This is a genomic window from Methylomicrobium lacus, from assembly GCF_041897535.1.
Classification (GTDB): domain Bacteria; phylum Pseudomonadota; class Gammaproteobacteria; order Methylococcales; family Methylomonadaceae; genus Methylomicrobium; species Methylomicrobium lacus_A.
Genome location: NZ_CP169217.1, coordinates 2454335 through 2569677, shown reverse-complemented (window position 1 = coordinate 2569677; position 115343 = coordinate 2454335). Strand labels below are relative to the sequence as shown.

Annotated in this window: 106 protein-coding genes, 1 tRNA gene, 1 pseudogene and 1 riboswitch (2 of these 109 running past the window's edge); of the genes and pseudogenes, 64 read left to right on the top strand and 44 right to left on the bottom strand. The window is 56.5% G+C overall.

From position 1 onward, the window contains the following. Positions 1-485 carry the 3' portion of a glutathione S-transferase family protein gene (locus ACEPPP_RS11315; protein WP_374086748.1) on the top strand. 172 nt of this gene lie to the left of the window's left edge, so only the last 485 of its 657 coding nucleotides appear in the window; its start codon lies off the left edge, out of view; its stop codon occupies positions 483-485. Positions 486-491: 6 nt separating this feature from the next. On the opposite strand, the gene ACEPPP_RS11310 is transcribed toward ACEPPP_RS11315, so the two are convergent. Continuing rightward, positions 492-1583 carry a PA0069 family radical SAM protein gene (locus ACEPPP_RS11310; RefSeq protein ID WP_374086747.1) on the bottom strand — a complete coding sequence of 364 codons (1092 nt, stop codon included), beginning with the start codon at positions 1581-1583 and terminating at the stop codon, positions 492-494. Between the two features lie 143 nt (positions 1584-1726). Between ACEPPP_RS11310 and ACEPPP_RS11305 the strand changes: the two genes are divergently transcribed. Then, a complete protein-coding gene (locus ACEPPP_RS11305; RefSeq protein ID WP_374086745.1) occupies positions 1727-2491 on the top strand; it encodes an inositol monophosphatase in 765 nt (254 codons plus the stop codon). Positions 2492-2532: 41 nt separating this feature from the next. On the opposite strand, the gene ACEPPP_RS11300 is transcribed toward ACEPPP_RS11305, so the two are convergent. Next, on the bottom strand, positions 2533-2901 hold the full coding sequence (locus tag ACEPPP_RS11300; protein WP_374086743.1) for a cupin domain-containing protein: 369 nt from the start codon (positions 2899-2901) through the stop codon (positions 2533-2535). Between the two features lie 133 nt (positions 2902-3034). On the opposite strand from ACEPPP_RS11300, the gene ACEPPP_RS11295 reads away from it, so the two are divergent. From ACEPPP_RS11295 to ACEPPP_RS11255, 9 genes are all read left to right on the top strand, one after another. Further along, positions 3035-3388: an FUN14 domain-containing protein gene (locus tag ACEPPP_RS11295; RefSeq protein ID WP_374086741.1), complete on the top strand. Its 354-nt coding sequence runs from the start codon at positions 3035-3037 to the stop codon at positions 3386-3388. Between the two features lie 190 nt (positions 3389-3578). Beyond that, the gene (locus ACEPPP_RS11290; RefSeq protein WP_024299298.1) at positions 3579-3779 is read left to right on the top strand and encodes a cold-shock protein; all 201 of its coding nucleotides are present in this window, start codon (positions 3579-3581) and stop codon (positions 3777-3779) included. A 171-nt stretch (positions 3780-3950) separates the two neighbouring features. Continuing rightward, positions 3951-4871, top strand: a complete 921-nt coding sequence (locus ACEPPP_RS11285) for an AEC family transporter (RefSeq protein ID WP_374086739.1) — start codon at positions 3951-3953, stop codon at positions 4869-4871. Between the two features lie 26 nt (positions 4872-4897). Then, positions 4898-6121, top strand: a complete 1224-nt coding sequence (locus tag ACEPPP_RS11280; RefSeq protein ID WP_374086737.1) for a competence/damage-inducible protein A — start codon at positions 4898-4900, stop codon at positions 6119-6121. Next, positions 6121-8016 (top strand): ATP-binding cassette domain-containing protein, encoded by a 1896-nt coding sequence (locus ACEPPP_RS11275; RefSeq protein WP_374086735.1) that lies wholly within the window; start codon positions 6121-6123, stop codon positions 8014-8016. The genes ACEPPP_RS11280 and ACEPPP_RS11275 overlap by 1 nt, the downstream gene beginning before the upstream one ends. A gap of 70 nt (positions 8017-8086) precedes the next feature. Further along, a tRNA-Ser gene (locus tag ACEPPP_RS11270) sits at positions 8087-8174 on the top strand. 261 nt (positions 8175-8435) lie between these two features. Beyond that, a complete protein-coding gene (locus ACEPPP_RS11265) occupies positions 8436-11006 on the top strand; it encodes a chemotaxis protein CheB (RefSeq protein WP_374086733.1) in 2571 nt (856 codons plus the stop codon). Next, positions 10981-12213 carry an ATP-binding protein gene (locus ACEPPP_RS11260; RefSeq protein ID WP_374086731.1) on the top strand — a complete coding sequence of 411 codons (1233 nt, stop codon included), beginning with the start codon at positions 10981-10983 and terminating at the stop codon, positions 12211-12213. Before ACEPPP_RS11265 ends, ACEPPP_RS11260 begins: the two co-directional genes overlap by 26 nt. Before the next feature lie 15 nt (positions 12214-12228). Next, entirely contained in the window at positions 12229-12855 is a 627-nt protein-coding gene (locus ACEPPP_RS11255; protein ID WP_374086729.1) for a response regulator, read from the top strand. A 100-nt stretch (positions 12856-12955) separates the two neighbouring features. Here ACEPPP_RS11255 and ACEPPP_RS11250 read toward each other — a convergent pair whose 3' ends face one another. Further along, entirely contained in the window at positions 12956-14158 is a 1203-nt protein-coding gene (locus ACEPPP_RS11250; RefSeq protein ID WP_374086727.1) for an IS66 family transposase, read from the bottom strand. 43 nt (positions 14159-14201) lie between these two features. Then, a pseudogene (locus tag ACEPPP_RS11245) lies at positions 14202-14315 on the bottom strand (DUF6444 domain-containing protein); the annotation flags it as partial. Between ACEPPP_RS11245 and ACEPPP_RS11240 the strand changes: the two are divergent. Then, a complete protein-coding gene (locus ACEPPP_RS11240) occupies positions 14262-14405 on the top strand; it encodes a hypothetical protein (protein WP_374090960.1) in 144 nt (47 codons plus the stop codon). The pseudogene ACEPPP_RS11245 and the gene ACEPPP_RS11240 overlap by 54 nt on opposite strands. 379 nt (positions 14406-14784) lie before the next feature. Beyond that, positions 14785-15129: a small metal-binding protein SmbP gene (smbP, locus tag ACEPPP_RS11235; RefSeq protein WP_374086725.1), complete on the top strand. Its 345-nt coding sequence runs from the start codon at positions 14785-14787 to the stop codon at positions 15127-15129. A 319-nt stretch (positions 15130-15448) separates the two neighbouring features. On the opposite strand, the gene ACEPPP_RS11230 is transcribed toward smbP, so the two are convergent. Further along, positions 15449-15844 carry a hypothetical protein gene (locus ACEPPP_RS11230; protein WP_374086723.1) on the bottom strand — a complete coding sequence of 132 codons (396 nt, stop codon included), beginning with the start codon at positions 15842-15844 and terminating at the stop codon, positions 15449-15451. A gap of 311 nt (positions 15845-16155) precedes the next feature. Between ACEPPP_RS11230 and ACEPPP_RS11225 the strand changes: the two genes are divergently transcribed. Then, positions 16156-16422 (top strand): hypothetical protein, encoded by a 267-nt coding sequence (locus ACEPPP_RS11225; RefSeq protein WP_374086721.1) that lies wholly within the window; start codon positions 16156-16158, stop codon positions 16420-16422. Between the two features lie 182 nt (positions 16423-16604). Here the strand turns inward: ACEPPP_RS11225 and ACEPPP_RS11220 are convergent, their stop codons facing one another. After that, on the bottom strand, positions 16605-17924 hold the full coding sequence (locus ACEPPP_RS11220; protein WP_374086719.1) for an amidohydrolase family protein: 1320 nt from the start codon (positions 17922-17924) through the stop codon (positions 16605-16607). A 175-nt stretch (positions 17925-18099) separates the two neighbouring features. On the opposite strand from ACEPPP_RS11220, the gene ACEPPP_RS11215 reads away from it, so the two are divergent. Then, entirely contained in the window at positions 18100-19050 is a 951-nt protein-coding gene (locus tag ACEPPP_RS11215) for a helix-turn-helix transcriptional regulator (RefSeq protein ID WP_374086717.1), read from the top strand. Positions 19051-19230: 180 nt separating this feature from the next. Here ACEPPP_RS11215 and ACEPPP_RS11210 read toward each other — a convergent pair whose 3' ends face one another. Next, entirely contained in the window at positions 19231-19434 is a 204-nt protein-coding gene (locus ACEPPP_RS11210; protein ID WP_374086715.1) for a DUF2934 domain-containing protein, read from the bottom strand. 327 nt (positions 19435-19761) lie between these two features. Between ACEPPP_RS11210 and ACEPPP_RS11205 the strand changes: the two genes are divergently transcribed. Both ACEPPP_RS11205 and ACEPPP_RS11200 read left to right on the top strand, forming a co-directional pair. Continuing rightward, the gene (locus ACEPPP_RS11205; protein WP_374086713.1) at positions 19762-20400 is read left to right on the top strand and encodes a CDGSH iron-sulfur domain-containing protein; all 639 of its coding nucleotides are present in this window, start codon (positions 19762-19764) and stop codon (positions 20398-20400) included. Positions 20401-20473: 73 nt separating this feature from the next. Then, positions 20474-21337: a M28 family peptidase gene (locus tag ACEPPP_RS11200; RefSeq protein WP_374086712.1), complete on the top strand. Its 864-nt coding sequence runs from the start codon at positions 20474-20476 to the stop codon at positions 21335-21337. Positions 21338-21397: 60 nt separating this feature from the next. On the opposite strand, the gene ACEPPP_RS11195 is transcribed toward ACEPPP_RS11200, so the two are convergent. Further along, complete coding sequence (locus tag ACEPPP_RS11195) at positions 21398-22021, bottom strand: TetR/AcrR family transcriptional regulator (RefSeq protein ID WP_374086710.1); 624 nt, start codon at positions 22019-22021, stop codon at positions 21398-21400. A gap of 107 nt (positions 22022-22128) precedes the next feature. Here ACEPPP_RS11195 and ACEPPP_RS11190 point away from each other — a divergent pair, with 107 nt between their 5' ends. The 3 genes from ACEPPP_RS11190 to ACEPPP_RS11180 are packed head-to-tail and all read left to right on the top strand — an operon-like array spanning position 22129 to position 28046. Further along, a complete protein-coding gene (locus ACEPPP_RS11190; protein ID WP_374086706.1) occupies positions 22129-23388 on the top strand; it encodes an efflux RND transporter periplasmic adaptor subunit in 1260 nt (419 codons plus the stop codon). A gap of 3 nt (positions 23389-23391) precedes the next feature. Next, complete coding sequence (locus tag ACEPPP_RS11185) at positions 23392-26592, top strand: efflux RND transporter permease subunit (RefSeq protein WP_374086704.1); 3201 nt, start codon at positions 23392-23394, stop codon at positions 26590-26592. Continuing rightward, positions 26589-28046 (top strand): efflux transporter outer membrane subunit, encoded by a 1458-nt coding sequence (locus ACEPPP_RS11180; RefSeq protein WP_374086702.1) that lies wholly within the window; start codon positions 26589-26591, stop codon positions 28044-28046. Before ACEPPP_RS11185 ends, ACEPPP_RS11180 begins: the two co-directional genes overlap by 4 nt. Positions 28047-28054: 8 nt before the next feature. On the opposite strand, the gene ACEPPP_RS11175 is transcribed toward ACEPPP_RS11180, so the two are convergent. Then, positions 28055-28384 carry a DUF3301 domain-containing protein gene (locus ACEPPP_RS11175; protein ID WP_374086700.1) on the bottom strand — a complete coding sequence of 110 codons (330 nt, stop codon included), beginning with the start codon at positions 28382-28384 and terminating at the stop codon, positions 28055-28057. 178 nt (positions 28385-28562) lie between these two features. On the opposite strand from ACEPPP_RS11175, the gene ACEPPP_RS11170 reads away from it, so the two are divergent. From ACEPPP_RS11170 to pyk, 6 genes are all read left to right on the top strand, one after another. After that, positions 28563-29231, top strand: coding sequence for an alpha/beta hydrolase (locus tag ACEPPP_RS11170; RefSeq protein ID WP_374086698.1), 669 nt, complete (start codon positions 28563-28565; stop codon positions 29229-29231). Positions 29232-29695: 464 nt separating this feature from the next. Then, on the top strand, positions 29696-33046 hold the full coding sequence (locus ACEPPP_RS11165; protein ID WP_374086696.1) for an Ig-like domain-containing protein: 3351 nt from the start codon (positions 29696-29698) through the stop codon (positions 33044-33046). Positions 33047-33160: 114 nt separating this feature from the next. Beyond that, positions 33161-33649: a hypothetical protein gene (locus ACEPPP_RS11160; RefSeq protein ID WP_374086694.1), complete on the top strand. Its 489-nt coding sequence runs from the start codon at positions 33161-33163 to the stop codon at positions 33647-33649. Positions 33650-33836: 187 nt separating this feature from the next. Continuing rightward, positions 33837-36749 (top strand): M36 family metallopeptidase, encoded by a 2913-nt coding sequence (locus ACEPPP_RS11155; RefSeq protein ID WP_374086692.1) that lies wholly within the window; start codon positions 33837-33839, stop codon positions 36747-36749. 221 nt (positions 36750-36970) lie between these two features. After that, on the top strand, positions 36971-37984 hold the full coding sequence (gene gap / locus ACEPPP_RS11150; protein ID WP_374086690.1) for a type I glyceraldehyde-3-phosphate dehydrogenase: 1014 nt from the start codon (positions 36971-36973) through the stop codon (positions 37982-37984). A gap of 15 nt (positions 37985-37999) precedes the next feature. Then, positions 38000-39445 carry a pyruvate kinase gene (gene pyk, locus ACEPPP_RS11145; protein WP_374086689.1) on the top strand — a complete coding sequence of 482 codons (1446 nt, stop codon included), beginning with the start codon at positions 38000-38002 and terminating at the stop codon, positions 39443-39445. An 86-nt stretch (positions 39446-39531) separates the two neighbouring features. On the opposite strand, the gene ACEPPP_RS11140 is transcribed toward pyk, so the two are convergent. The 7 genes from ACEPPP_RS11140 to def all read right to left on the bottom strand — a co-directional run bounded on the left by ACEPPP_RS11140 (position 39532) and on the right by def (position 48335). Then, positions 39532-41475 (bottom strand): trypsin-like serine protease, encoded by a 1944-nt coding sequence (locus ACEPPP_RS11140; RefSeq protein ID WP_374086687.1) that lies wholly within the window; start codon positions 41473-41475, stop codon positions 39532-39534. Between the two features lie 82 nt (positions 41476-41557). Beyond that, positions 41558-42919 carry a sigma-54-dependent transcriptional regulator gene (locus ACEPPP_RS11135; RefSeq protein ID WP_374086685.1) on the bottom strand — a complete coding sequence of 454 codons (1362 nt, stop codon included), beginning with the start codon at positions 42917-42919 and terminating at the stop codon, positions 41558-41560. Between the two features lie 17 nt (positions 42920-42936). After that, positions 42937-45078 (bottom strand): ATP-binding protein, encoded by a 2142-nt coding sequence (locus tag ACEPPP_RS11130; protein WP_374086683.1) that lies wholly within the window; start codon positions 45076-45078, stop codon positions 42937-42939. Next, positions 45060-45632, bottom strand: a complete 573-nt coding sequence (locus tag ACEPPP_RS11125) for a DUF4390 domain-containing protein (protein ID WP_374086681.1) — start codon at positions 45630-45632, stop codon at positions 45060-45062. Before ACEPPP_RS11125 ends, ACEPPP_RS11130 begins: the two co-directional genes overlap by 19 nt. Continuing rightward, positions 45610-46884, bottom strand: a complete 1275-nt coding sequence (gene rsmB / locus ACEPPP_RS11120) for a 16S rRNA (cytosine(967)-C(5))-methyltransferase RsmB (RefSeq protein WP_374086679.1) — start codon at positions 46882-46884, stop codon at positions 45610-45612. Before rsmB ends, ACEPPP_RS11125 begins: the two co-directional genes overlap by 23 nt. Before the next feature lie 18 nt (positions 46885-46902). Next, a complete protein-coding gene (gene fmt / locus ACEPPP_RS11115; RefSeq protein WP_374086678.1) occupies positions 46903-47826 on the bottom strand; it encodes a methionyl-tRNA formyltransferase in 924 nt (307 codons plus the stop codon). Next, positions 47823-48335, bottom strand: coding sequence for a peptide deformylase (def, locus tag ACEPPP_RS11110; protein WP_374086676.1), 513 nt, complete (start codon positions 48333-48335; stop codon positions 47823-47825). The genes fmt and def overlap by 4 nt, the downstream gene beginning before the upstream one ends. Positions 48336-48436: 101 nt before the next feature. Between def and ACEPPP_RS11105 the strand changes: the two genes are divergently transcribed. From ACEPPP_RS11105 to grxC, 5 genes are all read left to right on the top strand, one after another. Then, a complete protein-coding gene (locus ACEPPP_RS11105; protein ID WP_374086674.1) occupies positions 48437-49555 on the top strand; it encodes a LysM peptidoglycan-binding domain-containing protein in 1119 nt (372 codons plus the stop codon). Positions 49556-49634: 79 nt separating this feature from the next. Then, entirely contained in the window at positions 49635-50654 is a 1020-nt protein-coding gene (gene dprA, locus ACEPPP_RS11100) for a DNA-processing protein DprA (protein ID WP_374086672.1), read from the top strand. Positions 50655-50669: 15 nt separating this feature from the next. Next, entirely contained in the window at positions 50670-51137 is a 468-nt protein-coding gene (locus ACEPPP_RS11095; protein ID WP_374086668.1) for a DUF494 domain-containing protein, read from the top strand. Positions 51138-51239: 102 nt separating this feature from the next. Further along, on the top strand, positions 51240-53555 hold the full coding sequence (gene topA, locus ACEPPP_RS11090; RefSeq protein WP_374086667.1) for a type I DNA topoisomerase: 2316 nt from the start codon (positions 51240-51242) through the stop codon (positions 53553-53555). Positions 53556-53588: 33 nt separating this feature from the next. Further along, complete coding sequence (gene grxC / locus ACEPPP_RS11085; protein WP_374086665.1) at positions 53589-53840, top strand: glutaredoxin 3; 252 nt, start codon at positions 53589-53591, stop codon at positions 53838-53840. Between the two features lie 61 nt (positions 53841-53901). Here grxC and ACEPPP_RS11080 read toward each other — a convergent pair whose 3' ends face one another. The 3 genes from ACEPPP_RS11080 to ACEPPP_RS11070 all read right to left on the bottom strand — a co-directional run bounded on the left by ACEPPP_RS11080 (position 53902) and on the right by ACEPPP_RS11070 (position 58780). After that, complete coding sequence (locus ACEPPP_RS11080; RefSeq protein ID WP_374086663.1) at positions 53902-54123, bottom strand: PA3496 family putative envelope integrity protein; 222 nt, start codon at positions 54121-54123, stop codon at positions 53902-53904. Between the two features lie 419 nt (positions 54124-54542). After that, entirely contained in the window at positions 54543-58232 is a 3690-nt protein-coding gene (locus ACEPPP_RS11075) for an FAD-dependent oxidoreductase (protein WP_374086662.1), read from the bottom strand. A gap of 134 nt (positions 58233-58366) precedes the next feature. Further along, positions 58367-58780 (bottom strand): hypothetical protein, encoded by a 414-nt coding sequence (locus tag ACEPPP_RS11070; RefSeq protein ID WP_374086660.1) that lies wholly within the window; start codon positions 58778-58780, stop codon positions 58367-58369. A 144-nt stretch (positions 58781-58924) separates the two neighbouring features. On the opposite strand from ACEPPP_RS11070, the gene nrdR reads away from it, so the two are divergent. From nrdR to ACEPPP_RS11020, 10 genes are all read left to right on the top strand, one after another. Beyond that, on the top strand, positions 58925-59377 hold the full coding sequence (nrdR, locus tag ACEPPP_RS11065) for a transcriptional regulator NrdR (RefSeq protein ID WP_374086658.1): 453 nt from the start codon (positions 58925-58927) through the stop codon (positions 59375-59377). Further along, positions 59378-60466 (top strand): bifunctional diaminohydroxyphosphoribosylaminopyrimidine deaminase/5-amino-6-(5-phosphoribosylamino)uracil reductase RibD, encoded by a 1089-nt coding sequence (gene ribD, locus ACEPPP_RS11060; protein ID WP_374086656.1) that lies wholly within the window; start codon positions 59378-59380, stop codon positions 60464-60466. Positions 60467-60485: 19 nt separating this feature from the next. Then, complete coding sequence (locus ACEPPP_RS11055) at positions 60486-61139, top strand: riboflavin synthase (RefSeq protein WP_374086654.1); 654 nt, start codon at positions 60486-60488, stop codon at positions 61137-61139. A 17-nt stretch (positions 61140-61156) separates the two neighbouring features. Continuing rightward, positions 61157-62284: a bifunctional 3,4-dihydroxy-2-butanone-4-phosphate synthase/GTP cyclohydrolase II gene (ribBA, locus tag ACEPPP_RS11050; protein ID WP_374086652.1), complete on the top strand. Its 1128-nt coding sequence runs from the start codon at positions 61157-61159 to the stop codon at positions 62282-62284. 119 nt (positions 62285-62403) lie between these two features. Next, positions 62404-62877 carry a 6,7-dimethyl-8-ribityllumazine synthase gene (gene ribE, locus ACEPPP_RS11045; RefSeq protein ID WP_374086650.1) on the top strand — a complete coding sequence of 158 codons (474 nt, stop codon included), beginning with the start codon at positions 62404-62406 and terminating at the stop codon, positions 62875-62877. Next, positions 62877-63335, top strand: a complete 459-nt coding sequence (gene nusB / locus ACEPPP_RS11040; protein ID WP_374086648.1) for a transcription antitermination factor NusB — start codon at positions 62877-62879, stop codon at positions 63333-63335. Before ribE ends, nusB begins: the two co-directional genes overlap by 1 nt. 138 nt (positions 63336-63473) lie before the next feature. After that, entirely contained in the window at positions 63474-64409 is a 936-nt protein-coding gene (thiL, locus tag ACEPPP_RS11035; RefSeq protein ID WP_374086646.1) for a thiamine-phosphate kinase, read from the top strand. After that, a complete protein-coding gene (locus ACEPPP_RS11030) occupies positions 64393-64905 on the top strand; it encodes a phosphatidylglycerophosphatase A (RefSeq protein ID WP_374086644.1) in 513 nt (170 codons plus the stop codon). Before thiL ends, ACEPPP_RS11030 begins: the two co-directional genes overlap by 17 nt. Positions 64906-64921: 16 nt before the next feature. Further along, positions 64922-65827, top strand: a complete 906-nt coding sequence (locus ACEPPP_RS11025; RefSeq protein WP_374086643.1) for a glycerophosphodiester phosphodiesterase — start codon at positions 64922-64924, stop codon at positions 65825-65827. Positions 65828-65910: 83 nt separating this feature from the next. Next, the gene (locus ACEPPP_RS11020) at positions 65911-67311 is read left to right on the top strand and encodes an MBL fold metallo-hydrolase RNA specificity domain-containing protein (RefSeq protein ID WP_374086641.1); all 1401 of its coding nucleotides are present in this window, start codon (positions 65911-65913) and stop codon (positions 67309-67311) included. A 249-nt stretch (positions 67312-67560) separates the two neighbouring features. On the opposite strand, the gene ACEPPP_RS11015 is transcribed toward ACEPPP_RS11020, so the two are convergent. The 3 genes from ACEPPP_RS11015 to ACEPPP_RS11005 all read right to left on the bottom strand — a co-directional run bounded on the left by ACEPPP_RS11015 (position 67561) and on the right by ACEPPP_RS11005 (position 68369). Next, on the bottom strand, positions 67561-67782 hold the full coding sequence (locus ACEPPP_RS11015) for a hypothetical protein (protein WP_374086639.1): 222 nt from the start codon (positions 67780-67782) through the stop codon (positions 67561-67563). A gap of 13 nt (positions 67783-67795) precedes the next feature. Next, the gene (locus tag ACEPPP_RS11010; RefSeq protein WP_374086637.1) at positions 67796-68020 is read right to left on the bottom strand and encodes a hypothetical protein; all 225 of its coding nucleotides are present in this window, start codon (positions 68018-68020) and stop codon (positions 67796-67798) included. A gap of 64 nt (positions 68021-68084) precedes the next feature. Further along, positions 68085-68369: a hypothetical protein gene (locus tag ACEPPP_RS11005; RefSeq protein ID WP_374086633.1), complete on the bottom strand. Its 285-nt coding sequence runs from the start codon at positions 68367-68369 to the stop codon at positions 68085-68087. A 579-nt stretch (positions 68370-68948) separates the two neighbouring features. Between ACEPPP_RS11005 and ACEPPP_RS11000 the strand changes: the two genes are divergently transcribed. Further along, positions 68949-70901 carry a hypothetical protein gene (locus tag ACEPPP_RS11000; protein WP_374086631.1) on the top strand — a complete coding sequence of 651 codons (1953 nt, stop codon included), beginning with the start codon at positions 68949-68951 and terminating at the stop codon, positions 70899-70901. A gap of 25 nt (positions 70902-70926) precedes the next feature. Here the strand turns inward: ACEPPP_RS11000 and ACEPPP_RS10995 are convergent, their stop codons facing one another. Beyond that, entirely contained in the window at positions 70927-71130 is a 204-nt protein-coding gene (locus ACEPPP_RS10995; protein ID WP_374086626.1) for a hypothetical protein, read from the bottom strand. Between the two features lie 118 nt (positions 71131-71248). Here ACEPPP_RS10995 and ACEPPP_RS10990 point away from each other — a divergent pair, with 118 nt between their 5' ends. After that, entirely contained in the window at positions 71249-71710 is a 462-nt protein-coding gene (locus ACEPPP_RS10990; protein WP_374086625.1) for a nucleoside deaminase, read from the top strand. A gap of 6 nt (positions 71711-71716) precedes the next feature. Here the strand turns inward: ACEPPP_RS10990 and ACEPPP_RS10985 are convergent, their stop codons facing one another. The 6 genes from ACEPPP_RS10985 to ACEPPP_RS10960 all read right to left on the bottom strand — a co-directional run bounded on the left by ACEPPP_RS10985 (position 71717) and on the right by ACEPPP_RS10960 (position 79385). Continuing rightward, complete coding sequence (locus ACEPPP_RS10985; protein ID WP_374086624.1) at positions 71717-73162, bottom strand: aldehyde dehydrogenase family protein; 1446 nt, start codon at positions 73160-73162, stop codon at positions 71717-71719. 96 nt (positions 73163-73258) lie between these two features. Next, positions 73259-74131, bottom strand: a complete 873-nt coding sequence (locus ACEPPP_RS10980) for a hypothetical protein (RefSeq protein WP_374086622.1) — start codon at positions 74129-74131, stop codon at positions 73259-73261. A gap of 801 nt (positions 74132-74932) precedes the next feature. Then, complete coding sequence (locus ACEPPP_RS10975; protein WP_374086620.1) at positions 74933-75598, bottom strand: DUF799 domain-containing protein; 666 nt, start codon at positions 75596-75598, stop codon at positions 74933-74935. Further along, entirely contained in the window at positions 75595-75948 is a 354-nt protein-coding gene (locus tag ACEPPP_RS10970) for a DUF4810 domain-containing protein (protein ID WP_374086618.1), read from the bottom strand. The genes ACEPPP_RS10975 and ACEPPP_RS10970 overlap by 4 nt, the downstream gene beginning before the upstream one ends. Then, a complete protein-coding gene (locus ACEPPP_RS10965) occupies positions 75924-76619 on the bottom strand; it encodes a CsgG/HfaB family protein (RefSeq protein WP_374086617.1) in 696 nt (231 codons plus the stop codon). The genes ACEPPP_RS10970 and ACEPPP_RS10965 overlap by 25 nt, the downstream gene beginning before the upstream one ends. Before the next feature lie 324 nt (positions 76620-76943). Continuing rightward, positions 76944-79385: an Rne/Rng family ribonuclease gene (locus tag ACEPPP_RS10960; RefSeq protein WP_374086616.1), complete on the bottom strand. Its 2442-nt coding sequence runs from the start codon at positions 79383-79385 to the stop codon at positions 76944-76946. A 511-nt stretch (positions 79386-79896) separates the two neighbouring features. Between ACEPPP_RS10960 and rluC the strand changes: the two genes are divergently transcribed. From rluC to ACEPPP_RS10930, 6 genes are all read left to right on the top strand, one after another. Next, the gene (gene rluC, locus ACEPPP_RS10955; RefSeq protein ID WP_374086614.1) at positions 79897-80856 is read left to right on the top strand and encodes a 23S rRNA pseudouridine(955/2504/2580) synthase RluC; all 960 of its coding nucleotides are present in this window, start codon (positions 79897-79899) and stop codon (positions 80854-80856) included. Further along, entirely contained in the window at positions 80840-81487 is a 648-nt protein-coding gene (locus ACEPPP_RS10950; protein ID WP_374086612.1) for an HAD-IA family hydrolase, read from the top strand. Before rluC ends, ACEPPP_RS10950 begins: the two co-directional genes overlap by 17 nt. A gap of 7 nt (positions 81488-81494) precedes the next feature. After that, a complete protein-coding gene (sppA, locus tag ACEPPP_RS10945) occupies positions 81495-82472 on the top strand; it encodes a signal peptide peptidase SppA (RefSeq protein ID WP_374086610.1) in 978 nt (325 codons plus the stop codon). 127 nt (positions 82473-82599) lie between these two features. Then, positions 82600-82851, top strand: coding sequence for a PepSY domain-containing protein (locus ACEPPP_RS10940; RefSeq protein WP_029646685.1), 252 nt, complete (start codon positions 82600-82602; stop codon positions 82849-82851). Between the two features lie 24 nt (positions 82852-82875). Beyond that, entirely contained in the window at positions 82876-83553 is a 678-nt protein-coding gene (locus tag ACEPPP_RS10935; protein WP_374086608.1) for a response regulator transcription factor, read from the top strand. Positions 83554-83594: 41 nt separating this feature from the next. Next, entirely contained in the window at positions 83595-84383 is a 789-nt protein-coding gene (locus ACEPPP_RS10930; RefSeq protein WP_374086606.1) for a Mut7-C RNAse domain-containing protein, read from the top strand. On the opposite strand, the gene rapZ is transcribed toward ACEPPP_RS10930, so the two are convergent. The 8 genes from rapZ to ACEPPP_RS10890 all read right to left on the bottom strand — a co-directional run bounded on the left by rapZ (position 84380) and on the right by ACEPPP_RS10890 (position 90432). Beyond that, complete coding sequence (gene rapZ, locus ACEPPP_RS10925) at positions 84380-85237, bottom strand: RNase adapter RapZ (protein ID WP_374086604.1); 858 nt, start codon at positions 85235-85237, stop codon at positions 84380-84382. The two genes, ACEPPP_RS10930 and rapZ, sit on opposite strands and share 4 nt — an antisense overlap. A gap of 86 nt (positions 85238-85323) precedes the next feature. Next, a complete protein-coding gene (gene hpf, locus ACEPPP_RS10920; protein ID WP_374086603.1) occupies positions 85324-85611 on the bottom strand; it encodes a ribosome hibernation-promoting factor, HPF/YfiA family in 288 nt (95 codons plus the stop codon). A 40-nt stretch (positions 85612-85651) separates the two neighbouring features. Beyond that, positions 85652-87100 carry an RNA polymerase factor sigma-54 gene (locus ACEPPP_RS10915; RefSeq protein ID WP_374086602.1) on the bottom strand — a complete coding sequence of 483 codons (1449 nt, stop codon included), beginning with the start codon at positions 87098-87100 and terminating at the stop codon, positions 85652-85654. A 26-nt stretch (positions 87101-87126) separates the two neighbouring features. Beyond that, entirely contained in the window at positions 87127-87852 is a 726-nt protein-coding gene (gene lptB, locus ACEPPP_RS10910) for an LPS export ABC transporter ATP-binding protein (protein ID WP_374086598.1), read from the bottom strand. 6 nt (positions 87853-87858) lie between these two features. After that, positions 87859-88371 carry a lipopolysaccharide transport periplasmic protein LptA gene (lptA, locus tag ACEPPP_RS10905; RefSeq protein WP_374086596.1) on the bottom strand — a complete coding sequence of 171 codons (513 nt, stop codon included), beginning with the start codon at positions 88369-88371 and terminating at the stop codon, positions 87859-87861. After that, entirely contained in the window at positions 88358-88924 is a 567-nt protein-coding gene (lptC, locus tag ACEPPP_RS10900) for an LPS export ABC transporter periplasmic protein LptC (RefSeq protein WP_374086594.1), read from the bottom strand. Before lptC ends, lptA begins: the two co-directional genes overlap by 14 nt. Then, positions 88921-89445 (bottom strand): 3-deoxy-manno-octulosonate-8-phosphatase KdsC, encoded by a 525-nt coding sequence (gene kdsC, locus ACEPPP_RS10895; protein ID WP_374086593.1) that lies wholly within the window; start codon positions 89443-89445, stop codon positions 88921-88923. The genes lptC and kdsC overlap by 4 nt, the downstream gene beginning before the upstream one ends. A 9-nt stretch (positions 89446-89454) precedes the next feature. Beyond that, entirely contained in the window at positions 89455-90432 is a 978-nt protein-coding gene (locus ACEPPP_RS10890; RefSeq protein ID WP_374086591.1) for a KpsF/GutQ family sugar-phosphate isomerase, read from the bottom strand. A gap of 297 nt (positions 90433-90729) precedes the next feature. On the opposite strand from ACEPPP_RS10890, the gene ACEPPP_RS10885 reads away from it, so the two are divergent. From ACEPPP_RS10885 to thiC, 8 genes are all read left to right on the top strand, one after another. Further along, the gene (locus tag ACEPPP_RS10885) at positions 90730-91557 is read left to right on the top strand and encodes an ABC transporter ATP-binding protein (protein ID WP_374086590.1); all 828 of its coding nucleotides are present in this window, start codon (positions 90730-90732) and stop codon (positions 91555-91557) included. Between the two features lie 10 nt (positions 91558-91567). Beyond that, positions 91568-92350 carry a lipid asymmetry maintenance ABC transporter permease subunit MlaE gene (mlaE, locus tag ACEPPP_RS10880; protein ID WP_374086588.1) on the top strand — a complete coding sequence of 261 codons (783 nt, stop codon included), beginning with the start codon at positions 91568-91570 and terminating at the stop codon, positions 92348-92350. 1 nt (position 92351) lies between these two features. Next, positions 92352-92834 carry an outer membrane lipid asymmetry maintenance protein MlaD gene (mlaD, locus tag ACEPPP_RS10875; protein ID WP_374086587.1) on the top strand — a complete coding sequence of 161 codons (483 nt, stop codon included), beginning with the start codon at positions 92352-92354 and terminating at the stop codon, positions 92832-92834. Further along, positions 92831-93142, top strand: a complete 312-nt coding sequence (locus ACEPPP_RS10870) for a lipid asymmetry maintenance protein MlaB (RefSeq protein WP_374086585.1) — start codon at positions 92831-92833, stop codon at positions 93140-93142. The genes mlaD and ACEPPP_RS10870 overlap by 4 nt, the downstream gene beginning before the upstream one ends. A gap of 48 nt (positions 93143-93190) precedes the next feature. Continuing rightward, positions 93191-94456 carry a UDP-N-acetylglucosamine 1-carboxyvinyltransferase gene (murA, locus tag ACEPPP_RS10865; protein ID WP_374086583.1) on the top strand — a complete coding sequence of 422 codons (1266 nt, stop codon included), beginning with the start codon at positions 93191-93193 and terminating at the stop codon, positions 94454-94456. 9 nt (positions 94457-94465) lie between these two features. Continuing rightward, positions 94466-95095: an ATP phosphoribosyltransferase gene (gene hisG, locus ACEPPP_RS10860; protein ID WP_374086581.1), complete on the top strand. Its 630-nt coding sequence runs from the start codon at positions 94466-94468 to the stop codon at positions 95093-95095. A 4-nt stretch (positions 95096-95099) separates the two neighbouring features. Further along, entirely contained in the window at positions 95100-96410 is a 1311-nt protein-coding gene (gene hisD, locus ACEPPP_RS10855; protein ID WP_374086580.1) for a histidinol dehydrogenase, read from the top strand. 83 nt (positions 96411-96493) lie between these two features. Further along, a riboswitch (TPP riboswitch) is annotated at positions 96494-96594 on the top strand. Positions 96595-96626: 32 nt separating this feature from the next. Then, positions 96627-98495 carry a phosphomethylpyrimidine synthase ThiC gene (gene thiC, locus ACEPPP_RS10850; protein WP_374086578.1) on the top strand — a complete coding sequence of 623 codons (1869 nt, stop codon included), beginning with the start codon at positions 96627-96629 and terminating at the stop codon, positions 98493-98495. A gap of 158 nt (positions 98496-98653) precedes the next feature. Here thiC and ACEPPP_RS10845 read toward each other — a convergent pair whose 3' ends face one another. Together ACEPPP_RS10845 and epmB are read right to left on the bottom strand one after the other, a co-directional pair. After that, positions 98654-101629, bottom strand: a complete 2976-nt coding sequence (locus tag ACEPPP_RS10845; RefSeq protein WP_374086577.1) for a calcium-binding protein — start codon at positions 101627-101629, stop codon at positions 98654-98656. A gap of 311 nt (positions 101630-101940) precedes the next feature. Continuing rightward, on the bottom strand, positions 101941-102951 hold the full coding sequence (epmB, locus tag ACEPPP_RS10840; RefSeq protein WP_374086575.1) for an EF-P beta-lysylation protein EpmB: 1011 nt from the start codon (positions 102949-102951) through the stop codon (positions 101941-101943). An 82-nt stretch (positions 102952-103033) separates the two neighbouring features. Between epmB and efp the strand changes: the two genes are divergently transcribed. The 7 genes from efp (at position 103034) to rnhB (ending at position 109764) form a co-directional block, all read left to right on the top strand. Then, positions 103034-103603: an elongation factor P gene (gene efp / locus ACEPPP_RS10835; protein ID WP_374086573.1), complete on the top strand. Its 570-nt coding sequence runs from the start codon at positions 103034-103036 to the stop codon at positions 103601-103603. Positions 103604-103715: 112 nt separating this feature from the next. Next, entirely contained in the window at positions 103716-104717 is a 1002-nt protein-coding gene (epmA, locus tag ACEPPP_RS10830; protein WP_374086570.1) for an EF-P lysine aminoacylase EpmA, read from the top strand. 83 nt (positions 104718-104800) lie between these two features. Continuing rightward, positions 104801-107203 carry an outer membrane protein assembly factor BamA gene (gene bamA / locus ACEPPP_RS10825; RefSeq protein WP_374090918.1) on the top strand — a complete coding sequence of 801 codons (2403 nt, stop codon included), beginning with the start codon at positions 104801-104803 and terminating at the stop codon, positions 107201-107203. 95 nt (positions 107204-107298) lie between these two features. After that, positions 107299-107784: an OmpH family outer membrane protein gene (locus ACEPPP_RS10820; RefSeq protein WP_374086569.1), complete on the top strand. Its 486-nt coding sequence runs from the start codon at positions 107299-107301 to the stop codon at positions 107782-107784. 139 nt (positions 107785-107923) lie between these two features. Then, positions 107924-108367, top strand: a complete 444-nt coding sequence (fabZ, locus tag ACEPPP_RS10815) for a 3-hydroxyacyl-ACP dehydratase FabZ (RefSeq protein ID WP_374086567.1) — start codon at positions 107924-107926, stop codon at positions 108365-108367. Positions 108368-108369: 2 nt separating this feature from the next. Next, positions 108370-109140: an acyl-ACP--UDP-N-acetylglucosamine O-acyltransferase gene (lpxA, locus tag ACEPPP_RS10810; RefSeq protein ID WP_374086566.1), complete on the top strand. Its 771-nt coding sequence runs from the start codon at positions 108370-108372 to the stop codon at positions 109138-109140. A 21-nt stretch (positions 109141-109161) separates the two neighbouring features. Further along, entirely contained in the window at positions 109162-109764 is a 603-nt protein-coding gene (gene rnhB, locus ACEPPP_RS10805; RefSeq protein WP_374086564.1) for a ribonuclease HII, read from the top strand. 2 nt (positions 109765-109766) lie between these two features. Here rnhB and ACEPPP_RS10800 read toward each other — a convergent pair whose 3' ends face one another. The 5 genes from ACEPPP_RS10800 to ACEPPP_RS10780 all read right to left on the bottom strand — a co-directional run. Next, a complete protein-coding gene (locus ACEPPP_RS10800; RefSeq protein WP_374086560.1) occupies positions 109767-110726 on the bottom strand; it encodes a hypothetical protein in 960 nt (319 codons plus the stop codon). A gap of 156 nt (positions 110727-110882) precedes the next feature. Continuing rightward, a complete protein-coding gene (locus ACEPPP_RS10795; RefSeq protein WP_374086558.1) occupies positions 110883-112985 on the bottom strand; it encodes a cache domain-containing protein in 2103 nt (700 codons plus the stop codon). A gap of 8 nt (positions 112986-112993) precedes the next feature. After that, the gene (locus ACEPPP_RS10790; RefSeq protein WP_374086556.1) at positions 112994-114283 is read right to left on the bottom strand and encodes a hypothetical protein; all 1290 of its coding nucleotides are present in this window, start codon (positions 114281-114283) and stop codon (positions 112994-112996) included. Between the two features lie 11 nt (positions 114284-114294). Continuing rightward, complete coding sequence (locus ACEPPP_RS10785; protein ID WP_374086554.1) at positions 114295-114735, bottom strand: hypothetical protein; 441 nt, start codon at positions 114733-114735, stop codon at positions 114295-114297. A gap of 496 nt (positions 114736-115231) precedes the next feature. Continuing rightward, positions 115232-115343, bottom strand: partial view of a ParB/RepB/Spo0J family partition protein gene (locus tag ACEPPP_RS10780; protein ID WP_374086552.1) — the final stretch only. It continues 758 nt past the right edge of the window; 112 of the gene's 870 nt are visible here — the last part of the coding sequence; its start codon lies off the right edge, out of view; the stop codon is at positions 115232-115234.

Sequence of the window (115343 nt, the reverse complement as noted above, 5' to 3'; positions counted from 1 at the left end):
GTTACCTGTCCGAATCGCAGGCGATTCTCGAATATCTGGAAGACGCCTATCCCGAACATCCCCTGTATCCGGCCGACGCCTTCGAACGCGCCAAATGCCGGGAATTCATCCAGCATCTGGAGTTGAACATCGAACTGATCGCCCGCAGGCTTTATCCGGAAATGTTGTTCGGCGTGCCGGTGTCGGCCGAAACCAAGGACGAGGTCAGAAAAAAAGTCGAAGCCGGCCTGCAAGGCCTGACGCGTCTGTCGAACTTTACCTCCTACGCGATCGGCGCAAACTTCAGCGCGGCCGACATCGTCGCCTGGTTGCATCTGGGCTTGATTGCGCTGGCGACGCAAAAAATTTATGGCGAGGATCTGGTCGCGGCCCATGTGCCGGGCGTGGCGGATTATTTCAAACGGCTCGAAAGCCGGCCGAGCGTGAAGCAGGTCGCGGAAGGCCGGGATGCGGCGGTCCAGGCCTTTTTCGCGCAAAAAAAATAGGACGACTCACCAGAACAGGTCCATCTGGCCGCCCGCCGGCGGCGGCCGGAACAGGCTCAGATTAAAATCGGGCGCACCGGGAAATGCCTGCCGTTTATAAGCCAGCTTAAAGCGTTGGCCGAGCAGGTCGGCGTAGGCTCCGGTGCCTGTCATGCGCGCGCCAAAAGTCGAATCGTAGGCCTTGCCGCCGCGCGCCTCGAATATCCGCAGCAGCACGCGCTCGGCCTTTAACGGTTCATGCCTGCGCAGCCATTCTGCAAACAGCTCGTGGAGTTCCCGCGGCAGGCGCAGCAGCACATACCCCGCATCGACCGCGCCCGCTTCGCGGCTCGCGGCCAATATTTTTTCGAGCTCCTCGTCGTTCAGCATCGGAATCAACGGCGCAACCAGCACCGACACCGGAATGCCGGCCGCCGCCAGCCGCTCGACCACTTGCAACCGCCGCCTCGGCGCCGCCGCGCGCGGTTCCAGCCGGCGCGCCAGTTCGGCTTTCAAGGTGGTGACCGAGACCGCGACCTGCGCCAAGCCCTCTGCGGCCATGGCCTGCAGGATATCGAGATCGCGCTCGATCAGCGCGGACTTGGTCACGATCGAGACCGGATGCCGGGTTTCCTGCAACACGTCAAGAATCCGCCGGGTCAGGCCGAGCCTGCGTTCGACCGGCTGGTAGGCATCGGTATTGATGCCCAGCGCGATCGGCGCGGGGCGGTAGCGGCGGGCGCGAAGTTCCTCGCGCAGCAATTCAGGTGCATCGGGCTTGTAGAACAGCCGGGTTTCGAAGTCGAGCCCCGGCGACAGCCCCAGATAGGCATGGCTCGGGCGCGCGAAGCAATAAGCGCAGCCGTGTTCGCAGCCCCGATACGGGTTGATCGAGCGGTCGAACGGCACGTCCGGCGACTGGTTATAACTGATCACGGTCTTGGCCGTATCGATACTCAAGGTGGTCGGCACGCGCTCCGGCAATTCATCGAGACTGCCCCAGCCGTCGTCGAACGCTTCGCGCGTTTCGGCCTCGAAGCGCCCGCTGCGATTGCTCAAGGCGCCGCGGCCCTTGCGGGCTTGCGGCGGGAGCGAATTTGGGTCGCCGTTATCATTCATCAACTCAACTCAGCGAAATCAACCGATACAACAGATAGCGCCGGGCTTTTTCGGCAAAGCGCCCGTGCCGGACTGATATAATAACGCTTTGCATGGGAGTTTGCCGTGTTATGTCCAATCCTGTTGTCATCGAGGCTGCCTGAATGAGAGTAACCCAAGCCGCGCTTGAAAAAGTGATCCGCGATGCGGGCGCCATCGGCATGAAGTTTTTTAACGACCGCAAGAACATGGCGGTGAACAAGAAGGCCGCGCGCGATTTCGTGACCGAAGCCGATGTCGCGATCGAGGCGTTTTTGAAGGAAACCCTGACCCGCGAATACCCCGAATACGGTTTCTGGGGCGAGGAAAGCGGGCAAAGCGCCGATCAAGCGAGCCGCTGGATCGTCGATCCGATCGACGGCACACATTCGTTTAAGAAGGGGCAATATGGCTGGTCGGTCAGCATCGCGCTCGAAGTCGACGGCGACATCGTGCTCGCCGCGGTGTACGCGCCGGTGTTCAACGATCTCTATACCGCCGAAAAAGGCCAGGGCGCGTTCAAGAATGGCGAGCGCATTGCGGTCTCGGACGAAACCGAACTCGGCGACGCGATGATCGCGACCGGCTTCGCTTGCCTCCGCAACTATCTTGCCGACAACAACCTCGAACGCTTCTGCCGTATCGCCCAGCGCACGACCGGCCAGCGCCGCTTCTGCTCCGCCGCGCTCGATCTGTGCTTCGTTGCGGAAGGCCAGGTCGATGCGTTCTGGGAGCAGGAGCTGAACCTGTACGATGTCGCCGCCGGCGCGTTGATCGTGCAGGAAGCCGGCGGCACGCTGACCGACTTCAAGGGCAATCCGGGACTGTTTCCGAAGCAAATCCTGGCGACCAACGGCAAGATTTTCGCGCAGATTTTGCCGCTGATGTAAGTCCAAGACCTGCCAGGTTTTAAGCGTCCGGCAGGTCTCGCTCAAGCGATGGCCTGGCTCGGGTAGGAGATTTCGAGCACGATGCACTCGACATCGGTGTGAAAAGGCCCGTGCAGCTCGCCGGGCGGGCGGCTGGCATAGTCTCCCGTCTCGAGCCAGCGCTCGAAAGCCTTGTCATAAAGCCGCCCCCTGATGATCAAAATTTCTTCGGGGTAGGTATGGCTTTTCGCGCCGAACGCCGCCGTATCGGCGCCCGGCTTGAAGCGGGTCAAACGGGTATAATCACTCGACTCCGGATCGATCGCCAGAGTCAGCTGCTCGACCAAGCCCTGGGTGCCTTCGACCGCCTCCCATCGCGGCGCGCTGCCTGGAGCCAAAACATTCCAATACGTTGCGGTATTCTTCGCCATTTGTTAACGCCGGTTAAAAGTGTTGAAGCATTCCTATATACTATGCCTTTTGCCTGCGGCACGGAAGGCCTTCGAAAGCTGCATTTTCAGAATCATTTTCCTGCCGGGCTATTCAATCCAACCTGATTTTTACATGACCCAACAAGCGATCGATATTCCCTCCACTTCCCTTAACGATATTTTCAGCGCGCCGTTTTTGCTCGGCAACGTCGGCGCCCCCTTCGTGATCGGCATGGCCGTCGGTTATTTTGCGAAGAAGATGCTGAAAACCGCGCTGTTCGTCGGCGGCGGTTTGGTCGTGCTGATGTTGATTGGCGAATATTACGGCATCATTACGATCAATGGCGCGCAACTGGAGCATGTCGCGGATGCGGCGACGCAGGCCGCCAAAAGCTCGGGCAATTTTCTGGTCGATCGGCTGTCTGCCGTCACCACCCGAGGCGTTAGTGTGGTCGCCGGAATTTCGCTCGGATTTAAGCTAGGTTGAAGGCTGAGCAGTTGACAGCGAGATCAACCCTCCATTATGATGTGCCGAGTCTGAGTGATTTACCGTTGCTTATCTCTACGCAGTTCCTTGTCTATTGCTTGTCCTGTTTATCATAAGTGATTCGCGTTATTCCCCCAGCTCTACCCGCTCTTTACAGCAAATTTTCATTTTTATTTATAGGACACATACAATGGCAACTGGTACCGTAAAATGGTTTAACTCAGAAAAAGGCTTTGGCTTCATTCAACAAGAATCAGGCCCGGACGTATTCGTACACTTCCGCAATATCGTCGGCTCAGGCTACAAGTCTCTGGACGAAGGCCAAAAGGTAAAATTCAACATTACCCAAGGCCAAAAAGGTCCACAAGCTGAAGAAGTCACCCCTATCTGATTTCTCTGGGCGGATTGCAGGCCGGCAAGACCTGCAATCCGCCATGCCTCCCTTTCGCAGGCCGCCTCAGGCCGCTTCCGTATCGATCCCGCTGCCGCATTTTCCGCGGCTAAAATGCTTCTCCGCGAGCCCAATGCTAAAATGGCGCCGCGTTAATCCATCAGGGACCTCATGATTTCAACTTTGTGGCAAATGTTCGCGATGATCGCCTGTGGCGTGGCATGGCGTTATTGGCGTCCGGGCGGCTTGTCCGCGGAACAGACGCGGAGCGTGCTGACCACCGTGGTCTATTATCTGCTGCTGCCGGCGTTAGTGCTGGATGTGCTCTGGCAGGCCGATGTCGGCGTCCATTCGCTGCAATATACGCTGTTCGGCGCGGCCTGCCTGTCCTTCGCGATGGCCTGCATCTGGCTCGCCGGGCGCCTTTTGCGCTTCAAGCCGCAACAGATGGGCGCGGTGCTGCTCGCGACCAGCTTTCCGAACGTGACCTATCTGGGTCTTCCGGTGCTCGAACAAACCTTCGGCCATTGGGCCAGGTCGGTCGCGATTCAGATCGATCTGTTCGCGACCGCGCCCGCGGTGCTGACGGTCGGCCTTGCCGCGGCCCGGCATTACGGCCAAGACGGCGATCAGGGCCGGGAGCGCTTCTGGTCGTTTCTGGTCGCGCCGCCTTTCCTCGCGGCCATGCTGGCGGTGGCACTGAATCTTTACCGTGTCCCCGCGCCCGAGTGGCTGGCCTCGGTGCTGCAAAAATTGGCCGCCGGCGTCGTGCCGTTGATGCTGATCTCCCTCGGCATGGCGCTGAACTGGCGGGCGGTCACGCTGCGCAATCTGCCCTATGTGACGCCGGTGATCCTGATCAAGATGGCGCTGATGCCCTGGTTCGCGCTCTGGTTCAGCCAGTACCTGACGCTCGACCAGGCGCATCAGGACGCCCTGGTGCTCGAAATGGCGATGCCGTGCATGGTGCTCGGCATCGTGTTTTGCGACCGCTACCAACTCGACAGTTCGCTCTATGCGATGGCGGTGACCGTGACCACATTGTTGAGCCTCGCCACGCTGCCGTTCTGGTATCGGATCGCGGCCGGCTGATTTTTCATTGCTAGGGACCCAAGACCATGCCGATTATGGAAATCTTTTCGCAAGGCGAGGAAATCGTCACCGGCCAGACCGTCGATACGAATTCCGCCTGGCTGTCCGAACGCGCCGTCGAGCTCGGCTTTACGGTCAGCCGGCATACCGCGGTCGGCGACAAGCTCGGCGATTTGATCGCTTTGCTGAAGGAAATCGCGCAGCGCGCCGACTGCTGCCTCTGCACCGGCGGCCTCGGACCGACCAGCGACGATCTGACCGCCGAAGCGGTCGCCGCCGCCTTTGATCTGCCGCTCGCATTCGACGAGATCGCCTACCGGCAGATCGAATGCTATTTCGGCAACCGCAACCGGCCGATGCCCGCGACCAACCGCAAGCAGGCGCTGCTGCCGCAAGGCGCGATCCGTCTCGACAACGACTGGGGCACCGCGCCCGGTTTCGCGGTGCGGGCCGGGCGCTGCTGGTTTGCGTTCATGCCCGGCGTGCCGTCGGAAATGCGCGGAATGTTCAGCGAGCGGGTCAAGCCGCTGTTGAGCGAACGCTTCGTGTTGAACCCGTCCAGGCTGATCACGATCAAGACGCTCGGCATCGGCGAGTCGGACATCCAGCAGCGTCTCGACGGCATCGAATTGCCGGAGGCGGTGCAACTCGGCTTTCGCGCCGGCATCGACGAAGTGCAGACCAAGCTGCTGTTTCCTTCCGATTATCCCGAAGAGCATATGACAACGCTGACCGAGCTGGTCGCCGCGAGGCTCGACGACTTCGTCTTCGGCATCGACGGCTTGAGCGCAAACACCGGCAATCTTGCCGCGGTCGTCGACCAACTGATGCGCGATGCCGGCAAAACGCTCGGCGTGATCGAGACCGCGAGCCAAGGTTTATTGGCCGCCAAATGCCCCGGCGCGACTTGGCTCAAGAGCGCCGCATTTGAACGCTCCTTATCCGCATTGGGCCTGCGCTTCGGGGTCGACGTTGAAGAAAACGACCTGGCCGCAAGCGGCGTGCGGCTGGCCAAGGCGTTGCAGACACAAAGCTCCGCCGATTTTGCGCTGGTCCAGCTTTACGCAGGGAGTCCTGCGCAATTTGAGGACAAAGACCGCACGATCATCCTCTATAATACGCTGCTGACCCGGGATTCCTTGCAGCAAAACCGCCATGACCTGGGCGGCCCCCTCGGGCGCAAACAGAACCAGGCCGCACTGCTCGGGCTCGACCTGCTGCGCCGCCACTTACAAAACCGAAAAATCTAATGCCGTTATTACGCTTAACCAACATCTCGATCGCCTTTGGCGTGCACTCCCTGCTAAACAACGCCAATTTCCAGCTCGATGCGGGCGAGCGGGTCGGCCTCCTGGGCCGCAACGGCGAGGGCAAATCGACCCTGATGAAAATCATCGCCGGCAACATCCAGCCCGACCACGGCGACATCTGGCGCCAGCCCGGACTCCGGCTGGCCTGGCTCGAACAGGCGCCCGACTTGCCAAGCGATGCGACGATATATGATGCGGTCGCGGGCGGCCTCGGCGAACTCGGCGACTGGCTGACCCGTTATCACCATCTGTCGCAGACCGCGCACGACGACCAGGCCCTGCGCGAACTCGGCGACCTGCAACACAAGCTCGAAGCGCACAACGGCTGGCATTTCGGCAACCGCGTCGATACGACGCTCAGCAAGCTGGACCTGCCGGGCGAACTGAAGATCAGCGACCTGTCCGGCGGCTGGAAGCGCCGCGTCGCGCTGGCCAGGGCACTGGTGATCGAACCGGAAGTGCTGCTGCTCGACGAGCCGACCAACCATCTGGATTTCGAAAGCATCGCCTGGCTCGAAGACCAATTGCTGAATTTTCAGGGCGCGGTGCTGTTCGTGACGCACGACCGCGCCTTCCTGCAAAAGCTCGCGACCCGCATCATCGATCTGGACCGCGGCAATCTGGTGTCCTGGCAGGGCAACTATGACGATTACCTGCGCCGCAAGGCCGCCGCGCTCGAAGACGAGGCGAATCAGAACGCCGAATTCGACAAGAAGCTGGCCGACGAAGAAGTCTGGATACGCCAGGGCATCAAGGCCCGGCGCACCCGCAACGAAGGCCGAGTGCGCGCCTTGGAGCAACTGCGCCGCGAGCGCGCCCAGCGCCGAAGCCGCCAGGGCACGGCCAGCATGGCCCTGGAGCGCGGCGATGCCTCCGGCAAGAAAGTGATCGAGGTGAAGGACATCAGCTTCGCCTATGCGGACCGGCAGATCGTCAGCCATTTCTCGACGCTGATCCAGCGCGGCGACAAGATCGGCCTGATCGGCGCGAACGGCGCCGGCAAATCGACCCTGCTCAAATTGCTGCTGCAACAGCTCGAACCGAACAGCGGCACGGTCGAGCAGGGCACCCGCCTCGAAATCGCTTATTTCGACCAGCTGCGCGACCAGCTCGACCCCGAGGAGACCGTCGCCGACACGATCGCGCACGGCAACGATTTCGTCGATCTGCCCGGCGGCAAGAAGCACGTGATGTCTTATCTAGCCGACTTCCTGTTCGCGCCGGCCCGGGCACGCTCGCCGGTCAAGAGCCTGTCCGGCGGCGAAAAAAACCGCCTGTTGCTCGCCCGTTTGTTCACCAAGCCGGCCAACCTCTTGGTAATGGACGAACCGACCAACGACCTCGACCTCGAAACGCTCGAATTGCTCGAAGAAAAGCTGGTCAACTATGACGGCACCCTGCTCCTGGTCAGCCACGACCGCGCCTTTCTCGACAACGTCGTGACCAGCGTCTTCGTGCTGGACGGCACCGGCAAGGTCGAGGAATACGTCGGCGGCTACAGCGACTGGCTGGACCAACGCCCAGCACCCGAAGCCAAGACGCAGCCGGCCAAAAAAGCCCCGGAAAAACCCAAGACCGAGCCGGCCCAACCGGCCAAAAAGAAAAAGCTCAGCTACAAGGAGCAGCAAGAGCTGAACCAGTTGCCCGAGCGGATCGAGCAACTGGAAAGCCGGCAGGCCGAGCTGAACGCGCTGATGAATTCGCCCGAATTTTACAAAAACGATCAGCCGACGATCGCCAAAACGCTGGACGAGCTGAACCAGACCGTCGCCGCGCTGGAAGAGGCTTACCGGCGCTGGGACGAACTCGAGGAACTGGCCGGCGAGAGCAGCTGATCGAGGATATTGCCAACAAAGGAAAATTCCGGTATCATTTGCGGTTCCCATGCTCATGGGTTCAAATTGTGGAGAGATGGCCGAGCGGTCGAAGGCGCACGCCTGGAAAGTGTGTATACGGCAACGTATCGAGGGTTCGAATCCCTCTCTCTCCGCCAACCGAGCATGCGACGAAATTCAAAAAACCCGCAAGCTTTCCGGCTTAGCGGGTTTTTTATTGCCCACCGAAGCGCAATCAGATACAGTGATATGCCGTCAAGCCTGACGGCATATCGAATTTAGCCGGAGCTTGTGCCGTCATGCCGCTATTTGCTTGGAATGTGAATTTTCGGCACTGTTTTTATGAGCTAATGCATGGGCAAATCCCGCCAACCATACCCTGATTATCCTAAAAATCGACACCCGGGAGCCCAGGCGACATGAACGATTCGGCGCACGAAAAAAATGTGCCTGCCGAAAGTCCGCACCCTATCGTCGGTATCGGCGCTTCGGCGGGCGGACTGGAAGCGCTAGAGCAGTTTCTGTCGCACGTGCCCGACCACAGCGGCATGGCGTTCGTTGTGATCCAGCACCTCGATCCCAACTACAAGGGCTTGATGCCTGAACTCTTGCAGCGTATCACCCAGATGAAAGTGGCGCAGGCCGCCGAACACATGCCAGTGGAACCCGATTGCGTGTATGTGATTCCGCCGAACAAAGATTTGTCGATCCTGCGCGGCGCGTTGCACCTGCTCGACCCGATCGCGCCGCGCGGCCTGCGTCTGCCGATCGATTACTTTTTTCGCGCCTTGGCCGAGGATCGGCGCGAACGCGCCATCGGCGTCATTCTTTCGGGCATGGGTTCGGACGGCACACTGGGACTGCGCGCGATCAAGGAAAAGGCCGGCCTGGTGCTGGTGCAGTCCCCCGCATCCGCCCAATTTGACGGCATGCCGCGCAGCGCCATCGATAAAGGCTTGGCCGACATCATCGCGCCGGCGGAGGAACTGCCGGACAAGATAGTCTCTTATCTCCGACACCTGCCCTGTGTTGATCATGGCGAGGCAGAACCGATTCTCGAACCCAAACCGCGAAGTGCGTTGGAAGAAGTCGTCACGCTGCTGCGCGTTCGTACCGGTAATGATTTTGCGCTCTATAAGAAAAACACCATACTACGCCGCGTCGAACGGCGCATGGGGCTGCATCAAATCGACGACATGCGCGTCTATGCGCGCTATTTACGCGAAAACCCACAGGAACTGGACCTGCTGTTCAAGGAATTATTGATCGGCGTCACCAGTTTCTTCCGCGATCCTTCGGTGTGGGAGCACATGAAAACCGCTGCCATTCCGGCGCTATTGGCGGCTTATCCGGCAGGTAAGGATCTCCGCGCCTGGGTGCCTGCCTGTTCCACCGGGGAGGAGGCCTATACCCTGGCGATCGTGTTCAAGGAAACGCTGCAGCAACTCAAACTCCAGAGCCGTTTCACGCTGCAAATTTTTGCCACCGACCTCGATGAGAATGCGATCGATCAAGCCCGAAAAGGGAGTTACCCCGGCAACATTGCGGTCGATGTTTCTCCTGAACGCCTGACCCGCTTTTTTGTCGCCGAAGAAAACGGCTACCAGGTCAACAAGGAAATCCGCGAGACGGTGGTTTTTGCGCCGCAGAATATCATCACCGATCCGCCGTTCACCAAGCTGGATATTCTCAGTTGCCGTAATCTGCTCATCTATCTCGGCCCCGAACTGCAGAAAAAACTGCTGCCCTTGTTCCACTATGCGCTGGTTCACCGGGGGTGCCTTTTGCTCGGTAATGCCGAAACCGTCGGCGGTTTTACCGATCTGTTCACGCCTCTCGATAACCAATCGCGGATCTACCTGCGCACCGACAAGTCGTTGCCGGTCGTGGAAGTCGATTTCCCCAAGAAAGATGTTGCCTTGCTGTCGGCCGCCAGGAAAGAAACCAAGGCCATAGGCCCGCCGGCTAATCTGCAAACGTTGGTGGAGCAATTTTTGCTGGAGAATTTCGCACCGGCGGCGGTGCTGATCAATGCCGATGGCGATATCCTCTACATCAGCGGCCGTACCGGAAAATATCTGGAGCCCGCGGCCGGCAAAGCCAACTGGAACATCCATGCGATGGCCCGCGAGGGCTTGCGCCACGGACTGGCAATGGGGCTGAAGAAAGTGCTGAGACAACCGGAAACCGTGCATGTGTCCGGCGTCACGATTGGCTCCGACGGCGGCAAGCAAGCCGTCAATCTGACCATTCAAGCAATCGACAAGCCGGAGGCATTGCGCGGTATGCTGGCCGTGGTATTCAACGAGGTGCAAAAAGCGCGCAAATCATCGAGCCGCAAACAGCAAGCTGAAAATGAGCCGTTGCTGGCGGAACTACATCAAGCGCGCGAAGAACTCCAGACCCTGCGCGAAGAAATGCAAACCTCGCAGGAAGAACTTAAATCGTCCAACGAAGAACTGCAATCCACCAATGAAGAATTGCAGTCGACCAACGAAGAGCTGATGACGTCCAAGGAAGAGATGCAGTCGATGAACGAGGAATTGCAAACCGTCAATACCGAATTGCAATCCAAAGTGGACGAATTGTCGAGAGTCAACAACGACATGAACAATCTGCTCAATAGCATGGAAATCGCGACGGTGTTTCTGGATAACGCGCTCAATATCCGGCGTTTTACCAACCATGCCACCCATCTGTTCAAGCTGATCGCAGGCGATATCGGGCGGCCTTTGTCCGATATCGCCACCGATCTGGACTATCCGCAACTGCATCTTGATGCCCAGGAAGTGCTGAGAACGTTGGTGTTTACCCAAAAACAGATCACCACGCGGGATGGCCGCTGGTATAAAGTGCGTATCATGCCTTATCGCACTCAAGACAATGTGATCGATGGAGTGGTCATCACCTTTATCGACTTCACCGAAACCAAGAAGATGGAAGTGGAGCTGCAGAGAAACCCAAATGAACACAACATCCCTCCCATCTGAAACAGAAGCCGCCGAATTGCGGCGGCGCGCCGAGCAACTCCTGGCGGAACAGAAGCAGCGGATGCCGGACACAACGGACGTTACCGAGCGCTTGCTGCACGAATTGCAAGTCCACAAAATAGAACTGGAAATGCAAAATGAAGAGCTTAGACTCGGGCGTGATCAACTTGAAACCGCGCTGGAACGTTACACCGAACTCTACGATTTCGCCCCGGTCGGCTATTTGACTTTAAATCAATCCGGACGAATTCTCGAAATCAACCTGACCGGGGCCGCGATGTTGAGTCGGGTGCGCTCGGTTATCGTCGGCCGGCCCTTGATCGACTATCTTGATTCCGCGAATAGAGAACGCTTGCGCTGGCATTTGCGCGAGACATTCCGAGAGGCAGGCAAAGTCACCGACGAATTCAAAATAGGACCGACTAATAATTCGACACGGGACATCTTGTTGGTCAGCGTGGCATCGGCTGATCGGGGCATTTGCCACTCGATAATGACCGATATCAGCCAACGCAAACAAATGGACAAAAAAATGCGCGAATTAGCAAACGAGCTAAGAGTGGTCGAAGCGCGCGAACGGCATAATCTGGCCCAAGAACTTCACGATAATTTATGCCAGTTGGTTGCGGTGGCCAAAATCAAGCTATCGCAGTTCTCAAAGACCGAAATAACCGACATCCAGACGCAAAAAATCCAGGAAATTAGCTATCTATTGGAGTCCACGCTCAAGTCAATGAACGCAATGGTGTTTCAATTGAGCCCCCCCATGCTCGATAATTTCGGCTTGTATGCGGCACTCCAAGCATTGGCGGCGGAATTCAAAGAACAGTACGGTTTTGATGTGCACATTATTGACGATGGACTGGAAAAACCGTTACCGCAAGGTTGGAATATCATTCTGTATCGAGCGGTGCGCGAATTACTGATCAATACCATCAAACACGCCGACGTCACGATGGCGGAGGTGGAAATCCGGCGAATCGGCAACGAAATCAGGATTTCCGTGCGCGACAAAGGCAAAGGCTTCGACAATCAGGTATTGGCTAACGGACTCTACGCCAAAGGCTTTGGTTTATTCAGCATCAAAGACCAGCTCGATCAACTGGGCGGCAGCTTAGCGATCGCAACCGTTCCCGGCGAAGGCGCCAACGTGACGTTAGTTTTGCCTATAGCCCTACCCCAGTCTGAGCTACGAGAAGGAGCTTAACCGATGAGCTTACGATTGATCCTGGCCGATGATCACCAGTTGGTGAGGGAAGCCTTGCGGGCCTTGTTGGAAAAAGAAGCGGATCTAACCATTGTGGGAGAAGCCGCCGACGGCCGCGCGTTACTGCAACTAGCTGCCGAATTGCAGCCCGACATGGTGATCATCGATATCAGCATGCCGGACATGGACGGCATTGCGGCAACGCGGCGCTTGCATGCCGATTATCCGTCCATCAAGGTGATCGCATTGTCGATGTTTTGCAACCCCCAATACACGCTGGAGATATTGGCGGCGGGCGCTTCCGCCTACGTTACCAAAGCCTCCGCGGGTGAACATTTATTGCTGGCCATTCACGAGGTAGCCGCTAATAAACGCTATCTATCGCCAAAAATCGCCGCCGTATTGGCTGGAGATTCCGTTCATGCCAAAGCGACGGATTATGTATCTAACTTGGACCGACGTGAACTCGACGTCATGAAACTCTTGGTCGAAGGCCTCACCCCAAGCGAAATTGCAGACCGGTTGCAACTTTCCGAGCTAACCGTCGAAACCGACCAGCGCAATATTTTGCAAAAGCTCAATTGCAACAATCTTGCCGATTTAATCAAATACGCCATCCTTCATGGCCTGACGTTTTTCTGATGCCAACCGACTGAACTTTCCGTGCAGTTCCACCTCTCCATAGACCCGAAGACGGCCCGCCGAGGTCTTTTGGAAAAACATTGACCCACCTCGTAACCGTTCACGCCCCCGAAGCCGAAGGCAAGCAAGCTAAAGCTGGGAATGGCAACCGGAAGGAGACATGCCCCTCCATCACCCCTTGCCAGCAAACCGTCCGCAGGGTCTGATAGACATTGACCTTGAGCCGCTTGCACGTCTCAATCAGGGACAACATCATCGGCCGAAACTGATTGCCCCGATGTGATTGCGTGAAGAAGCTGATTTTCCGCCAAATGACATACGGTCGCAGACTTTGCTCCGCAGCGTTGTTCGTCATCGGCACGCCTTGATATTTCAAAAACGTCCACAGCCGTGGGCTGTCGCGCAAAAGCTTGCGACAGGCGTGGCCGGTGCGCGTATCGCCATGGGTCGTTGCGGTGCGTTCCAGGGTGGCTTGAAAATGTTGGCGTAAGCGCTGCAAACGCCTTCGGTACAGCAAGGATTGGCAACCGCTGTGCTGCCAGCGCTTGCCGCAGTGCACCACCAGGCGGGCCAGGCGCAACAGGTAAGTGCCGTCTTCCCCGGCTTGTCCCGAACGTCCGGAGATTTTCTCCAGGTTGCGGATGATGTGTGCCCAGCAGTACTGATGCCGGTCGGCGTCATAATCGTTGTAAGCGCCGTGCCGGTCGGTGACCAGAATGCCGTCGAAATCGCCCAACAGTTCCCGGGCCGCCTGTTTGCCGCGCGAATAATGGGTCATAAAATAAGCCGCCTGCGGCGTGCTCAAGGACCACAGCCAGTAGCGGCTCTTCCCGCGAAAATGGCTGGTTTCATCGGCGTGAGCCAAGCCCGCGTCACGCACCTGGTCGCCAATCTGTTGGTAGACGGGCAACAGCCAGTCGATCACCGGCGCTTGGGCTTCGCTGATCGCGCCCAAGCTGAAATCCAGCTGCCACTGCTCCGCCAACAGGCTCTCGATTTGACGCAGACTCAAGTGGTATTGGCTGTTCAGCAGACTGATCCAGGCGATCAAGCCGGGGCCCATTTGCCCGCTCGGCACGTCGTCCGGCAAGGCCGCGCGATGACGCGCCTTGCACTGTCTGCAACACCCGCTATAACAACGGTGCTCGACCACTTGGTAACGCACTTCCGGCAAGTCGAAAACTTGATGTCGGCGATAGCCGTCCATGACGACCTCGCCGCCGCAAGCACACTGGCTCTGCGGATAATAATGTTCGATCCGATCCACCGCTGAGGCATCCCAAAGCGCGTTCGTGCTTGCCATGCCCCGGCTGCGCGCCTTTCGCACGCCCGGTCGGTTTTTTCGACGGCCGCTCTGCGCGTTGCTTGGGGCTGTCTTGCGACGGCGGCTTTGAGGAGTTCTCCGAATGCGTATTGAGCTGCTCTTCCAGCTCCGCTTGCCGTTTTTGCAGTTCGACCAAAAGCTGCCACAGCGCGGCAATGAGCTGCTGCGCTTCTTCGAGGCTCTGCGGGACTGGCGCCGGTTGACTGAGATCGATAACGAGTTTTGACATATCGCAATTTTCTAACAAGCGGCCGGGCTTTGGCAAGGGCGTGAACGGTTACCCCACCTCAAAGAACAGTACTTAGCTTCAAGCGGTCCCGCGATCAGCATCAACAAACCCGCAATCTTTCCGGCTTAGCGGTTATTTATGCCCAAATAAGTCATCCCCTTCGAGCGGGGAAGCTTATCGCATAAGCTTGACGGTTACTCCACAAATTTTGAACTTACCAATCACTGCCTCGTCCAATCTGTCAACCATTATTATTCTGACTGTAATTAAATAATATAACTTTCGCAGGCATGGTATGATGCATTACTCGATCTTGTCCGAATGTTTATTTAAACGGTCAGGGTTTTCCGTAATTAATAAATAGCAAGAGGACAATATGAAAAAAATTACATTGATCGGCGCCGCTTTATTGGGTCTTTTAAGCGCTCCGGTATTTGCCGAAGAGCATGCGGATGCGGCGTTGGAACATACCAATATGGCGGTTCAGTACGGAAAAGCCGAACACAATTCAGTTTTGGTCACGCACGCAAAAGAAGCCTTGACCCATGCTAAAGTCGCCGTCGAACTCGCAAATGGCGAATCTAAAACGCATCTGGAAGCAGCGATAAAGTCACTGGAGTCGGCTATAGACCACGGCAAAATGAAAGGCAAGGAGCATGGAAAGTTGGCGACCAAAGCCGCCGAAGCCGCCGCAGCACACATTAAAGCCGCCAATCAGTAATATCATTTTGTAAAATATTGAATTTGCGCCTAGAGGCGCAATGAGATAATAAAAACCCTATAAGCTTTTTGCTTATGGGGTTTTTTATGTTTAGCGGTTGTAATTCATTACTGGGCGGATAGTAATATCTATTTTTGAGTGCGTTAATCTTAATGATTCGCCGCCACTCTCTTTGCCGTAAACCACGACATCCTCATCAATAAACTTGTTTTGCTGATCGATGATCCGCTGTAATTACGCTTTATTGAAAGGTTAGAAAGCCCCCTGCCGCCCCGCCCATAGGGTTATGGACCGGCCCCGGAAAAAGCGGCCTTATACATTAATTGAGACCACCCCGCCCACCGGAACTTGCCGGCCGAATTAAAGATTTATAAATTTCCTCGGCCTCCTTCAAAACAGTTACAGCGCCGGAAGTATCGCCGTCGCGGGCCAGACGGCGGGCATTGGCGATAGCCCTTGAACCGCGCTGCGCCTTGACTTCAAATGAGCCGCCAAAAATATCTTTTGAAGACTGCGAGGCCGACTTCATGTGTTCTTGAGCCGTATTCTGCTCATTCGCAGCCAGCGCTTTTCGGGCCTCTTCAAGATGGGCAATGGTCGCGTTGATCCTTTGGGCCATAACGCCTTCTTCGACTCCGGCTTTGCCGACATTTCCAGCGGATAGCGATAAAACCAGAAAACCGGAAACCAGCCATGCTTTGATTGCATTCATCATTTTACCCTCCTACGACGAGTTAATTTACCCCCTCAAAAAGCAACTTGCGCTTCCCAAGAGTCAACTCCGGTGCATAATGTTTGAGGACATAACAGAAATTGATAGGGACGAAACCCCTCGGTTTTTTAAAACTATCCATTTGACCTAAACATAGCGATTTGATTCGATGCACGAGCAAATCATAACCCTGTGCAATTTATGCCCGACATTTCTAGTCCAAAATCGAGGGAACTATCGGTTTCTCGACTATCGCAAAACAATAGATCGCATTACCAAAGGCATATAGAGCCTCGGCACAGGTTAAAAATCGTATGAGTACAGCCCCGTTAACACTTCGCGTGGAATGTGATGCCGACTACCAGGGCGAGGAAACGCCGCGGCGTATTTTTCTGGCCGATAAAGCGATTGAAATTGAAGACGTGATCGACCGCTGGCTAGCTCCCGAATACCGTTATTTTAAAGTGCGTGCAGGCGATAACGATATCTACATCCTGCGCCACGATCTATTAACGCAGCGATGGGAGCTGACGATGTTCCAAAGCGGGAAGTATGATGGCAGTCGCTTGTCGTCAAGTTGAAGGCAAGCACAACTTGATGTCCTCATCGCGATGCCGTCAAGACGCGCCAGCGTCGCGAGACGGGACGCTGGCGCGTCCGAGCTGGGTTCCCCCATGGCATAGGGGAACCCGAAAAAAATGGACGCAATGCCGTTGAGGACAGCAGCTAACTCCGGAATGAATTTAGCCGCGGTCCACGCAGGCTATTTTTTGAAATGATTGACGATGGTGCGGCCGCCCGAGATGACCAGATCGGGATACTCAAGCAGTTTGAAGCGTTCGAACGGATTCCCGCGCACGGCGATCATATCGGCGGGCGCATTCGGCGACAGCGTGCCCAACAGCGGCATGCCGAGATTTTCCCCGGCTTTGGAGGTCGCCGCCTTGAATACGTTCAGCACGTCCGTAAAGTCGATCGACGCGCCGCTGGTCAAATGCAGCATCATATGCATTTCCTCGCCGTTGATGCCCCAGGGCACGTTGTCGTGACCTATTTCCGAACCGTACAAAATACCGGCGCACTTCCCCGGCGTGGCGGTTTCGCATGCCGCGATCTTGGCAGCGAGCTGCGCGGTATTCGAATGCACCCCCATGCCGTCTTTCACGCAGGACGACAGCGTATCGATGGTCGAGACGAATTTCAAGCCTTCGGTCTTCGCCGCCTGCTCCAACAAAGCGGGATCGATCGCGGCACAGGGCATATGGGCGAACTCATCGACGCCGGCGGCAAGCGCGCGCTCAAAACCGGTATCCTCGCCGACATGCGCGATCACGCGCCGGTCAAGCGCATGCGCCTTGACCACGATCGCATTGACGATGTCCAGGGAAAGCAGGTTCCAGGGCGCGATCGGCACCGGCTGATCGCCGTGCGGCATCATCCACGGCGCGCCGGGTTCGCCGCCGGGCTCCAGCGCGATCTTGATCGCGGTCGCCCCGCCATTGACCAGTTGCTGCACGACGGCCTCGGCTTCGGCCGCGGACGCGACCGGGTAGCCCACCTGATCCAGCCCTCCCGCGCCGCCGCCGAACACGTTCAGCGGGTAGCCGCCGGGCGCCTGCAGGATCGGGCCGGCGCTCAGCAACCGCAAAATGCCGCCGCCTCCTGTCGGCGCCAGCAAGCGTCCGCCGGTGTCCTGAACGGTCGTGATGCCATGTTCAAGCACCTTGATTTTATTCACGTTTTGGAAGGTGACATGGGCGTGCGACTCGATAAAGCCGGGCAAAATGGTCGCATCGCCCAGATCAATCCTGCGTCCGCACTGCTTCTTCAACTGCGCCAGCGTCCCGACCTGCATGATTCTGTCTTTTTTGATCAGGACGGCGGCATCGGTGCGCAGTTCAAAGCCGTCAAACACGCGCGCCGCCGTATACAGCGCGCAGCGGGGAGGCTTGGGTATCTTAACGTCAGCAGCCGATGCATGATCTTCGCCATCGTGAGCGAGGGCGCTACCGCCGAGTCCCTGCGCCAGGATCAATGCCATCCCCAGCCTCATCAGGCCGGGTAAACGCTTTGTTTTTTTCATTTTGTCTCCAGATTGTTTTCCTTTATCCCGCCATCGCCAGGTCGACTTGCGGATTTGACCCGCCCGATGGCCCTTGGGGATAATACCGATGAACCGGGCCGCCATCCACGCGCATTCCTATGGCAAACGGAGTATTTCGTATGCGAAACGTAACCCGCCGGAATCAGGAGCGATAATGAGAGAAACGAGAGGATGGAGCATCAGAGCCGACGATCTGCCGGCGCATTTCGAACGGCAAAGCCATTGCCTGCGCCAAGCCTTGCCGGACGACGTGGGCGTCGGCCATTCCGACATATTCCAGCTTGACCGGGATTTGACGTGCATCGAAACCCGCTACACCACGGTGAGGTACTTGGTCATCTTGAGCCAAATAGAGAGCGTGGAGCCGCGACTGGTGGTGACGCTGGGCTTGCAAGGGCAATCCCGTTTTAGCGGCAAGCGGGGCGAGGAGGTCGTGTTTCGTGAAGGCTACACCACGATAACCGCCTTTAATTCGAGCCTTGGCGAGAGACGATACGAAAGCGCTAAGCCGGTGACGCAGCTGCGCCTTGCGCTCAGTAAATCCTGGCTCGAAAGATACTTCGGAGAGAACAAAACCGAGCGGCTGTTCCGTAAAGGCGGCATTCTCATCGCAAGTCATCGGCCTACCGCGCCGCCTGGCCTGATCGCCGCGCAGCAGTTGCTGATGCCCAATACACGCGGCGAATTCGGGACGCTATTCAGGCATGCGCAGGCGCTGTCGATACTGACATCAGAACTCGACCCGCTGTTCGAGGATGAAAGTCAAGGCTCCGCCCGCTTCGGCCCTCAAGATAAAATCATCGCTACCCGGGCGCGCGATATTCTTTTCGCTGAATTCCGCACGCCGCCCTCGGTCGAAGCCTTGTCCAGACGGGTGGGGACGAATCAATTCAAGCTGAAGCAATTGTTCCGCCATTTTTTTAACGACACGCCTTATGGCGTATTGCTGGCCATCAGGATGGATAAAGCCTATCAGTTGTTGAAATCCTCGCGCTGCCATGTCGGTGTCGCCGCCGACTTTGTCGGCTACCGGCACGCCAGCAACTTCAGCGCGGCATTCATCAAACATTTCGGGGTTTCGCCGAAGAGCGTCGCGAAGCATTGATACGGCAAACTGCCTCGATGAGGCGGAGCGAAAGCGGGGGTTATGGCCTAAATTTCCCGCGATTTCGCAAAGCCGCATCGAGGCTCTCTGCCATTTATTAGATCAATTGGAGCAGGCACTGGAATTGCGCTCTTGGCCAGGATACAGGCTAGATTCCTGCGCCGGCGCGCCCCTCGCACTTTACCCTCTGTTAGGGATCAATTCCTGTTCCGCCTCAAGCCAATCCTCCAGCTCATGGCCCGGCTCGAAGCCCCTTCTTTCTGCCTTGTAATAGGCAAGTTCGGCAATCCTCGCCGTATCGTCCGACGGATCGGGCATAATCCCCGCTTCAGCGGAAGCCAAAATTTCGGTGTTTTGATGGATATTGATTTCACTCGGTTTCATGGTGTTTTCCTCTAAAGTCTGTTCGCCAAAACTCAAAACCGATGCCGCACGGCTAAATCAATCGCGTGAGGTAACGGCATGCTTTCTGCCCCCAAAAACCCTTGCCATCCGAATCGTAAAGCCGCGGCAAAAGAATCAAATGCGCGTCATTTCTTGCTTTGAATCGTCCTTACTATGACGTCTTCTGGCTTCCTGCTTTATTTTTATGCTGTCCGTAACCAGTTTTAGTATTCTTACCGGCGCTTTAAGTTCAAAAGCGCGCCGGGGAATGAACCCGGCAGGCCGCGGATTGTCCTTATCCATGAACAACATGACGAGGGCGACATAATGACTAACGACATTCAAGAATACCGCGGCAAAAAGGTTGTCATCCGTTTCGATGCGGCCAAATGCATCCATTCGCGCCATTGCGTGCTGGGAAACCCGAAGGTTTTTATCGCGAACGCCCCGGGCGAATGGATAAACCCGGATGCGGCCTCCCCGGAAGAGATCGCCGCACTGTTGCGCACGTGCCCGTCAGGGGCACTGACCTACGAACGCCTGGACGGCGGCGAACCCGAGAGTGCGCCGCTGGTCAATAGCGTGCACTTGCGGGAAAACGGCCCGCTGGCGTTTCACGCCGACATGGAGATTCAGGGACACGGCACGTGTTATCGCGCCACCCTGTGCCGGTGCGGCGCCTCTAAAAATAAACCGTTTTGCGACAGCAGTCATGTCGCGGTGAATTTCGTTGCGACCGGAGAGCCGCCCACCATAGAGTCGGAAACGCTGCTCGATCGCGCCGGAAGACTGACCATTACCCCGAACCCCAACGGTCCCTTGCAAGTCGAAGGCAATCTCGAAGTGTGTTCCGGAACCGGCAGGACCCTGATCCGAACGCAGAAAACCTGGCTCTGCCGCTGCGGCTCGTCGCAAAACAAACCCTATTGCGACGGGACGCATCGTAAGATAGGTTTTACCGCCTGAAATGCGGCTTGATTCCGGCTAGCCCGAAGCCAAGGCATCGACGACGGATGATCCGGACATGGGCCATAGCGGCATGAGCGAAATTAGCGCGCGACAATTGCAGACTCACGTCGAGGCACTGGCCGGGGTGATCGGCGAGCATAATGTGTTTCATCCCGAGGCGCTCAAGGCCGCGGCCGACTATATCATCGAACAATGGCGGCGGCAGGGTTATCGCGTCGGCCAGCAAGGCTACCGGGTCAAAGGTCTTGATTGCAACAACCTGGAAGTGACCTGTCCCGGAACCCAGCGGAGCGATCAAGTGATTCTGATCGGCGCGCATTATGATTCGGTCTGGGGCAGCCCCGGCGCGAACGACAACGGCAGCGGCGTGGCCGCGTTATTGGAGCTCTCGCGCCGGTTCAGGGACGCGCCGCCGGCGGTCAGCCTGCGTTTCGTCGCCTTCGTGAATGAAGAGCCGCCGTTCTTCTACTGGGGCAAGATGGGCAGCATGATTTACGCGCAGGCGGCCAAACGGCGCGGGGCCCCTATCCGTTACATGGTTTCTCTCGAAACGATTGGCTATTATTCGAGTCAACCCGGCAGCCAGCATTATCCGCCCTTACTGAGCTATTTTTATCCGGACACCGGCAATTTCATCGCCTTCGCTTCGAATCTCGGCTCTCGCCGCGTGATGCGGCATTGCGTCGAAAACTTTGCCAAGGGTTGCGACTTTCCGGTGCAATCGATCGCCGCGCCGGCCGTGGTTCCGGGCATTTCCTGGAGCGATCATCTGGCGTTCTGGCGGCACGGTTTTGCAGCCTTCATGATTACCGACACGGCGCCTTATCGTTACCCTTATTACCACACGTCCGAAGATACGCCCGACAAACTCGATTATCTTTCGTTTGCCAGGGTCGCTAACGGGCTGTTCTCGATGTTAGCCGCCGAGCGGTAACGGGTATGTCGGAATGAGGTGATACGATAGACAACCCCGAGCTCTTGTCATTTCCGCCGGCTATCCTTCCCTGACTTCGGAACAGCCGTAAAGAAACAGCCGCGTCGCCTGCCGCGCCCAGCTTTCGATTTCGGCCTCGGTCGGCGTGGTTTCCAGGCCGAGTTGCAGTTTCTGAAAACGCTCGTTGCGCAGTCCGCTGAGGAACTGGTCGGCCAGGATGTGCGGATCGATCGGGGCGAAATGTCCCGCCTGCTGATGCCGGGCGAAAAATTGCGCCAGACGTTCGAGCGTACGCTGCGGGCCTTGTTCGTAAAATTGCGTCGCAAGGTCCGGGAAACGCGGCGACTCGCCGATCAGGATCGCACGCATGCGCACCACGTCGGGGCGGGTGATCCGGTACAGAAACTCCCTGGCGAAGGCGACGAGCGCGGCTTCCGGGGGGCTGTCGAAAGACAGGATTTCGGAAAACTGATCGCTGCAGCGCCGGACCAGCGCGCCGAACAAACCGGCTTTGCCGCCGAACTGGCTGTAGATCGTCCGCAACGAGACCCGCGCATCCTTCGCGATGGCTTCCATGCTGAGATTGCCGTAGCCGTGTTCCAGAAAAAGCGTCAGCGCCGTATCCAGCACCCGGTCGCGGCTTAAAAGCTCGCTGCCCTTGGCGGGACGTCCGCATTTAATCATAGTGTCGTGTACTCAAAAAAATTTGACTTAGGCCAGGAATAATCATAACCTACAATAAATGGTAATGTATATTACCATTTTAAATCCCCCTTACGGACAATAAACGGATGATCCAGAACACCAGCAGCCCGGCCGTTATGCATCGCAACAGTCCATCCATCGCCTTATCCTCCGAGACAGTCGGCGGCCCTGTTTTTTTCCTGAATCTATCGCTGCGCCGCGCGCTGCTGACAGGTCTTGCGGCGATCGCCCTGGCCGGCACCCTAGGCTGCCAACAAGCCGAAGCGCCAACCGGCAAGCCGCCCGAAGGACCGCCGCCGAACATCAAAATCGCGCAGCCCTTAAGCCAGGATGTGACCGAATGGGACGAATATACCGGCCGCATCGAAGCGGTCGAGTCGGTCGAGATACGCGCCCGGGTCAGCGGCTATCTGGACAAGGTCAACTTCAGGGACGGCGAGAAAGTCAAAAAGGGCGACCTGCTGTTCGTGATCGATCCCCGGCCCTTCAAGGCCCAACTGGCCTATGCGGCGGCGGAACTGGAGCGGTTCAGATCCCGTAAGGAACTGGCGGCCAACGATATGGCGCGAGCCGAAAATCTGTTCAAGGTCAAGGCGATTTCGAAGGAAGAATTCGACGCCCGCCAGAAAGGGCTGCGCGAGGCCGCGGCGGCGGTCGAATCCGCGTCCGCCAATGTCGAAACCGCCCGGCTGAATCTCGAATTCACCCAGGTGCGCGCGCCGATCGACGGACGCATCGGCCGGGAATTGATCACCGAGGGCAACCTGGTCAAAAACGACGACACGCTGTTGACGACGATCGTGTCCACCGACCCGGTCTATGTCTATGTCGATGCGGACGAACGCGCGGTCTTGAAGTACCGCCGGCAAATGCGGCAGAACGGCGGGCGCGAGGCCGGCATCGCGGGCACGCCGGTCGAACTGGCGCTGACCGATGAGGACAATTTTCCGCACAAGGGCGTTCTCGACTACATCGCCCCCCGCGAGGATAGCGCGACCGGCACGGTCACGCTGCGGGGCGTTTTCGCGAATGCCGACGAATTACTGAGCCCCGGTTTTTTCGCCCGCCTGAGGGTGCGCGCCGGCGAACCTTATCCCGCCTTGCTGCTGCCCGACCGGGCGATCGGCACCGACCAGGCTCAACGTTTCGTCTGGGTAACGAACCAGAACAATCAAGTGGAATACCGCAAGGTCGAACTCGGCGCGCATATCGGCCAGTCGCGCGTGATCAGCAACGGCCTGAAAGCCGAGGACTGGGTCGTGGTCGAAGGCCTGCAAAAGCTCAGGCCCGACATCAAGGTCAACCCCGAGCGAATCTCGCTCGCCGAGCCGTCAAAAGGACACTAGGCCATGGATCGCTTCACGCATTTCTTTATCGACCGGCCGATCTTTGCCTCGGTGTTGTCCATCCTGATCGTGCTGGTCGGCGGGCTGGCGCTGATCACACTGCCGATCGCCCAATACCCGGAGATCGCGCCGCCCACCGTCGTGATCAGCGCGGTTTATCCGGGCGCGAACGCCAAGGTGGTCGCCGAAACGGTCGCGACGCCGATCGAGCAGGAAGTCAACGGGGTCGAAGACATGCTCTACCTGTCTTCCCAGTCGACCAACAGCGGCAGCATGGCGCTGACGGTGACCTTCAAGCCGGGCACGAGCCTCGACAAGGCCCAGGTGCTGGTGCAAAACCGGGTCGCTCTGGCAGAACCCAGGCTGCCCGAGGAAGTGCGGAGGCAGGGCGTCAGCGTCAAGAAGCGCAGCCCGGACCTGAGCCTGGTCGTCAACCTGATCTCCCCGGACAAGCGCTATGACAGCGTTTACCTGAGCAATTACGCGCTGTTGCAAATCAAGGATATATTGGCGCGGCTTCCCGGCGTCGGCGAGATTCTGGTGTTCGGCGCCCGCGACTACAGCATGCGCCTGTGGCTGAATCCCGAGCAGGTCGCCGCGCGTAACCTGACCGCGAGCGACGTGGTCAACGCGATCCGCGAGCAGAACATTCAGGTCGCGGCCGGGGTGATCGGCCAGCAACCGTCGAAGGAAAACACCGATTTCCAATATACGGTCAGTACACTGGGGCGGCTAATGGAAGCCGAACAGTTCGCCGATATCGTGATCAAAAAAGGCGCGGACGGCCAGGTGACCCGGCTGAAGGACGTGGCCCGCATCGAACTCGGCGCCAAGGACTACAACTCCGGCCTGTTCCTGGACGGCGAGCCGACCGTCGGCCTCGCGATCTTCCAGCTGCCGGGCTCGAACGCCCTGGACACCAAGAAGGCGGTCGTCGAGGCGATGGAGAAACTGAAGACCCGCTTCCCCGAGGGCCTCGAATACAACATGGTCTACGACACGGTCGTGTTCGTGCAGCAGTCGATCGACGCGGTGGTCAAGACGCTGTTCGAGGCCCTCCTGTTGGTCGTGATCGTGGTCGTGGTGTTCCTGCAGAACTGGCGCCCGGCAATCATTCCGCTGCTGGCGGTGCCGGTGTCCCTGATCGGCACCTTCGCGGTGATGGCCGCGCTGGGCCTGTCCTTGAACACCTTGTCGTTGTTCGGCCTGGTGCTGGCGATCGGGATCGTCGTGGACGACGCGATCGTGGTCGTCGAAAACGTCGAGCGCCATATCGCGCTCGGCCTGAAAGCCAGGGAAGCGGCGCGCAAGGCGATGTCGGAAGTGGTCGGCCCGATCATCGCGACCGCGCTGGTGCTGGTCGCGGTATTCGTGCCGACCGCCTTCATCACCGGCGTCTCGGGCGCTTTCTACAAACAGTTCGCGCTGACGATCGCGGTGTCGACGGTGATCTCGGCATTCAATTCGCTGACGCTGAGCCCGGCCCTGTGCACCGTGCTGCTGGACCGGGCGCACGGAGACAAGGACAAGCTGACGCGCCTGATCGATCGCCTGTTCGGCTGGTTCTTCGGCGGCTTCAACCGGTTTTTCGACCGCTTCAGCGCCGGCTACGCGCGCCTGGTCGGCCGGCTGATCCGGATGACCGCCGTCGTGCTGGCGCTTTATATTGGGCTGAACGGACTGAACTTCCTGGCCTTCGAAAAGGTGCCGACCGGCTTCATTCCGCAGCAGGACCAGGGCTATCTGATCCTGTATGCGCAGTTGCCGGATGCCGCCTCGCTGGCCCGCACCCAGGCCGTGGTGCGGCAGGCGACGCGCATCGTGCTGGACACCGAAGGCGTCAAGCACTTGAATGCCTACGCCGGCTTTTCGATCCTGAGCGGGGCCAGCCAGTCCAATGTCGCGACGATGTTCGCCCGACTCGATGATTTCGATCAGCGCGCGGGCCGGCCCGATCTGCATGCCGATGCGGTCGTCAAAAAGCTGCAGCAGCGTCTCGCCACGGTCCAGGATGCCTATATCGCGGTGTTTGCGCCGCCGCCGGTCCGGGGCATGAGTGCGGTCGGCGGCTTCAAGCTGCAAATCCAGGACCGCACCAACGCCGGCATTGACGTACTGCAGCAAGTTAACACGGAGATGATCGCCAAGGGTAATCAGCAACCGGGCCTGGTCGGCCTGTTCACGACCTTCCGCTCCGGCGTGCCGCAGTTGTTTCTGGATGTCGATCGCACGCGCGTCAAGTCGATGGACGTGCCGTTGAAGGATGTGTTCGACACCCTGCAGATTTACCTGGGTTCGCTCTATGTGAACGACTTCAACGCCTTCGGACGCACCTATCAGGTCGTCGCCCAGGCCGATTCGGAATTCCGGATGCAGCCGTCGGACATCAGCGAACTGAAGACCCGGAACGCTAAGGGCGGCATGGTGCCGCTCGGCTCGCTGGTCGATGTGAAGGCGATTACCGGGCCGGACAAGATCACGCGCTACAACATGTATCCGGCCGCCGAAATCAACGGCAGCACCTTGCCCGGCGTCAGCTCCGGCCAGGCGATCGAGATGATGGACAGGCTCCTGAACGCGGAACTGCCGCCCGGCTTCGGCTTCGAATGGACCGAGCTGAGCCTGCAGCAGGTGCTGGCCGGCAATGTCGCGATGCTGGTGTTTCCGCTCAGCGTGATTTTCGTGTTTCTGGCGCTCGCGGCCCAGTATGAAAGCTGGTCGCTGCCGTTCGCGGTGATCCTGATCGTGCCGATGTGCATCCTGTCCTCGATGGCCGGCATCTGGCTGCGCGGCATGGACAACAACATCTTCACCCAGGTCGGTTTCATCGTGTTGGTGGGGCTGGCCAGCAAAAACGCGATTTTGATCGTCGAGTTCGCGAAACGCCGGCAGGAAGAAGGCCTCGACCGCTTCGAGGCCGCGATCGAGGCCTCCGGCATCCGGCTGCGCCCGATCCTGATGACCTCGTTCGCGTTCATCATGGGCGTGTTTCCGCTGGTGATCGCCGAAGGCGCCGGCGCCGAATCGCGCCGGCTTTTGGGCACCGCGGTGTTCAGCGGCATGGCCGGCGTGACCCTGTTCGGCCTCTTGTTGACGCCGGTCTTCTATGTGACCGTGCAGGCGCTGGCGCAGCGACTGGCATCGTCAAAACATAAAACCGGCCCCGTGCCGGCCGATCCATCTTCATCCGGCTCAGACTCATGATTCAACCTATCTCACTGCGCGCACCGAGGTATTTACCTAGCCGCCTTTTCGCGCTCGCCATCGCAGGCGCAGCCGCACTGGGCGGCTGCGCGGTCGGACCCGACTACCAGAGGCCGGCAACGGCAACGCCGCCCGCCTTCGCGAACGCCGAGCATAACGAATATTCCGGACAGGCGACGCAAAAAGACTGGTGGAAGCTGTTCAACGACAGCGAACTGAACGCTCTGATCGATCAGGCCCTGCGCCACAATTACGACCTGAAGAGCGCGCTCGCGAACCTGCGCGAAGCCCGGGCGCTGTATCTGGAAGCCGGCCTGAACCTGGCGCCGATCATCAGTTCGCACGCCAATTACACCGATCAGAAGCGCAGCGTCGGCGCGTTGAACAATCGGGCCTTCGTGCCGCGTGATCTGAAACTTTACAGCACCGGTTTCGATGCGTTCTGGGAAGTCGATTTCTTCGGCCGCGTGCGCCGCGACATCGAAGCCAGCAGCGACGAAGTCGAGGCCCAGAAAGCCAGCCTGCAGGATCTTAGCGTCAGCGTGATCGCCGAGGTCGCCCGCAACTATTTCGAATTGCGCGGCCTGCAGAACCAGCTCGAAGTGGCCCGAAGAAACGCCGACAACCAGACGCGAACGCTGGACATTACCCGCGCCAAACTCGAAATCGGCCGCGGCACCGAGCTGGATACGTCCAGGGCTTCGGCGCAACTGGATTCGACCCGGGCAACCATTCCGCTGATCGAAACCGGGATCAAAAGCGCGATACACCGGCTTGACGTGCTGACCGGCCAAACGCCCGGCGCGCTCACCGCGAAACTGTCGAAGCCTGCGCCGATCCCGAAGCTGCCGGCAACGATCGCTATCGGCAACCCGGCCGAGCTGCTGCGCCGTCGTCCGGACATTCGCATCGCCGAACGCACGCTGGCCGCCGCGACCGCCCGCATCGGCGTCGCCACCGCCGACCTGTTTCCGCGCGTGACTTTCGTCGGCACCCTGTCGCTGGAAGCCAGCACGCTTTCGGGCCTCGGCGCGGCCGGTGCCGACGCCTATTCGGCCGGTCCTCGCATCAGCTGGGCGGCGCTGGATTTGGGCCGGGTCTATGCCCGCATCAAGGCCGCCGACGCCCAAGCCGAGGCCAATTTGGCGGCATACGAACAGACCGTGCTGAATGCACTGGAGGAAACCGAAAATGCCCTGGTCGCCTATAACCAGGAACGCAGCCGGCGGGCGCTGCTGGCCTCGGCGGCCGAGGCCAGCGAAAAGGCGCATCAGTTGGCCCATTTGCGCTTCACCGAGGGCATAACCGATTTTCTGACCGTGCTGGATACCGAATTACGCTTGCTGCAGGATCAGCGCCAGTTGGCGCAGAGCGAAACCGCAGTGGCGACCGCGTTGATCGCGGTCTACAAAGCCCTGGGCGGCGGCTGGGAAACGCTTACGGCGGCAAAATGATGCCCGAGCTAGCCTGGGCTCGAATCCTCCGGAAGCCGGTAGGCCGGCATTTCGATGGCGGCCACGTCCGTGCCGAGCATCACGCAAGTGCCTTGATAGCGATCTTCGCCGGTTGCCGAAAATTCGAAGGTAAAACGCCGCTGCAGGCGCATTTTCCCGGTCTTATCGCGCGCCAGGGCGCAGCGGTTCAAGGCGATATAGTCGTCCAGCATTTGCACACCGTAAAGCCGGCACTGCCGCCGCGTCGCCGCGAAAGCGATTTCCTTGACTTGTTGCGCGTGGCGCCAGTACAGATACGCGGCGATCAAAATGACAATGGAAACGATATCGGCTTGCATGGGGTCGGATCAGCGGGATTAGTGTTTGTCAGCGAAACGCCAATTGTACTAAGATTGGCCGAAATGTTGATCGGTTAACTGGACCTGGGGATCGCCGACGCCCAGCCCAGGGATGCGATGAACCCCGATTTACCCAAATTTCCCGGCAATTTCTGGTAAGCCAGAGAAAAGGATACTTATGCACTCACCCCTCAGTACCGTCGAAATCAAACCCACCGCGGAGCACCGCTATTCGATCATCTGGCTGCACGGTCTCGGCGCCGACGGCCATGACTTCGAATCGATCGTGCCCGAGCTCAGGCTGCAGGCCGAGGCTAACATCCATTTCATTTTTCCCGAAGCGCCTTATCGCCCGGTCACGATCAACGGCGGCATGACCATGCGCGCCTGGTTCGACATTCTCGAACTATCCCGCGACTTGAAGGCGGATGTTGCCGGCATTTATGACTCCAGCCGAGCCATCGAGCAGCTGATCGAGGCTGAAATCGCCAAGGGCATCCCCCCGGAACATATCCTGTTGGCCGGTTTTTCGCAGGGCGGCTCGATCGCTCTGCATGCAGGCCTCTGCCATTCACGAAGATTGGCCGGCATCGTGGCGCTGTCGACCTTCCTGCCGACCCTCGGACAAATGGATGACGTTCGCTCCGCCGCCAATCAGGATATGCCGGTCTTGATCGCGCACGGCATCCTCGATTCGGTCGTTGCGGTCGAACTGGGCAAGAAAACCAGCGATCAACTGCTGGACTGGGGCTATCCTGTCGAATGGTGCGACTTCATGATGGACCATTCGGTATGCATCGAGGAAATCGAACGCATTGCCCGCTTTATCAATGCCATCTTCCGGTAAACGCCAGGGATGCCGGAGCAAGTCTGAATGAATACCTGATGTTACATCATTGTCCACAAAAATCCCGAAAGGCTCGAAAAATTTCATAGCGCAATGGGCTCAACCAAGGCTTTCGGGTAGCGGCCGAGATTGACCATTACACGCCTCAAACACGGCACCTTGTGTTTTGTAACACGCTTTGTCCTTGTACCCAATTTGCCCCATCCATTTTTTCGCGTCTTTCGGGTTTTTCATGGATATTTTGTCAACCCCATCTTCCTATACCTGAGTCAAGTGAAAACGTGACCATTTTGATCTCCCGCCGCTTCGATAGACTGATTGTCAATCTGAAATAAAAAGCGTATAAGGTTATCTTAAGAATATAAAACGGTCATCACACCACCCTTCATCGGTGCCGATAAGTCCGCCGCTTTATGCATTCTGTCGGTTGTTCCAAATGACTGAATTGATACGGGGAGCGCTTTATGAAGTACATCCGGTTTGCCGTTTGCCTCAGCCTCGCTCAGCTGACGGTTTCTCCCGCCACAGCTGCAAATCCCACCAGCGCAGAGCTGACGTTGCAATCGAAACAGCAGCTTATCGGCATGCGCGAAGCGCTGGGGCTCGACGAGAATCACTCCTTTCAGTTGCAAAGCCTCGAGCAGGACCCGCTGGGACAGACCCACGTCCGTTTTGACCAGCTTTACCACGGCGTGCGCATCTGGGGGGGTGAAGTGATCACACACAGGCTGGCTAGCGGAGAGGAACTGCCTCCAACTTCCGCACTGCAGCAGGACATCCATGTCGACATCACACCGAAACTTTCCGCCACCGAGGCGTTGAGCGTCGTCAAGGCCGACCTAGTTCCCCGCTCCGAATTCGTCCACACACCCACCATCGAACTGGTGATCTATCCTGAAACGGCGAACCAGGTACTGCCAAGCAAGTCGCTTGTCCCCGAAAATCAATTGAATGCCGAAGATTTCGTTACCGAAACCAAGGGCTATCAACTGGCCTACTACGTGCATACCGAGCTTGAGAGTCCGGGCGATACCCGGCATACAGACTATCTGGTGAATGCACACACGGGGCAGATCATCGAGAAATGGGATAGCCTGCAAACGGCGGAATCCCTTGGCGACGGCAAGAGCCAGTACAGCGGCGCCGTCAGCCTTAATACCAATAGCGTCAGTATGGGCCACGAGCTCCGCGATCTGACCCGGCCTGTCAGGGGCGGCAACGTGATCTACAACCTCGATCACGCCACTGAGGGCACCGGCGCCCTCTATGTGGATCCCGACAATAGCTGGGGCGACGGCAGCAATTTCAAGGAGGATCCCGAATCCACGACCTCCGCTAACGGGCAGACCGCCGCGGTGGATGCGGCTTTCGGGATACAGGCAACCTGGGACATGTACAAGAACGTGTTCGGGCGTAACGGTATCGATGGCCTGGGCAGCCCGACCTATGCGCGCGTGCACTACGATTTCGCCTACGATAATGCGTTCTATTCGGACTATTGCAAGTGCATCACCTACGGCGACGGCACCAAACTGCAGACGCTGACCTCGCTCGATGTCGCGGCCCATGAATTTTCCCATGGGGTTTGTTCGACCACGGCGGGCCTTATTTACAATAAAGAGTCCGGCGGCCTGAACGAAGCCAACTCCGACATCATGGGAGCGATGGCTGAATTCTATACGCGGGGAGCCGGCGGCAAGGGCAGCGCGATTCCCGACACCGGGGGGACCTGGACGCAAGGCGAACAGATCACGACGCCCGCCTATCCCCTGAAGATGCGTTTTCTCTACAAGCCCAGCAAGGACGGCAACAGCGCCGACGCCTGGAGCCCCACCCTAAAAAACCTGAACGTGCATTACAGCTCGGGCCCGATGAATCGCGCCTTTTATTTCCTGAGCCAGGGTGCAACCCCGACGGGAGAGACATCTTCTGCCTTCTTGCCGCAAGGCATGACCGGCATCGGCAACGATAAGGCCGCCAAAATATGGTTCCGCGCCTTGACCGCCTACATGACGTCCTCCACCGATTACGCGGGCGCCCGAATAGCCCTAATCCAGGCGGTACGAGACCTGTTTCCGATTTCAGGCCCCGAGGAGATTGCCGTATGGAACGCCTTTGCCGGCATCAATGTCGGCATGCCATGGTCCGGCCCCGATACGCCACCTACCGTCACGGTCAGCGAAAGTGGGGACAAGGAAATGATCTCATTCAGCGCCACCGCCGTTGATGACAAGGGGGTGGTAAAGGTCGAATTCCTGCTCGATGGCGCTCTGGTGGGCTCAAGCACACAAGCCCCCTATGCGATGACCTATGATTCCCTGTTGCAGGATGACGGGATGCACACGCTGGTCGCCAAGGCTACCGATACCACGGGCCAGTACACCAACGCATCGATGTCCTTTACCATCGCCAACGGACAGATGATCCGCAACGGGAGTTTTGAGAAGGGTTATGGCGTGGGCTGGTCGAATACCTCGGGCATGCAGATTGGCGCCATCCTGGGTCAAACCGCTTTTGATGGCACCAAGATGGCCAAGTTCTGCGGCACCGGCTCAAAAATGAGCGTCAGCCTGTACCAATCGGTCACCATTCCGGCCGATGCCGCACAGGCCACCCTGAGCTACGCCCTGCACATCGAAACCAAAGAGGGGACTACGGGCGATGCCAACGATTCCTTATCCGTGCAACTCCGGGAAAGTTCCGGGGCCATCCTGAAAACCCTGGCAACTTACACCAATCGGGATGCGACCCCGGGCTATAAGGTCTTCAGCCTCGATCTGGCCGCCTACAAAGGCCAGACCGTGCAGCTTTATTTCGTGGGCGCAGAGGATGCCGCACTCGCAACGGGCTTCATCCTGGACAAGGTAAACCTGATCGTAAAAAATGGCGGTGACGGTGGAGGTGACAAGGAGTCACCTATCGTCAACACCAGCGTGAACGGAAGTAGCGGCACCATCACCTTCTCTGCCATGGCCACCGATAACGCCGGCGTGACCCAAGTAGAGTTCTACCTGGATGGTGTTCTCAAGGGCACAGACGCTTCATCGCCATACAGCCTATCCCTTGTCAGCACGGCGTTGTCCAATGGCTCGCACACCTTGGTAGCCAAGGCCTATGATGCGGCGAACAATGTTGGAATATCACCCCCCGTCACCTTCTCGGTCGCCAATCCCGGAGCAGACGCTGAGCCTCCGGTCATTTCCGTCAGTGAGAGCGGCAGTAGCGGCACCATTACCTTCAATGCCACGGCGACCGATAATGTCGGTGTCGGCAAGGTGGAATTCTATGTGGACAATACCTTAAAAGGTCTGGACACAGCGCCCCCTTATAGCCTGTCGCTGGATTCAACCTCCTTGAGCGACGGCAGTCACATGCTGGTCGGTAAGGCCTACGATGCGGCAGGCAATATCGGGACATCAGAGGGTATCGTCTTTTCGGTCAGTAACAACTTGCCTACAACCTCCTACAACGAGGTCGAAAACAATGGCATCCCCCGCCTTGCGAATGGCATCGCCGACACCGTCATGAAGATCACCGGCTATATCGGCACGTCTACCGATCAGGACTATTTCAGGATCAGTGTCCCTGCAAGCCGCGCCGTGACGGTCAAGATGACCGGTCCTGCGAAAGACTACGACCTCTATCTCTTGAACAGTTCCGGCAACACGTTGAGAACCAGCGCCGATATAGGTTCCACCGAATCCGTGACTTTTACAAACTCCGGCACGTCTGCCGCAACCTATTTCATCAAAGTGGCCGCATTCGGCGGCGCCTACACAACGACCACACCCTATACCCTGGTTCTGAGTCGATGAAACGTGACCGTGCTAAAAATGGCGCCATTAGGCGGAAATTTGGGAGCGGTTAACAGCCTTGAAGGTTAGCGGTGATTGCGGCTTCGAAAATCAATCGGAATTGAGGAGGCGAAAATGCGCCAATGGATTTACAACGCTATTGCTGTCGTCCTGTTCTTTGCCGGGATAAATATGGGATTTGCGGAACCCGGCAGGATTTTTCTTGATAAGGAATGTACGCTGGGACTCGGGCAATCCGCAATGACGGCTGACGGCAAACTGGTCATCAAATTCAAGGCCGTTCTTGAAGATTCACGGTGTCCTGTGAATGTCGTTTGCGTCTGGGCAGGCAACGGCAAGGTCGAATTCGAAGTGATCGACATCGATGGCCAAAAAAAGTCCGTTGCCCTGAATACGGAAGAGGAGCCCAAAGCGGCGGCTTTCAAAGGCCACAGGCTGACATTGCTTTCGCTCGATCCGCCGCGAAGGGATGGGGTATCCCTTTTGCCAGAAGATTACTTCGTCACGATCCGTGTCCAGAAAATAGCGTCCAATTTTAGCCAGGATAAAAGCCTAATGGCAGGCAGAAGCCTGCATTCAAACGCAGGGGCGGAAGAAAGTTAGATTCCTTGTCCGCGCCTTATTTTCGCCGTTCTGCCTTCAAATTTTTAAAGGCAACGGTCTGTGCTCACACTCTTTCAAAGGAGGCTTACCTATGAAAACGGGTCACGAACATAGCCCCGGATTCCGTTGCCTGCGAATACCCGGGAGCGTAATTGTATTCCCCTTGATCCTTCTGGCGTCAATGGGAATGGCATTGGCGGTGGATTCGGATCCCAACGCGGATCACAGCAGTTTCGATGCAAGGATCGCCTTCAATCAAGGCTTGGCGCAAAGTATATCCCCCCCTCAACAAGCCGTGATTTCGGACATGGCTCGGAAAGTGCCGGATCTGTCTTTCACTGTTGACGCGACTTCCGGCGCGATTAGCTCCCTGTCCAGTCAGACCGGTTATCTTTCGGAACCCAGGAAAGGACAGGAAACCTTGCAAGTCATCAGGGATTTTTTATCCGCCAATGCCCCCATGCTCGGCATGAGCGCGCAAGACCTTGCAAACCTTGAGGTTACGGATCGTGTGTATTCCAAAATTACCGGCACGACGCACGTCTTCATGCGTCAGGTCCATCAGGGACTGCCTGTATATAACGGCCAGATGCAGGTCAATCTGGATAAAGAACAAAGAATCCTAAGCGTGAACAACAGCGCGATGACCGGTACGACAGCCTCAATGAAGGCGATAAAACCCACTCTCGATTTGCCTTCAGCCGTCGGCAGGGCGGCGCAGCATCTTGGCATGTCTTTGCCGGTGACACCCAAAACACTCGACACCGCCGCCGGTATTCAGCAGGTTACTTCGGTGGATCCTGCAGGCATCTCATTGGAAGCGATTGAAGGGAAACTGATGTGGCTGCCCATCCACAAGGGCATGATGCAATTGGTCTGGAACTTCCAAATCCATACGCTCGATCAACAGCACGTCTACGATTTTACGGTGGATGCCGAGACCGGCAAAATCTGGACACGGTTTGACTGGGTGGCTTCCGATCAATACCGCGTCTATGCCAGACCCGCCGAAAGCCCCAACCACATCGCGCCGCTGCCGCCCTCGGACGGCCGTACCCTGGTGGACAATCCGGCCAACGCCGCGGCCTCGCCTTTCGGATGGCATGACACGAATGGCAGCGGGGGCGCGGAGTTTACGACAACCCGCGGGAACAATGCATATGCCTACACGGATACAGACGCCAACAATGCACCCGACACAGGCCCGGGGCCAAATGGCGGAAGTAGTCTGCGTTTCGACTTCCCGATTAGCCTCGATTCAGCGCCCGGAACCTATCAAAACGCGGCCGTGACCAATCTTTTTTATTGGAACAACATCATCCATGATGTGCAGTACCAGTACGGTTTCGACGAAGCGGCAGGCAACTTCCAAGCCAACAACTACGGCAAGGGAGGCCAGGGAAACGATGCGGTACTCGCCGAGGCGCAGGACGGCTCGGGATCAAATAACGCTAACTTCATGACGCCGCCGGATGGGACGCCCGCCCGCATGCAGATGTATCTGTGGAACAGGACCACGCCGGAAAAGGATGGCGATCTGGACAACGGCATCATCATTCACGAGTATGGTCACGGCATTTCAACCCGCCTGGTTGGCGGTCCTTCCAATGTCAACTGCCTGACCAATAATCAGCAACCGGGAGAAGGGCTTAGCGACTGGTGGAGTTTGGTGTATACCGCAAAAGCCGGCGACAAAGGGACAGACCCTCGCGGCATTGGCACCTATGCTTTTGGTCAGCCGGTAACGGGCGAGGGTATTCGCGAGCAGCCTTACAGCACCGATCCTGCCGTTAACACCTGGACTTATGCCAGCATCAATGGCATGCGCATTCCTCACGGCGTAGGTTCGGTATGGGCGCAAGCCGCCTGGGAAGTCTATTGGGCGCTAGTGGACCATTGGGGCTTCGACCCGAATCTTTATAATGCGACGGGCAGCGCCGGCAATCAGCGCATGATGCTTTATGTCAATGAAGGGCTGAAAAACACGGCGTGCAATCCGACATTTACCCAGGTCCGTGACGGGATCATCGATGCGGCTAAAGTCCTTCATGGCGGCGAGGATGTGTGCCGGATCTGGACAGCCTTTGCCGTCTTTGGTTTAGGGACCGATGCGGTGAGCGGCGGTCCCGATAGCACCAGCCCCACGAACGGCTTTTCGGTTCCCGCCGCCTGTCAGGGCAATAATGGACCTCGTGCGGCCATCACGGCGCCAACGAACGGTGCCGTCGTTTCCGGTTCGATAACGGTCAGCGCGACCGCAACGGACAATATGGGCATAGACAAGGTCGAATTTTATGTTGACGATCGGATTATAGGCACTTCCAATAGCTCACCTTATGGCATAACCTTGGACACGGCCACGCTGACTAACGGCATCCATACTCTGGCAGCCAAGGCTTATAACACCGCCGGCACCATCGGGGCATCCTCCTCCGTGGCCTTCACCGTCAACAACGCGACCGCTGATCAGGTAGCTCCGGTCATTTCCGTCAGCGAGCGCGGAACCAGCGGCACCATCAACTTCAATGCCACGGCTACCGACAACGTAGGCGTTACCCAGGTCGAGTTTTACGTGGATAACCTCCTGAAGGGTAAGGATACAGCTTCGCCTTACACCCTGTCCCTGGATTCTCTCACGCTCATCGACGGCAACCATGTCCTGACTGGGAAGGCCTACGATGCCGCCGGCAACGTCGGCACCTCTCCAAACGCCACCTTCACGATCAGCAACACATCATCCCCCACGAGCTACAACGAGGTTGAGGGCAACGACAGCATCCGGGCCGCCAACGCCGTTGCCGACACGGTAACGGGCATAGTGGCTTATATCGGCACGTCTACCGATCAGGACTATTTCAAGATCAGTGTCGCGGCCGGCCGAACCTTGAAAGTGAGTATGACGGGGCCGGCCAGGGATTATGACCTCTATCTGCTGAGGAGTTCGGGCAATGTACTGAGGACGAGTGATAATGTCGGCTCGACCGAATCGGTAACCTACAGGAATACCAGCGCATCGGCTGCAATCTTTTATATCAAGGTGGCCGGTTTCGGAGGCGGTTTCACAAGACAATCGCCATACAAACTGGTTCTAAGCCGCTGACTTCGGCTGCGATCTTAGGGAGGCAGCACTGCCGGGCGGCCTTTCTTTTTCAGAGATCGACTATGAATGCAAACCCAGGCTTCAAACACGCCGTTATAAATTTCATGCCTTTGTCAATAGACGAATCCCCTTGATTTTTGGTATAGTAGCGGGATTTTGGGGTAGTTCGACAACCCCTCAATACAGTTGGTTTTTCATACTCATCACTCTGGAGAGACTCAATGGCAATTAAAGTTGCAATCAATGGTTATGGCCGGATCGGCCGCAATGTGATCCGCGCGCTCTATGAATCAGGCCGCACCAATGAAATTCAAGTCGTCGCGATCAACGACCTGGGCGACAGCAACACCAATGCCCATTTGACCAAATACGACTCGGTTCACGGCAAGTTTCCTTTCGAAGTCAGCGTTGACGGCGACTATATCGTGATCAACGGCGACAGAATCCGCGTCTTCTCCGAGCGCGATCCATCCAAACTGCCTTGGGGCGAACTGGGCATCGACGTCGTGCACGAGTGCACCGGCCTGTTCACCAGCAAGGCGAAAGCCTCCGCGCACATCACCGCGGGCGCGAAAAAAGTGATCATCTCCGCACCGGGCGGCAACGATGTCGATGCGACGATCGTGTTCGGCGTCAACCACAAGACCCTGAAAGCGTCCGACACCGTCATCTCGAACGCCTCCTGCACCACCAACTGCTTGGCGCCTCTGGTCAAGCCTCTGCATGACGCGATCGGCATCGAGCACGGCCTGATGACCACGATCCACTCTTACACCAACGACCAGGTGCTGACCGACGTCTATCACAGCGACCTGCGCCGCGCGCGTTCCGCGACCCAATCGATGATCCCGACCAAAACCGGCGCGGCTGCCGCGGTCGGCCTGGTATTGCCGGAACTGAAAGGCAAGCTGGACGGTTTCGCGATGCGCGTTCCGACCATCAACGTCTCGGTCGTCGACCTGGTTTTCAAGGCGAAGAGAGCGACCAGCAAGGAAGAAATCACCGCGATTTTGACCGCCGCTTCCGAAGGCCCGTTGAAAGGCATCCTGGCGATCAACAACCTGCCGCTGGTTTCGACCGACTTCAACCACAATCCGGCATCTTCGATCTTCGAAGCCCCTTCCACTTATGTGGTTGACGGCGATTTCGTGAAGGTGTTGTCCTGGTATGACAACGAATGGGGCTTCTCGAACCGGATGCTGGACACCACCGTTGCCTTAGTCAACGCTCAATAAGTCATTATTCATCGAATGTTAAGAAGAACCAAAATTTTAGCGACCCTGGGACCTGCCACCGATAAACCCGGTGTGCTGGAGGGGTTATTCGAAGCCGGCATCGACGTGGTGCGGATGAATTTCTCGCACGGCTCCGCGGAAGATCATATCAATCGCGCGAACCGGGTTCGGGAGCTGAGCAAGAAAACCGGACGCCGCGTCGGCATTCTGGGCGATCTGCAAGGCCCCAAGATCCGTATCGAGCGCTTCAAGGACACCAAGGTGTTCTTGAACGAAGGCCAGGACTTCGCGCTGGACATCAATCTCGGCAAGCTCGACGGCGACGAAACGCAGGTCGGCATCAGCTACGAACCCTTGGCGAAGGAAGTCAAACCCGGCAGCCGCCTGCTGCTGGACGACGGCCGCATCGTGCTGGACGTGGTCAATGTCGAAAAGAACCTGCGTGTGAACTGCAAGGTCGCAGTCGGCGGTTACCTGTCCAACAACAAGGGCATCAACCTGCTCGGCGGCGGCCTGTCGGCGGCGGCCTTGACCGACAAGGACAAGGAAGACATCAAGACGATCGCGAAGATCCAATGCGATTTCGTCGCGGTGTCTTTCCCGCGCTGCGCGGAAGACCTGAACGAGGCGCGCCGCCTGCTCGAAGCCGAAGGCTGCCATGCGGGCATCGTCGCGAAGGTCGAACGCGCCGAGGCGCTGGACGTGATGGATGAAATCATCCTGGCGTCCGACGTGATCATGGTCGCCCGCGGCGACCTCGGCGTCGAAATCGGCGATGCGAATCTGCCGGCGGTACAGAAGAAACTGATCAAGCGCTCCCGCGAATTGAACCGGGTCGTGATCACCGCGACGCAGATGATGGAATCGATGATCGACAATCCGATTCCGACGCGCGCGGAAGTCCTGGACGTCGCGAACGCGGTGTTCGACGGCACCGACGCGATCATGTTGTCGGCCGAAACCGCTTCGGGCAAATACCCGGTCAAGGCGGTCGAAGCGATGCACCGGATCTGCATCGAAGCGGAAAAGCAGCCGAGCATGCGCGAGTCCGATCACCGGATCAATATCCAGTTCCAGCGTGACGACGAAGCGATCGCGATGTCCGCGATGTACATGGCGAACCATACCCAGATCAAAGGCATCGTCGCGCTGACCGAATCGGGCGCGACGCCGCTGTGGATGTCGCGGATCAGCTCCGGCATTCCGATCTTCGCGATGAGCCGCCTGGAAAAGACCCTGGGCAAGGTGACCCTGTACCGCGGCGTGTTCCCGATCTATTTCCCGCTGGAACTGAATCAGGATCATGCCGAAGTGAATCGCAGCATCGTCGAGAAACTGCGCAAATGGAATAAAGCCAAAGACGGCGACAAATTCATCATCACCAAAGGCGATTTGAATGGCGTCGAAGGCGGCACCAATACGCTGAAAGTGGTTGTGGTCGGTCAAGGCCTGACGCCTTAAGGCTCTATCCGTTCGCCTCCGGCGTGGCCGGAGGCGAACTCTCTCCGATTCTCCCCGCAAGCCAGGCTTTCCGTCGCCTCCGCCTTTTAATCTGTTCTCTGCTTGATCATCGTAACGGTCAACTGGTAAGGCTTGTTCTTTACCTCTCCCGCATCATGGACCAACGCGCGCCATTCCCCGGGCGCCGGATTTTTTACCTGCAACGCTTCGAAGCCCCCCGTGTTGATTGAGAAGGCATCCGCTACCCGAGGAGCCACGCTCGGCGTTTCTTGGTGCCTGAGGTACAAATCGAGACTGTTGTCTACCGTACTGAACAGCTTGGAAAGAACCGTTTCCTGGCCATTCAGGGTAACCCGCAGGAAACGGACGCCTTCCGGTACGTCAAACTTGTGCAGCACGACGTCGTTCACATCCGGCACCGCCTCACCGGTAGCGCGGGTTTGCTGGACGATTGCCGTATCGGCATCGCCGACTTGCGAAACGAATCCGCAGTTCTCCGCATTGAAGGCACTGATCCTTGCGGGCGCCAGCTCACCCAGCGCCTCGGCGACTTGGTCGTGTTCGGTTTTTTCGCAGGCGGCCGCCAGGGCCGCATCCAGCGCCGGATCATTGCAGCCGGCGCCAAAGCGGTCGCCGCCCGCGATCAAGCCTTCGACGGCGCCCTCGGGGCACGCCTTAAGGATTTTCTTTTGCAGGCTGGCGGCATATTTATCCAGGATGTCTAACGTTGAGGACAAGGGGCGGGCGGAAACGTCCGTTAGCGCTCTATCGGTCTTAGCCTCGCATTGATTCAGCGCATTCAGACTTTTGAAAAGGTAACTTTTCGCGGCACTGCTGATCGTACTTTGGCATTTTGCCAAGACCCTGTCGGCGATAGGGAAGTCGGCTTCCGCGTCGGCGTACTGCGCATCGAGCATCCGGGTTACCGCGTCATTTCCCGCATCGACAATACACTGCCTGAGTTCATCGGGATTGGCCGCGCTCGCGCACCTGCCGCCTAGCGCGCTATTCTCGATCACTTCAGCCGGACAGCGCTTCGCGATTTTTTCCGCGGCAAGCGCCTTTACCGCCTTGTCGATTTTCTTCGCCGCCTTCTCGTTCAGACAGCTGCCGAGCGGCGTCTTGCCGGCCAAAGCGGCGTCGAGGCATTGTTTTTTCGCGTTATAGACGCTATTGGCGTACGTCTTAAGCCGTTTTCTGATGTCGATACGGCAGCGTCCGGTTTCGTCCAGGACACGGGCTATCTTGGATTTGATATAGTTGTGGTTTTGATAGACATTGGTGTCAAACGAAAAGCTATTCACCTGGCAATTATCGAAAACGCCGGAAGAAATACCGGCGATGACCCGCTTGATGCCCAAGTCAATGAACAACGGCCCGCCCGAATCGCCGAAGCAAATATTCGAATCCTCTCCCTCCGCGCCACCCTGATACTCCCAGCAAATATTCGCGGGTTGCGGCACGCCGGCATCTGCACAATCGGCGGTAACGATTTTACCGGTGCGCTTTATCCCAAAATCCTCGGTCGTCGCGGATGATACGCCGAAACCGGCAATGATACCGGAGGTGCCGAGAGGAGGCGTGGCCGTGCTGTTGACCGCCATCGGCGGAATACCCTGCACCGGCGCCGCCAAAGTCAGCACCGCCACGTCGGAAGCCTTGCCGAATTTGAAGGAGGGATGCACCTTGACCGCGGAAACCTGATGAATGCCGCTGTTTTGCAGAAAGACCCGCAAATCGGCCGCCTTTCTTTTATCGCAGGTCTGTGACCCATTGTTGGATAATGCTTCCAGGTTTTCGCATACGCAATGCGCAGCGGTCAAAAAACTGCTGCAGCCGATCAGCGTCCCCGAGCAGATGCCCACATAAGACGGTGGCGACGCGCCAGGCCTGACCGATAACAGCAATGCGCCGGTCGCAGGCTCATCCTGGGTCGCCACCCCATTGACAATCGCGGGTTGAGGTGCGCCGGCAAACGCAGAGGCGGAGCCCAGCCACAGGTAGATAGAGAGTGCGAGGTGTTTATGCATGGCCTTCATTCCCCATCGGGGATTCCTATGGCAGCGCCTGGCCCCTTGCTGTCGCTCGATCCTGCAGGCCCCGGCGTTCGAATTATAGTTTGATATTCAACGAATGCAGCTTGCGGTATAAATGCGTGCGCTCCATGCCGACGATCGAAGACAATTTGGCGACGCTACCTCCGCTCCTTTCGAAATGATATTCCAGATAGGCCTTTTCGAATTGATCGCGCGCGTCCTTCAGCGGCAGATTGAAAAAATCCGGCACCGACGAAGGCGTGGCGACGTCGTTGCTGACGGTACCCAAGGCCGATTTGACTTCTTCCAGCTCGATGTCCTCGCCGACGCCGAGAATCATCAGGCGCTGCACCAGATTCTTCAGCTCGCGCACATTGCCGCGCCAGCTGTAGTTGCGCAGGAAATTCTGCGCCGCCATCGAAAACTTGCGGAACGGCAGGTTTTCGTGCTTCACGAAATAATCGACATAATAGCTCAACAGGCTCGGCACGTCTTCGCTGTGCTCGCGCAACGGCTGAATCATCAAAAAAACTTCGTTCAACAGATAGTACAAGTCCTGGCGGAAGCGTCCGGCCTTGACTTCCTCGTCCAAAGGAATCCGCGTCGAGGCGATCACCTTCACATCGACGCGCACCGCCTCGCTGCCGCCGACGCGCAGGAAGGAGCTCGACTCCAGCGCGCTGAGCAGGCGCAGTTGCGTTTCCTTGTCCATGCCGCCGATTTCGCCGAGAAACAGGGTGCCGCGGTGCGCGCGCTCCAGCAGACCCGGGTTGACCTTGCCGGGGCTTTCCTTGCCGAAAAATTCGACGGCCGAGTTTTCCGGCGCGATGCTGCCGACCGCCACATCGACAAACGGCCCGTCCCGGCGCGGGCTGTTGTGATGCAGATAACGCGCGAACAATTCCTTGCCGACGCCGGCTTCTCCGGCCAACAGCACGCGCGCGTCATGCTGGGCAAGACGCTTGATTTGGTCCTTGATGCGGGCGATCGAGGCGCTTTTGCCGACCGGTTCGATGTCGGCGAACAATTGCTGCCTGAGGCCGGCATTTTCCTTTTGCAGATTGCTCGTCTCGAGCGCGCGCCCGACGATCAGCAACAATTTGGCCAGCGACAACGGCTTCTCGAGAAAATCGTAGGCGCCCAAACGCGTCGCCTCGACCGCCGTTTCGACCGAGCCGTGCCCCGACATCATCACGACCGGACACAACATCGAATCCTCCGCGACCCATTCCTTCAGCAGCGTGATGCCATCGGTGTCCGGCATCCAGATATCGAGCAATATCAGGCTCGGGTTTTGCACCTTTTTCAATTCCCTGGCCGCACCGGCGTTATCCGCCATCGCGACTTCATAGCCTTCATCCGCGAGAATTTCGCCGACCAGGCTTCTGATTTCCGGCTCATCGTCAACGACGAGAATACGAGGTTTGTTTGCGTTCATATCGGTTTGCTTAAAAGTTAAATTGCCGGCAGATGGATGATGAAACCCGCGCCTTGTTTGCGCCGGGTATCGACCCAGATCGCGCCGCCATGTTCTTCGATGATTTTTTTGACGATCGCGAGCCCGAGCCCGGTGCCTTTGGCCTTAGTTGTAACATAGGGCTCGAAAATTTGCTCGATTTGTTCGTCCTTGATGCCGGGCCCATCGTCAAAAAAACCGATTTCGATGAAATCGCTGTTGTTCTTTTGCATCCGGTGCATATCGATTTCGATATGGCCATGGCCTTCGGTCGCCTCCAGGGCATTCTTCAGCAGATTATGCAGCACTTGCCGGATGCTGACCGGATCGCCGTTGATCGAGAGCCGTTTTTTGTCCTGCTCAGCCTGTATCACCGCGCCTGATTTCAACGCATAAAGCGCCAGCACCTCCTGGACGAGCGCATAGAGATCGATGTTGACCCGCTGCTTCTTAGAGGTCTTCGCGTATTCGGAAAAGTCATCGACCATTTCCTTCATCGCCTCGACCTGTTGCACGATCGTGCGGGTCGAGCGCTGCAACATATCGGCATCGCCGTCTTCCAGCTTGGCGGACAGTTTAAGCTGCAAGCGTTCGGCCGACAATTGGATCGGCGTCAACGGATTTTTGATTTCATGCGCCAGGCGCCGGGCGACCTCGCCCCAGGCCGCATTTTTCTGCGCCTGAATCAGATCGGTCACGTCGTCGAACACGACCACCGCCCCGACGCGCATGCCTTCGTGCGAGTACATCGGCGTGCCCCGACAGAGCAGTTCCTGACGGCCGTTCGGCCCCAAAAACGCGATCCGCTGCTGCCAGATGTCATCGGCCTGTTCGAGCAGGCGTTGAATCGATTTCAACGGTTCGGACAATTCGGCATGATCCTGAGCCAGCGATAACAACGACTGCCCGATGAACTGATTCACGTGTACATGGAAGATCCGGAACGCCGCCTGATTCGCGGTGCGGATTTTATAGTTCGAATCGAAGCTGATCACGCCGGCGGTCAGGTTGGCCAGAATCGTTTCGAGATAGGCGCGCTGGTTTTCGACCTCGACGCCGGCCTGGCGAATCTCGTCGCGCGCCCTCGCGATGCGCTGGGTCATCGTATTGAACGATTCGACCAGAAATCCCAGATCGTCCTGCGCGGCGACCGGCAACTGCTGGTCGTAATGGCCCGAGGCGACCGCCTGCGTGCCCTTGACCAGTTCCTTGACCGGCGCGACGATCTTGCGGATGCTGATGAATGCGACCCAGATCGCCGCGAGCAAGCTCATCAACAGCACCAGCGACAAGGCCAGCGAAAAAGTCAGTTTCAAAGAATCCCGGAGGAAATTCATTTCCTGGTAGCGCACGAACGCGAATTCGACCGAATCGGCCAAGTCGGCAATGCGCAGCGGCACCGGAAACAGCGTCTGGATATACCAGGTCTCCAGACCCTTGACCGCGACCATCGAACGGATCATCAACTCGTTCTCGCTGACCGGCGCCAGCGCGATGTAATCGCCGCTCTGGCGCAATTGCAGCCAGGTCTGGTCATCGGGAATGCTCGGCAGAATATCCACCGGATTCACGCTGCTGGACGCGATGATGCGGCCCTGACTCGAAAACAGCGTCATCTCGGAGGCGCCCAATTGCGCGCGGAAATTGTCGATCTCATGCGCGCTGAAGCCTTCCGAACTCAGCTGGAGTTTTTCGGCCAGTTGCCGGGTCTGCATCAAGTGCCAATGCATCCTTTGGTCCAGGGACGCCTGGCTCAGTTCGAGCGCATCCTCCATCGCCCGGTCGATTTCGACGTTGAACCAACTGTCGATGCCCTGGTGCAGAAACTGCATCGAAAAATAAAACACGATCGCGGCGGGCGCCAGGGCCTGCACCATGAACAGCGACAACATGCGCGTGGTCAGCCGGGAGCCGGCTTCCCGTTTTTTGAGCTGGCGCGCCAGCGCATAAATATTCGCCGCAACCAGCACGAACAACACGATCGAGCCCAGCGCATTGATCAGCAGCAGCCAGGAATACATCGCGCTGAGCTCCGATGACTCCTGCGTTGCGGTGCTCATCAATTGCAGCGAAAACAGGATCAGCGCGAACAGGATCAGGATCGAAACGCTGAACGGCGGTTTTAGTTTTTCAGTTTCCATAAATACCAGCCGCTGGATAAGTACCACTGCGGATTCAGATAGGCCAGGGGACGTAAGGGCAAAGGCAGCAACTCGCGCTCGAACACGACGCGCACGCCTACCGCATAGCGCTCGCCTTCGGCCAACGCGGATTTGCCCAGCACCGGCACGTAACGAATCGAAGACAGGGCACCCAAGGCGGCGGCCAGCGATGAAAAATTGCCGCCTTCGCCGCTGTCTTCATTGCGCACCCGGTAGACATTCAGCAACGCCTGGTACTGAATCTTGAAGCGCAGATGCTTTTCCGCGATCGTTTGATCCCACCAAAAATCGCGCTGGCGCTTGATCTCGATGTCGACCGCCCAGAACAACGGGATGCCGTTTTTTAAGGCATCGGTCGCTTTCGGGCTGAGCCGGTATTGAATCTCGGCGGACAGCGCATACTCCTCGTCCTGCAAGGTCAGCTCGGCGTCCTTGACGAGCGCGGCATAGGCGCCCGCGAACACCGGCGCCGGCATCAGCCAGGCCCAGATCAAGAACAGCAGCGCCACCTTAGACTTTACGGAGGCGCGCATAATAAAAACCGTCCATGGCCGCATCGCCGCTCAGGATCTGCCGCCCTGCGGCGCCGGCGATACCCCATGCCGCCGCGATCGGCAGTTCGCTGGCATCGGAATGCTCGGTCAAGAAGTTCAGCACCTGCCGCTCGTTTTCATCCTTCAATACCGAACAGGTCGCATACACCAACATCCCGCCCGGCGCCAACAGGCTCCAGGCGGAGCGCAGGATCGCGCGTTGCTGCGCCTTCAGCGCGTCGATGTCCTCGGCGCGGCGCAGCAATTTGATGTCGGGGTGGCGGCGAATCACGCCGAGCGCCGAACACGGCGCATCGACCAGAATGCGGTCGAACAATTGTCCGTCCCACCAGCTCTGCGGCTCGGCGGCGTCGCCGACGATCGTTCTGGCCGGCAGCCGCAGGCGCTGCAAATTTTCCTCTACGCGGCGCATGCGCTCGCGGTCGACATCGACCGCGACCAACTCCTTAAGTTGTGTCTGCATTTCCAGGATGTGCGCGGTTTTACCGCCCGGCGCGGCGCAGAGGTCGAGCACCCGCTGCCCCGGCCGCACATCGAGCAGGCCGGCCGCCAACTGGGCGGCGGCATCCTGAACCGATACCTGGCCTTCGGTAAAACCCGGCAGCGTCTCGACCGGCACCGGGTTGCCGAGAATCAGCGCGGCATCGCAAAAGGCATGCGGCTCGGCCGCAATGCCCTGTTCGGCCAACAGCCCGCGATAGTCGTCTCTGGAAATTCGCGCCAGATTGACGCGCAAGGTCAAGGGCGGTTGCAGGTTATTGGCCTGCAGGCAGGCTTCGGCCTGTTCGGGCCAGTCGCGGCCGATTTTGTCGATCATCCACTCGGGATGGCTTAAACGCGCGGACGGGTTCCGGTCAGCCGCTTGCTCGAATTGATCTTTTTCCCGAAGGTAGCGCCGCAGCAGCGCATTGATCAGTCCTTTCGCCCAAGGCTTGCGTCCTGCCGCATTCACCGTTTCGGAGACCGCCGCGTGCGTTTTGATGCGCATGAAACCGAGCTGATAAAGCCCTACCAGAATCAACAGCCGGATATGAATATCCTTCAGCGGTTTGTCCGCAAGCTGCGTCAGGATGAAGTCGAGACGGTGATAATGCCGGCAAACGCCGTAACACAGAGCCTGCACCCAGGCACGGTCCTGCGCCGACTCGATGGCCGGCAAGGCCTGTTCCAGCGCCGAGGTCAGCGACTGGCCGTCCACCACGACCCGGGTCAGCACTTTGGCTGCAATCAAGCGTAAATTCACGGTGCGTCAACCCAGCTTCTGGCCATCGATGTCATGCGCATTCAGAAATGCCTGCGCCGGCATCCGTTTACCCCCGGGCAATTGCACTTCGAGCAGCCTGAGCCAGCCGTCGCCGGTCGCCACGTCCATCTGTTTGCGCGCGCAGCTGACGCGGCCGGGCTCGGCGGCCGCGTTTCCGGGAATCGGCTCGGCGCGCCAGACCCGCAAGGCCTCGCCGCGATACAAAGTCTGCGCGACCGGCCAGGGATTCAATCCGCGCACCTGCCGGTCCAAAGCGTCCGCAGGCTGCGTCCAGTCGAGCGCCGCCTCGCTTTTTTCGAGCTTGGCCGCATAAGTCACCTGGGCTTCGTCCTGCGGCTCGGCCTTGACCGTGCCGGACTCGACCTGGCGCAAGACTTTTTCGAGCCCCACAGGGCCCAGGGCGGCCAGTTTGTCGTGCAGATCGCCGGCAGTGTCATCGCTTCCGATCCCAATGACTTCCTTATGCAGCATGTCGCCGGCGTCCAGCTTCAACACGATGCGCATGATCGTGACGCCGGTTTCCGCATCGCCCGCCATCAGCGCGCGCTGGATCGGCGCGGCGCCGCGCCAGCGCGGCAGCAGCGAGGCATGGACATTCAGGCAGCCGTATTTCGGCACATCCAGCACCGCCTGCGGCAGGATCATGCCGAAGGCGACGACCACCATCAAATCGGGCTCAAAAGCCGCAAGCTGAGCGATCGCATCGGCCGATTTCAGCGATTCGGGCTGCAACACCGGAATGCCCGCGGCCAATGCGGTTTCCTTGACCGGACTCGGCTGCAGTTTGCGGCCGCGTCCCGCGGGGCGATCGGGTTGCGTATAAACGGCGCAAATCTCGTGCCCGGAAGCCAGCAGCATCTTCAGGGTTGGCACCGCGAATTCGGGCGTGCCGGCAAATAGGATCCTCATGCTCTGCTGGCTTCCATCCGATGTATTTTTTCGAGTTTTGTCTTGATGCGCTGACGCTTCAACGGCGACAGATAATCGACGAACAACTTGCCTTCCAGGTGGTCCATTTCATGCTGCACGCAGACCGCCAACAGGTCTTTCGCCTCCAGTTCAAAAGTCTTGCCGTCGCGGTTCAACGCCTTGACCCGGATATGCTCGGCCCGTTTCACCTTCTCGAAAAATCCGGGCACCGACAGACAGCCCTCCTCGGACTCCTCGACCCCGTCCTTCTCGATGATCTCGGGATTGATCAGGCAAATCGGCGCATTTTTTTCTTCGCTGACATCGATCACGATGACCCGCTTGTGTACATTCACCTGGGTCGCGGCCAGACCGACGCCGCGCGATTCGTACATCGTTTCCAGCATGTCGTCGACCAGTTTTCGAATCGAATCATCGACCGCCTGCACTTTTTCGGCTTTTTTGCGTAACCTCTCATCCGGAAATTCCAGAATGGTTAAAATACTCAACGAACTCTCCACACTTGCTTAGTAGTCAATACTGGAATTCTATATGAATTCATCTAAACTTTAAAATCAGACAGTTTAAAAACACCCGGCAGGTTTTATTTATGGCTTTTCGAACGATTCTCGGATTCATAGTTCCATTGCTGTGCAGCTCTGCGCTGCTGGCCGAAGAAATCAACTTAAATCCGTCCCATCCGGAACGCTATACGGTCGTCCAGGGCGACACGCTGTGGGACATTTCGGGCAAGTTTCTGCGGAACCCGGGACAATGGCCGCTGTTGTGGAGCTACAATAATCAGATCAAAAATCCGCACCTGATCTATCCCGGCGATACGGTCTATTTCTCGACGGTGAACGGCCAGCCGCGGCTGAGTTTTTCCCCGACCGAAGCCTCGGCCGTTTCCCCTTCCTCGGGGCCCTGCGTGCTCAGCGATGAAGACATCAAAAACGGACGCACCAGTTTTGCGCTGTCCGCCGAGGGCAAGTTACGGCCCTGCATACGCGAGTCCGTCTCGGCGAAAGCGATTCAATTGATTCCGGCCGATGCGATTCAGAAATACCTGTCCCTGCCGCGCGTACTCGGTCAAAACGAATTGAACTCCGCACCTTATATAGTGGATCTGGCTGGCGAGCATTTGATTGCCGGCACCGGTGACAAGGTTTATGTGCGCTCGATCGACCAGCCCGAGAGCCTGACTTATGCGGTTTACCGCGAAGGCGATACCCTGGTGAACCCGGAAACCCAGGAAGTGTTGGGTTACGAAGCCAAATATGTCGCCGATCTGACCTTGCAGGAAGCCGGCGATCCGGCGACGCTGACGATCACGAAGGCGAGCGGCGAGATCCGCGTCGGCGACCGGATTTTGCCGACCAACGAGCAGGAAGTGGTGTTGAATTATTTTCCGATGCCGCCCGAGGAAAGCATCAAGGCCACTATCATCGGCGTACATGATGGCGTTACGCAAATCGGCAGGTATAATGTCGTCGTGATCGACAAGGGCACCGCCGACGGACTGAAAACCGGCCATGAGCTGGACATCTATCAGCGCGGCAAAATCGCTCGCGACCCTTACAGCCCGGTCAAAAATGACGAGGTGCAAATGCCCGACGAATACGCCGGCAAGCTGATGGTATTTCGACCGTTCGAGCGGGTCAGTTATGCGCTGGTGATGCAGGCGCGAAAAGATATCCATGTCCTAGACAAAGTGCAAACCCCTGAGTAGTCCTACGCCCAACGCCTCTTGCGATCTTTCTTATTGGCTTGCGCTGTCGCGCGCGCCGGGAGTCGGCAGCAGAACCTTTTTGAGCCTGCTGGAAACGCACGCCCCGGCGCAATTGTTTTCCGAATCCTCCTCCACTCTGGCCTCCCTGGGCCTCAAACCCGACGCGATCGAAGCGATCCGCAACCCCGACTGGCCCTTGATCGAGAGCGATCTCGCCTGGTCGAGGCAGCCGGATCAACATATTCTTACGCTTGCCGATCCTCTCTATCCCGAGCAACTGAAGCAAATTGCCGATCCGCCGCCGCTGCTGTTCGTGCGCGGCCATCCGGATTTGCTGTCCAGGCCGCAAATCGCGATCGTCGGCAGCCGGAACCCTTCCTCGCTCGGCAGTGAAACCGCATTCGAATTCGCCAAGGCGCTGAGCGCGCACGGCTTCGTGATTTCCAGCGGCCTCGCCCTCGGCATCGATGCCGCCGGCCATGAAGGTGCCCTGCATGGGCAGGGATTGACCGTCGCGGTGGTCGGCACCGGACCGGACCGCATTTATCCGGCCAAGAACAAAAATTTGGCCAGCCAAATCATCAAGCAAGGGGCGATCGTGACCGAACTGCCGCCCGGTACGCCGGCCTTGGCGCACCACTTTCCGCGCCGCAACCGGATCATCAGCGGCCTGTGCCGGGGCCTCCTGGTCGTCGAGGCCGCCAAGGACAGCGGCTCGCTGATCACCGCGCGTCTGGCGCTGGAGCAAAACCGCGAAGTGTTTGCGATCCCGGGCTCGATCCATAACCCCTTGGCGCGCGGTTGCAACGCGCTGATCCGCGAAGGCGCCAAACTTGTCGAAACCGTGCAAGATATTCTTGAAGAGTTACATCAATATTATCAACAAGATAGGAATTATACGCCGGCACCGGAACAATCAATGCTTGACCTGGAGCAACAAACATTATTGAATCTAGTCATGTATGACCCCACATCTATCGACGATCTGGTCGAAAAAACCGGCAAATCGGTCGAAACGATCGCCTCGATGCTGCTGATTCTGGAACTGAACGGCTACATTTCGGCGGTCGCGGGTGGCTGTTATACCCGAATTAAATAATCTCTGGCGAGCGCTATGAAAGAAAATATTTTTGATGTTCTGATGTACCTGTTCGAAAACTATATGGAGGGCGAAATCGAAATCCTGCCAGATAGCGATGTGATCAGAACCGAATTGCTCGAAGCCGGCTTCGAACAGCTCGAAGTCAGCAAGGCGTTCGACTGGCTGGAGTCGTTGAGCTTGCAGCGCGCGATTGCGCCGACCGTCGCGCCCGCGTTCCGCATTTTCTGCGCCGAGGAAACCGCCAAGCTGAGCACCGAATGCCTCGGCCTGATCCTGTTTCTGGAGCAAAAAGGCATCCTGAGTTCGGCGAACCGCGAGATCGTGATCGATCGGGCGATGGCGCTCGAAAACGAGGAAATATCGGTCGAAAAACTCAAATGGATCGTGCTGATGGTGCTGCTCAGCCAGCCCGACCAGGAAATCGCGTTCTCCCGCATGGAAGATTACGTTTACGATCTGATCCCAACCTATTTGCATTGATCATTGCGGCAGAAGACACCAGGTTCAGGGGGCTGAAATGCATGCCATTTGAACCGAATCCCTGTACATTGTCCCCTGCACCGTGAAATCTTTTAAGGATAAATGAGCAAAAATCTCGTCATCGTAGAGTCTCCCGCCAAGGCCAAAACCATCGAAAAATATCTGGGTAAGGATTTTCAGGTGCTGGCTTCCTATGGCCATGTCCGCGATTTGATTCCTAAGGAAGGCGCGGTCGATCCCGACAATGATTTCGCGATGAAATATGAGGTGATCGAGCGCAATTTGCGCCATGTGCAGGCGATCGGCAAGGCGTTGAAAGACGCCGATGCGCTCTATCTCGCGACCGACCCCGACCGCGAGGGCGAGGCGATCTCGTGGCATCTCTATGAGCTGTTGAACGAAAAAAAAGCACTGAAGAACAAAACGGTGCACCGGGTCGTCTTTCATGAAATCACCAAGAAGGCGGTGACCGAGGCGATCGCGCATCCGGCCGAGCTGGCGACGAACCTGATCAATGCGCAGCAGGCGCGCCGGGCGCTCGATTATTTGGTCGGCTTCAAGCTGTCGCCGCTGCTGTGGAAAAAGATCCGTCGCGGCCTGTCCGCCGGCCGCGTGCAGAGCCCCGCGCTGCGCATGATCGTCGAGCGCGAGCTCGAAATCGAGGCCTTCAAGAGCCGCGAGTACTGGACGATCGACGCGCAGTTGACCGCCGACGAGCAGACTTTCAAGGCCAAGCTGACCCATCTGGCCGGCGAAAAGCTGAATCAATTCAGCATCACCGACCAGGAGACTGCCGAGCAAGCCAGACAAACTTTATTGGCGGCGGCGGACGGCCGCCTGATCGTCACCAAGCTCGAAAAGAAACAGCAGAAACGCAATCCCGCGCCGCCGTTCACGACCTCGACGCTGCAACAGGAAGCCGCGCGCAAGCTCGGCTTCACGACCAAGCGCACGATGATGGTCGCCCAGCAATTGTACGAAGGCATCGACATCGGCGGCGAAACCGCCGGCCTGATCACCTACATGCGTACCGACTCGGTCAATCTGTCGGTCGAGGCGGTCGCCGAGATGCGCGAGATGATCGCGGAAAATTACGGCCCGGAAAACGTGCCGAAAGATCCGCGCGTATTCAAGACCAAGTCGAAAAACGCGCAGGAAGCCCATGAAGCGATTCGGCCGACTTACCCTCGCTATCTGCCCGCCCAGCTCAAAAATCATCTCAGCGACGAGCAGTTCAAGCTTTACGACCTGATCTGGAAGCGCACGATCGCCTGTCAGATGATCCAGGCGACGATCAACATGATCGCGGTCGACCTGAGCTGCGGCGAAGCAGGCCAGCACACATTCAGGGCGACCGGCTCGACGATCGCCTCTCCCGGCTTCATGGCGGTGTATCTGGAAGGCAAGGACGACACCAGCGACAGCGACGACAAGGAAAGCTTCCTGCCGCCGCTCGAAGAGGGCCGTCCGGTGCCGCTGAACGACATCGTGAACGCGCAGCATTTCACCGAGCCTCCGCCGCGTTTTGGCGAAGCAAGCCTGGTCAAGGCGCTCGAAGAACACGGCATCGGCCGGCCTTCGACCTATGCCTCGATCATCTCGACCTTGCAGAACCGCGATTACGCGACGCTCGAAAACAAGCGCTTCCATCCGACCGATGTCGGCCGCATCGTGAACAAGTTTCTGACCGAGCATTTCACGAAATATGTCGATTACGACTTTACCGCGAAGCTCGAAGACGATCTCGATGCGGTGTCGCGCGGCGAGAAGGACTGGATTCCGTTGATGAGCGACTTCTGGAAGCCGTTCAACACGCTGATCCAGGAAAAAGACGAGAACGTGCAGCGCAAGGACGTGACCCAGGAAGCGCTCGACGAAAACTGCCCCGAGTGCGGCAGTCCCTTGTCGATTCGTCTGGGCCGCAACGGCCGTTTCATCGGCTGCACCAATTATCCGGGCTGTTCCTATACCCGCAATCTGAACGAAGACCAAAACGAAGCGGTAGAGCCGGAGGTGGTCGAGGGCCGGGTCTGCCCGAAATGCGAATCGCCGCTGGTCTTGAAGTCAGGCCGCTACGGTAAGTTCATCGGCTGTAGCGCCTATCCGAAATGCCGCCATATCGAGCCGTTGGAAAAACCGCTCGATACCGGCGTCGAATGCCCGAAGTGCAAAAAAGGCAGCATCCTGAAACGCAAGTCGCGCAGCAACAAGATTTTTTATTCCTGTTCGGAATATCCGAAATGCGACTATGCGCTGTGGAATGCGCCGCTGAAGGAAAGCTGCCCGGCATGCAACTGGCCGGTTTTGACCGTCAAGGAAACCAAGCGGCGCGGCGTCGAAAAAGTCTGTCCGCAGAAGGAGTGCAGCTATGCGACGCCTTACGAAGGCGATCCTGCCGACATCGAAGGGCCGAAATAGGCGCGCCCCTATCTGCGATAACCCAGTCCATCCATGCCGAACATCATCATCTATACGACCAAGATCTGTCCTTACTGCATCATGGCGAAACGCCTGCTCGACCGAAAAGGCGTCAGCTACACCGAAATCAATGTCGATGAACCCGCTCTGCGCGACGAAATGATCAGCAAAAGCAACAGGCGCACGGTGCCGCAAATCTTTATCGACGACCGTCATATCGGCGGTTTTGATGATTTGTATGCGCTCGATCAACAAAAGCAGCTGGATCCGTTGTTGACCGACTGAGCTTGCCGCCATCGGCAAGCGCGTTGCGGGGCGGCTGCCGCCGCCCCAGGGGAGGATTGGCTTAAAAGCCTAATTCGGCCTCGTCGAGATCATCAAACTGTTCCCGGAGGCGCTTTTTTTCCCAGTAGATTTCGATTTTTCGCCGCGCATCGCGCTTGATCGTATCGTTTTCGCTCGTATCGAGAGACGAAAATTCGACATCGTCGAATATGTCGTCATCTTGATCGATTTGACCCATCGCTTCGTCGGGTTTGTTCGCCAGCTTTGCGGAAGTTCTTGCCATGGTTACACTCTTCAAAAACTAAGGATGCTTTCCGGCCGCTTGTCCGGAAAGATCGTAAATAAATTCAATTAACAGCTTCGGCATCGGAGCCCAAACGGTTTTAATCATAATGGCGACGGCTTCGCCGAATTTCAACCGCGCCGAAAGTCATTGCGGGTTTAAATGAACGGACCAAAGACACAGCATGTCTTTGCACATCAGGAAGGTTATTGATTACAGCCCATCGCAACGATTGCTACGGCCGTTAGAATAGGAATTCGGTACATGATCTACGCCTCACCGATAACATGCCGATCACCCTAAAATGACCAGGAAAACCCTGAAAAGTTCTCCTTATCCCTTGCTCTCTCAAAAAGAACAAGACAGGACGGGCAGGCGATTGCCGACCCATCCTGCAACCTCACCTTGCGAGACCCGATTTACTGCTTTTCGAGCAAATAATCCAGCCACAGGTTCGACAGCTTTTCCTGCACCGTATTCTGGCGCAGGCGCGCATTCAGATGCGGGAAGTCGACCTTGTCCAGATCCTGATCCTGATTGTAGCAAGAATACACGAAATATTCCTTGCCGGACTCCACATCAACATGCTTGCACAAGCATTGCGCGCAGATGCCCTTCATCATGCACTGCATCGGCGAGTTGATCGAGCCGATCGCATGCCGGACCTTGTTCAGATAAGGCTTCAGCACATTGAAGCGCGCATCCTTGACCGCGGCCATCATCCGGTCCGAGCCGATCACGATCAGATGATCGACATCCGACAACTGAATCGGCTGTTCGCCGAGTTCGCCCTTCGCGTAGGCGACCATGCATTCGAGGATGTTGCCGACGAAGGTCTTGTCCTGCGCCCGCGTCGGCGGGAACGCCTCGGCGCCCGGCGTGTTGTCGACCGACCAGATGATCACGTCGGACGCGGCTTCGATGTCCTCGACCTTGAAAATGTCCTGACGGTATTTGTAGCCGGCGAAATAGATCACCTTGTTGCCCGCGTTGCGCAGCGCCTTGCCGATCGAGAACAAGACCGCATTGCCGAGGCCGCCGCCGATCAACAGCACGGTCTGGCCGGTCGGGATCTCGGTCGGGGTGCCGGTCACGCCCATCAGGATCAACGGATCGCCGACCTTCCAGGTCGCGCACAGGCGCGAGGACGAGCCCATCTCGAGCGCGATCAGCGAGATCGTGCCTTTTTCCTTGTCGACCTCGGCGCCGGTCAGCGCCAGACCCTCGGCAGCCAGCACGGTGCCCTGTTTGACCGGCGCATAAGCTTCGAAGTTTTGCAGCCGGTAGAATTGGCCTGGCTCGAATTTGTCCGCCGCCATCGGCGCCTTCACGATCACTTCGATGATCGTCGGGGTCAGGCGGTTGATCGCGACGATCGTCGCGGTGAAGGCTTCGTCCAGCGAACCGAAGAATTGCTTTAATTCGGCGTTTCGCTGAGTTTGCAAGGCCGGATCGAGCCCCGCCAGTTCCTTTTCGAACAATTTGGCGATATACGGGTAGCCGTTTTTCGCGCTCGCCATCGCCTTGACCACGTTGCCCGCATAGACCGGGTGGTTGTCGCCGTAGAAGCTGATGAACTTGCCGTCCTGTTGGTACGAAGTCAACGGAGCCGGCAAGCCGAGTTTCGGCGCGGCCTCGTCGTGCATAGGCACCAGTTCCAGATTGCCGTCGTGCCATTCCGGCTGATAGCGCTGGAAGAACCATTTGTCCATCACGAAGGTGTCCGGATACTCGCTCTGATAGATCGTGTTCGGCGAGGTGCCCGCCGCGACATACAGATTGCGCAGCGGCACGGTCACCCTCTGCTTCTTGACCCAACGGCCGTCTTCGCATTCGAGTTTTTCGAACTCGACCGCGCGCAAGTGGCCGTATTCGTCAGGTATCGCGCCGACCGGGCTCATGCCTTCGGCGAGCGCGATGCCTTCTTCGAGTGCTTCGGAGATTTCCTCGTGATTTTGCCGGTAAGCCGGTGCATCCTTCATGCCTTTGCGATAGAACAAGGTCACGCCGCCCCAGCCTTCGACCAGCGGCTGGAAGTTCGGCTGCTCGCCGGCGGCCGCGGCGCGCTCGCGTTCGGCGCGAATCGCGCGGCCGTGGCTCAGGAACTCGTCCAGAATGATCGTTTCTTCGGCGTCGTAGCGCTTGCGGACCGCTTCTTCGCCGTAGGTAGCCGCCAGCGTCTCGTAGCGGCCGAGCAGTTTTTCGACCTGCACCGGATAATACGCCATCAGTTCGGTCGCGGTATCGATCGCGGTCAGACCGCCGCCGATCACGCCGGCCGGCAGGCGCACCTGCAAATTCGCCAGCGACGACGACTTCGCCGCGCCGGTCAATTGCAGCGCCATCAAGAAGTCGGACGCCTTGCGGATGCCGCGCATCAGGTTGTTCTTCAGATCGATGATCGTCGGTTTTCCGGCGCCGGAAGCGATACAGATATGGTCGAAGCCCATCTTCCAGGCGTCCTCGATCGTGATCGTGCCGCCGAAACGCACGCCGCCGTAGGCGCGGAACGCGTTCCGGCGCAGCAGGGTCAGATAGATCACCTTCAGGAAGTTCTTGTCCCAGCGCACCGTGATGCCGTATTCGGCGACGCCGCCGAAGCCGGCCAGGATGCGCTTGTCGAGGTCTTCATAAAGCGTGCGGAAGTCGGCGATCGGCTGAGGCAGTTGGTTTGCGCTGCCGGTCAGTTCGGCAGGCAGCGGCTCCAGCTTCAGGCCGTCGATGCCGACCACGCCGAAGCCTTCGTTCAGCAAATAATGGCTCATCGTGTAGCCGGCAGGGCCGAGGCCGACGACCAGCACGTTCTTGCCATTGTAAGGCTGCATGACCGGACGCTTCACGTTCAGCGGGTTCCAGCGCGTGAGCAAGCTGTAGATCTCGAAACCGTAAGGCATGAACAGCACGTCGGTCAAGACGTTCGTTTCGATCTGAGGAATGTTGACAGGATCGGTCTTTTGATAGATGCAGCCCTTCATGCAGTCGTTGCAAATCCGGTGTCCGGTGCCGGGGCACATCGGATTGTCGACGATGATGATCGCGAGCGCGCCGATGTTGTCGCCGCCGCGCTTGACCAGGTGCATCTCGGAGATCTTTTCTTCGAGCGGGCAGCCGGTCGTGGTGACGCCCAATGGATCGACCTTGAAGGTATTGGTCTTCTTGTTGCGCATGCCTTTCGAGCAGGAGTCGGTGTCGCGCTCGTGGCAATAGATGCAGTGATCGACTTCGGATAAGACCTGGCGCTCATTGAAGCGAGGGTCGGTCAGCTTGAAGCCGTCGCGGCGCCGGCGATGCGCCAGCTCGCCCATCCAGACCGAAAATTCGCCCTTGTCGACCACGTCGTGTTCGACCAGGTTCTCGAAATCGCGTTTATCCGGAAACTGGAAGCTGAGCCAGTGCTCGGCGATCTCAGGATTTTGCTGCGCGATGTAGGCCCAGCGCTGCGCCAAGTCCATCAGGCCGTCGACGAAGCCGGCCGCATCGGCCGCCGCGATGATGCCCGCAAACGCCTGCGCGGCCTCGGCATGCGCGGACAGCTTTGCGCGCAGTTGCTCGACCGCCGCGTCCGCAGCCGGATAAGTGCCTTCCTTGCCCTTCGCAACCGCCTTGTAGTGGCTCGACAGGCTGCCGATCACCGCGCCGGCGCGCGCGACCCGGCGCTCGGCGTCGTTGTCCCCGGCCGCCTCGGGGAAAGCCGCCTGGATCAACAGCTCGAAACGGTTTTTGATGCCGTCGACATCCCAATCCGCGATCACCTGGTCCTTGAAGACCAGGTTCAGCTTCGCGACGACCTCATTCTTGTAAGTGAAAACGGTCTCGAATTCTTCCTTGATCTTTCTCGACTGCTCTTGATGCGCGCCTTCGACGCCGAACAGCTTGGCGACGAATTGGCCGACATAAGGCCCCATCTTGACCAGCAAATCCGAAATCGCTTCGACCGCCATGCCTTCGCCCTGACATTGCCGGTAGGCGGCAAATTGAGCGAACAACTCCGCATCATGCCGTTTTACCGAAGCATCGAACGCTTCCAGCAAATCGTTCAGGCGCAGGGCGTCGTATAAATCAGGATAAGTAAAGCCGGGAATTCCAAGCGTAAAGTCGTTTTGATCCATAGTCACTTAAGGTTGATTAGCTCAAGACAGTCCAAACGCTGCGAAAAATCGCCTGCGTAAGTCCTATGAGGATTGCAAATGAGTCGGTTTAACCCACCATTATATAAATATTTTATTGACTTTTCTACAAAAATCTAATAATTCCTTCGGGGGCATTCAAACCTGAAAGGGTTTACACCCGCACCGGCGCTTAACGCGGGCAAGCCTTCGCCGGTCTTGCGAAAATCGGCCGAAATCCTTGATTGCAAAAAAGCTATCGCACTTATCCACAGTTTTTGTGGATAACTCTGTGGGTAAGCTGAAAATAACCGCCCGCACTTGGCGTCCGCCATGCCGTCTTGCCTGATTGCGCCGGAATTGTTCAGCCGGTTTAGAATAAGCATTTTATAATTTAATATCAATAACATATAAAAATATTTCTGCTTGAATGTGTGCAGACGCACAGACAAAATCAAGCCAGCTAGAAAGCAGGAACCACCCCGGCGCACGGCTTTGCATCCTGTGGAAAAATCAAGCGCAAAATCCGGCGCGCTCGCGCCAGTCTGCACCGCAAGATCAAAACCGCTGTCAAAATAGGGGCCTGTCGTGACGCAAATCGCTGAAAGTACAATGCAAATGAACCGATTGTGTTATACAATGGGCGATTTTGAAACGATCCGCCGGGCAACCGGCAGCACTTAAGTAGATCAGCTATGCGATGTCCGTTTTGCGCGGCGCAGGATACGCGCGTTCTGGATTCCAGATTAACGAATGAAGGCGACCAGGTTCGCCGCCGCCGCGAATGCACGGTGTGCAAGGAACGCTTCACGACCTTCGAAGTGGCCGAGCTGACCCTGCCGCGCGTGGTCAAACGTGACGGCAGCCGCGAGCACTTCGACGAAAAGAAGCTGCGCTCCGGCATGCTGAAGGCGCTCGAAAAACGCCCGGTCAGCGGCGACGACATCGAAATGGCGCTGAACCGGCTCAAAAAAGCGCTGATGAGCTCCGGCGACCGCGAGATCTCCGCGCAGCAACTCGGCGAAAAAGTCATGCACGAGTTGAGCCATCTCGATCACGTCGCCTATGTCCGCTTTGCCTCGGTTTACCGCAGCTTTCAGGATGTCAGCGAATTCACCGACATGATCAAGCATCTGCAAAAAAAATAGATGGCTGTAGCAAGCGACCGGGATTATCGCTACATGGCCAGGGCGCTGCAATTGGCACGCAACGGCCTCTATACCACGCACCCGAATCCGCGCGTCGGCTGTGTGCTGGTACGCGACGACCGGATCATCGGCGAAGGCTGGCACGTCAAGGCCGGCGACGATCATGCCGAAATCGCGGCGCTCAAAAACGCGCAGAATGCCGAGGGCGCGACCGTCTATGTGACCCTGGAACCTTGCAGCCATCACGGCAGGACGCCGCCCTGCGCCGATGCCTTGGTCAAGGCCGGCGTCAGCAAAGTCGTGGCGGCGATGCAGGACCCGAATCCCCTGGTCGCCGGCAACGGCCTGAAAAGGCTCCGGGAAGCCGGCATCGAAACCGTTTGCGGCGTCCTGGAAGACGATGCGCGCCGCCTGAATCGCGGCTTCGTGCAGCGGATGACGACGGGCCGCCCTTTCGTGCGCAGCAAGCTCGCGATGAGTCTGGACGGGCGCACCGCGCTCGCTTCCGGCGAGAGCCAATGGATCACATCACACGCGGCCCGGCAGGATGTGCACCGGCTGCGGGCGCAAAGCTCCGCGATTCTGACCGGCATCGATACCGTGCTAGCCGACGATCCCGCGCTGACCGCGCGCATCGACGCAGACGTTCTGCAGCCACTCAGGATCGTGCTGGATTCGCGGCTCAGGATGCCGGCAAGCGCGCAACTGGCGAAACTGCCGGGGCGCAGCCTGATTTTGACATGCAGCGAAGATCGGCACAAAATTGCCGCATTGGAGAACGCCGGCTTTGAAGTTCATCAGCTGGACGCCAGAAACGGCCGGATCGATTTGCAGGCACTGATGCCGTTTTTGGCCGGGCAGCACATCAACGACTTGTTCGTCGAAGCCGGCCCGACCCTGAACGGCGCCTTGCTGGCCGAGAACCGGGTCGATGAATGGATTGTCTATATGGCACCCTGCGTCTTGGGCGACCGGGGGCGCGGCTTATTTGATCTGAACATCGAAACGATGGCCGATAAGAAAACGCTGAAATTGGCCGATGTCAGGCAGGTCGGGCCGGATTTGAAATTGACCTACACCGTTTTTTAAATAAACACTCGCTTATTCCATGTTCACAGGCATCATCTTGGCAGTCGGCAAAATCACCGCGATCGAGCAACAGGCCGGCGATTGCCGCCTGACCATCGACACCGGCAAGCTTTCACTGCAAGACGCCGCGCTCGGCGACAGCATCGCGGTAAACGGCGTCTGCCTGACCGCGATCGCATTGGGACCGCATTCGTTTTCGGCCGACGTCTCGAACGAAACCCTGTCCCGCACCAGCCTGAAAACCGCCACGGTCGGCTCGCCGGTCAATCTCGAACTGGCGTTGACGCCATCAACACGGCTCGGCGGTCATATCGTCAGCGGCCATGTCGACGGCCTCGCGACGGTCATCGACAAAAAACCGGATGCACGCTCGGTGCGCTTCAAGTTCAAGGCGCCGGACCCGCTGGCCAAATACATCGCCGAAAAAGGCTCGGTCTGTCTCGACGGCATCAGTCTGACCGTCAATGAAGTCGAGGGCAGCATATTCGGCGTGAATATCGTGCCGCATACGCTGAAGGAAACCACGCTCGGTTTTGCGGGACCCGGAACCGTCGTGAATCTCGAGGTCGACCTGCTGGCCCGCTATCTGGAACGGCTGATGCTCGGCCAAAAAGCCGAGCCGGAACAAAAAGTCACCCTCGACCTCCTGCAACGCAGCGGTTTTTTAGGCTGAAACGCTCACGGAATGCTATGAATACGATCGAAGAAATCATCGAAGACTTACGCCAGGGCAAGATGGTCATCATCATGGACGACGAGGACCGCGAGAACGAAGGCGACCTGGTCATGGCGGCCGCGTTCACCCGCCCCGAGGACATCAATTTCATGGCGCGCTACGGCCGCGGCCTGATCTGCCTGACCTTGACCAGCGAACGTTGCCAGAAGCTGCGCCTGCCGTTGATGACCAACGAAAACAAGACCGCGCATTCGACCAACTTCACCGTGTCGATCGAGGCCGCGACCGGCGTCACGACCGGCATCTCGGCCGCCGACCGTGCACGCACGGTGCAATGCGCGGTCGCGCCGGAGGCGAAGCCGGACGATCTGGTCCAGCCCGGCCACATTTTCCCTTTGATGGCCAAATCGGGCGGCGTTCTGAACCGGGCCGGCCATACCGAAGCCGGCTGCGATCTGGCGCGCCTGGCCGGGGTCGAACCGGCCGCGGTGATCGTCGAAATCCTGAACGACGACGGCACGATGGCCCGGCGCCCCGATCTCGAAAAATTCGCCGCCGAACACAATCTGAAGATCGGTACGATCGCCGACCTGATCCATTACCGCATTCAGCACGAAAACACGCTCGAACGGATCAGCGAATGCCAGCTTCCGACCGAGTTCGGCGATTTCAGGCTTTATGCCTATCAGGACCGCAACGACAACAACCTGCACCTGGCGCTGGTGATGGGACAGGTATCCGGCGACGAACCGGTGCTGGTCAGGGTGCATGCGCGCAATCTGCTCGACGATCTGTTCGCGTCCAAACGCAACGCCAGCAGCTGCTCGATTCGCGCGGCGATGCAGAAAATCGCCGAAGCAGGACGCGGCGTGCTGGTCGTGATCCGGCGCAGCGAAGACAGCAAAGCGCTGGTTGAACTGATCCACCGTTATCAATTGCAGGACAACGGCGTCCACGTCAACGACGACGAATTCGAGGCCCCCGACTGGCGCATGACCGGCACCGGCGCGCGCATCCTGGCCGATCTGGGCGTGCACAAGCTGAAAGTCCTGGGCGCACAGAAAAAATATGTCGGCCTGTCGGGCTTTGACCTGGAAGTTGCCGAGCATGTCGGCAGCGGGCCTGCGGACGAAGCCTCTTAATCACTTTCTCAACCCCTGAGCGAGCAGGGATTATTTAAACAAGCGTATTCTCACGACGAGCCTACGCGCGCACGGCCTCTGTCTGCCGGCGTATTTCACTTTAACAGTGCGGATTTTCTATGAGCATTACCACGTTTGAAGGCAATTTCTCGGCGGAGGGCGGCAAATTTTGCATCATCGCCTCCCGTTTCAACAGCTTTATCGTCGAGCAACTCGAAGCCGGCGCGATCGATACCCTGGTTCGCCATGGCGCGAATAAGGCGGACATCCACCTGGTCAAGGCGCCCGGCGCATTTGAATTGCCTTTGGTCGCGCAGCGCGTCGCCGCCAGCAAAAAATATGACGCGATCATCGCGATCGGCGCGGTGATTCGCGGCGGCACCCCGCATTTCGAATATGTCGCGGGCGAATGCGTGAAGGGTCTCGCCGGCGTGTCGTTGCAATACGACGTGCCGGTCAGCTTCGGCGTATTGACCGTCGATACGATCGAACAGGCGATCGAACGCGCCGGCACCAAAGCCGGCAACAAAGGCGCCGAGGCGGCGCTGTCCGCGATCGAGATGGTCAGCTTGTTCAACCGGCTGGACAGCTGATGAGTCAGGCCCGCACCAATGCCCGCCAAGCCGCTGTCCAGGCTTTGTACCAATGGCAAATGAGCGGACACAATCTCGGCGAAATCGAACGCCAGTTTCTCGAAGACGGCCGTCTGAAAGATGCGCAGAAAAGCTATTTCAACGAGTTACTGTTCGGCATTCCGAAAAACCTGGATACGATAGACCAACTGTTGGCCGAATTCATCGACCGACCGATCGACAAGATCGATCCGGTCGAACGGGCGATATTGCGGATCGGCGTTTACGAGCTGGAACACCGCCCGGACATGCCGTATCGGGTGATCCTGAACGAAGGCATCAATCTGGCCAAGTGTTTCGGCGCCGACGGCAGCCATAAATATGTGAACGGCATTCTCGACAAAGTCGCGCAGAAGAAGCGCGCTAACGAAGTCAAGCGCGGCAAGGGCGCGGGCTCGAGAACGCAGGATTCAGAGTAAAGCTTCCGTTTTACGCAAGACGGGGTTGTAAGCCCCGTCTTAACATTTTGCCGCTCCGTTTATTCCACAACATGCAGCACCTTGTGGATGGGGCTACAGGCACCGTCCGCCCGGCTCCTTACACCTCGTTACTGACTTATGCCCCTCTCCGAATTCTCATTGATCCGGCGTTTTTTTACCGAGCAAAAAATCAGCAATGCGAGCACCCGGCTCCCTATCGGCGACGATTGCGCCTTGCTTTCGATTCCCGAAGACGATGAACTCGCGATCACCGCCGACACGATGGTCGAAAACGTGCATTTCTTCGCCGGCACCGATCCGAAACGGCTCGGCCACAAATTGCTGGCGGTGAACCTCAGCGATCTGGCCGCGATGGGCGCGAAACCCTTGTCGGTGACCTTGGCCCTGACCCTGCCGCGAGTCGATGAAGCCTGGCTGAGCGCTTTCGCGGACGGTTTTCTGGCGCTCGCGGCCCGTCACTCGGTCGATCTGATCGGCGGCGACACCACCTCGGGCCCCTTGACGCTGACCGTGCAGGCGATGGGGCTGGTGCCGAAAGGCCAGGCCTTGAAGCGATCTACCGCCCGGCCCGGCGATCTGATCTATGTCACCGGCAACTTAGGCGATGCCGGGCTCGGCTTGAAGATTTGCCATGGCTACCACTGCGATCGGCCGGAGGCGGCCTTGCAACGCTTCCATGAACCTGAACCGCGGTGTATCGAAGGCCTGGCCTTGCGCGGCATCGCCAATGCCTGCATCGACATCTCGGACGGACTGGCGGGCGACCTCGGCCATATCCTCGAACAAAGCGGCGTCGGCGCCACGATAGCCTGGGATGCGTTGCCGCTGTCGGCGGAGGTGCAGGCCTATTGCGATGCGACCGGCGACTGGCGGCTGCCGCTGTCGGCCGGCGACGATTACGAACTGTGTTTTACGGTGAGCCCCGAAAAAGCTTCAACTTTGCCGTTCGACTGTCATAAAATCGGCGTGATCGAGACGGCGCCGGGACTTCGGCTGCATAAAGCGGGAACGACACATTCACTAAAGGCACAAGGCTATGAGCATTTTTCATAAATCAGGACTCGGGCGTAACCAACTGACCGCCCGGCAGATCATGACCGATCCAGCGCTGTTTCTGGCCTTCGGTTTCGGCTCCGGCCTCGCCAAGAAAGCGCCCGGCACCTGCGGCACGCTTGCTGCGATCCCGCTGTACTGGCTGATCATTCAAGCCGGCCTGCCGATCTACAGCCTGCTGACTATCGCCTCGACCGTTGCCGGCATCTGGATTTGCGGCATCGCCGCGGACAAACTCGGCGAACACGATTTCGGCGGCATCGTCTGGGACGAAGTCGCCGGCTACCTGATCACGATGTGGCTGGTGCCTTTTTCCTGGCAGGCGGCGTTGCTCGGCTTCGTGCTGTTTCGGATCTTCGACATCATCAAGCCCTGGCCGATCAAATGGATAGACCAGAAGGTGCAAGGCGGCCTCGGCATCATGCTCGACGACGTGCTGGCGGGGGTGTTCGCGGGCGCGCTGCTGTGGATCGCGGCGCAGCAGGGATGGGTCTGAACTTAGGCCATCGATCATGACGAATAACACCGCCGAAGAGCACATCCTGAATATCGCTCACCGCGGCGCACGCGCCTTTGCGCCCGAAAATACGCTCCCGGCGTTCGCGAAGGCGCAAACCTTCGGCTGCCAGATGATCGAACTGGATGTGCATCTCTCCAAGGATCACGAGATCATCGTGCATCACGACGACAACTTGATCCGCTGCACCGACGTCAAAGACAAATTTCCGGATCAACCGAGTTATTTCATTTCCGATTTCTATTTTGATGAGATCAAGCAGCTCGATGCGGGCAGCTGGTTTGCGCGCGAGCTGAATCTGCCGGCCGAAGACCGGCAAGGCTTCCTGCAAAGCCTGACGCCGGAAGAATTCGCGCATTACCTCAGCCCCGAAGATCTCGCGCATTATGCGTCCGGCGCGGTCAAAATTCCGACGCTCGGACAGACGCTCGAACTTGCCCGCAGCCTGGGTCTCAGGGTCAACATCGAACTGAAGATGCTGCCGCGCATGTACCCCGGACTGACCGAGGCGGTGCTCGATCTGGTCGAGACGATGGCGATGCAGGCCGACGTCTTGATCTCGTCATTCGATCACGAACAATTGCGGCGAGTGCGCGAGCGTTCCCCAGACATTCCGACCGCGGTGTTGACCAACGAACGCCTGGCGCTGCCGGGCGAATATCTCCAGCGCATCGGCGCCGACGCCTTGCATACGGGCACCGATCCCCTGGGCCTCCAATCGCTGGCGCGTACGCTGGATGCCGGCGCGATCGCAGACGTGCGCAAACTGGGCAAAGGCGTGAACGTCTGGACCTGCAACGACAAGGACGACATGCGGCAACTGCTTGCGGCGGGCGTGAGCGGTCTGATTTCGGATTATCCGAATCGCGTCCGCGAGGTTCTCGATGAATTAGTGGTTTAGTTCCCCATCTAAACCCTATCCAGTGGAGGGATAACTGAGTATGGAGCTATTAAATCCGAGGCATCCCGCCAGGAGGTTTACTGATGAAGCTAGAATTTCACGGCGCCGATCAAAACGTCACCGGTTCCTGCCATCTGCTGGAAGCCGCCGGCAAGAAGCTATTGATCGATTGCGGGCTGTATCAGGGCAGCCGGGAGTTGGATGAGGAAAATGCCGAGCCTTTCGGCTTCGATCCGGCCAGCATCGATTACCTGTTGTTGACTCACGCTCATCTGGATCACTGCGGACGCATACCGCTGCTGGTCAAGCAGGGTTTTACCGGTGAAATCATTACCACGGCAGCATCCTGCGAATTAGCGCGCGTGGTGTTGCTGGATTCCGCGAAGCTGATGGAAGATGAAGCCGACTATAAAACGAAAAAAGCCGCCCGGCACGGCAAAAAAGAGCCGATTAAACCGCTTTATAATGTCGTAGATGCACTGAACTGCTTCGGTTTTTTCGGCCGGTCTGTGCAATACAATCAACCTGTCATTATCAATGAAGGGATTCAGGCGACCTTCATCGATGCCGGACATATACTCGGTTCCGCCTCCATCGTGCTGGATATTGAACATAAGGGACGGCAGCACCGGATTCTGTTTTCCGGCGATCTGGGCTACAACGACCGGGCCATCATCAAAGATCCGGAGACGCCTCCGCAAGCCGATATTGTGGTGATGGAAACCACCTACGGCGACCGTCTGCATAAACCCCTGGAACCGACGCTGGAAGAATTCTATGCGGCGATTCGCGGCACCCTGGCCAAAGGCGGGAATGTGATCATTCCCAGTTTTGCGCTGGAACGCGCGCAGGAGATGCTTTATTACTTGCGCGAAGGCATTGAACAGAGCCTGCTGCCATCGTATCTTCCGGTTTTTCTCGATTCGCCGATGGCGATTTCCGCTACGCAGATTTTTCAACGCCATCCCGAGTGTTTCGATAAGGAAACCAGTGCAACCTTAACCTCGGGTCGGGATCCGTTTATGTTTCCCGGTTTACATTTTTCCCGGGAAACGGCCGATTCGATGGCGATTAATCAATTCGTCGGCGGCGCCGTGATTATCGCCGGTTCCGGCATGTGTACCGGCGGCCGGGTCAAGCACCATCTTAAACACAATCTTTGGCGACGGGATAATGCGATCATCTTTGTCGGATTTGCCGCCTACGGGACTTTAGCACGTCAGATTGTGGACGGCGCCAAAGAAGTTAAAATCTTCGGCGAAGAAATTCCGGTCAACGCCAGCATTTATACGATAGGCGGCTTCTCCGCTCACGCAGATCAGGCCGAATTACTGGCCTGGCATCAAAAAACGGGCAATCCGAAGACGACTTTCCTGGTGCATGGCGATAAAGACGCCATGCCGGTATTCGCCAACAAACTGCAGAATACTCGGGTCGAAATACCCGCCTTACACCAGCGCTATAACCTTGAAGAGTGGCTTTGAACGCAAGTTTACCGATGTCAATGCCGATGACAAAAAATTAACAGCGCGGTCGAAATTGCAGGCAACGTTGAGGGCTTAAAGTCCGTCAAGAATGACATGCGGCTCAAATAGCTGAAATCCATAGTCAAAGCGCCTTCTTTCACAGAGTAAGATCGCCGAAGCACTTGGCGAAAAAGGAGAACAACGAAGAAATTGCCGCTTATGTTCGCGGCAATTTTATAACGTGCAAGAGAATCGCGGCTCCGGCCGCTAGCGCTTCCTGCTTGCAAAAAGCAAGAGCCCGCCGCCGGCCACAACGGCTGCCACACCAGCCCAGACCGGTATATTGACCGTCTGCGTATCTTTAATTGTCAGCTCGAAAGGGCCAAACTTGGCTTCCTGGGTTTCCCGAGTATAACTATAACGACCATACACCAGCCCCAACAGTCCGGCTAAGATCAACGCGATTGCCACGATTTTAACTGTGCCCATTTTGTCTCTCCTATCAATAATACCCTTGAGTCAAGCCCAGCGCGGCTCTCCCACGGCTTCCCTGCAGCAACACACCGACGGCTTCTTTCACTTCTTCGATTCGGCCTTCAATTTGATCTTTGTTCATAAATTTCTCCTGAGAATTACTGGCGCTTGCCCGGACAGAACTGTCATTATCAAGACTCGCTAACATCATGCCGGAAAATTCATCTTCGACTTGTGCTTGGGAGAATGCCACGAGTATACGTGAGCGTGCATCACTAAGACGTGTTTCGGCCGAACGCAAATCATCGCTGAAGTCATTATATTACGCGCATTCTTGAGGCCTCAATGGCTTCGTCTGTAGGGGTAAGCGCCATTTCACGCGCATGACTCAATGTGTAAAAAGCGGTAATTTCTTTCTTCAATTGGTTGAGTTCTTGATATTGTTCGGTGCCAGATGGACAGGAAGAATTAATCAATTCCATCGAACCTGCTGTAGGCCAAATATTGGCGTTTGTTGTTTGCGGTATTGAAACAATGAAGATCGATGTGAGCGCCGAAATAATCAACATTTTTAAGGAGTATTTGTTTTTCTTGATAGACACAACCTTTCTCCTAAATAGTGAAAAATTATCAATACTGTTAAATAAGGCTAAGAAAGCTTTAAACAAATTACTTTCTCGCTATAAGCGCCTTGCCACAAGTCAGCAAGTATTATTTTTTAACGGCTCCAGTTCTAGAGCGCCCTACAGAAACTTGACCATTTAATCTGCCATCAAAAAATTAGAACAGATTTTGATTCTTTTGTTCACTGTACTTTCCGCCATTGTGGGCTTGGGTTTGGGCTTGGGCTTGGGTTTGCCTAGGACGTGTTGATAAAAAATCTCAATTCAACTTGGTTCCGGGGTGAGGGAAGATCAAGGCACTTTGAACATGAGCGGCTTCAAGCGCCATGATCGTTAATCCATTATGTCGTTCTGATCATGCCCGCATCATGCAACTAATGCTGACGCGCGAGTATCCAATCGTAAAAAACTCTTTTCAAATTTGTCCCCATGCCGGGGTTCGAGTCAGCTTTACGGGTCACGTTAGGTTTCAGGATCGAATCTCTAAAAATTTGATCGACCTCGTTCCGCTACCTTCCGCACAGTAACTTTCATTTCCCGGGGTGATGCCGAACCTTAATGATAGTTAGATTTTTAAACATCTTCTTATGCATTATGCGAATACACCCATACTCTAATGCTTCGGCATCATTTCATCGAACTGGGCGCCGTCTTTTAGCCGCCGCGCTGTTTTTTTCCGGCATCTTTCTGCCTGTACATGTAAAAGGGGCGGAGGTAGTAATCCCTCTTACCGTGCCTTTCGATTTCTTGACGGTGGGTGTAAACAAACAGTTCAATACCGCGCCAGGAGGTGTTGAAGAAATAAGCTATAACAAGAACTGCCGTTATTTATACCTGGACCATCCTCAATTCAACCACCAGAAGGAACTCGTCCGTTTTGTGATTCATGGCCGAGGCAGTGCCGGTGCCGAATTCTTCGGAAAGTGCCTTATCCCCGTTCGCTGGAGCGGGTTTATAGAGATATTGGCTACCCCTTCCATTACCGCAGACTGGCAACTGCATTTGAACGTCGAACACTCCAATCTTTATGACGAAGCCTGGAAAAAAGGGCTGCTCATGGGGCCTATCTGGAATGCCGTTCAGTCTTTCGTTCTTCCGTCTCTCACCTCTTTCAACATCGATCTGGCTCCGCCGCGAGATGAAACGCTCTCGTTGCTGCACGCATTTTTGCCGGCTTCCAGTTCCGCTCAACTGGATGCAGTATTCCGCAGCGCCACGGCAAGAGTGATTAGGGTTGACGACCAGGGCGTTCACCTGGGCTTGGCTCTTGCACTGCCCGACGGCCTTAAGCAGACAATTTCCCCCCGCACTGCCTCCGCAGCCCCCCTGAGCCCTGAGGAATTGGCGGCGGTTAAGCAAGAGCTAGAGCAATGGGATGCCTTTTTGGTGTTTGTGCTAAAGAATATCGGGATGGACATTGAAGACGCCGATATCCGGGCACAACTGTTGGAATTACTCCTTGCAAGCCGTTATGAGGTCTTGCCGATTCTGGCCGGCGAGAGCAGCGAATTAGCCGGAGATCCGGTGCGCGCGCTTTTCGTAGAAACCTGGAATCGCCTCCAGGAAATCATCCTCACGGCCGAGCAGCGAGGAGTCGTTATGAATAATGCTGTACGCTATGTTTCATTCATTCGTGCCGGAGACGTGCTGTTAACCATTGACCGCGCCGCTCCGGGCATTGGCCTGGAAATTTCGGCGGACGGACTTCGTCGTTTAGCCAGAATTTTGCAACCGGGACTGAAAGTTGATCCGCTGCAATACGACTTGGCACCGGATCCCGCATTACGTGAATTGTTCGGATTTCCGGCGAAGTTGCCGAATGAAGAACCGCTGGACCCTGTACCGGAAGACGCCGCCCCTCCTCTAAGCCTATTTGATGCAATCGGCAGCGTCTATGCCGCGGAAGACAGCCAGAGCGACGACCTTGCCGCATTAAGAAAACGGCTAAATCGATGGGTACCGGCGGATTCGGAATTGAGCGAATATCGCGCAACAATGAACAAACTACTGCTAATCAATACAGAACAGGAATTGCAAAGTAATTCTTTAGAAAGCCGCTACAAACCGCTCATTAGTAATTTGGCGCGTGCTACCGCGCTCAAGGAAAGCTGCTGGCGGCAGTTTGTCAGCAAGCAGAAAAAAATAACTTACCTGCATTCGTCGTCGGGAAGCATCGGTTTAATGCAGATCAACCCTTATGTATGGCGTGGATTTTATAATGTGGAGCAAGTTAAATGGAATGTCTCTTACAACGCCGAGGCCGGAATAGAAATTCTTCTGCAATACTTGATTCGCTATGCGATCAACGAAGAAAAGACCGGCAGCATCGACAACATTGCCCGTTCCGCTTATTCGATTTATAACGCCGGACCTAAAGCGATCGGCCGTTATCGCCAAACAACCAGCTCCGAGCGGGAAAGGAAAGTCGATTTTCGCTTTTGGGAAATATACCAGGGATTTAAAGCAGAGGGTGAAGTCGATCTATTTCACTGTACGGTAAAAACAAACTGAAGTACTTATCTAACCTGAGTTCGGTTTAAGCGTTTACGACAAAAGGCAGTAAATCAGCGTCCCTCAAAGATTGCGGATAGCACACCAAAATGCAGAGCATTTCGCTGTAGCCCATGCGCGGCGCTCGGTTACGTTTTTTCTCGCCTTGGGTGAGTTGCTGCTTTTGCCATTCAGGGATAAATGTCCGGCAAAGATCATCTACATCGCAGTAAATTTGTGTTAATTTCATAGCAGGCAGGTTTTGGGATGGAGAATGTTGTGTCGAAACTCTATTTTCCTTGATATTTCAAAAACCTGCCTGCTTTTTTATCTCGAACTCAGGTTAATTATTATTCAAGGTGACCCCAATGCATTCAAATCCGATCCTCAGCGGGGATCCATTCCTGGCGGAAGCCATAGCCGAGGCCGAAACCGGGCACGCTGAGGGTGGCATCCCGATCGGCTCCGTGCTCGTTCATCAGGGCAGGATCATCGGCCGAGGGCATAATCGCCGGGTTCAGCGCGGCAGCGCGATCCTGCACGGGGAAATGGATGCGCTCGAGAATGGCGGCCGGTTGCCGGCATCGGTGTACACGCAGAGCATCCTTTACACGACGCTTTCCCCCTGTGCAATGTGTACAGGCGCTATCCTGCTTTACCGTATTCCTCATGTGATCGTCGGCGAAAATATCACCTTCATGGGCGAAGAGGAGTTGCTGCGAAGTCGGGGTGTCAGAGTCGACGTACTCCAGGATGCCCGCTGCATCGAGATGATGAAACAGTTTATTTCGGAGAATCCGACGCTTTGGAACGAGGATATCGGGGTATGATCCGGCTCACCAATCCAGACTATGATCGCTGACCAGTATTTTGGGCTCCAGCATTTCCCTGATCGCATACTTCGGACCTTCGCGCCCCAACCCCGAATCCTTGATGCCGCCATAAGGCATATGATCGGCGCGGAAAGTCGGCACGTCGTTCACGATAACCCCGCCGACATGCAGGTTCTGAAAGGCGTAATGGATTTTCCGGCTGTCGAAGGTGAATACGCCGGCCTGCAAACCGAATTCCGAGGCGTTGATTGCTTCGACGGCGGCTTTGAAATCGGTAAAGCGTTCGATCACCACGACCGGCGCAAAGGCTTCCAGCGCGCAGACTTTCATCGCCGGATCGGTGCCGGTCAAAACCGTCGGCGCATACAAATTCCCTCGACGCGTTCCGCCCGCCAATAGCGTCGCTCCACCGGCAACGGCTTCCCGTACCCAGGATTCGATGCGCAGAGCATGATGTTCGGCGATCATCGCGGAAAAATCGGTGTCCGGATGCTCCGGATCGCCGATAACCAATTTGTTCATTACCTCCAGAAAATGGCTGACGAACAGGTCGAAGACCGACTCTTCGACATAAATCCGTTGAGTATGGATGCACGATTGGCCGGCATAACTAAAACCGCCGCTGACCGCTTTCGTGGCGGCAATCGAAACATCGGCATTTTTATCGATGATTAGCCCCGCATTGCCGCCCAATTCCAGCAGCACTTTCTTTTTGCCCGCCTGTTGTTTCATTTTCCAGCCGTTTTCCGCCGAACCGGTGAAACTGAGCAGACTGAAACGCGGATCGGTCACCAATCGATTGCCGATGTCGCGGTCCATCGGCAACACAGACAAAGCGCCTTTCGGCAGGCCGGTGCTGTCAATGATCTTGGCCAGAAACAGCGCCGTAATCGGCGTTTTCGAAGCGGGCTTTACGACGATCGGGCAGCCGGCGGCGATCGCCGGGGCGATTTTATGCGCGACCAGATTCAACGGAAAATTAAACGGCGTGATCGCGGCGGCAACGCCGACCGGAAAATAGCTGACGATGGCATCCTTGTGCGCGCCGGAACGGTGCCAATCGATGCTGAGGACTTCGCCAGGCAGGCGTTTGGCTTCTTCGGCGGCAGTCAGAAAGGTCTGCGCCGCGCGCTCGATTTCGCCGTTTGCGGTCTTTAGCGGCTTGCCCGCTTCCCGGGCCATGATGACGGCCAGTTCGCCTCTGTTTGCAAGAATGCCTTGCGCGATTTCGTTCAGAATCCGAAAGCGTTCGTAAACCGGCAAGTCCTGCATGGCTTGGCGCACGGCGCAGGCGGCGGTAACGGCCGTTTCATAATCATCCGCCCCGGAGGTAAAGGTTTTATATACGCATTGTTGCGTATTAGGGCTGATGACATCCAGCGGATGAACAGTAGTTTTAAAGCCCCCTGCAACGTAAATCGGATAAGGTGATTGCTTCATATCTGTCATGTGCTATTGTCCTCATGAAAACTTTCTTGCAGCCCGGCTGGATTGGAGCTTTGCGGAAACCCAGCTACGAGCTCTCACAATATCAAAGAGGTGTTCTTATGAGGTCAATTCATCAACATTAAGAGCTTCTAAATCAAGTTCTATACTCCCATCGTCCCGAAGGCGTTTTTCAAAGACTTCAGTAAGAGGTAAAAAAATTGATGTTCCGTTATCATTTTTATAAAAACTGTAGACAGGGTTATCATCAACATGATTATTTTTTGAGTAATGCTGAAGCCACATATAGCTATCAGTGAATATCATTTTCCATATTGGTCTGTGGGAATATAGAGTTACTTTTATATTTATTCCGGCTTTTTTAAGAAGATGGCAGCTTTTAAGAGTATTGATTAATTCAGATTGATGGGTTTTTTCATTTGCTTGAATTTCAATCATTCTTGTTTTGAATGCCTCACTCTTGGGGTTTAACAATAATACATTTACCGTTCCTTTAAATTGAGATATAACCCCATGAAGAGGGGTTGATGGGGAGCCGAATGTATTCCAACCTGTTAATCCTAAAATATACAAGTTTTTTGCGGAGCCACTAGCAATACCGCTAGCTAAAGCTTCCCAATCTTGTTTTTTATCTTGTTCTGTATTATGAGGATAGAATCCTTTTACCCCAATACCTTCGGCAATATTCTTTAATTTCAAATATTGTTTTGATAATGCCAAGGCTTTTAAGTATGTACGAATTAAAATTGAAAATGTAATAATAAATAAAAAAACAAGAAAATAAAAAGTCCAGTCTAAATCAATCGGCAGTCCTTTTGCTAATTCACCCTTTATTTTGGAAATTTGTGTAACCAAATAACCCCAAAAGGAAAAGCCGGCAACCCAAAGAATAATGCCACCTATTACGTAATGGGCCATTATAAATTCAAATGCCCACTTTTGAACTTCCTTGATATATTTATTGTTTTTCATAGAGTATTAATAATATTTTAGGCAGAAAAAAAGCCCAAAAAGGGCTTTTTTTCTTATAAAGAGAAATAAGGGCTTATAGCTTTAGTTCTGTTCTATTAACATTGCTAGGATTTAATGTTCTAGACTCAACATCTTTAACATTTTTGAGATAATTCATAAACAATTTCTTAATCAAATCCTCACCTTTGGAAAGAAGGAATAAACTAAAGCAAGCGGTAACTATGAGTAAAAAGAGTTTGACAAACATACATAACTCCATTCTGACCTAATAAATAGGTAGTTTATAAAAATTTTTGCCTTATAAATAAGAAAAAATACTATTAAAAAATAGTCGTCTTTTGTACTTATTGCATATTAGTAATTAACCAAATATAAAACCAAGAAAAATATGATCTGGCTCTCATTTTTCAATTCGTGACTACTAACTTTCTGCCATTCTTTACAATCAAATCATATCAAGCTTTTTTTAGCGAAGGTTTTTTCAATAAATCATCAAATTAATGAGTTTTACAACAAAGCCTCAGCAAAGTGTGTGCAAAAAAACCTTATCTTAGACTCTAATATTTTATGCGAAATTGTTTTATATTATATCACATATAAAAAATAAAACAATAAGCGATTTAAGTTATAGCTTGATTTTTGGGGAGACATCTAAACCCTGCATCATAAATCCTCTTCGTACATTTATTGATAGAACTCCAAGTGGTGGGTCTTTGAAAGGTGAATGGGCGGTGCACATCAGTTAACTTCGTGATGATCATCAGCCCTCGAGCTACATCCGCTGGGGCAAATACAAAGCATTCAATACTCGCCACAATGCTCATTCTCCTGAGGAGGCAAATAAGGCCCTGCCAAAAAGCCGTTATCGACATTGTAGATCATGCCGTGATTCGCTGTCCGCGACAAGTCATGGGTAAAATCGGCGACATTGCCGATCATTTGGGTGACTGCCGCGGCGATTAACATCGCGATCGGATCGCCGCCTCCCCCCGAGCCCTGACTGACCGCTTGCGTTCCGTGCCAGATGACTTGGCCCGAGACGGTGTCGATCAATTGCGCCTTGGCCCTGATCGTCGTGATCGACTGGACAACGACATATTTTTGCCCCCATTCCTCGATCGTGACATAAAGCACCGCGTCCGCGCCGATGATGTCGCGGATTTTTTTGAGCGCGACGCCGTGCATCTCTTCCGCCGACGGCAGGCCGTTTTCTTTCATGTATGCATCGACCACGGCTACCGGATATACATAGTAGCCGCACTCCGCCAGGGGCCGGGTAATCGTCGATAAATAACTGTACGGCGCGTTCACGTCGGTCGTCTGGTTCAAGGGCGGCAGTACCAGAATCGAGCGCGGACGGTGGCTGCGAAACAACGAATAATCGAACGGCGGCGTGGTTACGCAACCTGCGATCGTGATCAACAGCAAGGCAAGACAGCATTTCCAGATCGGATGGACGGATTTCATTTTTTTAACCTGCCTAGCATGCCGTCAACAAAGGTCGCAGACTCCGGGAACAGCTTTTTCTCGGTTTCGAATTCGAGCGCGGCCGCGTGCGTATCGCTCTGCAAAAAATACAAATAGCCCAGATGCGCATGCAGGCCGGGCGGCACGGGCTTGCCGGCCTCGCCCGCCTTGCCGATGTCTTCGCGGAGTTTGGCGATCTGCGTCGCAGGATCGGCCGAACCCGGTTCTTCGTACATCTGATAGATCAGGTCCTCGTACTCGCCCCAATAATAGAGTGACGGCGCGGGAGCGCAGCCCGATAACGCCAGAAAGCAGAACGCCAATCCTAACGGCTTAACGATGGACGCCATTGGCCGTGCTCCATGCCTTCTATCAGACGGTTGACCGCCTCCATGATCGCAAGATTCAGCACCTTGCCGTTCAGCGTCGCATCGTAACCGGCTTGTGAACCGAAACCGATCACTTCGCGGTTACTCAGTTCATATTCCCCGGCGCCTTGGACCGAATAAATGATCTTCGAGGTTTTGACATCGACTACGTTCAAGGCGACCTTGGTATAGGCGACTTGGGTTTTGCCGTAGCCGAGAATGCCGAATAGTTGCGTATCCCCCGTCGTGCGCCGGCCGAATTCGGTCACATCACCGGTCAGCACTACCTCGGCGCCTTCCAGTTGTTGCTCCGCGCCTCTGATCTTGGCTTCCTGGCTGATTTCCTCCATGTTTTCCCGATCGACCACTTCAAAACGCCCGGATTGTTGCAGGTGCGTTTTCAGAATCGTCTTGGCCTGACTGCCCAACTGGTCGAAGCCGTCGGAGAATATGCCGCGCATATAGGCGGAACGGTTTTGAAACTTGCCGACAGTCAGAACATGCTTGACGCCCTGATAAGCCGTCATCGAAGACGGCACGGTTTCCGGCGTCAATGCCCGATGCGATTCGCTCGCACAGCCTGACAGCAATGCCAGCAGCAAGGGAAAAATAAAGTGCCAAGCCCTTTTTTTGTCATTCAGTAACGGCGACATAAAATTTATCCTGAGTGTTGTTGAGTTAATTTCTATTAGACCATTTGGAATGGAGTATAGCCATGCGTAAGATTACCGTTCCGAGAGAACGGAGTAACCGAACACGCCACGCGACATCGTAACGCAGGAGACTGGACTTCACCATCCGCCGCTTTGCGAATCACTTCGACGATGGCTCTTCTGAATTCGGCGCGCAAGATGGACTGAAATGACTCGGGGCTGCCGGTCATTTTGTTGCGTATGCCCACCGAGAAAAAGTAAGCGGCTTCATCAAGCCCTTTACAAAAAAAATGGCGGGGTTTTAACCCGCCATTTTTTGCAGAATCAAGAATCGCCGCCCGATTCGTGGTGAACGCTTTCCGCCGGAGCCGGCTTCGATTCGGCTTCCGGACGCGGTGTGCGCTCCGGTGTTGCCGCAGGCTCCTGATGCGATTCGCCGCCCTGATTCTCTGCGGAGTCTCGCGCATAAGCCGGCGCTTCCGACTGGCCTGTAGACTCGGAGCCGGCTTCACCATTGGCGGCGCCCGCGTCCTGGCGTCTGTTGCCGGAGTGTCTCGAACGGCGGCGCGGCCCGCGGCGCTTGCCGTTGGATGAGCGCTTTTGCTCGCCGTTGGCAGCGGGCGCCTCAGTCACTTGAGTCTCGGTTTCAAGCACTGCAACCGAAGTTTCCGCCGGCTGCTCGCCGGGCTCCAGGACCTGCACAGGCCGCTCTTGCGGGCGCTCGGCCGGCTTGTGTGGTTCGCGCTGCTCACGTGGTTCCCGTTGCTCGCGTGGTTCCCGTTGCTCGCGTGGTTCCCGCAGCTCACGTGGTTCCCGTTGTTCACGCGGTTCTCGTTGTTCACGCGGTTCTCGTTGTTCACGTGGCCCCCGTTGCTCGCGTGGTTCCCGTTGCTCGCGTGGTCCCCGTTGCTCGCGCGGTTCCCGTTGTTCGCGCGGTTCCTGTGGTTCACGCGGCGGACGTGCTTCCTGTTTGCCCGCATGCTCCTTGCCGGGTTTCTTTTTGTTCCTGTCGTGCCTTGAAGGTTTGCTCTTCTCGGCCGTTGGCTCCGGCTTCTCCTTCACGGTCTCCTCGACCGGCTCTTTCGACGGGCCGATCAGCTTCTGCCAGAAGCGTTTGATCAGGCTGGCCGCTTCGCTCCGATTCTGCACCGGCGCCGGCGAATCGGGCATAAACTCCTTGATCGCGGCTTTTTCTGTGCGCTGTCTCGCCTGTTGCGCAAATTCCGGAATTGCGATTTCCTCGGCCTTGATCTGCTGGTAGCTGGATTTTTCTTCCGCCGCGTCTTTCTCCTTGATGCGCTCGATGTCGTAGGCCGGGGTTTCCAGGTGTTTGCTCGGCAGCACGATGATATCGACTTTCAGCCGGTTTTCGATCTGCTCGATGTTGTTGCGTTTTTCATTCAGCAAAAAGGTCGCGCAGTCGATCGGCAGATGCGCAATCACCTTTTCGGTGCCTTTCTTCATCGCTTCTTCCTCGATGATGCGCAGCACCGACAGCGCGACCGATTCGACATTGCGGATCGTGCCCTGGCCCTTGCAGCGCGGACACGGCAATTGGGTCGAATCGCCGAGCGACGGACGCATGCGTTGCCGGGACATTTCGAGCAGGCCGAAGCGCGAGATGCGACCGGTCTGGATGCGGGCGCGATCGATCTTCAGCGCGTCGCGCAGGCGGTTTTCGACCGCGCGCTGGTTCTTGCTCGACATCATGTCGATGAAGTCGATCACGAACAGGCCGCCGGAGTCGCGCAGGCGCAATTGGCGGGCGATTTCGTCGCAAGCTTCGAGGTTGGTGTTCAGCGCGGTTTCCTCGATGTCGCTGCCCTTGGTCGCGCGCGCCGAGTTGATGTCGATCGAGGTCAACGCCTCGGTATGATCGATCACCAACGCGCCGCCGGAAGGCAAGGGCACTTCGCGGCCGTAAGCGAGTTCGATCTGCGATTCGATCTGATAGCGGCTGAACAGCGGCACCGAATCCTGGTAAAGTTTGGCCTTGGGCAGGAAATGCGGCATCACCTGTTTCAGGAAGTTTTTGACCAGGTGGAACGATTCTTCGTTATCGATCAGGATTTCGTCGATGTTGCCGCGCAAATGGTCGCGCAGCGCGCGGATGATCACGTTGCTTTCCTGGAACACCAGGAAAGGCGCGGTCTGCTCGGTCGAAGAGCGCTCGATCGCTTCCCACAGCTGCATCAGGTAGTTCAAGTCCCATTGCAGTTCCTCGGCATTCTTGCCGCAGCCGGCCGTGCGCACGATCAGGCCCATGCTGTCCGGAATTTCGAGCGCGGCCATCACCTCGCGCAGTTCGCTGCGGGTGTCGCCTTCGATGCGGCGGGAGATGCCGCCAGCCTTCGGATTATTCGGCATCAAGACCAGATAGGTGCCGGCCAGACTGATGTAAGTGGTTAGCGCGGCGCCTTTGTTGCCGCGCTCTTCCTTTTCGATCTGCACCAGGATTTCCTGGCCTTCCCTCAGCTGGTTCTTGATCGACTTGCGGCCGCCGCCTTCGCTCTCGCCTTCTTCCGGGGCATGGCGGTAGGCCGGTGAAATTTCCTTGAACGGCAGGAAGCCGTGTTTTTCGGCGCCGTAGTTGACGAAAGCCGCTTCCAGGCTCGGTTCGACGCGGGTGATGATGCCTTTGTAAATATTCGATTTTTTCTGTTCTTTTGAGGGAACCTCTATGTCAAAATCGTAGAGTTTTTGACCATCTACCAAAGCGACCCGCAATTCTTCCGCCTGCGTGGCATTGATAAGCATTCTTTTCATTTTGTATCCTTGTTTATATCCTGCTCCTTGGTCAGACTTTACTCTGTAGACTGAACGCAGTCTTTTAGCTGGTCCGGCTCGGCGAAACGCATCGACTCTTCGGCGTTTGCGGCCTTCGGCATGTGGGGTTTGGCATCGCGGGTCGAGGCTTCGCCTCTCGCCCGGACTTTCCGGTGGCGGAAAGAACGGCCCGATTAAGAGCGCCTCATGCTAAGCGGTTGACATGCTTAATTCTATCGTCCTGGCGGTAAATTCTGTCTTCAACAGGTGTTATCAGTCGTTCTTTATAATCGTTATTGTTTCAGGTCGGGCTCGGCCCGAAAATGCTTCGCCATCAAGGCTATGCGCGCTTGGCTGACCTTCTTGACAGCGGTTCGGGGCGGATTTCCTCATCGAAAATCCGCCGGGAATAGGGTAATTCTTATACTATAGCCAGCCTAATATAACAACCTTATTGCTTCACATCAATTTAAACAATCAATCCGAGTGTGATACTGGTATCATTTACTGCATGAAAACAGACTCCACAACCGCATCACCGACCGTGCAACTGGTCGAAATCACCGAAGATAACAACGATCAGCGCCTCGACAATTTTTTGCTGACCCGCCTGAAGGGCGTGCCGAAAAGCCGCATCTACCGTATCGTCCGCAAAGGCGAGGTGCGGGTCAACAAGGGCCGCGTCGACGTGAATTACCGGCTGATGACCGGCGACATCGTCAGAATTCCGCCGGTCCGGGTCGCCGAAAAAACCGAACAGACCTTCGTGCCGCAAACCTTGCGGGACGCGCTGCAAAACGGCATTCTGTACGAAGACGAAGGCTTCATCGTGCTCAACAAGCCGGCAGGATTCCCGGTGCATGGCGGCAGCGGCATCGATTCCGGCATCATCGAAGGCCTTCGCCGTCTCAGGCCGGAGGCGACGTTCCTCGAACTGGTGCACCGGCTCGACCGGGATACCTCGGGCTGCCTGATTATCGCGAAAAAACGCAGCGCCTTGCGCAAGCTGCACGAATTGTTCCGCGACGATCATGTGCACAAGACCTATCTGGCGCTGTTGGCCGGGCAATGGGCGCGCAAAAAGCTGATCGTGAATGCGCCGCTGCTCAAAAATGTCAACAAGGGCGGCGAACGCATCGTGGTGGTCAGCCAGGCCGGCAAAGAGGCCGAAACGCTGTTCAGGCGCATCAAATTGTTCAAAAGCGCGACCCTGGTCGAGGCCTCGCCGAAAACCGGCCGCACGCACCAGATCCGGGTGCATGCAGCCTGGCTCGGGCATCCGATCGTCGGCGACGAACGCTACGGCCTCAGCGACATCAACAAGACGTTTTACGGCAAGGGCTACAAACGGATGTTTCTGCACGCGCGGGAACTGACGTTTGAACACCCGGTCACCGGAAAACCGATCAAATTCGAGGCGCCTTTGCCGCCGCCATTGCAGGACTTGTTGGACCGTGAAGAAGCAGTTTGATTTATTGATTTTCGATTGGGACGGCACCCTGATGGACTCGATCGGCTGGATCGTGCATTGCATGCAGACCGCCGCCGAACGGCTCGGCTGCGAGATTCCGACGCCCGAGGCCGCGAAGGATGTGATCGGCCTCAGTATCATTCGCGCGATGGACACCTTGTTTCCGGGCGCAAGCCCCGAGCTTCGGGAACAATTGGTGCGCGCCTACAGTCAAGAGTATGCGTCCAGGCCCTTGGGCCCCGGCGACTTGTTCGCGGGCGTCCGGGACATGCTGGAGGAATTGAACGGCGCGGGCTACCGTCTGGCGGTCGCGACCGGCAAGACGCGCGCCGGCTTGCAAAATGCCTTGCAGGCGACCGGCACCGAAGCGCTTTTTTGCATCACCCGCGCGGCGGATGAGACCGCTTCCAAACCCGATCCCAAGATGCTGCTCGAAATCATGAATCATGTCGATGTGGCGCCCGAGCGGGCATTAATGATCGGCGATTCGATTCACGACTTGCAAATGGCGCAAAACGCCCAAATATCGGCGATCGGCGTTTCCTGCGGCGCGCATTCGGAACAAATACTGCAACAATACCGGCCGTTGCTATGCTTACAGCAACCGACGGAGCTGCTGAATATCATTTGAGGTAACCATGACAGAAAATCAACAAGACAAAGCGCATGCGAATTCAACCGGCGAGCCGGGTTGGGAGCGCGCCGTGATCGAAAAAGTCGCGCTGGCCGCGATCGAGGAGCAGGCCAAGGCGCGGCGCTGGGGCATCATTTTCAAATCCGCGACCTTTTTATATCTGACCGCGCTGCTCGGCATCGCGCTGCTGCCGCAGTTGAAAAAGGACATCGGCAGCGACGACGGCGACCATACCGCGGTAGTCGATGTGGTCGGCATGATCGCGGAAGACAAAGGCGCGAACGCCGATGCGATCATCAAGAGCCTGCGCAAGGCGCTCAAAGACGAGCAGACCAAAGGCGTGATCCTGCATGCGAATTCGCCGGGCGGCAGTCCGGTGCAGTCGCATATGGTCTATGAGGAAATCCGCAAGCTGAAGAAAGAATATCCGAAAACGCCGATCTATGCGGTGGTCGGCGATATCTGCGCCTCCGGCTGTTATTACATCGCCTCGGCCAGCGACAAGATTTTCGTGAGCCCGGCCAGCCTGGTCGGCTCGATCGGCGTGATCATGGACGGCTTCGGCTTTGTCGACACGATGCAAAAATTCGGCGTCGAGCGCCGGGTGCTGACCGCCGGCGCGCATAAGGCGATGCTCGATCCGTTTTCGCCGCGCAAGGAAGATGAAACCCAGTTCATGCAAAAACTGCTCGAACAGGTGCATCAGCAGTTTATCAAAGCCGTCAAGGACGGCCGCGGCAACCGCCTGAAAGAGGCGCCGGATTTATTCTCGGGTCTGGTCTGGACCGGCGAGGAAGGCATCAAGCTCGGCATCGCGGACGCCTACGGCAATGACGACTCGGTCGCCAAAGACATCATCGGCGCCAAAAAGCTGGTCGATTTTACCGAGCAGGACAGCCTGCTGGAACGGATGGCCGGCAAACTGGGGGCTTCGTTCGGCCATGCGCTCGGCAGCGTGTTAGAGAACTGGGAACTGAAATAACCGGTTCAGGGCTTATTCAGCCAGTGGGTTTAATATTAGCTTCATAAATTAATCGTTTTTTCAGTTCAATGCCTACCGCTCCGAAAGCACCGAAGGGTAGGCGGGCGAACGTCGGTTCCGGATTATTATGAAACAGTTCACCTTGTTGTTCGTGTTAGGCGCAGTACTGGTCGGTCATGCGGCGGCCGATGACTTCATGGTCAGAATCAGCCTCGACCAGGCCACGCGGCAGGTGCTCGGCAGCGGCAATCACCGCGTGCTGGGCGCGCAAACGGTCATGATCGACGGCCGCGAAGTGCATGTGATCAAGGTGCTGACGCCCGACGGACGCATTCGTTATTTTCGGATCGACGCCGAAACCGGGGCGCCGCTGGGTTAATCGGCGAGGAGAAAAAGGACCATCATGCGTATTCTGGTAGTTGAAGACGAACAACAATTGTGCGAGCAAATTCAGCATTTCCTGGCCGACAAAGGCTTCGCGGTCGATAAGGCGCACACCGGCCGGGACGGCTTTTTCATGGGCAAGGAATACCCGATCGACGCCGCGATCATCGATATCGGCCTGCCCGACTTCTCGGGGATAGAGTTGATCCAGCGCCTGCGCAAAAGCAAGGTGAGCGTGCCGATCCTGATCCTGACCGCCCGCAGCCGCTGGCAGGAAAAGGTCGAAGGCCTCGAGGCCGGCGCGGACGATTATCTGGTCAAGCCGTTTCATTACGAGGAACTGCTGGCCAGGATCAATGCCCTGCTGCGAAGATCTGTCGGCCAGGCGCATCCGGTCTTGACCCACGACAATATCGAGCTCGATACGGTCGCGCAGGAAGTCACCGTCGACGGCGTCAAGCTCGAACTGACCGCCTACGAATACAAGGTGCTCGAATACCTGATGTTCCGGAAAGGCGAACTGATCTCCAAATCGGTGCTGACCCAGCATATCTACGACGAGGATTTCGACCGCGACAGCAACGTGATCGAAGTGTTCATCGGCCGCTTGCGCAAAAAACTCGATCCCGACGGCACCCGCAAGCCGATCGAGACCTTGCGCGGGCGCGGTTACCGGATTCCGCTGGATCATGCCTGAACGGATGGCGGCGTTTGCGCTGACGCTCCCGACTGCCAGCGATGAAACGTCGTCCCCAAGAACCACCCACCTGCCGGTTTGAAAATTCCGCCGAATTCCGCTTCTACGAAGAGCTGAACGATTTTTTGCGGCCACAGCAGCGCAAGCAAACGCTGGCCTACCGCTTCAACGGCAACCCCGGCATCAAGGACCCGATCGAGGTGTTCGGGGTGCCGCATACCGAGGTCGATCTGATCGTCGTGAACGGCGAGTCGGTCGGCTTCGACTATCGGCTCAAAAACGGGGATCGGGTCGCGGTCTACCCGGTGTTCGAAAGCTTCGATATTTCCCCGATCATCAAATTGCGCGCGGCGCCCTTGCGCCATACCGCGTTCGTGGTCGATGTGAATCTCGGCAAGCTGGCCCGCTTATTACGCCTGTTCGGCTTCGATACGCTGTTCACGAATGCGCTGACCGACGCGGAAATCGCCGCGATTTCGGCCGAGCAGCAACGCATCGTGCTGACCCGCGACCGGCGCCTGTTATTCGCCAAAGCGATCACCCACGGCTATTGGGTGCGCGCGGTCGAGCCTTTGCGGCAATTGGCCGAGGTGGTTCGGCGTTTCGATTTGGCGGATCAGCTCAGGCCGTTTTGCCGCTGCACGGCCTGCAACGGCCTGATCGAAGCGGTCGAGAAACAGGCGGTGCTGGATTTACTGGAGCCGAAGACAAAGCGCTATTACGAACGCTTTTATCGGTGCCCGACTTGCGGCAAGGTGTATTGGGAAGGGTCGCATATCGATCACATGAGGCAACGCTTTGCCGGCTATTTGCAGGGAAAGGCGACTTAATGCAATTCCCGGTGGCGGACGATCACGTTCAGGAAGGGACTGCGGAAGCGCTTGGCCAGCGCGTCGATCAGATAGACCGAACGGTGTTGCCCGCCGGTGCAGCCGACCGCGATGGTCAGATAGCTGCGGCCTTCGGCCTCGAAACGGCCGACCCAGCGTTCGAGAAAACCGACGATGTCCAGGTAGAATTCATTGACCAGGGGCTGGCTTTTCAGAAATTCGATCACCGCCTCGTCCTTGCCGGTCAGTCCGCGGAGTTCCGGCAGCCAGTAAGGATTGGGGAGGCTCCGCGCATCGAAGACGAAATCGGCGTCCAACGGGATGCCGTGCTTGAAACCGAACGATTGGAATTGCAGCGAGATTTGCCGGCTGTCGCGCTCACCGATCTGATTGCGGATCAGATCGCGCAGTTCATGGTAATGGGTCCGGCTGGTGTCGATCACGAAGCTGGCATAGCGCGCGATCGGCGTCAGCATTTCCTTTTCGATCCGCAGCGCTTCCTTCAGCGGCGTATTGAAATCGGTCAAGGGATGCTTGCGGCGCGTTTCGCTGTAACGCTTCAGCAGCACCGCCTCATCGGCCTGCATGAAGATCACTTCGCAATCGATTTTTTTCTTGCGAATGTTGTTCATGCTCTCGGAAAAATTGAGCAGGCTGTCCGAGGGATTGCGGGAGTCGATCCCGATCGCGGTCTTCGCGTAGGTCAGCGTATCCGACTGCATCACATGGGTGATGAAATCATCCAGTAAGGAGACCGGCAGGTTGTCGATGCAATAATAACCGCAATCCTCCAACGTATCGAGGGCGATGCTTTTGCCGGAGCCTGAAAGTCCGCTGACGATCAATAGTTTCATGGGGAGGCTAAAGGGTTCAGGGTACCAGGCTCAAGGCCGGAGGCGATATACCGCATCCCTTGACCTTGAACCCTGTACCTGCTTTATCAATGTCCCAAATGTTTTTCTTTGTGCTTGATGATCTGGCGATCCAGCTTGTCGACGATGTTGTCGATCGCGACATACATGTCGTCCTGATGGTCTTCCGCGAACAGCTTCGCGCCGCTGATTTGCAGGGTCGCCTCGGCTTTGTGGATCAGCTTTTCGACGGCCAGGATGACATGGACGTCGGCGACGTTGTCAAAATGGCGGGCCAGCTTTTCGAATTTGGTATCGACGTGCGCTTTCAGTGCGTCGGTGACTTCGAGATGATGGCCGGTTACGATAACGTGCATGTTAAACTCCTCTTTGGTTGAATGATTGTGCCGCGCCCGTCTACATGATGCGTTTTCTTTCGCTTGACGAGGCGATCAGCATGGCTTCGCGATATTTCGCAATGGTTCTGCGGGCAACCTGAATGCCCTTTTCTTGCAGCAGTTCGGCTATTTTACTATCACTGAGCGGTTTTGCCGGATTTTCATTGCTGATCAGTTCCTTGATGAATGCGCGGATCGCGGTTGACGAGCATTCGCCGCCGCCTTCGGTCGAGACGTGGCTGGAAAAGAAGTATTTGAATTCGAAGATGCCGCGCGGGGTATGCATGTATTTTTGCGTCGTGACCCGCGAGATGGTCGACTCGTGCAGTTCGAGTTCCTCGGCGATTTCCTTCAGCACCATCGGCTTCATCGCGATCGAGCCGTGCTCGAGAAAGCCGGTCTGCTTCTCGACGATGCTGCGGGCGACCCGCAGCAGCGTGTCGTTGCGGCTGTTCAGGCTCTTGATGAACCAGCGCGCTTCCTGCAGATGGTCCTTCATGCAGACGTTGTCCTTGCTGTCGTCCGCGCGTTTGATCAGCGTCGAATAATACGGATTGATGCGCAGTTTCGGCGCGATGTCCGGATTCAGGTTGACCTGCCAGCGGCCGTTCTTTTTGGCGACATAGACATCCGGAATCACATAGTTGGTTTCGGTCTCCTGGATCTTGGCGCCGGGCTTCGGGTCGAGCGTTCGGATCAGGGCGACCGCGGCGCTGAGCTGCTGTTCGCCGAGATTCAATTTACGCATCAGTTTGTTGCGCTCCTGCGCCGCCAACAAATCCAGGTGTTGGGTCACGATGCGCAAGGCGTCGCCGCGGTAAGGCGTGTCTTCGGGAAGCTGCTCAAGTTGCAGACGCAGGCTGTCGGACAGGTCGACCGCCGCAATGCCGGGCGGGTCGAAATGTTGAATCCGGTGCAGCACCGCATTGACTTCGTCGAAATCGAGATCGTCGATCTGGTCTTGCAGGCCTTCGAATATATCCTCGATGCCGGAGGTCAGGTAGCCCTCTTCGTTGATCGAATCGATGATCGCGAGCGCAATCGCATGGTCGCGCTCGCTGAATTTGGTCAGATCGACCTGCCACAAAAGATGATCGAGCAGGGTCGAGGATTTGCTGCGTTGGGTTTCAAAATCGGAGTCGTCGGCGTTGTCATTACCGCTCCATTCGGGCGTCGCGTCGAAGATGTCTTCCCAGGAAGAATCGAGCGGCAATTCGTCCGGAATATCGGTTTGCGAGCCTTCGCTGGTCGCCGTGTCCGAGGTGTCGATCTTTTTTTCCGGCATTGGTTCCAGCGCCGGCGCGGCATGCTCGTCTTCGCCGAGTTCCAGCATCATGTTCGATTCGAGCGCCTGTTCGATTTCCTGCTGCAAATCGAGCGTCGACATCTGCAACAGACGGATCGCCTGCTGCAATTGCGGCGTCATCGTCATTTGCTGGCCGAGTTTGAAATGGAGCGACTGTTTCATGGCGGTGAATTTATCAAATTCTGGATTTAAAGACTAAATTTATCGCCCAAATACACTTTGCGCACTTCTTCATTGGCGACGATCGCGTCGGCACCGCCCTCGGCGATGACCCGGCCGTCGTTAAGTATATACGCCCTGTCGCAAATACCCAGCGTTTCCCGAACATTGTGCTCGGTGATCAGGATGCCGATGCCGCGGTCTTTCAGGTGGATGATGATGTTTTTGATGTCCTCGACCGAAATCGGATCGACGCCGGCGAAAGGTTCGTCGAGCAAAATGAAGCGCGGATTGCAGGCCAGGGCTCTGGCGATTTCGAGCCGCCGCCGCTCGCCGCCCGAGAGGCTCATCGCCATTTGCTTGCGCAGATGCGGAATATGCAGCTCCTCCAGCAGTTCCTCGATGGCCAGACCGATTTGCCCGCGGGTCAAATCGCCGCGCAGTTCCAGCACCGCGCGGATATTGTCCGCGACGCTGAGCTTACGGAAGATCGAAGGCTCCTGCGGCAGATAGCCGATGCCGAGCCGCGCGCGCAGATACATCGGATGATGGGTGATGTCCTGCTCATCGAGCGTGATCTCGCCCCCATCGGCCTTGACCAGGCCGACCATCATGTAAAAACTGGTCGTTTTGCCGGCGCCGTTCGGCCCCAGGAGGCCGACGACTTCGCCGGTATTCACCTCCAGCGAGACGCCTTTCACGACATGGCGCTGATTGTAATTCTTGATCAGTTGCTTGGCGGCGAGTCGAGTCATCGCGTTTTACTTTTTCGCTTTCGGTTGCAAGGTGACGCGCACCCGTTTGGAGTCGGTCGATTTGTCGCCGGCCTTGACCAGCGAGGTATTGATGTCGTACTCGATATAATCGCTCGCATAGGTGCCGTTGCCCTGCTTGACCGTGGCGTTGTTTTTCAGGATCAACAGGTTTTTTTTCGGATAATACTCACCGATCAACGCATCGCCGATGATGTCTTCCTTGCCCGGGCTCGGCGTTTGCTTGAACCTTGCCGGATTGCCGGTAAACACCAGTTTTTCCGCATCGCCGTCGACAAAGTGCACGACCAGCTTGTCCGAATTGACCTTGATGCTGCCCTGGACCGAGACCACATCGCCGGTGTAGATGCTGACCGCGGCCTTGTCGTCATAGGTCGCGGTATTCGAATCGATCGTGATCGGCTGTTCGGCGTCGGTCGCCAAGGCGTGCGCGGCGGCGCCGTAAAATCCGGACAGCACGAGACAAAGGCTTAAATAACCGCAAAGTTTATTTGGTTTCATATTTTCCCTGCACTTTCGACAGCAATTGCAGATGCACCGGCTGTTCGAATACCAGTTTCATGCCGACGCCGGTGGTGCGGTTCGGCGGGCTGATCAATTCGGCCCATTCATCGGTCTCGGCATAATGCGTTTCCGGTTTGACTCTGACATTGGTTGTATTGATGATCAATGGCTTCGTGCTCTTGCCCCCAGTCCGTTCGACGTGGACCTTGCCGTTCAATCGCAAATCCTTGCCGTCGGCCGACAAAATCCCCGCTTCCGCGTTGACCACCCAGGGCGGCGTCGCCGCATTATGGAAAAACATCAGCGGTTTGTCCAAATGCGTGGTGCCGTCGTCGCTGTAATGCGTCATCCGCTCCGCGGTCAGTTTGTTTTTCAACAGGCCGTCATCGCCCATCTCCCATTTACGGTAGCCGGTGCTGAAATAATCCGGGCTATGCGGCGGCACGATCAGGCGTCCCTCTTCCTCGGTGATCGTCAGCTCGACCAGCCCCCAGCTGAGCAGGGCGAGCACGCCGAGATAGAGGTGAACGCGTAAATGCCTGAGCCTCATTGCAGATAACTGTCCAATATCGCCGCGTAATGGCCTTGCGCCTGCATGATCAGGTCGCAGACTTCCCGGACCGCGCCGCGCCCGCCGGGCAAGCTAGTGCACCAGTCGGCGCGCGCCTTCACGTCGGGATGCGCATCATTGACCGCGACCGCGAGCCCGACCTGGACCATCAGCGGCAGATCCAGCAAATCATCGCCGACATAGGCGGCCTGTTCCTGCGCGAGTCCGGTCTTGCCGAGCAATTCCTGAAACGCCTGGCGTTTGTTCTCGTGGCCCTGGTAAACATGTTCGATGCCGAGCATCTTCATCCTGAGCGCGACCGATTTGGATTTGCGCCCCGAAATGATCGCGATGTCCACGCCGGTGCGCTTCAACAGCTTGATGCCATGGCCGTCGCGGGCATGAAAGGACTTGTATTCGTTGCCGAAAAAATCGAAAAACAGCCGGCCGTCGGTCAACACGCCGTCGACATCGAGCACCAATAATTTGATCTTTTTGGCTTTTTCAATCACTGCTTGCATGGTGTTTCCCTAGACGATGCCGGCCCGGATCAGGTCGTGCATGTTCAATGCGCCGACCGCGCGGCGTTCCGCGTCGGTCACGATCAACGCATTGATGCGTTTTTGCTCCATGATCTGCATCGCCTCGGCCGCCATCGTGTCGATGCCGATGGTCGTGCAATGCGCGGTCATCACCGCGTCGATGCGGGTTTTATGGATGTCCAGATTCTTGCCGAGCATGCGCCGCAAATCGCCGTCGGTAAAAATGCCGGCCACCTTGTTGTCGGCATCGACGATCGCGGTCATGCCGAGCTTCTTTTCGGTCATTTCGAGCAATGCCTCGCTGATCAGCGCAGTCTCCCGCACCGCCGGCATCTCGCCGCCCGTGTGCATGATGTCGCTGACCCGAAGCAAGAGGCGCTTGCCGAGGCTGCCGCCCGGATGCGACAGCGCGAAATCGTCGCGGGTAAAGCCGCGCGCCTCCAGCAGCGACACCGCGAGCGCATCGCCCATCGCCAGCGCGGCGGTCGTGCTCGAGGTCGGCGCAAGGCCTAAAGGGCAGGCTTCCTGGGCGACGCCGACATCGATATGCACGGTCGCGAGCGTACCCAGGGTCGATGCCGGATTGCCGGTCATCGCGATCAACGGCACGCCGAGGCGCTTGATGATCGGCAGGATCGTCAACACTTCCTCGGTTTCACCGGAATTGGACAGCGCCAGCACCACATCCTGCTTCGTGATCATGCCGAGATCGCCGTGGCTGGCCTCGCCCGGATGCACGAAAAACGCCGGCGTGCCGGTGCTGGCCAAGGTGGCGGCAATCTTGCCGGCGATATGCCCGGATTTGCCCATGCCGGTCACGACCACGCGGCCGGGGCAGGCAAACATCAGCCGGCAGGCGGCGGCGAAATGCGCGTCGATGCGTTCGGCCAGCGCCGCCACGGACTGGGCCTCCACCTGAATCACCGCCAGCGCCAGCGCGCGCAGTTCCTGGTCGTGCAGCATCATCTGCGGTGACGGCGGCCGTGCCGCGGCATGAAAGTCATTAACAAGCGTCGAATGAATATTTAAAAACGCACATTATGCCATGATTAGCCGGCCAATGGTCTATAGGCGCAACGTTAAAATCGGCAAACGGCGGCCGGCATGTGCTTGATTGTGCAACCGGCGGCGCTCCGGAGCCCTTTGGTCATGCCGCGCCGCATCACCGCATTCCGCTAAAAAGCGGCATAATCTATTGACTTTATAGAGATTATTCAGTGAAAATAGAGGGTTCATATCGTCGAACCCAAACCGAAACCGCGCATGGAAAACAGCGTAAAACAACAAGACAATCTGGTCAGTGTGCGCAATCTGTCGTTCTCGCGCGGCGAAAAAAAAATTTTCGATGACGTCAACCTGTCGATCGAGCGCGGCAAGGTCACCGCGATCATGGGGCCGAGCGGTACCGGCAAAACGACGTTGCTGAAACTGATCGGCGGCCAGTTGGCGCCAGCCGCAGGATCGATTCATGTCGACGGCCAGAACGTGCACCGGCTACGCCGGGCCGAATTGTACAACCTCAGGAAACGCATCGGCATGCTGTTTCAAAGCGGCGCGCTGCTGACCGACATGAACGTTTACGACAATGTCGCGTTTCCGCTGCGCGAACATACGCATCTGCCCGAATCGATGATTCGCACGCTGGTGTTGATGAAGCTGCACGCGGTGGGCCTGCGCGGCGCGCGCGATCTGATGCCGAACGAACTGTCCGGCGGCATGGCCCGGCGGATTGCGATGGCCAGGGCGATCGCGCTCGATCCGATGATGATCATGTACGACGAGCCGTTTACCGGGCAGGATCCGATCTCGATGGGCGCCCTGGTGCACCTGATCAAATCGCTGAATACGACCCTCGGCCTGACCAGCATCATCGTCTCGCACGACGTCCAGGAAACGATGGCGATCGCCGATTACGTCTATCTGATCTCGGACGGTAAAATTGCAGGACAAGGCACGCCGGAAGAAATCAGGCAATCCCCCTCCGACTGGGTGCAGCAGTTCATGACCGGCGCGGCGGACGGCCCGGTGCATTTCCACTATCCCGCCAAAGATTATTTTGACGACCTGATCTCGACAGGAAGACGTTACTGATTCTCGGACGATGACTAAATTTCTAAACACGCTTGGCAAGACCACCACGACCAGTTTCACCAAGCTGGGCCGGGGCTCCTATTTCCTGCTCGAAACCCTGACCGGCATTATCGATGTCATACCGCGCCCGCGTTTGCTGGTCAACCAGGTCTATTCGGTCGGCGTATTGTCGTTTTTGATCATCGTGATTTCCGGGCTCTTCGTCGGCATGGTACTGGGCCTGCAAGGCTATTACATCCTGTCCGATTTCGGCGCGGAGGAAACCTTAGGCCTGATGGTCGCCGCCTCCTTGGTCCGGGAACTCGGACCGGTAGTCACGGCCTTGTTGTTCGCGGGCAGAGCGGGTTCCGCCCTGACCGCCGAGATCGGCCTGATGAAGGCGACCGAACAACTTTCCGGCATGGAAATGATGGCGGTCGACCCGATCCGGCGCATCATCACGCCGCGCTTTCTGGCCGGTTTCATCGCGATGCCGCTGCTCGCCGCCCTGTTCAGCGCGGTCGGCATCATCGGCGGACAAATGGTCGGCACCGGGCTGCTCGGCGTCGATGACGGCGCCTATTGGTCGCAAATGCAGGCCAATATCGATTTCGAAGACGACATCGTGAACGGCTTCATCAAAAGCATCGTGTTCGGCTTCGTGACCACCTGGATCGCCCTGTTCGAAGGTTACGACACGGTGCCGACCTCCGAAGGCGTCAGCCGCGCGACCACCCGCACCGTCGTCAATTCGGCTTTCAGTATTTTGGGTCTCGATTTCATCTTGACCGCACTCATGTTTGGAGAAGATTAACATGCAGCACAGCAGCACCCAGGATACCCTGGTTGGGCTTTTTGTCGCCGCCGGCATCGCCGGATTGTTTTTCCTGGCTTTGCAAGTCAGCAATTTGAGCACCTTTGTCGAAGAAGACAGCTATACGGTGACCGCAAGCTTCGAAAATTCGGGCGGCCTGAAGGTCAAATCGCCGGTATCGGCGGCCGGCGTCAAGATCGGCCAGGTCAGGGCGATCAGTTTCGACCCGAAGACCTATCAGTCGGTCGTCGAAATGGCGATCTATTCGCAATACAAGACCTTGCCTTCCGACACCACCGCCAGCGTCTTCACCGCGGGGCTTCTGGGCGAGCAATACGTGAATCTGGAACCGGGCGGTTCCGAGGAATACCTGGAAGACGGCAGCAAGATCGAAATCACCCAGTCCGCAATCATTCTCGAAAAAGCGATCGGCCAGTTTCTGTTCAAGTCGGCCGAGGAAAAGGCGGAAGGGAAGAAGAAATGAGCCGGCTGAACATCGTTGACCAGGGCGCAGGGCATTTTCTTGTCGATGGCGACTTGACTTTCGCGACGATCGACAAGCGCACGGTCAAATCGCTGGCCTTTTTGACCTCGCACAAGGACATCACGATCGACCTCGGCCGGGTCGACAATACCGACAGCGCCGGGCTTGCGCTGATGATAGAATGGATCAAATATTGCCGCGCCAAACGGACTCAACTCCGTTTCAGCCATGTGCCGAAACAGTTGCTGAGCCTGGCCCGGCTCAGCGGTTTCGACAAGGACCCGCATTTCGCGGCCCACCTCGAATGACTCCGTCCCAATTCTTTCCCACCGAATCAAATCACTTAGAAACCTGCTATGGATAAACTCATCATCACCGGCGGCAAACCCTTATCCGGCGAACTGCGCATTTCCGGCGCGAAGAATGCCGCATTGCCGATCCTTGCCGCCACGCTGCTCGCGGAAGCGCCGGTCACCGTCGGCAACATCCCTCACTTGCACGACATCACCACCACGATGGAACTGTTGGGGCGGATGGGTGTGCGCCTGTTGGTCGATGAAAAAATGAACGTCGAAGTCGACAGCCGTTTCATCCATAGCTACGAGGCGCCCTACGAACTGGTGCGCACGATGCGCGCGTCGATTCTGGTACTGGGACCTTTGCTCGCACGCTTCGGCGAAGCGCATGTGTCCCTGCCCGGCGGCTGCGCGATCGGCACCCGTCCGGTCGACATTCACTTGAACGGCCTGATCAAGATGGGCGCAGAAATCAAGGTCGAAGGCGGCTATATTCATGCCAAGGTCGATCGCCTGAAAGGCTGCCGTCTGGTGCTCGAACAGGTCACCGTGACCGGCACCGAGAACCTGATGATGGCGGCCTGTCTCGCGGAAGGCACCACGATCATGGAAAACGTCGCGAAAGAGCCGGAAGTGACCGATCTCGCACATTTCCTGAATGCGCTCGGCGCGAAGATTTCCGGTATCGGCACCGATGTGCTGGTGATCGAAGGCGTCGAAAAACTCGGCGTCGAAAACGTCCATTACAACATCATGCCGGACCGGATCGAAACCGGTACCTACTTGGTCGCGGCCGCGATCACGCGAGGTTCGGTCAAACTGAAAAACACCCGCCCCGACATCCTGGACGCGGTGCTCGAAAAACTGACCGAGGCCGGCGCCGACATCACCTCCGGCGAGGACTGGATCCGGCTCGACATGCACGGCAAACGGCCGAAGGCCGTGTCGGTACGCACCGCGCCGTATCCGGCGTTCCCGACCGACATGCAGGCGCAGTTCATCGCGCTGAACGCGATCGCGGAAGGCGTCGGCATCATCACCGAAACGGTGTTCGAAAACCGTTTCATGCACGTGCAGGAATTGCAGCGCATGGGCTCCGACATCAAGCTCGAATCGAATACCGCGATCTGCACCGGCGTCGACAAGATTACCGCTGCTCCCGTGATGGCGACCGATCTGCGCGCCTCGGCGAGCCTGGTGATCGCCGCGCTGGCCGCCGAAGGCAACACGGTCGTCGACCGGATTTACCATATCGACCGCGGTTACGATCACATCGAGGAAAAATTGCAGCAACTCGGCGCGACGATCCGCCGCGTCCCGAATTAAGGAGACCCGATGCTGACGATAGCCGTATCCAAAGGCCGGATTTTCGAGGAGGCCCTGCCTTTTCTCGAAGCCGCCGGCATCACCCCGATCGACGATCCTAAAACCAGCCGTAAGCTGATCCTCAGGACCACGCGCGCGGATGTACAACTGGTGATCATCCGCGCGACCGACGTGCCGACCTTCGTCGAATACGGCGCGGCCGATCTCGGCATCGCCGGCAAGGACGTGCTGCTCGAACACGGCGCGGAAAGCCTGTATGAGCCGCTTGATCTCGGCATCGCGCGCTGCCGGCTGATGACCGCCGCGCACAAGGACGCGCCGCCCTTGCCCGGCAGGATTCGCGTCGCGACCAAATACGTCAAGATCGCCCAGCGCTATTTTGCGGCCAAGGGCATCCAGGCCGAGATCATCAAGCTGTACGGCTCGATGGAACTCGCGCCCCTGGTCGGCCTGGCCGACTGCATCGTCGATCTGGTCGAGACCGGCAATACGCTGAAGGCGAACGATCTCGAACCGCGCGAGTTGATCATGCACATCAGCTCGCGGCTGGTCGTGAACAAGGCCGCGATGAAGATGAAAAACCGCGCGATCGTCGACCTCTTGAATCAATTCGAAAAGACCTTAGCCACCAAAGGTTAACGCCATGCCCAAGATAACCCTGACCCGCCTCGACGCGGCATCTGCCGACTTTAACGGCCAACTGGACCGGCTTCTGGCCTGGAACGAAAGCGAAGACCTGTCGGTCCATCAACGGGTGCTCGAAATCATTACCGAGGTGCGCATACAGGGCGATCAGGCATTGGTCGACTATACCAACCGTTTCGACCGGCGCACGGTGAACGATGCAGCCGAACTAGAATTGAGCCAGGACCAGCTCAAGGCCGCTTTCGAGGCGGTGCCCGAAGCCCAAGCGAAGGCATTGCAAACTGCGGCCGAGCGGATTCGCGCCTATGCCGAACATCAAAAGATCGCATCCTGGAGCTATACCGAAGCGGACGGCACCGTGCTCGGCCAGAAAATCACCCCGCTCGACCGGGTCGGACTGTATGTGCCGGGCGGCAAGGCGGCCTATCCTTCGTCGGTGCTGATGAACGCGATCCCGGCCAAGGTCGCCGGCGTCCCCGAACTGATCATGGTGGTGCCGGCCCCGAAGGGCGAATTGAATCAGCTGGTGCTGGCCGCGGCCTACATCGCCGGCGTCGACCGGGTCTTCACGATCGGTGGCGCGCAGGCGGTAGCCGCGCTCGCTTACGGCACCGAGACCGTGCCGCCGGTCGCGAAGATCGTCGGTCCCGGCAATATCTATGTCGCGACCGCGAAGAAGCTGGTTTTCGGCCAGGTCGGCATCGACATGATCGCGGGGCCTTCCGAAATCCTGATCATCTGCGACGGCAAGACCGACCCCGACTGGATCGCGATGGACCTGTTCTCGCAGGCCGAGCACGACGAAAACGCGCAGGCGATCCTGATCAGCGACGACCAGTCCTTTCTGGATGCGGTCGACCGCAGCATCAACAAACTTCTGCCTGAGATGGAGCGTGCCGAGATCATCCAGGCTTCGCTGACCGGACGCGGCGCCTTGATCCGGGTCGAAAACCTGCGGCAGGCCGCCGAAGTCGCGAACCGGATCGCGCCGGAACACTTGGAGCTGTCGGTCGCCGATCCCGAAGCGTTATGCGAACAGATTCGCCACGCCGGCGCGATCTTCCTCGGCCGCCACACCGCCGAAGCGCTCGGCGACTACTGCGCCGGCCCGAACCACGTGCTGCCGACCTCCGGCACCGCGCGCTTTTCCTCGCCGCTCGGCGTCTACGACTTTCAAAAGCGCACCAGCCTGATCAACTGCTCGCCGGAAGGCTCCAGCGAGCTCGGCAAGACCGCCTCGATCCTGGCGCGCGGCGAAGGGCTGACTGCGCATGCGCGTTCTGCGGAATATCGGATTAAAACCGATTGAAAACGTACCTAATGGTTTCGAAGTATCGGCATAACATGCCGATACTTGCAAAACCGACTGTTTTACTTTATTTTAACGAAATCCGTATAGGCTAGGGGTGCTTGCCGCAGGTGGGCAGGCTGAGAAAGACCCTTTGAACCTGATTCCGGTTAATACCGGCGTAGGAAAGCCCTAACTTCCCCGCGCCTTGTTTGTTTTTGTTGTTGGAGAAACGCAATGAGCGCCGTTCTTAAAGACCTCACCGCCGACGCGGTCAGCCAGGTCAAAATCGATCCTTATCCCGCATCGGAAAAAGTGTATGTGCAGGGCAGCCGCCCGGACATCCAGGTGCCGATGCGCAAAATCACTCTGTCCGATACGCCCGCGCATTTCGGCGCCGAAAAGAATCCGCCTCTGTACGTATATGACACATCCGGCGTCTATACCGATCCGAATGTCTCTGTCGATCTGAAAAAGGGCCTGTCCCCCATCCGCGCCAACTGGATTCTGGAACGCAATGACACCGAGGAATTGGCCGGACCGACTTCGGTCTTCGGCCATCAACGCCTGCATGATCCTGCGACAGCGCACCTGCGTTTCGAACATATCCGGAAGCCCCGCCGCGCGAAGGCGGGCATGAACGTGTCGCAAATGCATTATGCGCGGAAAGGCATCATCACGCCGGAAATGGAATTCATCGCGATCCGCGAAAACCAGAAGATGGACGAGATGCGCGACTTATGGAAGGGTCAGCATCCGGGGCAATCGTTCGGCGCCTCGATTCCGGACGTGATCACACCCGAATTCGTGCGCAGCGAAGTCGCCCGCGGCCGCGCGATCATTCCTGCCAACATCAACCATCCGGAACTCGAGCCGATGATCATCGGCCGCAACTTCCTGGTCAAGATCAACGGTAACCTCGGTAACTCGGCGGTCACCTCGTCGATCGAGGAAGAAGTCGAAAAGATGCTCTGGGGCATCCGCTGGGGCGGCGACACGATCATGGACCTGTCGACCGGCAAGAACATCCACGAGACCCGCGAATGGATCCTGCGCAATTCGCCGGTGCCGATCGGCACCGTGCCGATCTATCAGGCGCTCGAAAAGGTCAACGGCAAGGCCGAGGAACTGACCTGGGAAATTTTCCGCGATACCTTGATCGAGCAGGCCGAGCAGGGCGTCGATTATTTCACGATCCATGCGGGCGTTCGGCTCCAGTATGTGCCGCTGACCGCGAAGCGGATGACCGGCATCGTTTCGCGCGGCGGCTCGATCATGGCGAAGTGGTGTCTCGCGCACCATACCGAAAGCTTCCTGTATACGCATTTCGAAGAAATCTGCGAGATCATGAAGGCCTATGACGTGTCGTTCTCGCTCGGCGACGGCCTGCGCCCCGGCTCGATCTACGATGCGAACGACGCGGCGCAGTTCGGCGAGCTCGAAACCCTGGGAGAATTGACCCAGATCGCCTGGAAGCACGACGTGCAGACGATGATCGAAGGCCCCGGCCACGTGCCTTTGCACATGATCAAGGTCAACATGGAAAAGCAGCTCCAAGAATGCGGCGAGGCGCCTTTCTATACCTTGGGGCCATTGACCACCGACATCGCGCCGGGCTACGACCATATCACCTCCGCGATCGGCGCGGCGAACATCGGCTGGTACGGCTGCGCGATGCTGTGCTATGTGACGCAGAAAGAACACCTCGGTTTGCCGAACAAGCAGGACGTCCGCGAAGGCATCGTGACCTACAAGATCGCCGCGCATGCCGCCGATCTGGCGAAGGGCCATCCGGGCGCGCAGGCGCGCGACAACGCGATGTCGAAGGCGCGCTTCGAATTCCGCTGGGAAGACCAGTTCAACATCGGCCTCGACCCCGAAAAGGCGCGCGCATTCCATGACGAGACGCTGCCGAAGGAATCGGCCAAGATCGCGCATTTCTGCTCGATGTGCGGCCCGCATTTCTGCTCGATGAAGATCAGCCAGGACGTGCGCGATTATGCGGCCGAGAAAGGGCTGAACGAAGAGGAAGCCCTGCTGAAAGGCATGGATGAGAAATCGAAGCAGTTTCTCGAGGAAGGCGCGGATATTTACCATAAGGTCTGACCGCCTTGGCTCCGGCGTCCTCGTCGGAGCCTTCCCTCTTGATATGAATTAACAAAGCGCCAAGGTTCCGGGTTTTACTTGGCATCGAAAAGGGGCGCGATGCGCCCCTACTTGACTTGCGCTCCTCCTTATAAAAGAGGAACGCCAGTAATCGACGATTAGATAAACAGATCAAAATCAGTGACTACCACGGTTCCAACCGTTGTTACCGGGTGGCCATCCCCATTATCAATGGTAGAAGCCAGTTTAGCGAACTGAACAGCGCTTTCACCCGCACCGTCATAATACAATTTACCGCTTTTAGTATCGTAAACGATAAAAGACGCCGTATCGGTCTGTCCGCTTTTTAAACCGGCACCGCTTACAAAGTTGATGATGCCGTCATTGTCGGGATCGAGGTCTTTAAAGATGACGGAGCTCAAGCGAATTTTATCCGTACCGCTCTGAAAATCAGTAATCGTATCAATATTTTTCTTTGATAAAACGTCTTTAAAAATAAAGATATCGTTGCCGCCGCCTCCGGTCAGCTTATCCTTGCCCAGCCCACCGGCAATAATATCATTGCCGGCGCCTCCGATAATCTTATTGGCGCCATCATTGCCGATCAGAATATTATCCCCGTCATTTCCAGTCAGCTTTAAGGCTTTTTTCCCTGTCAATTCGACATTTTCAATATCCGACAAGCCTTTGATTTTGTTGACCTTGCTAAAAGGCTGAGACAGATCGACATGGCTTGTCGACACCTGCAAGGTATCATTGCCGCCGGTATCGTAAATAATCAACGCATTACCCAGGGCAACGTATAAGTCATTCCCATTGCCGGCCTGCAAGGTATCCGCCGCACCTTTCGTATTGCCTCCGATCAATGTGTCATCTTTGTCAGTGCCCGACAAAATATTGACCTGTTCGACATCCGGATCAGAAAGCTCAATTCCAACCCCATTGCCACCACCGCCGGAACCTCCCGATCCGCCTGAACCGCCTCCCGAACCGCCCGATCCTCCGCCAGAGCCAAAACTACTCAAGCTTGTGATCCCATCGTCCGTTGCATCGGTTTTGACCTTGAACTTCAAATACTCGACATCCTGCAAAGTGTCGATGCCAATATCGGCAAAACTTGAATTTAAAGAACGAACGGTAAAACCATTGCCAACTTTCTTGACTTCATAGTCTGATTTGCTGCCCAACAGTTCAACGGTGTCAGAGCCCGCTCCACCATAAATAAAGTCGTCGCCTTCCCCGGCAATGAAACGGTCATTCCCCGCGCCGCCAACCATAAAGTCGTTGCCCTTGCCCGCATCCAGGACATCGTTGCCGTCTCCCCCTCTCAAGGTATCCCTTCCGTCGCCGGATGAGAGCAGGTCGTTGCCGGCCGCGCCGTCCAATTGAATCGCTTGCACGCCGCCAATGCTCAGGTTGTCATCGCCCACGCCGCCGGCAATGGAAAGCCCCATCTTGTTACCGTATTGATCGAAGCGCTGCATGACAATTTCGGTACCCGACAAACCATCTTGGAACTTGCCTTCTTGATTGCCGTCCTGATATTCCGCTACCCATGACACGACAAAACCGCCATCGTCAAGCCCCGTCACCGTCGGCTCTTTTTGCGAGTCGGCCACCTTGGTGTTGACCTGGAATTCTTCGCCGACCTTATTGCCGTCGTTGTCGAATCTCTGCCCATAAACCCCAAGATAACTGCCATCCTGTAACATGGACTGCCAGACCACGACGAAACCTCCATCCTTGAGCGCCGCAACCGCAGGTTCCTTTTGATCATAGGTAGTAAAGGCATTGGCCTTGATTTCTGGCGTCAGCGCCTCGCCTGTGGTGTTGTCGTACAAGCGCAACATGACGCTGCGGTCGTAGTCCACCTGCTTGCCGTCATTCGTCAGGTAGGGATCGACAGGCGCATGCCAAACCACAACCGTCTTATGGTTGAGCGCCAATGTGGCCGCGACAGGATTTGTAGCTGTTTGCCGAAGTTCATTTTCAAGAAAACCTTTATTGGGCTCGATTGCATAGTTAATGCTGAGGGGGCCATCATCATAATTGGCAAACTCGGGTACCAATTGATCATCAAAGGCATCGTAACCATCATAGGGACCGCTGCCATCCTCGATGTCCGGATGAGGCTGCAAATCGTACAAATAACTTTCAAGGTTCCCGTAGTCATCGAAAATTTTTGCGTGGATGGTCATTTTCTCGCTTGCGGTCGATATGCCCTCATAACCGATGATCACCCGGTTATCATCGATCGCCGTGGCAAAGGGATTGCCCGCGCCGCTGTCGCTGACTTTGACCTCCCAGCCGACGGGATTGGGGACGGTGCTGCTATCGTACCATTGCGCAAAAACACCCGTCTGGTTCGGGGTATCGCCCATGCTTTGGCCGCCCTGAATGGAGTCGCCTTGATTTTCCGATTCCCAGGCAATCACAAAACCGCCGTCCGACAAAACGGCAATGGCAGGTTTGCCTTGATCTGCGGTAATGGTGTCGTTGACGCGGAATTTAGGGGAAACGGCCGTTCCATCGGCGTCGAAGCGTTGGGCGTAAACACCGGTGCCGTCGGCATCAGCGGAACTCCAGGCCACGATAAAACCGCCATCGCTGAAATTGGCAACGGTAATATCAGAACTTATGTTGTCGTGTGTGGCGTCAAGCAGTTTTATTTCAAAATTGTCGCTGGTCGTGTCGGTATTAAATTTTCTGAAATAAAAGCCATCTTCGCTAAGCCAGAAATTCAGGAAGCCGCCGTTAGCGAGCGATAATACGGTCGTATTGGTTTGATTGCCATCGGTCAGCCCATTCGCCAGCATTTCCTGAGTCAGGGACAAAAACTTTGGCTCCGGGTTAGCACTGGTACTGTCGGTGAACTGCACAATTTCAATATCCGCCTTAACACGGTCGGAGCCCTCCGTGACGCCGTCGGAGTTATTGTTATCCGCAACCCCCAGATAATAACCGAATGAAGCGTCATAGGCCGCGGTTAGGCTATAATTGGACACACCTGCCACGCTGTCGATATATTTCCCGCTAAAAAGGGCTGTATCAACACCATCCCCGCCCAACAAATCGTCATTGTCGGACGAACTTTTCAATACATCGTTCTTTGAGGTTCCACTGATTATAGACATGATGACAGTTACCTAGTATTTGATAAATATGCTAAAAGCCCTGACCCGAGGCTCAGGGGGCCGACTACCATCCAGTATAGTTCAATCGTTGTTTTTGGCTACGCTTAGGCTTGCCTTAAATTTTTGATTCCGCCCGGTCTTCAAACACACGAAGCCGTTCGATCAATGAATCTGCTCCAATACCCGAAAGGCCGAGGCTTTCCTTTGGAGGATGACGCGGCTGGTCCGCGACTATCGGATTAAAAAGACGATGGCTCTCAAAACATCAGTGAGAGCCTCAGGATGAATTTATTCGTGTCCGGCGCCGGGCTTTATAAAACCCGTTGCTTCGCATCGGCTCCGGCGATCTCCTTGACCAGCTTCGGCACCAGATAGCCGGGGAGTTCGGCCTGCAAGTGCCGGACCAGCGCCAAAGCCTCGGCTTCGCCGACTTCGAAATGCCCGGCGCCGCTGACCTTGTCCAATAAGTGCAGGTAATAGGGCATCACGCCATGCTCGAATAAGCGTTCGCTGAGCGCGATCAGATCGGCCGCCTTATCGTTGACGCCACGCAACAGCACCGATTGATTCAGCAGGACGATGCCGCCTTGTTTCAGCAAGCGGCAAGCCCCGGCGACCCGCTCGGTGATTTCGTTAGGATGGTTGCAGTGCACGACCATCACGACCGGTTTGGCGCTTTGCGTCAGCACGTCGAGTAAACCCAGGGTGATGCGGGCCGGCAGCACGATCGGCAGACGGCTGTGGATGCGGATGCGCTTGACGTGGTCGATGCCGGCGATTTGCCGGAACAGGCGCTGCAAGCGCTCATCGCTCAATAATAGGGGATCGCCGCCGCTCAGGATCACTTCCGAAATGTCCGCATGCTCCCGAATGTAGCGCAGCGCGCCGATCTCCTTTTCCTTGCCGAGCTGCAGATCGGCATAGGGAAAACTCCGGCGGAAGCAGTAGCGGCAATTGATCGCGCAACTGCCGGTATTGATCAGCAGCACGCGGCCGTGATATTTATGCAGCACGCCGGCAGCGTTCGCCGCTTCGAGATCGCCGACCGGATTGGCGCTGTAACCCGGATAATCCCGCATTTCATCCCGGATCGGCAGCACTTGCCTCAGCAAGGGATCGTCCGGATTGCCTTTTTCGATCGCCTCGGCGAAGCTTTTGGGAACCTTCAGCGCAAAGGTTTTGGCAGCCTCTTTCGCTATTGGCAGTTGCAAGGCAGTCAAGTTCAGATAGGCGCAAAGTTCGTCGATATCGGTAAAGGCTTCGGCAAGCTGCTGTTGCCAGTTTTTCGCAAAATGATCGGTCTGTTCGTTAAGTTCCGGCATGAAAAGGCGTTTTGAGGTTTCTATTGGCAAAGGCCTCTATTATAATGATTCGATTTTACATTGCTTTAGGTTTGAGGAAATAATGGCCACGTACAGCACCAATGAATTTAGAGGCGGACTCAAAGTCATGCTGGATAATGATCCCTGCGCGATCATCGAAAATGAATTTGTAAAACCGGGCAAGGGACAGGCGTTCAACCGGGTCAAGATCCGCAATTTGAAAACCGGCCGCGTGATCGAAAGAACGTTCAAGTCCGGCGAAACGCTCGAAGGCGCGGACGTGGTCGATGTCGACATGCAGTATCTTTACAACGACGGCGAGTTCCGTCACTTCATGAAGCCAGACACCTTCGAACAATATCAGGCCGATGAAAAAGCGATCGGCGATGCGGCGCAATGGCTGAAAGACCAGGATTTCTGCACCGTGACCTTGTGGAACGATGCGCCGTTGTCAGTCACCGCGGCGAATTTCGTCGAACTTGCGATCGTCGAAACCGATCCCGGCGTGCGCGGCGATACCTCGGGCGGCGGCGGCAAGCCGGCGAAGCTGGAAACCGGCGCGGTCGTGCGCGTGCCGTTGTTCGTGCAAACCGGCGAGGTGATCAAGGTCGATACCCGCACCGGCGAATATATTTCACGCGTCAAAGAATAATGGCTGCCGGGTGGATGCCTAAGCGCATCCGCCCTCTCCACATTCCTGAATAGTCTTTGTTGTTAGAGCCGCTTTAGCTAAGTCGGCTCTGCGTACCCCATAACCGCGTCCGATGACAGATCCAGCCGAATCCGCGGCAAGCGCCTGGCAGCCCAGTTGCGCGCCGGACTTTTTACCGCTCAGAGCGCAAGTGTTGCGGCAGATTCGCGAGTTTTTTTGGCAGCGGGGCGTGCTCGAAGTCGAAACGCCGCTGCTCAGCCGTGCGATAGGCACCGATCCGCAACTGGCTTTTTTCAGCACCGAGTTTGCCTTTACCCCAGAGCGGCAAACCCTGTACTTGCAGACTTCGCCCGAGTTTGCGATGAAGCGCCTGTTGGCCGCAGGCTCCGGATCGATCTATCAAATCTGCAAGGCGTTTCGCAACGGCGAGGCCGGGCGTTTTCACAACCCCGAATTCACGATGCTCGAATGGTACCGTGTCGGCTTTCGTCTGCCCGACTTGATGGACGAATGCGAGGCGCTGATCGGCACTTTATTTGCCGGCCACAGGGCTTTGCTGGCGGCGGAGCGGTTCAGTTACTGTTCACTGTTCTCCGGCTACACTGGCCTGAATGCCGCCGAATTTTCGTATGCGGATTATTGCGCTTATGCCTCGGCCAACGGTTTAGCCGAAGCCATCGCGATTTGCGGCGAGGATCATGCGGTCTGGCTCGATTTTTTATTCAGCCACCGAATTCAGCCGCACCTCGGAAATAACCGCTTGTGCATGGTTCACGGCTATCCGGCCTGTCAGTCTTCCTTGGCGCGCCTGAATGAGGCGAATCCGTTGATCACCGACCGGGTCGAATTGTTTATCGACGGCATCGAACTGGGCAACGGCTTCTTCGAACTGGCCGATGCGGAGGAACAAAACCGGCGCTTCGATCGGGAAATCACGATCCGGCAGCTGCAACACTTACCGGCCGCGGCGAAAGACGAGCGCCTGATCGCCGCACTGACCGCGGGCCTGCCCGATTGCTCTGGCATTGCGATCGGCGTCGACCGCTTGCTGATGGTGCTGTTTGGAAAATCCGCTATCGCCGATGTGCTGAGTTTCTCGATAAACCGCGCATAAGCTGTGCAAATAAATTCTTATGATATAATCCGGACGACCGCCCCAAAAATCAGAGTCTGCTGTTCTCTCCCACTTATTTCATGATGCCGAAACCTTTTGCCCGCCTGTTTTTGCTGTGCCTACTGTTGTCCCAGACAGTTGCGGCCGATGAAGAATTCATCGTGACCGATATCAAGGTAAAAGGCTTGCAACGGATCTCACAAGGCACGGTATACAACTATCTGCCGGTCAACGTCGGCGAAAAGTTCTCCCTGGATAATGCCGGTCCCGCCATCAAGGCGCTGTTCAAAACCGGCTTCTTTAAGGACGTTTCGCTGGAGCGGGACGGCTCGACCCTGATCGTGAATGTCGTCGAACGGCCTTCGATCGCCAAAATCATTATCGAGGGCAACAAGGACCTGAGTAAGGACGACCTGACCAAGGCGCTGAATTCGATCGGCATGTCGGAAGGCAAGGTGTTCAACAAACAGATACTCGACAAGGTCGAGCAGGAGTTGAACCGCCAGTATCTGAGCCACGGCAAATACGCCTTAAAGATCAAAACCGAGGTCAACACGCTGACCCGCAACCGGGTCGGCATCCTGATCAAGATTTCCGAAGGCCGGGTTACCAAAATCAAGCAAATCAACATCGTCGGCAACAAGGCGTTTGACGACCCCACCCTGCTCAAACAACTGGAGCTCAGCACCACCAATCTTTTGTCCTTCTACACCAAGAACGACCAGTATTCAAAGCAAAAACTGCAGGCCGACCTCGAAACCCTGCGTTCGTATTACCTCGATCGCGGTTACATCAATTTTTCGATCGAATCGACCCAGGTTGCGATCACGCCCGATAAAAAAGACATTTATGTCACGATCAACGTGAAGGAAGGCGATGTCTATACGCTCGACAAGGTCAAGCTGGCCGGCAATCTGATCGTGCCGCCCGAGCAACTGATCAAGCTGGTCGGCATCGGACCCGGCGAAATCTTTTCGAGAAAACAGGCCACCGAAACCTCCAAGGCGATCTCGGACCGTCTGGGCGATGAAGGCTACACCTTCGCGAACGTGAACATGGTGCCGGAAATCAACGAGAAGAACAAAACGGTCGTGATGACCTTTTTTGTCGATCCGGGCAAACGCGCCTATGTCCGCCATATCAATTTTACCGGCAACACCAAGACCCGCGATGAAGTGTTACGCCGGGAAATGCGGCAGATGGAATCGAGCTGGGCGTCCGGTTCGAAGATCGAGCGTTCGAAAACCCGTCTCGAGCGTCTCGGTTATTTCGAAGACGTCAATGTCGAGACCCCCCAGGTCGTCGGCGCGGCCGACCAGATCGACGTGAACTACAAAGTGACCGAAAAAGCCTCGGGCAACTTGTCGGCCGGTGTCGGCTATTCGCAGGTGCAGGGCATCGTGTTGAATGCGAACATTTCGCAGGACAACGTTTTCGGCTCCGGAAAACGCGTCAATCTCGCCTTCAACAACAGCGACTACCTCACCAGTTACCAATTCGGTTTTTTTAACCCGTATTTCAACGTGGACGGCGTCAGCCAGGGTTACAACCTGGGTTATACCAGCCGTAACGCGGCCCGAATCAATATCACCAGTTATTCGACCGATGTCGCGAATGCCGGCATCAACTTCGGCATTCCTATCAACGAATTCGATCAATTGCGTTTCGATCTCGATCTTAAGCACACCACACTGAAAGACACTGACCAAGTTGCGAATGAAATCCAGGACTTCATCAAAAAAGAAGGCGACAAATTTCTGACTCTAGCGCCGACCATCAGCTGGTCGCACGACACCCTGAACCGGGCGATATTTCCCACCAAAGGCGGGCAGCAACGCTTTTCCGCTCTCGCGACGACCCCCGGCAGCGATCTGGAGTATTATAAAATTAGCTATAAGCATCAGATCTATATCCCGTTGGCGCAAAGTTTGACTTTTCGTCTGCACGGGGAGGTCGCTTACGGCGATGGCTATGGCGGCACGGATGCCTTGCCTTTCTTCGAAAACTACTTCGCGGGCGGCACCGGCTCGGTGCGCGGTTATAAAAACAACACACTGGGGCCTAAAAGTACCCAAACAATCTATACAAACGTCGTACAACGAGACGCGGCCGGTAATATCATCATAGATCCAATCACAAACAGGCCTGTGACGACGAGAACAGCGACAGCGAACAAACTCTATCCCTTCGGCGGCTCGACCAAAATGATCGGCAATGCCGAACTGTTTTTTCCGGTGCCGTTTTTATCGGATGTCAAATCGGTCCGCATGGGCACCTTCTTCGATGCCGGCACGGTCGAAAACGGATTTAAATTCAATGAATTGAGGTATTCCGCCGGCATTTCCGGCGAATGGCTGTCGCCTTTCGGAGCCTTGTCGGTCAGCGCGGCGCTCCCGTTAAATGCCAAGAAAGATGACCCTAATGACCCTAATCACCTCGGCGACCAAAAACAGATTTTTCAATTCAACTTCGGGCAGAATTTCTAAAGCAAGTTGTTTTGGCTTTAACCGGCATATCCCCTATAATCTAACAAATTTACCCACAATTCCACCCCTTAAATTCTCTGGAGATTTGTATCACAATGAAAACCAAAATTGCATTATTCCTGGGCTTAGCGCTCGCCGCCAACACCTGTTTCGCCGAACTCAAAGTGGGCGTCGTCGATATGAATACCGTGCTCAAGGAAGCTCCAGAACTGAAACGTCTGCAACAGGAATTTTCATCCCGCGTCAAGCAAATCAAATCGCTGGAGACTGAAATCAAAGGCCTGGAAGACAAATTAAACCGGGATGGCGCGGTCATGAGCGAAAGCGAACGCACCAGCCTGGATAAAAAACTGCGCGACAAATCGCTCGATTATAAGCGTGTCAGCGAAGAAACCGGCTATGATATGAACACCCGCAAAAACCAAGAACTCGGTAAATTGCAACGCCGAATCGTCGAAGCCGTTCAGGCCATCGCCAAGGAACAAAGTTTCGATCTGGTACTGTATGAAGGCGTACTCTTTGCCAACGACAAACTCGACATTACCGCTCAGGTGCAGAAAAAACTGTCATCGGCACAATAAGCTTGTCCGATCTTCTTCATTCCTTTGTACAAACCGAATACGAGTGGCAGCGGCACGCCTCCAAACGACGATAAAAGCCCACGCCATTCGTCATTTGCATGAACGGAATCACATCCTAATCATCTGAACGACCAGCACCATGTCAATTAAGTTAGATATTTTACAAATACAAGACTTTTTACCACATCGCTATCCTTTTCTACTCGTCGACAAGGTCATCGCATGTGAGCCTGGAGTCAGGTTGCTGGGGGTTAAGAATGTCACCTACAACGAGCCTTTTTTTCAAGGCCATTTTCCGCAGAAACCGATCATGCCGGGCGTATTGATCATCGAAGCGATGGCGCAAACGACCGGCCTTCTGGCGTCTGAAACCGCTCGCGAGGAACTTGCCGGCATGATTTATTATCTGGTCAGCGTCGACAAGGCCAAATTCAAGCGACCTGTGGTTCCTGGTGACCAATTGATGCTGGAAGCCAAGTTCTTGAAAAGCAAACGCAATATCTGGGCATTCGATTGCTCTGCCGAAGTCGATGGCGAATTCGTCGCCAGCGCTGAAATCCGCTGTGCTGCCGTGGTAAATTAATTTTGATCGATCCTAACTCCATTATCGATAAACGCGCCGAATTGTCCGGCGACGTTACTGTCGGACCCTATTCGGTGATCGGACCCGATGTGAAGATCGATTCTGGTACTGTCATCGGCTCGCATGTCGTGATCAAGGGGCCGACTTCCATTGGTAAAGACAATCGCATCTTTCAATTCTGCTCGATAGGGGAAGACCCCCAAGACAAGAAATATGCCGCGGAAGTGACCCGGCTCGAAATCGGTGACCGTAACACGATCCGCGAGTTCGCCACGATGCACCGCGGCACGGTGCAGGATCAAGGCGTCACCCGCATCGGCAGCGACAATTTATTCATGGCCTATACCCATGTCGCGCATGATTGCGTGATCGGCGATCATGTGGTGATGGCGAACGGCGCCTCCCTGGCCGGACACGTCTCTTTAAACAGCCATGCGATTTTGGGCGGTTTCACGCTGGTGCACCAGTTTACCAAAATCGGTCAGCACAGCTTCGCGGCGATGGGCAGCGCGATCACCCAGGACGTGCCGCCGTTCGTGATGGTCGGAGGCAAACCGACCAAGCCTCACGGCATCAACGCGGTCGGGATGGAGCGCAACGGCTTCTCGCCGGATGACATTCGGCTGATCAGAAAGGCCTATAAGATCATCTACAAGATGAATCTTCGCCTCGAAGAGGCGATCGAGGAAATGCTGAGCCTTGGTCACGACAACGCAAATTTGGCCGAATTGGCCGATTTTTTGCGTCATGTCAGCCGCGGTATTTTACGCTAGCCAGCTAGCCCTGTTCACCGCATGCGGGATTTTTCGCCAGTGGAATCCGGCTTGATTGCCGGGGTGGATGAAGCGGGCCGCGGCCCGTTGGCGGGCCCTGTGGTTGCGGCCGCGGTTATTCTCGACCCGGAAAGGCCGATAGACGGTCTGGCCGATTCGAAAACACTCAGTGCAAAAAAACGGCTGGCGCTTTATCAAATCATTCAGGAAAAAGCGCTTGCCTGGGCTATCGCCGAGGCCGATGTCAGCGAGATCGATCAGCTGAACATTCTGCAAGCGACCCTTCTGGCCATGCAGCGGGCGGTCAACCGGCTATCCACCCAACCGCAGCGCGTGCTGATCGACGGCAATAGGTTGCCGGTTCTATCCATTCCGGCCCAAGCCATCGTCCAGGGCGACCGCATCATCCCCAGCATCAGCGCCGCCTCGATCCTCGCCAAAGTCCACCGCGACCTGATCATGGAAGGCTATGCGAGAGAATTTCCCGGCTTCGCGTTTGACCTGCACAAAGGCTACGGCACCAAACAGCACCTGGTCGAACTCGCACAGTTCGGGCCTCTGGCCATTCACCGCAAATCCTTCAAGCCGGTAAATGACCTGCTCCCTCGCGGCCAAGGCGGTTAAATTCATACCTCCAGCGCTATGTCATCCGTTGCGACGATATAGCGGCTGGATTCATAAGCCCAATCCAGGTTGCCGCGCATCCAAGACCTCAGTATGGCAACATAGCGCTGTACATCCCCATCGATTTCCGCTGAAAACGCAGGGATTTGCTTTTCCAATTCGACAAAAGCATCGATTTCCGCACGGGTCATTTCGGCCGCCAGATCGATCGCATGTTGCAGCGACGGCTGTGCCGGCTGCAAGGTGGCAACCAAATTGTGCACGTCATGATACTTCGACTCTTTGGCGTGGGAGATAATGTCGTTGGACCAGCAAACGACATTATTGGCCATCAGCGACAAGCGCTGGATCACCTCGTTTTTACGCACATGCAGCGGCAAATAAATGTCTTCCGTAATATCGATCAATTCAATATCGGTGTATAGGCCGCCGGTATAAGGGCGCATCAGAATATAGGTTTCGGTATCGGGAATTTTGTGGTCCGCGCGATTGATCGCCTCCCATACCGACGATTCGAAATATTCGATCACGCTATAAACGAACCGACTCATCCATGCCGAACTGGCTTTTCTAAGCAGACGGCTGCGGATATCATACAGGGCATGCGCCAGCGCCGAATCATACTTCTCGGGCGCGCGCCCGAGCAGAATTTCAAGAAGTTCGGCATGCACGCCGGAAAGCCTGATCGGATCCTTGCCCAAGCCGGATTCGTCGCATTGATCATCGCGGATAAACAGCCAGGTATTCCAATCCGAAACCAGTTTGAGTTCTTCCAACGGCGCATTCGGATAAGCGCGCGCCGCCAGCCGCCCGAATTTGGATTTTTGTAAGCGACGGAAATTTTTTTCATCGACAACCAGATCAAATTGCTTTACCCAATTCAACGTATGGTTATTGACGGCATCGGCATGTGGATTGATCGCAGAGGGGAACGGACAGTCGAGTCTTGGGTAGTTGATCATATCAGCGGCGTTCAGTGTTGAAGGAAAAAATAGTAGGGTGAGTTCGGTGCATCCGAGCGATGCTTGCTGGACGCAGTGCAATAAAGCCAATTTTCTCTATCATGAATATAACAATCCTTTATTACTGAATATTAAACTGTGCTTGGTAAGGTAATATCACCGTGCTAGCGAATCTTCCCGTGCCTGCTGCCCCGATGGGCATCCCAAATTGGGCGTGTACAAACACCAACGGCCTTTACCGCCTTTTTTCGCCGCGTACATCGCCACATCGACGTTTGCCATCAACTCCTCGACATTCGTGCCATGTTGCGGCAACAAGGCGATGCCGATACTCGCCGAAATCCTATATTCCTTACTACCGAACTGAAACTTGCGTTCTGCCAGACGCTCGTTCAAGGAAGTCGCAAAGGCTTCGGCGCCGAGGCGGCCCGTTGTAGGCATCAATACGGCAAACTCATCCCCGCCCAGACGGGCGATCAGATCCGACTTGCGCGCACGCGCACGCATTTCGTTCGCCAGAATGACCAGCAATGCATCGCCCGCCGCATGACCGCTGGTATCGTTGATCGTCTTGAAATAATCCAGATCGAGCAAGAGCAGCGCGCTGGAATTGCCGCTACGCACCGCATCGGCAAAGCTTCTTTCGAGTTCCTCATGAAAGCGCAGCCGATTCGCGAGCCCCGTCAACGGGTCATGGTGGGCAAGCCAGCGGCTGCGATTTTCGGCCACGATCCGATCGGTCGCATCCATGCCGACGGACAGGACCACCGCATCGTCTTGATGCGTCGAGCCCAAAAAGGTGTGAATCCAGATGATATGGCGCATCTCTCCGTTCGCGTCGATGATCGAGCCTTCGTGTTCGAGACGATGCAGGGAAGACGAGAAGAGATTGATCCGGTTATCCTGATATTGCTCTTTGCCTTCATCGTCTTCGAGCAGATCGACAAAGGCATTTTTCCTCAGTTGTTCGGGGGATCGGCCCAGCATTTGCGACATGTACCGGTTTACCGTATGCAGCCGGCCGTCGCGGGTTTGCGTCAAGATCATCACCTGCACGCTGTCCAGAATGCCCCGGATGAAGTCCCTATCGGCAGCCAAGGCCAGTTGGCTTTCCTCGATTTGGTGAGTCAGATCGATCGACGTCTCGTAAAGGATATCGATCTCATCGCGTTGGCCGGAGAGACGGCCATGCAAACCGAATGCTTGGTAAGCCTCCTGATAGCCGCCCTGCGCCACCAACGGCAAGGTTGTTGCCAAATGACTCAAACGCCGCAGCGGCTTGCGCAGCAGCAGGAACAAAAAGATTTCCGCACATAACAACGATCCCAACATCAACAACATGCTGTTGCGATTGGACTGTTTCAACGCCGAAGTGGCCTCGGTCACATCGGAGATGAATACCAAATAGCCATTAGCGCTGGTAATCATGTGCTTAAGCGGAACGGCATTGAACACATAGAAGCTGTTCTGCCATGGCAACCAGACGGCAGCGGGAATATCCTCCGGCGATACATAACGCTCCGACAGATTTGCAATGAACGGCTTGAGCGCCGAAGCATGGGTCAAGGCAGCCGTGTACAAACCCCAGCCCGAAAAAGCCTGATCCGTTTTTTCAGTGCCTGTCGGCACCAGAATGCCGATATCGACGCCGGTTGCGGTCGAAAACTCAACGACCAGATCGGTGATTCTTTGACTCATGCCAATAAAACCGACATGTTCGCCGTCTGCCAGCAACGGCATCACCGTGTTCAATCCGCACTGCGACTGACAATCCAGAGCTGCTTCCGGCTGCTCATTGTTTTTCGCATGCTCGAGCGCGGTCATCATCGACTGCATCGACAGGAAGCTGCTGCTGTCCGGCGACCAATTCCAGCGAATCTCGCCCTGTTTATCGAAAATGACGATTCGTTCGACATCCAGCTCATAACGCACGCTGGAAAACTGCCGCTCCAGCTCGTCAGAATTGAGCATTCCTCCGTTTTTTTTCAGGCGATCGGACAAATTGCCGAGCGAAGCGATCACGATGCTGAGCCGTTGCAGACGATCCACGGAATGACTGATAAGGCCTTTAAATTCCGCACTCCAGGCCGCCTGACTCTGTGCATTCTGGGTTTTTACCTGTACCTCGAGATACCAGTAATTCAGCGCACTAAACGCAGCGCCCAGGGAAAGCAGCAATAAACTCAGCGATGCCAGCCACTTGCGATGCAAGCTGGCGAAGCGGGGCTTACGGCTGAGCTTATGGGATCCACCAGCCATTCAACGCCTCAAAAGCGAAAAGACAGCATCGTGGTCACCATACTGAAATGCGATGACGTTTCCGGACTTGAAAGGTTGGGATTTTCGGCTTCATTCAGCCAGGCTGTCCCATTCACATAATGATAATCCGACGCCAATAAAAAATTGCGGGCGAATGACCAGCGTACGCCGGCAGTCAGGTCCCGCGCATAAAAACGATGCGCCGGCGCCAACCCGCCGGACAATCTGGACATTTCCCTGCCATCCCGGTCGTCGCGATTCAGGTGCAACACATCATAGCGCAGCACCGCCCAGAACTCCGGCGTAAACCGGTATTCGCCCTGCACATAGAAATTCTCGGAAGTATTTTGCTTCCAGGTCGGCAGGCCTTGTATGAATGCGGTGTTTGCAGTCGAATAGCCGCTACGATCACTGCTGATCCAGCCATATTCGGCGGTCAGCGACCATTTTTCGGCGTTGTACTGCGCCGAAAACAAGGGGTAGGTCACTTTGGTGTTGCCGTTTTGATAAAATGCGGACTGCCCAGGGGATGCGCTAAAATCCCGGTCCAGGTCGACGATAGAAAACATCAGCTTTCCACGCCCGCCCATCCACTCATAAAAAGCCCGGCCCAGCAGCAAAGGGCGTCCGCCCAAGCTGCCTTCAGACTTCGGAAGGCCCGGCACATGAGGAATGCCCGTCAGGAAACCCGTCGCCCCGCCCGTGCTGTCCTGCGGTTCGGCCGCCATAAATTCCCAGCCGAATCGGTGGTCGCCATGGGTATAACGCCCATAGAGCATACCCCCGTCAGCCGCGATCATCGCCTGCCTGAGGGCCAGCGTATCGAAATAAATCGACTGCGGCAACAATACCGAAGGCCGGGTCCACACGACATCGCGCGTATCGTTGTATAAACCGAACGGAATCTTGACGCGGCCGCCGCGAGCCCCAAGCACCAAGGAAGAATCGAACAGCGGAACGCTATAATCGGCCTGGGCAAAATCGAGCCGGGTGCCTTGCGTATCGGAAGCGCCGGTATCGCGGTATAAACCCTGCGCGGAAATCAGCAAATTCGGCAGCAGCTTTACCGAAGTAATCAGCCCCATCTCTCTGAAATCCAAACTTACGTCACGGCTCGTTCCAAATACCTGGTTATGATCGGTATACGTCGCTCCCTGGCTGGCAAAGCCATATACCTTCACATTCCCGTCCAGAAATTCCTTTGCCGACGCGTCCATAGGCGCGAGCAAGGCCAATGCGGAGCAAAAGATCATCGGAGCGGCTTTGCCGAGACGAAGCTTAAGGTTTATTGATCTCATCGATGATCTCCTTATTTTTTATCTGTATAGCCAATGGCGCCCGGCGTCGACGCGATACGCGAGCGCATTTCCTCTAACGATTCCACCGTAGTCGGCGATACGCCGGTGCCTGAAAACACCAGTCGGTCCCAAGCCGAACGCAGTTGAAACGGATAAACACCCAAAATTTCTTTCGCAAAGCGAACATGTAAAGGGTGATCGTCAGGAAGCACAAACACATGGATCGGGGAACCATCGGGCCAGGAACTTAGGCGCATAAAGAAAATCTCGCGTACGGTTTCGGCTGACAACCGTTTGGCATTGCCGCTCGAGTCTAAAAGACTGACTTTTGCATCCTCCGCCTGAACCGCCATACTCGGCAGTGAAATGAGTGCGGCGAAGATTAAAATTTTAGGCAGGCGAAATAAAACCCATAAGCCGACTAACCACGGTTTTGCGGTAAAGCGAAACATGAAGGCGCTACGAACACACCGCCAATGGCTCGGTTGCTGCATTAGGAGGCCTGTAAAAAATGGATAGACTGGAATAGCTCCAGTAAACTGACACGCAGCGGATTTACCAGAAGAGAGGCTGACACACGGGGATGCGCTGTTGAACGGGCTAGAAAGACGGCGGAAAAGATTGCAATGAAATGGCTCGGATCATTGTGCTTAACAATCCCTGTAATCATCGAAACCATTTTCACGCCAAAACGGGCGCGACCTCCGATAAGGCGTTACGGAAGGTGGATCGATGAGGCAATGAAAGTGAGTAGCCATATTTCATCAAATAAATATAGCACAACTTCTCATTTTACAATATTATGATCATCTTAAGCGTTAGAATGATGGGCCGCGCGGATTCCTGCTTGCTTCCGGGTGGCCGGCGCAGCACTCATTCCTATATAAGCCATTGATTATGAATACAAACCTTCGCAAACCGAAGTCTGCGAGGGTGGTAGTGAATGGATTACTTGATCTGCCCGATGATCCCATCGAGCTCTTCCAGACTGGAATAGGCGATAATCAGCTTGCCCGCCCCGTTCTTTTTATGGGCGATCGAGACCTTGGCGCCCAAGCGT

What these genes read in the sequence shown, in the direction of transcription:
- ACEPPP_RS11310 (WP_374086747.1), bottom strand. Translation starts at nt 1,583, where the DNA reads ATGAATGATAACGGCGACCCAAATTCGCTCCCGCCGCAAGCCCGCAAG.
- ACEPPP_RS11305 (WP_374086745.1), top strand. Translation starts at nt 1,727, where the DNA reads ATGAGAGTAACCCAAGCCGCGCTTGAAAAAGTGATCCGCGATGCGGGC.
- rnhB (WP_374086564.1), top strand. Translation starts at nt 109,162, where the DNA reads ATGCGGGATTTTTCGCCAGTGGAATCCGGCTTGATTGCCGGGGTGGAT.
- fabZ (WP_374086567.1), top strand. Translation starts at nt 107,924, where the DNA reads ATGTCAATTAAGTTAGATATTTTACAAATACAAGACTTTTTACCACAT.
- ACEPPP_RS11160 (WP_374086694.1), top strand. Translation starts at nt 33,161, where the DNA reads ATGCGCCAATGGATTTACAACGCTATTGCTGTCGTCCTGTTCTTTGCC.
- ACEPPP_RS10870 (WP_374086585.1), top strand. Translation starts at nt 92,831, where the DNA reads ATGAGCCGGCTGAACATCGTTGACCAGGGCGCAGGGCATTTTCTTGTC.
- mlaD (WP_374086587.1), top strand. Translation starts at nt 92,352, where the DNA reads ATGCAGCACAGCAGCACCCAGGATACCCTGGTTGGGCTTTTTGTCGCC.
- ACEPPP_RS11230 (WP_374086723.1), bottom strand. Translation starts at nt 15,844, where the DNA reads ATGATGAATGCAATCAAAGCATGGCTGGTTTCCGGTTTTCTGGTTTTA.
- ACEPPP_RS10795 (WP_374086558.1), bottom strand. Translation starts at nt 112,985, where the DNA reads ATGGCTGGTGGATCCCATAAGCTCAGCCGTAAGCCCCGCTTCGCCAGC.
- ACEPPP_RS11170 (WP_374086698.1), top strand. Translation starts at nt 28,563, where the DNA reads ATGCACTCACCCCTCAGTACCGTCGAAATCAAACCCACCGCGGAGCAC.
- ACEPPP_RS10790 (WP_374086556.1), bottom strand. Translation starts at nt 114,283, where the DNA reads ATGAGATCAATAAACCTTAAGCTTCGTCTCGGCAAAGCCGCTCCGATG.
- kdsC (WP_374086593.1), bottom strand. Translation starts at nt 89,445, where the DNA reads ATGCAAGCAGTGATTGAAAAAGCCAAAAAGATCAAATTATTGGTGCTC.
- thiL (WP_374086646.1), top strand. Translation starts at nt 63,474, where the DNA reads ATGCCCCTCTCCGAATTCTCATTGATCCGGCGTTTTTTTACCGAGCAA.
- murA (WP_374086583.1), top strand. Translation starts at nt 93,191, where the DNA reads ATGGATAAACTCATCATCACCGGCGGCAAACCCTTATCCGGCGAACTG.
- ACEPPP_RS11240 (WP_374090960.1), top strand. Translation starts at nt 14,262, where the DNA reads ATGCGTATTGAGCTGCTCTTCCAGCTCCGCTTGCCGTTTTTGCAGTTC.
- mlaE (WP_374086588.1), top strand. Translation starts at nt 91,568, where the DNA reads ATGACTAAATTTCTAAACACGCTTGGCAAGACCACCACGACCAGTTTC.
- ACEPPP_RS11275 (WP_374086735.1), top strand. Translation starts at nt 6,121, where the DNA reads ATGCCGTTATTACGCTTAACCAACATCTCGATCGCCTTTGGCGTGCAC.
- ACEPPP_RS11260 (WP_374086731.1), top strand. Translation starts at nt 10,981, where the DNA reads ATGAACACAACATCCCTCCCATCTGAAACAGAAGCCGCCGAATTGCGG.
- ACEPPP_RS11025 (WP_374086643.1), top strand. Translation starts at nt 64,922, where the DNA reads ATGACGAATAACACCGCCGAAGAGCACATCCTGAATATCGCTCACCGC.
- ACEPPP_RS11140 (WP_374086687.1), bottom strand. Translation starts at nt 41,475, where the DNA reads ATGCATAAACACCTCGCACTCTCTATCTACCTGTGGCTGGGCTCCGCC.
- ACEPPP_RS11200 (WP_374086712.1), top strand. Translation starts at nt 20,474, where the DNA reads ATGAGCGAAATTAGCGCGCGACAATTGCAGACTCACGTCGAGGCACTG.
- ACEPPP_RS11130 (WP_374086683.1), bottom strand. Translation starts at nt 45,078, where the DNA reads ATGGAAACTGAAAAACTAAAACCGCCGTTCAGCGTTTCGATCCTGATC.
- ACEPPP_RS11215 (WP_374086717.1), top strand. Translation starts at nt 18,100, where the DNA reads ATGAGAGAAACGAGAGGATGGAGCATCAGAGCCGACGATCTGCCGGCG.
- grxC (WP_374086665.1), top strand. Translation starts at nt 53,589, where the DNA reads ATGCCGAACATCATCATCTATACGACCAAGATCTGTCCTTACTGCATC.
- ACEPPP_RS10970 (WP_374086618.1), bottom strand. Translation starts at nt 75,948, where the DNA reads ATGGCGTCCATCGTTAAGCCGTTAGGATTGGCGTTCTGCTTTCTGGCG.
- lptA (WP_374086596.1), bottom strand. Translation starts at nt 88,371, where the DNA reads ATGAAACCAAATAAACTTTGCGGTTATTTAAGCCTTTGTCTCGTGCTG.
- ACEPPP_RS11175 (WP_374086700.1), bottom strand. Translation starts at nt 28,384, where the DNA reads ATGCAAGCCGATATCGTTTCCATTGTCATTTTGATCGCCGCGTATCTG.
- ACEPPP_RS11125 (WP_374086681.1), bottom strand. Translation starts at nt 45,632, where the DNA reads ATGCGCGCCTCCGTAAAGTCTAAGGTGGCGCTGCTGTTCTTGATCTGG.
- nusB (WP_374086648.1), top strand. Translation starts at nt 62,877, where the DNA reads ATGAGTCAGGCCCGCACCAATGCCCGCCAAGCCGCTGTCCAGGCTTTG.
- lptB (WP_374086598.1), bottom strand. Translation starts at nt 87,852, where the DNA reads ATGACTCGACTCGCCGCCAAGCAACTGATCAAGAATTACAATCAGCGC.
- ACEPPP_RS11185 (WP_374086704.1), top strand. Translation starts at nt 23,392, where the DNA reads ATGGATCGCTTCACGCATTTCTTTATCGACCGGCCGATCTTTGCCTCG.
- ACEPPP_RS11195 (WP_374086710.1), bottom strand. Translation starts at nt 22,021, where the DNA reads ATGATTAAATGCGGACGTCCCGCCAAGGGCAGCGAGCTTTTAAGCCGC.
- ACEPPP_RS11205 (WP_374086713.1), top strand. Translation starts at nt 19,762, where the DNA reads ATGACTAACGACATTCAAGAATACCGCGGCAAAAAGGTTGTCATCCGT.
- hisG (WP_374086581.1), top strand. Translation starts at nt 94,466, where the DNA reads ATGCTGACGATAGCCGTATCCAAAGGCCGGATTTTCGAGGAGGCCCTG.
- nrdR (WP_374086658.1), top strand. Translation starts at nt 58,925, where the DNA reads ATGCGATGTCCGTTTTGCGCGGCGCAGGATACGCGCGTTCTGGATTCC.
- ACEPPP_RS11300 (WP_374086743.1), bottom strand. Translation starts at nt 2,901, where the DNA reads ATGGCGAAGAATACCGCAACGTATTGGAATGTTTTGGCTCCAGGCAGC.
- hpf (WP_374086603.1), bottom strand. Translation starts at nt 85,611, where the DNA reads ATGCACGTTATCGTAACCGGCCATCATCTCGAAGTCACCGACGCACTG.
- ACEPPP_RS11095 (WP_374086668.1), top strand. Translation starts at nt 50,670, where the DNA reads ATGAAAGAAAATATTTTTGATGTTCTGATGTACCTGTTCGAAAACTAT.
- epmB (WP_374086575.1), bottom strand. Translation starts at nt 102,951, where the DNA reads ATGCCGGAACTTAACGAACAGACCGATCATTTTGCGAAAAACTGGCAA.
- ACEPPP_RS10990 (WP_374086625.1), top strand. Translation starts at nt 71,249, where the DNA reads ATGCATTCAAATCCGATCCTCAGCGGGGATCCATTCCTGGCGGAAGCC.
- rluC (WP_374086614.1), top strand. Translation starts at nt 79,897, where the DNA reads ATGAAAACAGACTCCACAACCGCATCACCGACCGTGCAACTGGTCGAA.
- ribE (WP_374086650.1), top strand. Translation starts at nt 62,404, where the DNA reads ATGAGCATTACCACGTTTGAAGGCAATTTCTCGGCGGAGGGCGGCAAA.
- ACEPPP_RS10985 (WP_374086624.1), bottom strand. Translation starts at nt 73,162, where the DNA reads ATGACAGATATGAAGCAATCACCTTATCCGATTTACGTTGCAGGGGGC.
- ACEPPP_RS11250 (WP_374086727.1), bottom strand. Translation starts at nt 14,158, where the DNA reads ATGGCAAGCACGAACGCGCTTTGGGATGCCTCAGCGGTGGATCGGATC.
- ACEPPP_RS11155 (WP_374086692.1), top strand. Translation starts at nt 33,837, where the DNA reads ATGGCATTGGCGGTGGATTCGGATCCCAACGCGGATCACAGCAGTTTC.
- ACEPPP_RS11135 (WP_374086685.1), bottom strand. Translation starts at nt 42,919, where the DNA reads ATGAACGCAAACAAACCTCGTATTCTCGTCGTTGACGATGAGCCGGAA.
- thiC (WP_374086578.1), top strand. Translation starts at nt 96,627, where the DNA reads ATGAGCGCCGTTCTTAAAGACCTCACCGCCGACGCGGTCAGCCAGGTC.
- rapZ (WP_374086604.1), bottom strand. Translation starts at nt 85,237, where the DNA reads ATGAAACTATTGATCGTCAGCGGACTTTCAGGCTCCGGCAAAAGCATC.
- ACEPPP_RS11030 (WP_374086644.1), top strand. Translation starts at nt 64,393, where the DNA reads ATGAGCATTTTTCATAAATCAGGACTCGGGCGTAACCAACTGACCGCC.
- ACEPPP_RS10930 (WP_374086606.1), top strand. Translation starts at nt 83,595, where the DNA reads ATGAAACGTCGTCCCCAAGAACCACCCACCTGCCGGTTTGAAAATTCC.
- ACEPPP_RS11295 (WP_374086741.1), top strand. Translation starts at nt 3,035, where the DNA reads ATGACCCAACAAGCGATCGATATTCCCTCCACTTCCCTTAACGATATT.
- ACEPPP_RS10915 (WP_374086602.1), bottom strand. Translation starts at nt 87,100, where the DNA reads ATGAAACAGTCGCTCCATTTCAAACTCGGCCAGCAAATGACGATGACG.
- ACEPPP_RS10820 (WP_374086569.1), top strand. Translation starts at nt 107,299, where the DNA reads ATGAAAACCAAAATTGCATTATTCCTGGGCTTAGCGCTCGCCGCCAAC.
- ribBA (WP_374086652.1), top strand. Translation starts at nt 61,157, where the DNA reads ATGAATACGATCGAAGAAATCATCGAAGACTTACGCCAGGGCAAGATG.
- ACEPPP_RS10885 (WP_374086590.1), top strand. Translation starts at nt 90,730, where the DNA reads ATGGAAAACAGCGTAAAACAACAAGACAATCTGGTCAGTGTGCGCAAT.
- fmt (WP_374086678.1), bottom strand. Translation starts at nt 47,826, where the DNA reads ATGAGGATCCTATTTGCCGGCACGCCCGAATTCGCGGTGCCAACCCTG.
- ACEPPP_RS10940 (WP_029646685.1), top strand. Translation starts at nt 82,600, where the DNA reads ATGAAACAGTTCACCTTGTTGTTCGTGTTAGGCGCAGTACTGGTCGGT.
- ACEPPP_RS11105 (WP_374086674.1), top strand. Translation starts at nt 48,437, where the DNA reads ATGGCTTTTCGAACGATTCTCGGATTCATAGTTCCATTGCTGTGCAGC.
- ACEPPP_RS11190 (WP_374086706.1), top strand. Translation starts at nt 22,129, where the DNA reads ATGATCCAGAACACCAGCAGCCCGGCCGTTATGCATCGCAACAGTCCA.
- ACEPPP_RS10890 (WP_374086591.1), bottom strand. Translation starts at nt 90,432, where the DNA reads ATGATGCTGCACGACCAGGAACTGCGCGCGCTGGCGCTGGCGGTGATT.
- hisD (WP_374086580.1), top strand. Translation starts at nt 95,100, where the DNA reads ATGCCCAAGATAACCCTGACCCGCCTCGACGCGGCATCTGCCGACTTT.
- smbP (WP_374086725.1), top strand. Translation starts at nt 14,785, where the DNA reads ATGAAAAAAATTACATTGATCGGCGCCGCTTTATTGGGTCTTTTAAGC.
- pyk (WP_374086689.1), top strand. Translation starts at nt 38,000, where the DNA reads ATGTTAAGAAGAACCAAAATTTTAGCGACCCTGGGACCTGCCACCGAT.
- ACEPPP_RS11225 (WP_374086721.1), top strand. Translation starts at nt 16,156, where the DNA reads ATGAGTACAGCCCCGTTAACACTTCGCGTGGAATGTGATGCCGACTAC.
- ACEPPP_RS11210 (WP_374086715.1), bottom strand. Translation starts at nt 19,434, where the DNA reads ATGAAACCGAGTGAAATCAATATCCATCAAAACACCGAAATTTTGGCT.
- ACEPPP_RS11015 (WP_374086639.1), bottom strand. Translation starts at nt 67,782, where the DNA reads ATGGGCACAGTTAAAATCGTGGCAATCGCGTTGATCTTAGCCGGACTG.
- ACEPPP_RS10995 (WP_374086626.1), bottom strand. Translation starts at nt 71,130, where the DNA reads ATGAAATTAACACAAATTTACTGCGATGTAGATGATCTTTGCCGGACA.
- ACEPPP_RS10785 (WP_374086554.1), bottom strand. Translation starts at nt 114,735, where the DNA reads ATGTTTCGCTTTACCGCAAAACCGTGGTTAGTCGGCTTATGGGTTTTA.
- ACEPPP_RS11280 (WP_374086737.1), top strand. Translation starts at nt 4,898, where the DNA reads ATGCCGATTATGGAAATCTTTTCGCAAGGCGAGGAAATCGTCACCGGC.
- efp (WP_374086573.1), top strand. Translation starts at nt 103,034, where the DNA reads ATGGCCACGTACAGCACCAATGAATTTAGAGGCGGACTCAAAGTCATG.
- ACEPPP_RS10965 (WP_374086617.1), bottom strand. Translation starts at nt 76,619, where the DNA reads ATGTCGCCGTTACTGAATGACAAAAAAAGGGCTTGGCACTTTATTTTT.
- ACEPPP_RS11285 (WP_374086739.1), top strand. Translation starts at nt 3,951, where the DNA reads ATGATTTCAACTTTGTGGCAAATGTTCGCGATGATCGCCTGTGGCGTG.
- ACEPPP_RS11055 (WP_374086654.1), top strand. Translation starts at nt 60,486, where the DNA reads ATGTTCACAGGCATCATCTTGGCAGTCGGCAAAATCACCGCGATCGAG.
- ribD (WP_374086656.1), top strand. Translation starts at nt 59,378, where the DNA reads ATGGCTGTAGCAAGCGACCGGGATTATCGCTACATGGCCAGGGCGCTG.
- ACEPPP_RS10845 (WP_374086577.1), bottom strand. Translation starts at nt 101,629, where the DNA reads ATGTCTATAATCAGTGGAACCTCAAAGAACGATGTATTGAAAAGTTCG.
- epmA (WP_374086570.1), top strand. Translation starts at nt 103,716, where the DNA reads ATGACAGATCCAGCCGAATCCGCGGCAAGCGCCTGGCAGCCCAGTTGC.
- sppA (WP_374086610.1), top strand. Translation starts at nt 81,495, where the DNA reads ATGACAGAAAATCAACAAGACAAAGCGCATGCGAATTCAACCGGCGAG.
- ACEPPP_RS10975 (WP_374086620.1), bottom strand. Translation starts at nt 75,598, where the DNA reads ATGAAATCCGTCCATCCGATCTGGAAATGCTGTCTTGCCTTGCTGTTG.
- ACEPPP_RS11020 (WP_374086641.1), top strand. Translation starts at nt 65,911, where the DNA reads ATGAAGCTAGAATTTCACGGCGCCGATCAAAACGTCACCGGTTCCTGC.
- gap (WP_374086690.1), top strand. Translation starts at nt 36,971, where the DNA reads ATGGCAATTAAAGTTGCAATCAATGGTTATGGCCGGATCGGCCGCAAT.
- ACEPPP_RS11180 (WP_374086702.1), top strand. Translation starts at nt 26,589, where the DNA reads ATGATTCAACCTATCTCACTGCGCGCACCGAGGTATTTACCTAGCCGC.
- bamA (WP_374090918.1), top strand. Translation starts at nt 104,801, where the DNA reads ATGCCGAAACCTTTTGCCCGCCTGTTTTTGCTGTGCCTACTGTTGTCC.
- ACEPPP_RS11080 (WP_374086663.1), bottom strand. Translation starts at nt 54,123, where the DNA reads ATGGCAAGAACTTCCGCAAAGCTGGCGAACAAACCCGACGAAGCGATG.
- ACEPPP_RS11265 (WP_374086733.1), top strand. Translation starts at nt 8,436, where the DNA reads ATGAACGATTCGGCGCACGAAAAAAATGTGCCTGCCGAAAGTCCGCAC.
- ACEPPP_RS11165 (WP_374086696.1), top strand. Translation starts at nt 29,696, where the DNA reads ATGAAGTACATCCGGTTTGCCGTTTGCCTCAGCCTCGCTCAGCTGACG.
- ACEPPP_RS10935 (WP_374086608.1), top strand. Translation starts at nt 82,876, where the DNA reads ATGCGTATTCTGGTAGTTGAAGACGAACAACAATTGTGCGAGCAAATT.
- ACEPPP_RS11220 (WP_374086719.1), bottom strand. Translation starts at nt 17,924, where the DNA reads ATGAAAAAAACAAAGCGTTTACCCGGCCTGATGAGGCTGGGGATGGCA.
- ACEPPP_RS11000 (WP_374086631.1), top strand. Translation starts at nt 68,949, where the DNA reads ATGATAGTTAGATTTTTAAACATCTTCTTATGCATTATGCGAATACAC.
- topA (WP_374086667.1), top strand. Translation starts at nt 51,240, where the DNA reads ATGAGCAAAAATCTCGTCATCGTAGAGTCTCCCGCCAAGGCCAAAACC.
- ACEPPP_RS11075 (WP_374086662.1), bottom strand. Translation starts at nt 58,232, where the DNA reads ATGGATCAAAACGACTTTACGCTTGGAATTCCCGGCTTTACTTATCCT.
- ACEPPP_RS10960 (WP_374086616.1), bottom strand. Translation starts at nt 79,385, where the DNA reads ATGAAAAGAATGCTTATCAATGCCACGCAGGCGGAAGAATTGCGGGTC.
- lptC (WP_374086594.1), bottom strand. Translation starts at nt 88,924, where the DNA reads ATGAGGCTCAGGCATTTACGCGTTCACCTCTATCTCGGCGTGCTCGCC.
- ACEPPP_RS10800 (WP_374086560.1), bottom strand. Translation starts at nt 110,726, where the DNA reads ATGATCAACTACCCAAGACTCGACTGTCCGTTCCCCTCTGCGATCAAT.
- ACEPPP_RS11290 (WP_024299298.1), top strand. Translation starts at nt 3,579, where the DNA reads ATGGCAACTGGTACCGTAAAATGGTTTAACTCAGAAAAAGGCTTTGGC.
- ACEPPP_RS10980 (WP_374086622.1), bottom strand. Translation starts at nt 74,131, where the DNA reads ATGAAAAACAATAAATATATCAAGGAAGTTCAAAAGTGGGCATTTGAA.